This window comes from Paludibacterium paludis (genome assembly GCF_018802605.1).
GTDB lineage: Bacteria > Pseudomonadota > Gammaproteobacteria > Burkholderiales > Chromobacteriaceae > Paludibacterium > Paludibacterium paludis.
Window position 1 is genome coordinate 1,249,911 of record NZ_CP069161.1, and the last position, 112,091, is coordinate 1,362,001.

107 protein-coding genes, 4 tRNA genes and 5 pseudogenes (2 of these 116 cut by a window edge) are annotated in these 112,091 nt (G+C 61.1%); 77 read left to right on the forward strand and 39 right to left on the reverse strand.

Features of this window, described 5'->3' with window-relative positions:
• The 7 genes from JNO50_RS05690 to JNO50_RS05720 form a co-directional block, all read left to right on the forward strand.
• Window positions 1-1,250, forward strand: the 3' portion of a protein-coding gene (locus JNO50_RS05690) for a pyridoxal-phosphate dependent enzyme (protein WP_189532472.1). Its footprint begins 112 nt before the window's first position; 1,250 of the gene's 1,362 nt are visible here — the last part of the coding sequence; its start codon lies off the left edge, out of view; its stop codon occupies window positions 1,248-1,250.
• Between the two features lie 17 nt (window positions 1,251-1,267).
• Window positions 1,268-2,419 carry a trans-sulfuration enzyme family protein gene (locus JNO50_RS05695; RefSeq protein WP_189532474.1) on the forward strand — a complete coding sequence of 384 codons (1,152 nt, stop codon included), beginning with the start codon at window positions 1,268-1,270 and terminating at the stop codon, window positions 2,417-2,419.
• A gap of 82 nt (window positions 2,420-2,501) precedes the next feature.
• A complete protein-coding gene (locus JNO50_RS05700) occupies window positions 2,502-2,849 on the forward strand; it encodes a RidA family protein (protein WP_189532476.1) in 348 nt (115 codons plus the stop codon).
• A gap of 365 nt (window positions 2,850-3,214) precedes the next feature.
• On the forward strand, window positions 3,215-3,847 hold the full coding sequence (locus tag JNO50_RS05705; protein WP_189532478.1) for a helix-turn-helix transcriptional regulator: 633 nt from the start codon (window positions 3,215-3,217) through the stop codon (window positions 3,845-3,847).
• Between the two features lie 138 nt (window positions 3,848-3,985).
• Window positions 3,986-5,314: an SLC5/6 family protein gene (locus JNO50_RS05710; RefSeq protein WP_189532480.1), complete on the forward strand. Its 1,329-nt coding sequence runs from the start codon at window positions 3,986-3,988 to the stop codon at window positions 5,312-5,314.
• Between the two features lie 64 nt (window positions 5,315-5,378).
• Entirely contained in the window at window positions 5,379-6,686 is a 1,308-nt protein-coding gene (locus tag JNO50_RS05715) for an L-cysteine desulfidase family protein (RefSeq protein ID WP_189532482.1), read from the forward strand.
• Between the two features lie 65 nt (window positions 6,687-6,751).
• Window positions 6,752-7,132 carry a RidA family protein gene (locus tag JNO50_RS05720; RefSeq protein WP_189532484.1) on the forward strand — a complete coding sequence of 127 codons (381 nt, stop codon included), beginning with the start codon at window positions 6,752-6,754 and terminating at the stop codon, window positions 7,130-7,132.
• A gap of 93 nt (window positions 7,133-7,225) precedes the next feature.
• Here the strand turns inward: JNO50_RS05720 and miaA are convergent, their stop codons facing one another.
• The 7 genes from miaA to tgt all read right to left on the reverse strand — a co-directional run bounded on the left by miaA (window position 7,226) and on the right by tgt (window position 15,240).
• Complete coding sequence (miaA, locus tag JNO50_RS05725) at window positions 7,226-8,200, reverse strand: tRNA (adenosine(37)-N6)-dimethylallyltransferase MiaA (RefSeq protein ID WP_229804560.1); 975 nt, start codon at window positions 8,198-8,200, stop codon at window positions 7,226-7,228.
• Window positions 8,201-8,228: 28 nt separating this feature from the next.
• Complete coding sequence (gene mutL / locus JNO50_RS05730; protein WP_189532488.1) at window positions 8,229-10,070, reverse strand: DNA mismatch repair endonuclease MutL; 1,842 nt, start codon at window positions 10,068-10,070, stop codon at window positions 8,229-8,231.
• Window positions 10,067-10,720: a DedA family protein gene (locus JNO50_RS05735; RefSeq protein WP_189532490.1), complete on the reverse strand. Its 654-nt coding sequence runs from the start codon at window positions 10,718-10,720 to the stop codon at window positions 10,067-10,069. Before JNO50_RS05735 ends, mutL begins: the two co-directional genes overlap by 4 nt.
• Window positions 10,721-10,813: 93 nt before the next feature.
• Window positions 10,814-11,749 (reverse strand): protein translocase subunit SecF, encoded by a 936-nt coding sequence (secF, locus tag JNO50_RS05740; RefSeq protein ID WP_189532493.1) that lies wholly within the window; start codon window positions 11,747-11,749, stop codon window positions 10,814-10,816.
• Window positions 11,750-11,760: 11 nt separating this feature from the next.
• On the reverse strand, window positions 11,761-13,578 hold the full coding sequence (gene secD / locus JNO50_RS05745) for a protein translocase subunit SecD (RefSeq protein WP_189532495.1): 1,818 nt from the start codon (window positions 13,576-13,578) through the stop codon (window positions 11,761-11,763).
• A 61-nt stretch (window positions 13,579-13,639) separates the two neighbouring features.
• Window positions 13,640-13,960 carry a preprotein translocase subunit YajC gene (gene yajC / locus JNO50_RS05750; protein WP_189532498.1) on the reverse strand — a complete coding sequence of 107 codons (321 nt, stop codon included), beginning with the start codon at window positions 13,958-13,960 and terminating at the stop codon, window positions 13,640-13,642.
• Between the two features lie 164 nt (window positions 13,961-14,124).
• Window positions 14,125-15,240: a tRNA guanosine(34) transglycosylase Tgt gene (gene tgt / locus JNO50_RS05755; RefSeq protein WP_189532500.1), complete on the reverse strand. Its 1,116-nt coding sequence runs from the start codon at window positions 15,238-15,240 to the stop codon at window positions 14,125-14,127.
• A 241-nt stretch (window positions 15,241-15,481) separates the two neighbouring features.
• Between tgt and JNO50_RS05760 the strand changes: the two genes are divergently transcribed.
• A tRNA-Val gene (locus JNO50_RS05760) sits at window positions 15,482-15,558 on the forward strand.
• On the opposite strand, the gene JNO50_RS05765 is transcribed toward JNO50_RS05760, so the two are convergent.
• A complete protein-coding gene (locus JNO50_RS05765; RefSeq protein WP_189532502.1) occupies window positions 15,553-15,792 on the reverse strand; it encodes a hypothetical protein in 240 nt (79 codons plus the stop codon). The genes JNO50_RS05760 and JNO50_RS05765 overlap by 6 nt on opposite strands.
• Here JNO50_RS05765 and thrS point away from each other — a divergent pair.
• From thrS to tyrS, 12 genes are all read left to right on the forward strand, one after another.
• Window positions 15,782-17,683 (forward strand): threonine--tRNA ligase, encoded by a 1,902-nt coding sequence (gene thrS, locus JNO50_RS05770; protein WP_189532504.1) that lies wholly within the window; start codon window positions 15,782-15,784, stop codon window positions 17,681-17,683. The genes JNO50_RS05765 and thrS overlap by 11 nt on opposite strands.
• Before the next feature lie 98 nt (window positions 17,684-17,781).
• Entirely contained in the window at window positions 17,782-18,243 is a 462-nt protein-coding gene (gene infC / locus JNO50_RS05775; protein ID WP_229804565.1) for a translation initiation factor IF-3, read from the forward strand.
• 153 nt (window positions 18,244-18,396) lie between these two features.
• Window positions 18,397-18,594 carry a 50S ribosomal protein L35 gene (rpmI, locus tag JNO50_RS05780; RefSeq protein ID WP_189532506.1) on the forward strand — a complete coding sequence of 66 codons (198 nt, stop codon included), beginning with the start codon at window positions 18,397-18,399 and terminating at the stop codon, window positions 18,592-18,594.
• A gap of 12 nt (window positions 18,595-18,606) precedes the next feature.
• Window positions 18,607-18,966, forward strand: a complete 360-nt coding sequence (gene rplT, locus JNO50_RS05785; protein ID WP_189532507.1) for a 50S ribosomal protein L20 — start codon at window positions 18,607-18,609, stop codon at window positions 18,964-18,966.
• A gap of 127 nt (window positions 18,967-19,093) precedes the next feature.
• The gene (gene pheS, locus JNO50_RS05790; RefSeq protein WP_189532509.1) at window positions 19,094-20,077 is read left to right on the forward strand and encodes a phenylalanine--tRNA ligase subunit alpha; all 984 of its coding nucleotides are present in this window, start codon (window positions 19,094-19,096) and stop codon (window positions 20,075-20,077) included.
• A gap of 22 nt (window positions 20,078-20,099) precedes the next feature.
• The gene (gene pheT / locus JNO50_RS05795) at window positions 20,100-22,463 is read left to right on the forward strand and encodes a phenylalanine--tRNA ligase subunit beta (protein WP_189532511.1); all 2,364 of its coding nucleotides are present in this window, start codon (window positions 20,100-20,102) and stop codon (window positions 22,461-22,463) included.
• 90 nt (window positions 22,464-22,553) lie between these two features.
• Complete coding sequence (locus JNO50_RS05800; RefSeq protein ID WP_189532513.1) at window positions 22,554-22,856, forward strand: integration host factor subunit alpha; 303 nt, start codon at window positions 22,554-22,556, stop codon at window positions 22,854-22,856.
• On the forward strand, window positions 22,837-23,193 hold the full coding sequence (locus JNO50_RS05805) for a MerR family transcriptional regulator (RefSeq protein WP_189532515.1): 357 nt from the start codon (window positions 22,837-22,839) through the stop codon (window positions 23,191-23,193). The genes JNO50_RS05800 and JNO50_RS05805 overlap by 20 nt, the downstream gene beginning before the upstream one ends.
• Window positions 23,194-23,704: 511 nt before the next feature.
• Window positions 23,705-25,156: an APC family permease gene (locus JNO50_RS05810; RefSeq protein WP_189532517.1), complete on the forward strand. Its 1,452-nt coding sequence runs from the start codon at window positions 23,705-23,707 to the stop codon at window positions 25,154-25,156.
• Between the two features lie 37 nt (window positions 25,157-25,193).
• On the forward strand, window positions 25,194-27,122 hold the full coding sequence (locus JNO50_RS05815; protein WP_189532519.1) for a pyridoxal phosphate-dependent decarboxylase family protein: 1,929 nt from the start codon (window positions 25,194-25,196) through the stop codon (window positions 27,120-27,122).
• Window positions 27,123-27,267: 145 nt separating this feature from the next.
• Window positions 27,268-28,497 (forward strand): amino acid permease, encoded by a 1,230-nt coding sequence (locus JNO50_RS05820; protein ID WP_189532521.1) that lies wholly within the window; start codon window positions 27,268-27,270, stop codon window positions 28,495-28,497.
• 42 nt (window positions 28,498-28,539) lie between these two features.
• Window positions 28,540-29,820, forward strand: coding sequence for a tyrosine--tRNA ligase (gene tyrS / locus JNO50_RS05825; RefSeq protein WP_189532523.1), 1,281 nt, complete (start codon window positions 28,540-28,542; stop codon window positions 29,818-29,820).
• A 79-nt stretch (window positions 29,821-29,899) separates the two neighbouring features.
• On the opposite strand, the gene JNO50_RS05830 is transcribed toward tyrS, so the two are convergent.
• On the reverse strand, window positions 29,900-30,658 hold the full coding sequence (locus JNO50_RS05830) for a GntR family transcriptional regulator (protein WP_308429802.1): 759 nt from the start codon (window positions 30,656-30,658) through the stop codon (window positions 29,900-29,902).
• A gap of 302 nt (window positions 30,659-30,960) precedes the next feature.
• Here JNO50_RS05830 and JNO50_RS05835 point away from each other — a divergent pair.
• A tRNA-Pro gene (locus JNO50_RS05835) sits at window positions 30,961-31,037 on the forward strand.
• 261 nt (window positions 31,038-31,298) lie between these two features.
• Here the strand turns inward: JNO50_RS05835 and JNO50_RS05840 are convergent.
• Entirely contained in the window at window positions 31,299-31,550 is a 252-nt protein-coding gene (locus tag JNO50_RS05840; RefSeq protein WP_189532527.1) for a hypothetical protein, read from the reverse strand.
• Between the two features lie 107 nt (window positions 31,551-31,657).
• On the opposite strand from JNO50_RS05840, the gene JNO50_RS05845 reads away from it, so the two are divergent.
• The 7 genes and pseudogenes from JNO50_RS05845 to JNO50_RS05875 all read left to right on the forward strand — a co-directional run bounded on the left by JNO50_RS05845 (window position 31,658) and on the right by JNO50_RS05875 (window position 36,895).
• The gene (locus JNO50_RS05845; RefSeq protein ID WP_189532529.1) at window positions 31,658-32,032 is read left to right on the forward strand and encodes a DUF1289 domain-containing protein; all 375 of its coding nucleotides are present in this window, start codon (window positions 31,658-31,660) and stop codon (window positions 32,030-32,032) included.
• A complete protein-coding gene (locus JNO50_RS05850) occupies window positions 32,029-32,622 on the forward strand; it encodes a methyltransferase domain-containing protein (protein WP_215796505.1) in 594 nt (197 codons plus the stop codon). The genes JNO50_RS05845 and JNO50_RS05850 overlap by 4 nt, the downstream gene beginning before the upstream one ends.
• Window positions 32,623-32,752: 130 nt before the next feature.
• Window positions 32,753-34,564, forward strand: coding sequence for a methyl-accepting chemotaxis protein (locus JNO50_RS05855; protein ID WP_229804562.1), 1,812 nt, complete (start codon window positions 32,753-32,755; stop codon window positions 34,562-34,564).
• Between the two features lie 106 nt (window positions 34,565-34,670).
• Window positions 34,671-34,938, forward strand: a pseudogene (locus tag JNO50_RS05860) (transposase); the annotation flags it as partial.
• Between the two features lie 69 nt (window positions 34,939-35,007).
• Window positions 35,008-36,227, forward strand: a protein-coding gene (locus JNO50_RS05865) for an IS3 family transposase (protein ID WP_215796506.1) whose coding sequence is annotated in 2 segments (ribosomal slippage) — window positions 35,008-35,341 and window positions 35,341-36,227 — 1,221 coding nt in all. Because the reading frame shifts where the segments join, the coding sequence is not laid out codon by codon here.
• Between the two features lie 28 nt (window positions 36,228-36,255).
• Window positions 36,256-36,549: pseudogene (locus JNO50_RS05870) on the forward strand (transposase); the annotation flags it as partial.
• Between the two features lie 133 nt (window positions 36,550-36,682).
• Window positions 36,683-36,895 (forward strand): IS4/Tn5 family transposase DNA-binding protein, encoded by a 213-nt coding sequence (locus JNO50_RS05875; RefSeq protein WP_189532533.1) that lies wholly within the window; start codon window positions 36,683-36,685, stop codon window positions 36,893-36,895.
• Window positions 36,896-36,942: 47 nt separating this feature from the next.
• Here the strand turns inward: JNO50_RS05875 and istB are convergent, their stop codons facing one another.
• Both istB and istA read right to left on the reverse strand, forming a co-directional pair.
• Entirely contained in the window at window positions 36,943-37,719 is a 777-nt protein-coding gene (gene istB / locus JNO50_RS05880) for an IS21-like element helper ATPase IstB (protein ID WP_215796452.1), read from the reverse strand.
• Entirely contained in the window at window positions 37,716-38,735 is a 1,020-nt protein-coding gene (istA, locus tag JNO50_RS05885; RefSeq protein WP_215796453.1) for an IS21 family transposase, read from the reverse strand. The genes istB and istA overlap by 4 nt, the downstream gene beginning before the upstream one ends.
• Before the next feature lie 141 nt (window positions 38,736-38,876).
• Between istA and JNO50_RS05890 the strand changes: the two genes are divergently transcribed.
• A complete protein-coding gene (locus tag JNO50_RS05890; RefSeq protein WP_189536991.1) occupies window positions 38,877-39,476 on the forward strand; it encodes a hypothetical protein in 600 nt (199 codons plus the stop codon).
• Entirely contained in the window at window positions 39,403-39,999 is a 597-nt protein-coding gene (locus JNO50_RS05895; RefSeq protein ID WP_189536993.1) for an IS4 family transposase, read from the forward strand. Before JNO50_RS05890 ends, JNO50_RS05895 begins: the two co-directional genes overlap by 74 nt.
• A 36-nt stretch (window positions 40,000-40,035) precedes the next feature.
• Here the strand turns inward: JNO50_RS05895 and JNO50_RS05900 are convergent.
• Both JNO50_RS05900 and JNO50_RS05905 read right to left on the reverse strand, forming a co-directional pair.
• Window positions 40,036-41,114 (reverse strand): annotated as a pseudogene (locus JNO50_RS05900) (IS3 family transposase).
• 70 nt (window positions 41,115-41,184) lie between these two features.
• A pseudogene (locus JNO50_RS05905) lies at window positions 41,185-41,334 on the reverse strand (transposase); the annotation flags it as partial.
• Between the two features lie 69 nt (window positions 41,335-41,403).
• Between JNO50_RS05905 and JNO50_RS05910 the strand changes: the two are divergent.
• A pseudogene (locus tag JNO50_RS05910) lies at window positions 41,404-41,688 on the forward strand (transposase domain-containing protein); the annotation flags it as partial.
• Between the two features lie 255 nt (window positions 41,689-41,943).
• Here the strand turns inward: JNO50_RS05910 and JNO50_RS05915 are convergent.
• The 6 genes from JNO50_RS05915 to JNO50_RS05940 all read right to left on the reverse strand — a co-directional run bounded on the left by JNO50_RS05915 (window position 41,944) and on the right by JNO50_RS05940 (window position 46,848).
• Window positions 41,944-42,882, reverse strand: coding sequence for an IS5 family transposase (locus JNO50_RS05915; RefSeq protein WP_215796507.1), 939 nt, complete (start codon window positions 42,880-42,882; stop codon window positions 41,944-41,946).
• 153 nt (window positions 42,883-43,035) lie between these two features.
• Entirely contained in the window at window positions 43,036-43,581 is a 546-nt protein-coding gene (rfbC, locus tag JNO50_RS05920; RefSeq protein ID WP_189531325.1) for a dTDP-4-dehydrorhamnose 3,5-epimerase, read from the reverse strand.
• Window positions 43,581-44,468: a glucose-1-phosphate thymidylyltransferase RfbA gene (rfbA, locus tag JNO50_RS05925; protein WP_189531323.1), complete on the reverse strand. Its 888-nt coding sequence runs from the start codon at window positions 44,466-44,468 to the stop codon at window positions 43,581-43,583. Before rfbA ends, rfbC begins: the two co-directional genes overlap by 1 nt.
• Before the next feature lie 24 nt (window positions 44,469-44,492).
• Window positions 44,493-45,398: a dTDP-4-dehydrorhamnose reductase gene (gene rfbD, locus JNO50_RS05930; protein WP_189531321.1), complete on the reverse strand. Its 906-nt coding sequence runs from the start codon at window positions 45,396-45,398 to the stop codon at window positions 44,493-44,495.
• Window positions 45,391-46,449 (reverse strand): dTDP-glucose 4,6-dehydratase, encoded by a 1,059-nt coding sequence (rfbB, locus tag JNO50_RS05935; RefSeq protein ID WP_189531320.1) that lies wholly within the window; start codon window positions 46,447-46,449, stop codon window positions 45,391-45,393. The genes rfbD and rfbB overlap by 8 nt, the downstream gene beginning before the upstream one ends.
• Before the next feature lie 323 nt (window positions 46,450-46,772).
• Window positions 46,773-46,848: transfer RNA gene (locus tag JNO50_RS05940), tRNA-Asn, on the reverse strand.
• A 254-nt stretch (window positions 46,849-47,102) separates the two neighbouring features.
• Between JNO50_RS05940 and ygfZ the strand changes: the two genes are divergently transcribed.
• The 3 genes from ygfZ (at window position 47,103) to JNO50_RS05955 (ending at window position 50,338) form a co-directional block, all read left to right on the forward strand.
• The gene (ygfZ, locus tag JNO50_RS05945; protein ID WP_189531318.1) at window positions 47,103-48,122 is read left to right on the forward strand and encodes a CAF17-like 4Fe-4S cluster assembly/insertion protein YgfZ; all 1,020 of its coding nucleotides are present in this window, start codon (window positions 47,103-47,105) and stop codon (window positions 48,120-48,122) included.
• Between the two features lie 121 nt (window positions 48,123-48,243).
• The gene (locus JNO50_RS05950; RefSeq protein WP_189531316.1) at window positions 48,244-48,549 is read left to right on the forward strand and encodes an H-NS histone family protein; all 306 of its coding nucleotides are present in this window, start codon (window positions 48,244-48,246) and stop codon (window positions 48,547-48,549) included.
• A gap of 127 nt (window positions 48,550-48,676) precedes the next feature.
• Window positions 48,677-50,338: a hypothetical protein gene (locus tag JNO50_RS05955; protein ID WP_189531314.1), complete on the forward strand. Its 1,662-nt coding sequence runs from the start codon at window positions 48,677-48,679 to the stop codon at window positions 50,336-50,338.
• 5 nt (window positions 50,339-50,343) lie between these two features.
• Here JNO50_RS05955 and JNO50_RS05960 read toward each other — a convergent pair whose 3' ends face one another.
• The 3 genes from JNO50_RS05960 to JNO50_RS05970 all read right to left on the reverse strand — a co-directional run bounded on the left by JNO50_RS05960 (window position 50,344) and on the right by JNO50_RS05970 (window position 52,851).
• Complete coding sequence (locus JNO50_RS05960; RefSeq protein WP_189531312.1) at window positions 50,344-51,006, reverse strand: DUF1345 domain-containing protein; 663 nt, start codon at window positions 51,004-51,006, stop codon at window positions 50,344-50,346.
• A gap of 16 nt (window positions 51,007-51,022) precedes the next feature.
• Window positions 51,023-52,156 carry a M14 family metallopeptidase gene (locus JNO50_RS05965; protein WP_189531310.1) on the reverse strand — a complete coding sequence of 378 codons (1,134 nt, stop codon included), beginning with the start codon at window positions 52,154-52,156 and terminating at the stop codon, window positions 51,023-51,025.
• Window positions 52,157-52,296: 140 nt separating this feature from the next.
• Entirely contained in the window at window positions 52,297-52,851 is a 555-nt protein-coding gene (locus JNO50_RS05970) for a phasin family protein (RefSeq protein ID WP_189531308.1), read from the reverse strand.
• A 189-nt stretch (window positions 52,852-53,040) separates the two neighbouring features.
• Here JNO50_RS05970 and phaR point away from each other — a divergent pair, with 189 nt between their 5' ends.
• Window positions 53,041-53,619, forward strand: coding sequence for a polyhydroxyalkanoate synthesis repressor PhaR (gene phaR / locus JNO50_RS05975; protein ID WP_189531306.1), 579 nt, complete (start codon window positions 53,041-53,043; stop codon window positions 53,617-53,619).
• A gap of 526 nt (window positions 53,620-54,145) precedes the next feature.
• Window positions 54,146-56,662, forward strand: a complete 2,517-nt coding sequence (locus tag JNO50_RS05980; protein ID WP_189531304.1) for an EAL domain-containing protein — start codon at window positions 54,146-54,148, stop codon at window positions 56,660-56,662.
• A 343-nt stretch (window positions 56,663-57,005) separates the two neighbouring features.
• On the opposite strand, the gene serS is transcribed toward JNO50_RS05980, so the two are convergent.
• The 3 genes from serS to lolA form a co-directional block, all read right to left on the reverse strand.
• Complete coding sequence (gene serS, locus JNO50_RS05985) at window positions 57,006-58,292, reverse strand: serine--tRNA ligase (protein WP_189531302.1); 1,287 nt, start codon at window positions 58,290-58,292, stop codon at window positions 57,006-57,008.
• A 128-nt stretch (window positions 58,293-58,420) separates the two neighbouring features.
• Entirely contained in the window at window positions 58,421-59,731 is a 1,311-nt protein-coding gene (locus JNO50_RS05990; RefSeq protein WP_189531300.1) for a replication-associated recombination protein A, read from the reverse strand.
• A 12-nt stretch (window positions 59,732-59,743) separates the two neighbouring features.
• Complete coding sequence (lolA, locus tag JNO50_RS05995; protein ID WP_189531298.1) at window positions 59,744-60,355, reverse strand: outer membrane lipoprotein periplasmic chaperone LolA; 612 nt, start codon at window positions 60,353-60,355, stop codon at window positions 59,744-59,746.
• A 175-nt stretch (window positions 60,356-60,530) separates the two neighbouring features.
• Here lolA and JNO50_RS06000 point away from each other — a divergent pair, with 175 nt between their 5' ends.
• Window positions 60,531-62,027 (forward strand): amidase, encoded by a 1,497-nt coding sequence (locus tag JNO50_RS06000; RefSeq protein WP_215796508.1) that lies wholly within the window; start codon window positions 60,531-60,533, stop codon window positions 62,025-62,027.
• Here the strand turns inward: JNO50_RS06000 and JNO50_RS06005 are convergent.
• On the reverse strand, window positions 62,020-63,612 hold the full coding sequence (locus JNO50_RS06005; RefSeq protein ID WP_189531294.1) for an NAD+ synthase: 1,593 nt from the start codon (window positions 63,610-63,612) through the stop codon (window positions 62,020-62,022). The genes JNO50_RS06000 and JNO50_RS06005 overlap by 8 nt on opposite strands.
• A gap of 76 nt (window positions 63,613-63,688) precedes the next feature.
• Between JNO50_RS06005 and JNO50_RS06010 the strand changes: the two genes are divergently transcribed.
• Window positions 63,689-64,810, forward strand: coding sequence for a GNAT family N-acetyltransferase (locus JNO50_RS06010; protein ID WP_244976381.1), 1,122 nt, complete (start codon window positions 63,689-63,691; stop codon window positions 64,808-64,810).
• A gap of 64 nt (window positions 64,811-64,874) precedes the next feature.
• A tRNA-Ser gene (locus JNO50_RS06015) sits at window positions 64,875-64,965 on the forward strand.
• Between the two features lie 255 nt (window positions 64,966-65,220).
• On the opposite strand, the gene JNO50_RS06020 is transcribed toward JNO50_RS06015, so the two are convergent.
• Entirely contained in the window at window positions 65,221-65,916 is a 696-nt protein-coding gene (locus JNO50_RS06020; RefSeq protein ID WP_189531292.1) for an XRE family transcriptional regulator, read from the reverse strand.
• A gap of 141 nt (window positions 65,917-66,057) precedes the next feature.
• On the opposite strand from JNO50_RS06020, the gene JNO50_RS06025 reads away from it, so the two are divergent.
• The 23 genes from JNO50_RS06025 (at window position 66,058) to JNO50_RS06130 (ending at window position 84,340) form a co-directional block, all read left to right on the forward strand.
• Window positions 66,058-66,585, forward strand: a complete 528-nt coding sequence (locus tag JNO50_RS06025) for a hypothetical protein (protein WP_189531290.1) — start codon at window positions 66,058-66,060, stop codon at window positions 66,583-66,585.
• Between the two features lie 722 nt (window positions 66,586-67,307).
• Entirely contained in the window at window positions 67,308-67,607 is a 300-nt protein-coding gene (locus JNO50_RS06030) for a hypothetical protein (RefSeq protein WP_189531287.1), read from the forward strand.
• Complete coding sequence (locus JNO50_RS06035) at window positions 67,595-68,416, forward strand: hypothetical protein (protein ID WP_189531285.1); 822 nt, start codon at window positions 67,595-67,597, stop codon at window positions 68,414-68,416. The genes JNO50_RS06030 and JNO50_RS06035 overlap by 13 nt, the downstream gene beginning before the upstream one ends.
• Window positions 68,417-68,555: 139 nt before the next feature.
• The gene (locus tag JNO50_RS06040) at window positions 68,556-70,103 is read left to right on the forward strand and encodes a phage tail sheath protein (protein WP_189531284.1); all 1,548 of its coding nucleotides are present in this window, start codon (window positions 68,556-68,558) and stop codon (window positions 70,101-70,103) included.
• 69 nt (window positions 70,104-70,172) lie between these two features.
• Complete coding sequence (locus JNO50_RS06045) at window positions 70,173-70,604, forward strand: hypothetical protein (protein ID WP_189531282.1); 432 nt, start codon at window positions 70,173-70,175, stop codon at window positions 70,602-70,604.
• A gap of 2 nt (window positions 70,605-70,606) precedes the next feature.
• The gene (locus tag JNO50_RS06050; protein WP_189531279.1) at window positions 70,607-70,996 is read left to right on the forward strand and encodes a hypothetical protein; all 390 of its coding nucleotides are present in this window, start codon (window positions 70,607-70,609) and stop codon (window positions 70,994-70,996) included.
• A gap of 47 nt (window positions 70,997-71,043) precedes the next feature.
• On the forward strand, window positions 71,044-71,166 hold the full coding sequence (locus JNO50_RS19125) for a hypothetical protein (RefSeq protein WP_268248139.1): 123 nt from the start codon (window positions 71,044-71,046) through the stop codon (window positions 71,164-71,166).
• A gap of 90 nt (window positions 71,167-71,256) precedes the next feature.
• On the forward strand, window positions 71,257-73,113 hold the full coding sequence (locus JNO50_RS06055; RefSeq protein ID WP_189531277.1) for a hypothetical protein: 1,857 nt from the start codon (window positions 71,257-71,259) through the stop codon (window positions 73,111-73,113).
• 5 nt (window positions 73,114-73,118) lie between these two features.
• Window positions 73,119-74,273 (forward strand): LysM peptidoglycan-binding domain-containing protein, encoded by a 1,155-nt coding sequence (locus JNO50_RS06060; RefSeq protein ID WP_189531275.1) that lies wholly within the window; start codon window positions 73,119-73,121, stop codon window positions 74,271-74,273.
• Complete coding sequence (locus tag JNO50_RS06065; RefSeq protein ID WP_189531274.1) at window positions 74,270-75,358, forward strand: phage late control D family protein; 1,089 nt, start codon at window positions 74,270-74,272, stop codon at window positions 75,356-75,358. Before JNO50_RS06060 ends, JNO50_RS06065 begins: the two co-directional genes overlap by 4 nt.
• Window positions 75,355-76,020 (forward strand): phage baseplate assembly protein V, encoded by a 666-nt coding sequence (locus JNO50_RS06070; protein ID WP_189531271.1) that lies wholly within the window; start codon window positions 75,355-75,357, stop codon window positions 76,018-76,020. Before JNO50_RS06065 ends, JNO50_RS06070 begins: the two co-directional genes overlap by 4 nt.
• Window positions 76,017-76,382, forward strand: coding sequence for a phage tail protein (locus JNO50_RS06075; RefSeq protein WP_189531269.1), 366 nt, complete (start codon window positions 76,017-76,019; stop codon window positions 76,380-76,382). The genes JNO50_RS06070 and JNO50_RS06075 overlap by 4 nt, the downstream gene beginning before the upstream one ends.
• Window positions 76,383-76,385: 3 nt before the next feature.
• Window positions 76,386-77,510: a baseplate J/gp47 family protein gene (locus JNO50_RS06080; protein WP_189531267.1), complete on the forward strand. Its 1,125-nt coding sequence runs from the start codon at window positions 76,386-76,388 to the stop codon at window positions 77,508-77,510.
• Entirely contained in the window at window positions 77,510-78,160 is a 651-nt protein-coding gene (locus JNO50_RS06085) for a hypothetical protein (protein WP_189531264.1), read from the forward strand. The genes JNO50_RS06080 and JNO50_RS06085 overlap by 1 nt, the downstream gene beginning before the upstream one ends.
• A gap of 21 nt (window positions 78,161-78,181) precedes the next feature.
• Window positions 78,182-79,516 carry a gp53-like domain-containing protein gene (locus tag JNO50_RS06090; RefSeq protein WP_189531262.1) on the forward strand — a complete coding sequence of 445 codons (1,335 nt, stop codon included), beginning with the start codon at window positions 78,182-78,184 and terminating at the stop codon, window positions 79,514-79,516.
• A gap of 9 nt (window positions 79,517-79,525) precedes the next feature.
• Entirely contained in the window at window positions 79,526-79,957 is a 432-nt protein-coding gene (locus JNO50_RS06095) for a phage tail assembly chaperone (protein WP_189531260.1), read from the forward strand.
• A 91-nt stretch (window positions 79,958-80,048) separates the two neighbouring features.
• Complete coding sequence (locus JNO50_RS06100; RefSeq protein ID WP_189531258.1) at window positions 80,049-81,401, forward strand: gp53-like domain-containing protein; 1,353 nt, start codon at window positions 80,049-80,051, stop codon at window positions 81,399-81,401.
• 4 nt (window positions 81,402-81,405) lie between these two features.
• Window positions 81,406-81,834 (forward strand): phage tail assembly chaperone, encoded by a 429-nt coding sequence (locus tag JNO50_RS06105; RefSeq protein WP_189531256.1) that lies wholly within the window; start codon window positions 81,406-81,408, stop codon window positions 81,832-81,834.
• Window positions 81,835-81,872: 38 nt separating this feature from the next.
• Window positions 81,873-82,196, forward strand: a complete 324-nt coding sequence (locus tag JNO50_RS06110) for a hypothetical protein (RefSeq protein WP_189531253.1) — start codon at window positions 81,873-81,875, stop codon at window positions 82,194-82,196.
• A gap of 3 nt (window positions 82,197-82,199) precedes the next feature.
• Window positions 82,200-82,868 carry a transglycosylase SLT domain-containing protein gene (locus JNO50_RS06115; RefSeq protein WP_189531252.1) on the forward strand — a complete coding sequence of 223 codons (669 nt, stop codon included), beginning with the start codon at window positions 82,200-82,202 and terminating at the stop codon, window positions 82,866-82,868.
• Window positions 82,865-83,131 (forward strand): hypothetical protein, encoded by a 267-nt coding sequence (locus JNO50_RS06120; protein ID WP_189531251.1) that lies wholly within the window; start codon window positions 82,865-82,867, stop codon window positions 83,129-83,131. The genes JNO50_RS06115 and JNO50_RS06120 overlap by 4 nt, the downstream gene beginning before the upstream one ends.
• Window positions 83,132-83,133: 2 nt before the next feature.
• Window positions 83,134-83,574 carry a lysis system i-spanin subunit Rz gene (locus tag JNO50_RS06125; protein ID WP_189531249.1) on the forward strand — a complete coding sequence of 147 codons (441 nt, stop codon included), beginning with the start codon at window positions 83,134-83,136 and terminating at the stop codon, window positions 83,572-83,574.
• A gap of 121 nt (window positions 83,575-83,695) precedes the next feature.
• Window positions 83,696-84,340 (forward strand): alpha/beta hydrolase, encoded by a 645-nt coding sequence (locus JNO50_RS06130; protein ID WP_189531247.1) that lies wholly within the window; start codon window positions 83,696-83,698, stop codon window positions 84,338-84,340.
• On the opposite strand, the gene JNO50_RS06135 is transcribed toward JNO50_RS06130, so the two are convergent.
• The 3 genes from JNO50_RS06135 to JNO50_RS06145 form a co-directional block, all read right to left on the reverse strand.
• Window positions 84,341-85,588, reverse strand: a complete 1,248-nt coding sequence (locus JNO50_RS06135) for a GGDEF domain-containing protein (RefSeq protein WP_189531245.1) — start codon at window positions 85,586-85,588, stop codon at window positions 84,341-84,343.
• 6 nt (window positions 85,589-85,594) lie between these two features.
• A complete protein-coding gene (locus JNO50_RS06140; RefSeq protein ID WP_189531239.1) occupies window positions 85,595-86,707 on the reverse strand; it encodes an ABC transporter substrate-binding protein in 1,113 nt (370 codons plus the stop codon).
• A 92-nt stretch (window positions 86,708-86,799) separates the two neighbouring features.
• Window positions 86,800-87,030 (reverse strand): DUF3761 domain-containing protein, encoded by a 231-nt coding sequence (locus JNO50_RS06145; RefSeq protein ID WP_215796509.1) that lies wholly within the window; start codon window positions 87,028-87,030, stop codon window positions 86,800-86,802.
• 217 nt (window positions 87,031-87,247) lie between these two features.
• On the opposite strand from JNO50_RS06145, the gene JNO50_RS06150 reads away from it, so the two are divergent.
• Window positions 87,248-87,787 (forward strand): VOC family protein, encoded by a 540-nt coding sequence (locus tag JNO50_RS06150; protein ID WP_189531235.1) that lies wholly within the window; start codon window positions 87,248-87,250, stop codon window positions 87,785-87,787.
• Between the two features lie 207 nt (window positions 87,788-87,994).
• On the opposite strand, the gene JNO50_RS06155 is transcribed toward JNO50_RS06150, so the two are convergent.
• From JNO50_RS06155 to JNO50_RS06165, 3 genes are all read right to left on the reverse strand, one after another.
• The gene (locus JNO50_RS06155) at window positions 87,995-88,372 is read right to left on the reverse strand and encodes a helix-turn-helix domain-containing protein (RefSeq protein WP_189531233.1); all 378 of its coding nucleotides are present in this window, start codon (window positions 88,370-88,372) and stop codon (window positions 87,995-87,997) included.
• A gap of 362 nt (window positions 88,373-88,734) precedes the next feature.
• Window positions 88,735-89,103: a helix-turn-helix domain-containing protein gene (locus JNO50_RS06160; RefSeq protein ID WP_189531231.1), complete on the reverse strand. Its 369-nt coding sequence runs from the start codon at window positions 89,101-89,103 to the stop codon at window positions 88,735-88,737.
• Between the two features lie 244 nt (window positions 89,104-89,347).
• Window positions 89,348-89,536 (reverse strand): hypothetical protein, encoded by a 189-nt coding sequence (locus JNO50_RS06165; RefSeq protein ID WP_189531229.1) that lies wholly within the window; start codon window positions 89,534-89,536, stop codon window positions 89,348-89,350.
• A 389-nt stretch (window positions 89,537-89,925) separates the two neighbouring features.
• On the opposite strand from JNO50_RS06165, the gene JNO50_RS06170 reads away from it, so the two are divergent.
• Complete coding sequence (locus JNO50_RS06170; RefSeq protein WP_189531227.1) at window positions 89,926-90,375, forward strand: acyl-CoA thioesterase; 450 nt, start codon at window positions 89,926-89,928, stop codon at window positions 90,373-90,375.
• On the opposite strand, the gene mnmC is transcribed toward JNO50_RS06170, so the two are convergent.
• Complete coding sequence (gene mnmC / locus JNO50_RS06175; protein ID WP_189531225.1) at window positions 90,362-92,341, reverse strand: bifunctional tRNA (5-methylaminomethyl-2-thiouridine)(34)-methyltransferase MnmC2/FAD-dependent 5-carboxymethylaminomethyl-2-thiouridine(34) oxidoreductase MnmC1; 1,980 nt, start codon at window positions 92,339-92,341, stop codon at window positions 90,362-90,364. The genes JNO50_RS06170 and mnmC overlap by 14 nt on opposite strands.
• A gap of 183 nt (window positions 92,342-92,524) precedes the next feature.
• On the opposite strand from mnmC, the gene JNO50_RS06180 reads away from it, so the two are divergent.
• Together JNO50_RS06180 and clpB are read left to right on the forward strand one after the other, a co-directional pair.
• Window positions 92,525-94,540 (forward strand): methyl-accepting chemotaxis protein, encoded by a 2,016-nt coding sequence (locus JNO50_RS06180; protein WP_189531223.1) that lies wholly within the window; start codon window positions 92,525-92,527, stop codon window positions 94,538-94,540.
• A gap of 58 nt (window positions 94,541-94,598) precedes the next feature.
• Window positions 94,599-97,175 (forward strand): ATP-dependent chaperone ClpB, encoded by a 2,577-nt coding sequence (gene clpB, locus JNO50_RS06185; protein ID WP_189531221.1) that lies wholly within the window; start codon window positions 94,599-94,601, stop codon window positions 97,173-97,175.
• A gap of 52 nt (window positions 97,176-97,227) precedes the next feature.
• Here clpB and fliW read toward each other — a convergent pair whose 3' ends face one another.
• The gene (gene fliW / locus JNO50_RS06190; protein WP_189531219.1) at window positions 97,228-97,677 is read right to left on the reverse strand and encodes a flagellar assembly protein FliW; all 450 of its coding nucleotides are present in this window, start codon (window positions 97,675-97,677) and stop codon (window positions 97,228-97,230) included.
• A gap of 76 nt (window positions 97,678-97,753) precedes the next feature.
• Complete coding sequence (locus JNO50_RS06195) at window positions 97,754-98,536, reverse strand: YadA family autotransporter adhesin (RefSeq protein WP_189531217.1); 783 nt, start codon at window positions 98,534-98,536, stop codon at window positions 97,754-97,756.
• A 400-nt stretch (window positions 98,537-98,936) separates the two neighbouring features.
• Here JNO50_RS06195 and JNO50_RS06200 point away from each other — a divergent pair, with 400 nt between their 5' ends.
• The 4 genes from JNO50_RS06200 (at window position 98,937) to JNO50_RS06215 (ending at window position 103,228) form a co-directional block, all read left to right on the forward strand.
• Window positions 98,937-99,356, forward strand: a complete 420-nt coding sequence (locus JNO50_RS06200; RefSeq protein WP_189531215.1) for a hypothetical protein — start codon at window positions 98,937-98,939, stop codon at window positions 99,354-99,356.
• Window positions 99,357-99,373: 17 nt separating this feature from the next.
• Window positions 99,374-100,717 (forward strand): prephenate-dependent tRNA uridine(34) hydroxylase TrhP, encoded by a 1,344-nt coding sequence (trhP, locus tag JNO50_RS06205; RefSeq protein ID WP_189531213.1) that lies wholly within the window; start codon window positions 99,374-99,376, stop codon window positions 100,715-100,717.
• A gap of 158 nt (window positions 100,718-100,875) precedes the next feature.
• Entirely contained in the window at window positions 100,876-102,594 is a 1,719-nt protein-coding gene (gene argS, locus JNO50_RS06210; RefSeq protein WP_189531211.1) for an arginine--tRNA ligase, read from the forward strand.
• A 493-nt stretch (window positions 102,595-103,087) separates the two neighbouring features.
• Window positions 103,088-103,228: a ribbon-helix-helix domain-containing protein gene (locus JNO50_RS06215; protein ID WP_229804478.1), complete on the forward strand. Its 141-nt coding sequence runs from the start codon at window positions 103,088-103,090 to the stop codon at window positions 103,226-103,228.
• Between the two features lie 714 nt (window positions 103,229-103,942).
• On the opposite strand, the gene JNO50_RS06220 is transcribed toward JNO50_RS06215, so the two are convergent.
• Window positions 103,943-105,124 carry an acetyl-CoA C-acetyltransferase gene (locus JNO50_RS06220; RefSeq protein WP_189531209.1) on the reverse strand — a complete coding sequence of 394 codons (1,182 nt, stop codon included), beginning with the start codon at window positions 105,122-105,124 and terminating at the stop codon, window positions 103,943-103,945.
• A gap of 30 nt (window positions 105,125-105,154) precedes the next feature.
• Window positions 105,155-106,852, reverse strand: a complete 1,698-nt coding sequence (locus JNO50_RS06225; RefSeq protein WP_189531339.1) for a PHA/PHB synthase family protein — start codon at window positions 106,850-106,852, stop codon at window positions 105,155-105,157.
• A 330-nt stretch (window positions 106,853-107,182) separates the two neighbouring features.
• On the opposite strand from JNO50_RS06225, the gene JNO50_RS06230 reads away from it, so the two are divergent.
• From JNO50_RS06230 to leuB, 7 genes are all read left to right on the forward strand, one after another.
• The gene (locus JNO50_RS06230; protein ID WP_189531207.1) at window positions 107,183-107,833 is read left to right on the forward strand and encodes a fumarylacetoacetate hydrolase family protein; all 651 of its coding nucleotides are present in this window, start codon (window positions 107,183-107,185) and stop codon (window positions 107,831-107,833) included.
• Window positions 107,833-108,231, forward strand: coding sequence for an RNA-binding S4 domain-containing protein (locus JNO50_RS06235; RefSeq protein ID WP_189531205.1), 399 nt, complete (start codon window positions 107,833-107,835; stop codon window positions 108,229-108,231). The genes JNO50_RS06230 and JNO50_RS06235 overlap by 1 nt, the downstream gene beginning before the upstream one ends.
• A 25-nt stretch (window positions 108,232-108,256) precedes the next feature.
• Complete coding sequence (locus tag JNO50_RS06240; protein ID WP_189531203.1) at window positions 108,257-109,414, forward strand: MFS transporter; 1,158 nt, start codon at window positions 108,257-108,259, stop codon at window positions 109,412-109,414.
• 250 nt (window positions 109,415-109,664) lie between these two features.
• Window positions 109,665-111,071 carry a 3-isopropylmalate dehydratase large subunit gene (gene leuC, locus JNO50_RS06245; RefSeq protein WP_189531201.1) on the forward strand — a complete coding sequence of 469 codons (1,407 nt, stop codon included), beginning with the start codon at window positions 109,665-109,667 and terminating at the stop codon, window positions 111,069-111,071.
• Window positions 111,072-111,101: 30 nt separating this feature from the next.
• The gene (locus JNO50_RS06250) at window positions 111,102-111,227 is read left to right on the forward strand and encodes an entericidin A/B family lipoprotein (RefSeq protein ID WP_342357283.1); all 126 of its coding nucleotides are present in this window, start codon (window positions 111,102-111,104) and stop codon (window positions 111,225-111,227) included.
• A gap of 1 nt (window position 111,228) precedes the next feature.
• Window positions 111,229-111,867 carry a 3-isopropylmalate dehydratase small subunit gene (gene leuD / locus JNO50_RS06255; protein ID WP_189531198.1) on the forward strand — a complete coding sequence of 213 codons (639 nt, stop codon included), beginning with the start codon at window positions 111,229-111,231 and terminating at the stop codon, window positions 111,865-111,867.
• A 12-nt stretch (window positions 111,868-111,879) separates the two neighbouring features.
• Window positions 111,880-112,091: the beginning of a 3-isopropylmalate dehydrogenase gene (gene leuB, locus JNO50_RS06260; RefSeq protein ID WP_189531196.1), read on the forward strand. Its footprint extends 862 nt past the window's final position; 212 of the gene's 1,074 nt are visible here — the first part of the coding sequence; the start codon lies at window positions 111,880-111,882; its stop codon lies beyond the right edge, outside the window.

Sequence of the window (112,091 nt, forward strand, 5' to 3'; positions counted from 1 at the left end):
GCGGTTCCATCAAGGACCGGGTGGCCCTGTCGATGATTTCCGCCGCGGAAGCGGACGGACGTCTGAAACCGGGGGGCACCATTGTCGAAGCCACCGCCGGCAATACCGGTCTCGGTCTGGCTCTGGTCGCCGCCCGCAAAGGGTACCGGCTGATTCTCGTCGTCCCGGACAAGATGAGCCGGGAAAAAATCCTGCATCTTGGCGGGCTGGGCGCCGAAGTGGTGCTGACGCGATCCGATGTGGCCAAGGGGCACCCCGACTACTATCAGGATCTGGCGGCGCGTATCGCGAGCGAAACCCCGGGTGCCTTCTACATCGACCAGTTCAACAATCCGGCCAATCCTCTCGCCCATGAAACCACCACCGGGCCCGAGCTGTGGCAGCAAATGAACCGCGAAGTCGACGCGGTGGTGGTCGGTGTGGGCTCAAGCGGCACGCTGACCGGGCTGACCCGTTTCTTCTCGCGGGTATCGCCCCGTACCGAGTTCGTGCTGGCCGATCCGGCCGGCTCGATTCTCGCCGACTATGTGAAGGACGGCACGCTGGGCGAAGCGGGCAGCTGGCTCGTCGAAGGGATCGGCGAGGACTTTGTTCCTCCGCAGACCGATCTGTCGAAGGTCAGAACAGCGTATTCCATTTCTGATCAGGAAAGCTTCGATACCGCACGCGAATTGCTGAGTACCGAGGGGATTCTGGCCGGTTCCTCGTCCGGCGCCCTGATCGCCGCGGCGCTGCGGTATTGCCGGGCTCAGACCGAACCCAAGCGGGTAGTGACATTCGTGTGCGACAGTGGAAACAAGTACCTGTCAAAGATGTACAACAACGACTGGATGATCGATCAGGGACTGATCCGCCTGCCCGAAGTTGGAGATTTGTCCGATCTGATCGTGCGTCGTCACGACCGCGAACAATCGATTGTCTGTCAGCCTGATGAGGCCCTGTCGTCGGTCTATCAGCGCATGAGGCTGCATGATGTCTCCCAACTGCCGGTGCTGGAAGAGGGCCGCGTGGTGGGCATTCTCGATGAATGGGATCTGCTGCTGTCGGTGCATGGCGAACCGGAAAACTTCCTGCAGACTGTGCGCAGCGCGATGACCAGCCAGGTGGTGGCGCTGCCGCCTTCCGCCACGCTGGAGGACCTGCTGCAAGTGTTCAACGAAGGGTATGTCGCCCTGATCATCGATAACGAACGTTACCTTGGCCTGATCACCCAGGCCGATTTGCTGGCGTTCTGGCGCCGCAAGCGCTGACTTTGAGGAATCGCACCATGACCGATTTTTCCACCCTGTCGGTGACCGCCGGCAGCCATCAGGACGCGTTCGGCGCGGTGATCCCGCCGATTTACGCCACATCGACCTACCGGCAGCATGCACCGGGAGAGCATACCGGCTACGAGTATTCCCGTTCCCAGAACCCCACCCGGGAAGCGCTGGAGCGGGCCGTCGCGGAACTTGAGGACGGAGGACGGGGCTATGCCTTCCCGTCGGGCTTGGCGGCGATCGCGACTGTGCTGGAACTGCTGCCGGCCGGCAGCCACCTGATCGCCGTCAACGACCTGTACGGCGGCACCTTCCGGCAGTTTGAAAAAGTGCGCAGCGTCAGCGCCGGTTTGACCGTGACCTATGTGGCCGCCGACGATCCGGCCGCCCTGGAAGCGGCCATCCGGCCGGAAACCCGCATGGTGTGGGTCGAAACGCCGTCCAACCCGCTCAACCAGCTGGTCGACCTGGCCGAAGTCGCCGGTATTGCAAGGCGGCACGGGTTGATCAGTGTCGCCGACAATACCTTCGCGTCACCGGTTATCCATCAGCCACTGGTTTTTGGATTCGACATCGTGCTGCATTCCGCAACCAAATACCTCAATGGCCACTCCGATGTCGTGGCCGGGGTGGTCGCGGTCGGCCGCGACCGTGAAGATCTGGCGGAGCAGTTGGCCTTTTTGCACAACGCGGTCGGCTCGGTGCTCGATCCTTTCCCGAGTTTCCTGGTATGGCGCGGTCTGCGAACATTGGCCTTGCGCGTCGAGCGTCACAACCAGAACGCCCTGGCCGTCGCCCGATGGCTGGAAGGGCAGGACAAGGTCGAACGGGTGCTGTATCCCGGCCTGGAAAGCCATCCCCAACATGAATTGGCCCGGCGCCAAATGAACGGCTTTGGTGGCATCGTGTCGTTCGTATTGCGCGGGGATGCCGCGACGACGCGGCGGTTCACCGGCGCGCTGTCGCTCTTTGCCCTGGCGGAAAGTCTGGGAGGCGTGGAAAGTCTGGTGTGCGTTCCATCTGCCATGACCCATGCGTCGATCCCCGAAGCGCGCCGGCTGGCGCTCGGGATTACCGATACGCTGGTGCGCCTGTCGGTGGGCATCGAAAGCGAAGCGGCGCTGATCGAGGATATTCGCCGCGCGCTGGAGGCATGCTGACCGGCGGTTTTGCGGTTAGAATCCGGGTGTTCGAGGGTCTTTTTCCGCAAAGAAGACCGAATCCACCGCATGAGGAACTGGTATGAGCATCTATCGTCATTTGCCCGGCAAGCGTTTGTCGGAGGCCGTGGTCGCCAACGGTATCATCTGGCTGGCAGGCCAGGTACCGGAAAATACGGAAGCCGACGCGAAGGCGCAAACCGCCGATGTGCTGGCGCAAATCGACAAAGTGCTGCATGACCTTGGCGTGAATAAATGCCATATCGTCGATGCGACGATTTTCCTGGCCGATCTGGCCGACTACGACGCCATGAACGAAGCTTGGGATGCCTGGGTGCCGGAAGGCCATTCGCCGGCGCGCGCGACGGTTGAGGCCAAACTGGCGAATCCGGCCTGGAAGGTCGAGATCAAGATCGTCGCTGTCCGCTGATCTCCCGTTTTGCGTCAGTGCCAAAAAGACCGGCTTCGTGGCCGGTCTTTTGTTTTATGTCTTTGCGCATGGCCTTCCTTTCTCTCCGGTCCGGCTCCCGGTGTCACCACTTTGCGCGCATTGCCTTCCATCTGTTTCATCTCCCTGGAATTTTTTTGATGCGTTCTGCAATGCAGGTCGGGTCTGGCGTGTGTTGCCATTAGCATGCATTGCTGTGATGTCAGCATTAAAAACAACTCTGCCATTTAGCATATTATTAATTTTGAATATGCTTGATTGTGGTCAATAACATGTCATTCAGTGAGTGACGAAGTTTCATGGCGATAGATAGAATTTTGGCGAGATAAATTTTCTTTCATGCTGATATGGAACTTCGCATCGACGCGGAAAAACTTGCCGACTTCGTCTCCGCCCTTCTGGGGCCGGACAGCGAAATCGCCGTGCACGATCTCTCCGAACCCGCCACTTCCCTCAAGGTCATCCGCAACAGTCATCTGTCCGGCCGCAGCATCGGCGCGCCGGCGACCGATCTGGCGCTACGCATGGCGCAGGAGTGCTCGGGCAAGAACGGCGCGGACTACTGGCTCAACTACCGCAGCAAGACGCGCAACGGCACCTTGCTGCGGTCTTCGACCATGGTGATCAAGGATGCGGACGGAAAGGCGGTGGCGATGTTCTGCGTGAACAGCGACGACAGCCGGTATCAGCGCGCCGTGGACGCGCTGCAGGCGCTGCTGCCCGCGGACCTGTCCAACGAGCAGCATCAGGAAAACCTCTCCGCGTCGGTCGACGATGTCGGGGTGGAAATCATGCAAAGCGTGCTGGGCAACTACGCGGTTGATCCGGTGCGCATGTCCAGCGAAGAAAAAGCCCATGTGGTGGCGGAACTGGATAACCGGGGGCTGTTTTCGATCCGGGGGTTTGTCGGCAAGGCGTCGGCGGCTCTGGATATTTCGGAACCGACCCTGTACCGCTATCTCAAGCACTGCCGGGACTGAACCGTACTACCGAATACCCACCTACCTTGACCAAGACCCGGGAAACCCGCGCGGTGGGAGCCGCGCGGCCGGGGAAGAGGCGTCCGGTTGGCGCCGGACGCGATAACAACGCATCGACTCTCGAGAGGAGCGAGTTGTATGTACACTAATGTAGAATCCGGATACCGGGACGTCAAGCCGGGGCAAGGAGCGGCAGGCCGCGCGGGCATGACAGAGGAGGAATGGAAGGAGGCCACGCGCTTCGACAGCACCGACCGGGGATGGGTCATCATCAGCATCGGCATGGCGATCGGCGCGGGGATCGTGTTCCTGCCCGTCCAGGTCGGACTGATGGGGCTGTGGGTGTTCCTCTTGTCGTCGGTGATCGGTTACCCGGCGATGTACCTTTTCCAGCGTCTGTTCATCAACACGCTGGCCGAATCGCCGGAGTGCAAGGACTACCCTAGTGTGATCAGTGGCTATCTGGGCAAGAACTGGGGCATGCTGCTGGGCGCGTTGTACTTCATCATGCTGGTGATCTGGGTCTTCGTTTACTCCACAGCGATCACCAATGACAGTGCGTCGTTCCTGCACAGCTTTGGCTTGACCAAAACCGTGTTGTCGACCAATCCGTTCTACGGTCTGGCTCTGATCTGTACCCTGGTGGCGCTGGCTTCGCGCGGCGAAAAGGTGCTGTTCCGCATTTCCACCGGCATGGTGCTGACCAAGCTTGGCGTGGTGGCCGTGCTTGGCGTGGCGATGGTCAGCGAGTGGAACCTGTCCAATATCGGCATGCTGCCGCCGCTTGGCAAGCTGATCAAGGATGCGGTCGTGATGCTGCCTTTCACCTTGACATCGATCCTGTTCATCCAGAGTCTCAGCCCGATGGTGATCTCCTACCGCGCACGGGAAAAATCCATCGAAGTCGCCCGTTACAAGGCCATGCGCGCGATGAACGTCGCGTTCGTCATCCTGTTCGTGACCGTGTTCTTCTACGCCGTGTCGTTCACGCTGGCCATGGGCCATGAGCAGGCGGTCAAGGCTTCGCACGAAAACATTTCGGCGCTGGCCATGGTGGCCAGCAGCATGCCGGGCCACACCGTCAAACTGTTCAGCCTGATTCTCAATATCTTCGCTGTAATGACGGCGTATTTCGGTGTCTATCTCGGCTTCCGCGAAGCCTGCCAGGGTCTTGCCATGAACCTGCTGCGCCGTGTGATGCCCGAAGAGCGCATCAACGCTGACTGGGTCGGCAAGGGCATCATGGTGTTCACCGTACTCTTGTCCTGGAGCGCGATCGTGCTCAATGCCCCGGTACTGAGCTTCACGTCGATCTGCAGCCCGGTGTTCGGTCTGGTCGGCTGCCTGATCCCGGCTTATCTGGTCTATCGTGTGCCGTTCCTCGACAAATACAAGGGCGTGGCTCTGAAAGTCATCATCGCCACCGGCATCCTGCTGTGTATCTCCCCCTTCCTGGCATTCGCCTGACAGGCAGGGATGGAAGGGGGCTCGGGCCCCCTTCGGTAACGATTGAAAGAAAGAGAGTAGATCCATGACGACATCGACTCGCAATAACGGGCTGTGGCCCGAATTCGTCAAGGCCCTGAAGCAGGAGGTGGTTCCGGCGCTGGGCTGCACCGAGCCCGTGTCACTGGCGCTGGCCGCGGCCATGGCGACCCGTGAACTGGGGTGCGTCCCGGAGCGCATCGACGCCCGCGTCTCGGCCAATCTGATGAAGAACGGCATGGGGGTCACCGTGCCCGGAACCGGAACCGTGGGCCTCGCGATCGCGGCTGCGGTCGGTGCGCTGGGCGGTAACCCGGATGGCCGTCTGGAAGTACTCAAGGGACTGACCGACGCGCAGGTCGAGGCCGGCAAGCGCATGATCGATGACCAGAAGGTGGTGCTCTCCGTTGCCGATGTGCCCAACATCCTGTATGCCGAGGCGACCGTGACCGCCGGCGGAAGAAGCGCCAGAGTCTGTATTGCCGATGCGCACACCAATGTGGTGCTGATCGAGCGCGATGGCCAGGTCGTCTATCGGGCGGAAACGAAACAGGGCGCCCAGGCTGAGAACTATTGCCTGGATGGCGCCTGTGCTCAGGACGTGTATGTCTTTGCGTTGACCGCTCCGTTATCGATGCTGGATTTCATGCAGGAAGCGGCCGAACTCAATACGGCCTTGTCGGAAGAGGGCATGAGCGGGCGTTACGGCCTGCACATCGGCGCGACGCTCCAGCGCCAAATCGAAGCGGGACTGTTGTCCGACGGGCTGCTGACCCGTATCCTGATGCGTACCACGGCGGCATCGGATGCGCGCATGGGCGGCGCCACGTTGCCGGCGATGAGTAATTCCGGCTCCGGTAACCAGGGGATCGCCGCGACCATGCCTGTGGTTGTGGTGGGCGGGCATGTCGGCGCGGATCGGGAGACCCTGATCCGGGCGCTGGTGCTTTCTCACCTGATGGCGGTGTATATTCATACCCGGCTGCCAAAATTGTCCGCGCTGTGCGCGGTGACAACCGCATCGATGGGCGCGGCGGCCGGCATGGCGATGCTGCTCGGGGGCGGTTATCCCGCCGTTGCCATGGCCATCTCCAGCATGATCGGCGATGTGGCCGGCATGATTTGCGACGGCGCTTCGAACAGCTGCGCGATGAAAGTGTCCACCTCGGCCGGTTCCGCCTACAAGGCGGTGCTGATGGCGCTGGATGGCACCCGGGTCACCGGTAATGAAGGTATCGTTGCGCATGATGTGGACGCGTCGATCGAGAATCTGGGCCGCCTGGCGAGCCAGGGCATGATCGAAACCGACACACAAATCCTCCAAATCATGCTGCACAAGGCAAGAGCCGCGTAAAATGGCGTGGGGCGCCGGCCGCTAGGTGCGGCGCGGGTTTTCAATAACAAAAAGGAAGCACACATATGAAAGACATCCTCTTCACCAAAGACGCTCCGGCTGCGATCGGACCGTACTCCCAGGGCACCGCATTCGGCAATCTGGTGTTCACTTCCGGCCAGATCCCGCTCGATCCGGTCAGCGGAGAGGTGGTGGGCAGCGGTATCGAGGACCAGTCCCGTCGTGCGCTGGACAATCTCAAAGCCGTGCTGATCGCGGGGGGCAGTTCCCCCGAGCAGGTATTGAAAACGACTTGCTATCTGGCGGATCTCGCCGATTTCGCCGCGTTCAACGCGGTGTACTCCGAGTATTTCGGCAGCGAGGCGCCGGCGCGTTCCTGCTTCGCGGTCAAGGCTCTGCCCAGGGGCGTGCTGGTTGAAGTGGAAGCCATCGCCTGGCGCAAGTAAGACGTTCCGGGACCGACACCTGTCCCGCCCTTTCCAAGAAAGACTCGCCCCGCAAGCCGTGTGCTGCGGGGTTTTTTTGTGTGAAGGGAGCGATCAGAATTCCCCGGTCCAGCGGATATCGTCCGGCAGTGTTTCATCCTTGACCCAGGCGGCAACGGCCCGCAGCACGGTATCCTCCAGGTCGGGCGACTGGGCATTGAGCGGGACGAGATCCATGCCGCGCGCCCAGGTCAGTTGCCGTTTGGCCAGTTGGCGCGTCGCGGCCACGCCCTGGTCGATGAAGGTCTGGCGGTCGATCTCTCCCTCCTGATAGGCCCAGGCCTGGCGATAGCCCACGCAGCGCATCGACGGAAGATCGGGCGTCAGTTGCGGATAGCGAGTCCTCAATCGGATCATTTCCTCGAGAAACCCCTGTTCGAGCATCAGACCGAAGCGTTCCGCAATGCGCCGGTGCAGCCATCGGCGGTCTTCCGGTACCAGAACAAGGGGCAGCGCGGTGAACGGCATGGCGCCTTCCCGGCCCTTTTCCAGCAATTCCGACATCGGCCGGCCACTGAGCAGGCAAACCTCCAGCGCGCGCTGGATGCGCTGCGCATCGCCCGGTTCGAGGCGAGCTGCCGTCGCGGGGTCGAGTCCGGCGAGACGGGCGTGCAGCGCGGGCCAGCCTTCGCGCGCCGCGTCCTCATCGAGCTGGCGGCGCAGTTCGGGGTCGGCCTTGGGCAGATCCGACAAGCCTTCCTGCAAGGCCTTGAAGTACAGCATGGTGCCGCCGACCAGTACCGGTATTTTGCCGCGCGCGCGAATCTCGCTGACCAGACGCGTCGTATCCTGATGGAACTGGGCGGCGGAATAGGCTTCGAGCGGGCTGATGATGTCGATCAGGTGGTGCGGGCAGACGCTTCGCTCCTCCCTGCTGGGCTTGGCCGTGCCGATATCCATGTCGCGGTAGACCAGGGCCGAGTCCACGCTGATGATCTCGATGGGAAAATGCCGGGCAAGACTCAGCGCGAGGCCGGTCTTGCCCGAAGCGGTGGGGCCCATCAGGGCGATGACGGGGCTGTGGTTCACGGGGCCGTCTCCAGAAAAATGACGGGTATCAACGGCCGCGCATGAAGAGCGCATCCAGATCCCTCATGGTCAGTTGCGTCCATGTCGGACGGCCATGGTTGCACTGCCCGGACCGCTCTGTGGCTTCCATGTCCCGCAACAGAGCATTCATTTCGGCCAGCGTCAGCTGGCGGTTGGCTCGCACGGCGCCGTGGCAGGCCATGGTGGCCAGCAATGCGTTGCGTCGCTCCGTCATGACCCGGCTCAGGCCGTATTCCCGGACGTCGGCGAGGACGGCTCGGGCCAGATCCACGGGGTTGCCATCCTTGAGCCATACCGGCACGCCGCGTACCGCGATCTGGGTGGGGGAGAGGGGCGCCAGTTCGATTCCGAGCGTCTTGAGGGCTTCGCCTTCCTCATGCACGGTCGCCACTTCCATGCGGTCTGCCGCGAACGAGACCGGCAGCAATAACGGCTGCATCGGAATGGTATCGCTCTCCAGCGCGGTTTTCAGGCGCTCGTAAACAATGCGTTCGTGCGCGGCGTGCATGTCCACGAGAATCAGTCCGTCGATGTTCTGAGCCAGGACATAGACGCCGTGCAGTTGCGCCAGGGCGAAACCGAGAGGCGGAATGGCGTTTTCCGTGTCCGTCATGGCAAGCGGCGGCGCGGTCAGCGGAGGGATGGCCTGGCGTTCTTCATTGCGAATCCCTGAGTAGAGCGTGTCGTAATGCGCCACCGCCTCGCGGGCCACGGAGAGCGGCATGGTCTGCTGCTCGAAGCGCCAGGGCGCGGAGGCGGGCCGCGCTGCCGGGGAGTGGGCAGGGCCTGGACCCGCCGTTGCCGGCAGGGAAACCGGGGCGAGTTCCGCCGCGTCGGCGGCCGGGGCGGACGAACCCGCCATGGTGGCCGCCAGGGTCTTGTTGACGCTGTGGAACAGGAACTGGTGAATGGCCTGCGATTCCCGGAAGCGTACTTCGATCTTGGTTGGATGAACGTTCACGTCCACGCCACCCGGATCCAGGGTCAGGAACAGGGCGTACGCCGGGTGCCGGTCGTGGTGCAGGACATCGCGGTAGGCTTGGCGCAACGCATGCTGGGCGGTCTTGTCGCGAACAAAGCGGCCATTGACATAAAAATACTGCGCATCGCGGCTGGCTTTCGAATAGGTCGGACTGGCCACGAAGCCGCGCAGGCTCAACCCTCCCGCCTCTGTGCCAAGCGGCAGGGCCGCGTTGACGAATTCCTTGCCGAGCAAGGCCGCCACCCGGTCTTCGAGTGACTGGGCCGGGAGTCGCCATACCGCCTTGCCGTTGTTGCGCAACAGGAATTCCACCTCGGGGTACGCCAGCGCGATGCGCTCGAAGGTCGCGGCACAGTGCGCGTACTCGGTGTTTTCCGATTTGAGGAATTTGCGGCGAGCGGGGGTATTGAAATACAGATCGACCACTTCCACCGTGGTGCCGGGGGCATGGGCGGCCGGCTCGACCGGATGCAGCGCGCCGTCGATGGCGACGATCTGGTGGGCATGCGCATCCTCCGCGGTGCGGCTGATCAGCGTCAAGCGCGAAACGGATGCGATACTCGCCAGTCCCTCGCCACGAAAGCCCAGCGTGCCAACTTCTTCCAGCTCGGACAGCGAACCGATTTTGCTCGTGGCATGCCGGTCCAGCGCCAGGGCCAGATCCTCGGCGGCGATACCGCCGCCGTTATCGGTGACCCGGATCAGCTTGATGCCGCCTTGCGCAAGATCGACGGTCACGCTCGTGGCGCCGGCATCGAGGCTGTTCTCCAGCATTTCCTTGAGCGCGGACGCCGGGCGTTCGACCACCTCGCCGGCGGCGATCTGGTTGACCAGGTGGTCGGGCAGTTTGCGGATGCGGCGAGTCACGTTGCGGCTTGCCTTTTGGTGTAGCGCGCTTTCAGCCAGGCGATTATGCCAGGCAGGAAGGACAGGAAAATGATGGCGAAGACCAGAAGTTCCAGGTTCTGACGGACGATCGGCAAGTTGCCGAATTTGTAACCCGCGTAGCAGAAGAGTCCGACCCACAGCACACTGCCGGTGACGCTGAAGGCGAGAAAGCGCGGATAGCCCATTTGCCCGACACCGGCCACGAAGGGTGCGAAGGTGCGCACGATCGGAGCGAAGCGGGCGAGGATCACGGTTTTGCCGCCATGGCGCTCATAGAAGGCATGAGTGCGTTCAATATAGCTTCTGCGGAAAATCTTCGAATCCGGATTCGTGAACAGTCGCATGCCGATGGTGCGGCCGATCAGATAGTTGGTGCTGTCCCCGAGAATCGCGGCGCCGATGAGCAGCATCACGACAAGATGGATGTCCATCGCGCCGGTCGCGGCGAGGGTGCCGGCCATGAACAGCAGGGAGTCGCCCGGCAGGAACGGGGTGACCACGAGGCCGGTCTCGCAGAAAATGATCAGGAACAGGATCAGGTAAATCCAGGGGCCGTAGGCGGCGACAAGCTGCGGCAGCACGGTGCCGATATGCAGCACCAGATCGAAAAGCTGGGTCAGGGTTTCCATGGTTGGACGATTTTACCTCATGCGAAGTCTGCTCGGTGTCGATAAAAAACCCCCTGCTGGCGCGAGGGGGCTGATGCGGGAAATCCGTTCGGATCAGACCACGGCTTCTTCCTTTTGTTTCGGCGGTTTGACGAGGTTTTCCCGGGAAACGCCGAGCCACATCACGACAGGGCTGGCGACCAGCACCGACGAGTAAATGCCGAACACGATGCCGATGGTCAGCGCCGTGGCGAAGCCATGCAGGGCGGGGCCGCCGAACAACAGCATCGACAGCACCATGGTTTCCGTGCAGCCGTGGGTGATCAGGGTACGGCTCATCGTCGAGGTGATGGCGTTGTCGATGACCTCGGCGACGGTACGGTTGCGCATGGCCGCCTTGCGGAAGTTTTCGCGAACCCGGTCGAAGACCACGACCGACTCGTTCACCGAGTAGCCGAGCACCGCGAGGATACCGGCCAGAACGGTCAGCGAGAACTCCCACTGGAACAGGGCGAAGCAGCCCAGAATGATCACCACGTCGTGCATGTTGGCGACAATGGCCGACACGGCGAAACGCCACTCGAAACGCACCGCGAGGTAGGCCATGATGCCCAGACATACGATGATCACGGCGATCAGGCCATGCTGCACAAGTTCGTCGCCGACCTGCGGACCGACGAAATCGACCTTGCGCAGCTCAACATCGGCGTGATCCGCCTTGAGCGCTTTTACCACCTCGGTGGAAATTTGCGACGAGGATTTGTCCTTGCGGCTGGGCAGGCGGATCATCACGTCGCGTGCCGTGCCGAGACTCTGCACGGTGGCATCGCCCAGTTTCAGGCTTTCCACTTTCGCGCGAACCTGGCCGATACTCACCGCCTCCTTGTACTGGACTTCCATCACCGTTCCTCCGGTGAACTCCACGCTGAAGTTCAGGCCGCGGGTGACCAGAAAGAAGACGGCAAGCACGAAGGTCAGCAGGGAGATCGACGTGGTGAGCCTGCCGTAGCTCATGAACGGAATGTCTTTTTTGAACCGGAAGAGTTCCATCGCTCACTCCCTTAGACGGACAGCGAAGTGAGACGGCGACGGCGGCCGTACCACAGGTTGACGATACCGCGCGACACCAGCACGGCGGAGAACATCGAGGTCAGGATGCCGAGGCAATGCACCACCGCGAAACCGCGCACCGGGCCGGAGCCGAAGATCAGCAGAGCGACGCCGGCGATCAGCGTGGTGATGTTGGAGTCCAGGATGGTGGCCCAGGCATGTTCATAGCCCGCCTGGATTGCCGACTGAGGCGGCATGCCGTTGCGCAGTTCTTCGCGGACACGTTCGTTGATCAGCACGTTCGCATCAATGGCCATGCCGAGGGTCAGGGCGATGGCCGCGATGCCCGGCAGGGTCAGGGTCGCCTGAAGCATGGACAGCACGGCAACCAGCATCAGCAGATTCAGGCCGAGCGACAGGGAGGAGATCAGGCCGAACACGCGGTAGTAAACCAGCATGAAGACCACGATGGCGAGGAAGCCCCACAGGGTGGAGTGGAAGCCCTTCTCGATGTTTTCCTTGCCGAGGCTCGGGCCGACGGTGCGTTCTTCGACGATATTCATCGGCGCGGCGAGCGAGCCCGCGCGCAGGAGCAGCGCCACATCGTTGGCTTCGGCCGGGTTCATGCTGCCGGAGATCTGCACGCGCCCACCGCCGATTTCCGTACGGATCACCGGAGCGGTCACGACTTCGGAACGGCCTTTTTCCACCAGAATCATCGCCATGCGACGTCCGATGTTGTCGGCGGTCACCTGACGGAAGATCGAGGCGCCGGTCGAGTCGAGGTTGATGTGCACGGCGGGCGCGCCGTTTTCATCGAAGCCGGGTTGGGCGTCATTGATATTGTCGCCGGTCAGTTCGACGTCCTTGCGGACCAGAATCTTGGTCGGACCGCGCGGGCCGGCTTCGTCCAGCAGTTCGTAACCGAACGGCACGTTGCCGGAGAGCGCCTCGTTGACCTTGCCCTGGTCGTCCTCGACCAGGTGCACTTCCAGCGTGGCGGTACGGCCAAGGATATCCTTGGCCTTGGCGGTGTCCTGCACGCCGGGCAACTGAACCACGATGCGGTTCTGGCCGGCTTGCTGGATGATCGGCTCGGCGACGCCCAGCTCGTTCACCCGGTTGTGCAGGGTGGTGATGTTCTGTTTCACCGCATCGTTTTCGATGCGGGTGATTTCCTCGGCCTTGATCGTCAGCGTCAGCTTGAAGTTGCTGTCGTCGGTGGTTTGCGACAGCGAGGGCAGGGTCCGGGAAAGGATGTCGGCTGCGCTCTTCAGGGTTTCCTTGTCGCGTAGTTGCACGTCAAGCGAGTTGCCGTTGCGGCGGATCGTGCCGTAGCGGACTTTTTTGTTTTTCAGTTCGCGGCGAATGTCCCCGGAATAGCGTTCGAACGTCTTGTCCAGCGCCGCTTTCATGTCGACTTCCAGGAGGAAGTGCACGCCCCCCCTGAGGTCGAGCCCGAGGAACATCGGATAGGCTTTCATCGATGTCAGCCAAGTCGGGGAAGCCGGCAGGAGGTTCAAGGCGATGATGTAGCTCTCGCCCAGCGTCTGCTGGATCAGGTCGCGGGCCTTCATCTGGGTTTCGGTGTCGTGGAAGCGGACCTTGAGGCTCGTTCCGTCGAGGAACAGGCCATCCGGCACGATACCCTTGTTTTTCAGGGCTGTTTCGACCTGTCCCATCAGCGCGGTGTCCACCGGAATCGACTGGCGCGAGCTCGAGATCTGCACGGCGGGCGTTTCGCCAAAGAAGTTCGGCAGCGTGTAGATCGTCGAAATAATGAGGACGACCGCAATGACTATGTACTTCCAGAGTGGATAGCGGTTCATTGTGCGTATTCGGGGATGATGAAAACAGGCCACCCTGGACAAAGGGTGGCCGCGTTTGGGGTTACAGCGACTTGAGCGAACCCTTTTCCAGCTTGGCGGTGACCGCTGCCTTCTGAACCTTGATCTCGATGCCCTGGGCGATCTCGACGGTCAGGAAGTTCTCGCCCACGGCGGAAACACGGCCGGCGATGCCGCCCTGGGTGACGACTTCGTCGCCCTTGACGATGGCCGCCAGCATGGCCTGATGTTCTTTCATCTTCTTTTGCTGCGGACGGATCATCAGGAACCAGAACAACGCGAAGATGGCGACCATGGGCAGAATGCTCATGATGTCGAAGCCTCCCGGCGCTGCGGTGTTGGCGTAAGCGGGGGAAATGAACATGTGAACTCCCTAAAATTGTTGGTACTGTCGGTGTTGCAAACCGGTCATTGTATCCAGCGTGCGTGGCTTTTCCAACCTCGCGCGGCGATGATCCCTACTTCTGACCGGCTTTTGCCCTGCCAGTTCCTTACCCCATATGGGGCGGAATATGCTCAACGCAAGAGTCAGAGCGTGCCGCGCGCGCGTTTCGCGGCGAATTCTCCGCGGAACGCCTCGAATCGGTCTTCCTCGATCGACGCGCGGATGTCCCGCATCAGTTCCTGATAGTAGTGAAGGTTGTGGATGGTGTTCAGGCGCGCGCCGAGAATTTCCCCGACCCGGTGCAGGTGGTGCAGATAGGCGCGGCTGAAATTCCTGCAGGTGTAGCATTCGCAGGCCTCGTCGAGCGGGCGATGGTCGTCCTTGTGCCGGGCGTTCTTGATCTTGATGTCGCCCCATTGAGTGAAGAGCCAGCCATTACGGGCATTGCGGGTCGGCATGACGCAATCGAACATGTCGATGCCGTGCGCGACGCCGTAGACCAGGTCTTCCGGCGTGCCGACACCCATCAGGTAGTGTGGCTTGTCTTCGGGCAGCATGGGTTGCATGACCTTGAGCATGCGTTCCATCTCCTCCTTGGGTTCGCCTACCGACAAACCGCCGATGGCGATGCCGTCAAAACCGATATTCATCAACTCGCGCAGGGACTCTTCGCGCAAGTCGTTGTACATGGAGCCTTGCACGATGCCGAAGAGCGCGTTGGGATTCTTCAGGTCATCGAAGGCTTTGCGCGACCGTTCCGCCCAGCGCAGGCTCATGCGCATGGAGTCGGCGGCGGTCTGGTAATCGGCCGGGTAGGGGGTGCATTCGTCGAAGATCATCACGATGTCGGAATTGAGCACTCGCTGGATTTTCATCGAGATTTCCGGCGACAGGAAGCAGCGATCGCCGTTGACCGGGCTCTGGAAGGTGCAGCCTTCCTCGGTCAGTTTGCGAAGGTCGCCGAGGCTGAATACCTGGAAACCGCCGGAATCGGTGAGGATCGGTTTGTCCCAGCCGATGAAGTCGTGCAGGCCGCCGAACGATTCGATGATTTCGAGGCCGGGGCGCAACCAAAGATGAAATGTGTTGCCAAGAATGATCTGGGCGCCGATTTCATTGAGTTCCAACGGACTCATGGCCTTGACCGAGCCATAGGTTCCAACCGGCTGGAATACCGGTGTTTCCACTGTGCCGTGGTTCAGGGTGAGGGTGCCGCGCCGGGCGCCGCCCGATGTCTTGTGTACTTTGAAGTTCAACATGGAAAAAATGTGCGTACGAATTCAGTATGTCAGTATACCCGAGAGAGGGGGCGGGCGCTGAGTCGAAACAGTGAATGGTTGCCCGCCGGTCGGAATATCCCGCATCGTGCCGGAAAAAAAGCGTCCCGGTAATGTTTTTTTAAAATCAATGTGATAGTCTGGGTTCAATGCGCCAGTCGGGGTGGGGCGCAAGAAAAGGCTTGCGCTGCGGTGCGGAGATGGTTAATATGGCCACCTCTTCAGGCACGTAGCTCAGTTGGTTAGAGCACCACCTTGACATGGTGGGGGTCGTTGGTTCGAATCCAATCGTGCCTACCAGAATTTAAGCGATGGAGCATTGCGATGTTTGTAGTTGCCAAGCGAACTACCACCACCTGCATCTCGATATAGTTCGAGCGGCTTGGTGTTCCATCCAAAAAAAGTGCGGCTCGACAGCCGCACTTTTTTTTTGTTTTTGCGTTTCGCATCGCCGTTTTTTTGATCAAGTCGCCAATCCCGCGTGCCGGCCTGCGTGTCGCGCGCACCATGATCTGGAGTTGATATGCCTGACATTCGCCTGCCCGACGGTTCCATCCGTTCATTCGACAAGCCGGTAACGGTTCATGACGTGGCGGCTTCCATCGGTACCGGTCTTGCCCGTGCCGCGCTAGCCGGGCGCGTGGACGGCAAGCTCGTGGACACCTCGTTTCTGATCGAGCGGAACGCGGATCTGGCCATCGTGACCGACAAGGACGCGGACGGTCTGGATGTGATTCGCCACTCGACGGCGCACCTTCTGGCCTACGCGGTCAAGGAGCTGTTTCCCGACGCGCAGGTGACCATCGGGCCGGTGATCGAAAACGGCTTTTATTACGACTTCAGTTACAAGCGTCCGTTCACGCCGGAAGACTTGGTCGCCATCGAGAAAAAGATGTCCGAACTCGCGAAGAAGGACATCCCGGTCGAGCGCTACGAGTTGCCGCGCGACGAAGCGGTGGCGTACTTCAAGTCGATCGGCGAGAACTACAAGGCCGAGATCATTGCCTCGATTCCGTCCGACGAAGCGTTGTCGCTGTATCGCGAGGGCGAGTTCACCGACCTGTGCCGCGGCCCGCACGTGCCGTCCACCGGCAAGCTCAAGGTGTTCAAGTTGATGAAGGTCGCCGGCGCCTACTGGCGCGGGGACGCCAATAACGAGATGCTGCAGCGCATCTACGGCACCGCCTGGTCGAAGAAGGAAGACCTCGAACAGTATCTGTTCATGCTGGAAGAGGCGGAGAAGCGCGATCACCGCCGCCTGGGCAAGCAACTGGATCTTTTCCATTTGCAGGATGAGGCGCCGGGCATGGTGTTCTGGCATCCGAAAGGCTGGACGCTGTGGCAGAACATCGAACAGTACATGCGGCGCACGCTGGATGCGGCGGGCTACCGGGAGGTGCGCACGCCGATGATGATGGACAGTATCCTGTGGCAGAAATCCGGCCACTGGGACAACTATCGCGAAAACATGTTCACCACGGAGTCGGAAAAGCGCGACTACGCCGTCAAGCCGATGAACTGCCCGGGGCATATCCAGATTTTCAATCAGGGTCTGCGTTCCTACCGCGATCTGCCGCTCAGGCTTGCCGAGTTCGGTTCCTGCCATCGCAACGAGCCGTCCGGCGCGCTGCATGGCATCATGCGCGTGCGCGGCTTCGTGCAGGACGATGCGCACATTTTCTGTACCGAGGACCAGATCCTGCCGGAAGTGCGCGACTTCAACGAACTGGTGATGAAGGTGTACCGCCACTTCGGCTTCGACAACGTGTCGGTCAAGTTGTCGCTGCGCCCGGAAAAGTACGCCGGTTCGCTCGAGGTGTGGGACAAGGCGGAAAACGGTCTGCGCGAAGCGCTGGCGGCGTGCGGCGTCGAGTGGGAGGAGCTGCCGGGCGAGGGCGCCTTCTACGGCCCGAAGGTGGAATATCATATCAAGGACGCGCTGGGACGCTCCTGGCAATGCGGTACCGTGCAGCTCGATTTCGTGCTGCCGGAGCGGCTGGACGCCGAATACGTGGCGGAAGACAACTCCCGCAAGCGTCCGGTCATGCTGCACCGGGCGATTCTCGGGTCGCTGGAACGTTTCATCGGTATCCTGATCGAAAACCACGCGGGAGCCTTCCCGTTGTGGCTTGCGCCGGTCCAGATGGTGGTGATGAGCATCACGGAAGCTCAGGCCGATTACGCGTCTTCTGTCGCGGAATCGTTGAAGAAACAAGGCTTCCGCGTTGAACTCGACTTGAGAAACGAGAAGATCGGCTATAAAATTCGCGAACATAGTCTGCAGAAATTGCCGTACCAGGTCATCGTGGGCGACAAGGAAAAGGCGGACTCGATGGTCGCGGTGCGTGCCCGGGGCGAAGACCTCGGACAGATCACTCTGGATGCGTTTGTCGCGCGTCTGAAGGCTGAGATGCCGAAAGAGTGATGGTTGCCGGCTCGATGAATCAGTAAATAGGAGATTTTGCTATAGCTCAGGAACGCGAAGCGCGGATCAACGGGGAAATTACCGCCCGTGAGATCCGCCTGGTAGGGATGGAAGGGGAGCAGCTCGGCATCATGGGTCTGCGTGAGGCAATGGCCCTGGCCGAAGAGAGTGACGTCGATCTGGTGGAGATTTCCCCGACCGCCCAGCCCCCCGTCTGTAAGCTGATGGATTACGGCAAGTACAAGTACGAGCAATCCAAGAAGCGCCACGAGGCCAAGCAGAAGCAGAAACAGGTTCAGGTCAAGGAAATCAAGTTCCGTCCGGGCACTGACGAGGGCGACTATCAGGTCAAGCTGCGCAACCTGATCCGCTTCCTGTCGGACGGCGACAAGGCCAAGATCACCCTGCGCTTCCGCGGCCGCGAAATGGCTCACCAGGATATCGGTCTTGCCCTGCTCAAGCGGGTCGAGGCGGATCTGGTCGAAGTCGGCACCGTGGAACAGTTTCCGCGGCTGGAAGGCCGCCAGATGGTCATGATGATCTCCCCGAAAAAGAAATAATCGGGTATAATCATCGGTTTGGCACGGCAGGGTGACCTGCCGTGTTGATTTTGCGGCGTGGCGACATGCCGCACAAAAGCGTGGCAAAGCGGTATTCAAGTGCCTTCGGGTCACCCTTTGCCTAATCTAACGAAAATTTCGCAGGAGTTTTCCATGCCGAAAATGAAGACCAAGTCGAGTGCGAAAAAACGCCTCAAAGTGCTGGGCAATGGTGGTGTAAAACGCTCCATGGCGTTCAAGCGTCACATCCTGACCAAGAAGACCACCAAGAACAAGCGCCAGTTGCGCGGTACCTCCATGGTACACGCTACCAACATGGCTTCTGTTCGCGCAATGATGCCCTACGCTTAAGGAGTTGAACGAATGCCACGTGTTAAACGCGGTGTAACCGCACGCGCCCGTCACAAGAAAATCCTCGCTCTGGCAAAAGGCTATCGCGGCCGCCGGAAGAACGTCTATCGCATCGCCAAACAGGCGGTGATGAAAGCCGGTCAGTACGCATACCGCGACCGCCGCCAGAAGAAACGCCAGTTCCGCCAACTGTGGATCGCCCGTATCAACGCCGGAGCGCGTGAGTGCGGTCTGTCCTACAGCAAGTTCATGAACGGCCTGAAGAAAGCCGCGATTGAGATCGACCGCAAGGTTCTGGCAGATCTGGCCGTGTTCGACAAGCCGGCATTTGCGCTGATCGTTGAAAAAGCGAAAGCCAGCCTCGCCGCTTGATCGTAGTACGGTAAAAAGGGAGGCGATCCGCCTCCCTTTTTTTTGCTCATGAGCAAGAAGTCTGACCCGATCCTGTTCCATGGGCCGGATGGGGCCAGGTTTCTAACGCTATCGCTGGTGATAACAGATGAATAACGTCGACGCGATTCTCAAGGAGGGGCTGGCCGAACTGGACTCGGTGTCAGACCTCAACGGACTTGAACAGGTCAAGGCGCGCTATCTTGGCAAAAGCGGTGCCCTGACCGAACTGCTCAAGCAGCTGGGCAAGCTGCCGGGCGACGAGCGCAAGGCTGCCGGCGCCCTGATCAACGAAGCCAAGCAGGCTTTCGAAACCCGTCACAACGCTTGCCGCGATGCTCTGAACGCGGCACTCCTCGATGCGCAACTCAAGGCCGAGGCGCTGGATGTCACGCTTCCGGGGCGCGGTTCGGCCGGCGGCGGTCTGCATCCGGTGATCCTGACACTCGAGCGCATCGCCGAACTTTTCCGTTCCATGGGCTTTGACGTGGCGGACGGCCCGGAAATCGAAACCGATTTCTACAATTTCCAGGCGCTCAATATCCCGGAAAACCACCCCGCTCGCGCGATGCAGGACACCTTCTATGTGGAAGGCGGCGATGTATTGCGTACTCACACGTCGCCTATCCAGGCGCGTTTCATGCAGAATCACGAGCCGCCGATCAAAATCATCGCGCCTGGCCGGGTGTACCGCGTGGATTCGGATGCCACTCATTCCCCGATGTTCCACCAGATGGAAGGCCTGTGGGTGGAAGAGGGCGTGAGTTTCGCCGATCTGAAAGCCGTGGTGACCGATTTCCTGCGCCGCTTCTTCGAGCGCGAGGATCTGCAGGTGCGTTTCCGTCCCTCGTTCTTCCCGTTTACCGAGCCCTCCGCCGAGATCGACGTGTTGGGTGACCGGGGTTGGCTGGAAGTGGGTGGCTGCGGCATGGTGCATCCGAATGTGCTGAAAACCGCCGGCATCGACCCCGAGCGGTACACCGGCTTCGCCTTCGGGATCGGCCTCGACCGTTTCGCCATGCTGCGCTATGGCGTCAATGACCTGCGCCTGTTCTTCGAGAACGACCTGTCATTCCTGAAACAGTTCAACTGATACCCGGGCGAAGGAGCGAAACATGCAATTTTCCGAACAGTGGCTGCGAAGCTGGGCCGATCCCTCGCTTGGCACCGATGAATTGTCTTACCTCTTGACCATGGCCGGCCTCGAAGTCGAGGAAGTCGGCTCCGCCGCGCCGGCGTTCACCGGCGTGGTGATCGCCGAGGTCAAGGAAGTCGTTCCCCATGAAAACGCCGACCGGCTGCGCGTGACACGCGTCGATGCCGGTACCGGCGAACTTGTGCAGATCGTTTGCGGCGCGCCGAACGTGGCGGTGGGGCTGAAAGTGCCTTGCGCCTTGCCCGGTGCGGTATTGCCAGGCGATTTTCGCATCAAGCCGACCAAGATGCGCGGTGTCGAATCCAACGGCATGTTGTGCTCGGGTAAAGAGCTTGGCGTGCCCGACGAGGCCGACGGCCTGCTCGTTTTGCCCGCCGATGCGCCGGTGGGGCAGTCGATCCGCGATTACCTCGGACTCGATGATGCGATTTTCACCCTCAAGATCACCCCGAACCGTGCCGACTGCCTGTCCATTCGCGGCATAGCCCGGGAAGTCGCGGCACTGACCGGCTGCGCGTTGGAGCCGGTCGCCATCGCCCCGGTGGTTCCGGTTCACGACGCGGTACTGCCGGTCACTATCGAGTCGAAGGAGGGATGCGGCCGTTATCTTGGCCGTGTCATCCGCAATGTCGACGCTTCCCGGCCGACGCCGGAGTGGATGAAGCGCCGCCTCGAGCGCTCGGGCATCCGGTCGATCAGCGCCGTGGTCGACGTGACCAACTATATCCTGCTGGAGCAGGGCCAGCCGATGCATGCCTTCGATCTGAACGCGCTGGAAGGCGGCATCGTCGTGCGTCAGGCAAGCGAGGGCGAAACCCTGCTGTGCCTGAATGAAAAGACCGTGACGCTGGACCCGTCCTTCATGGTGATCGCCGATGAAGCCAAGGCTTTGGCGATCGCCGGCGTGATGGGGGGCGAAGCGAGCGGCGTAACGGCGGCGAGCCGGGATATTTTCCTGGAGAGCGCGTTCTTCGCGCCAACCGCGATTGCCGGCCGGGCTCGCCAGCTCGGCTTTGGCTCCGATTCGTCGTTCCGTTTCGAACGAGGGGTCGATCATGCCCTGCAACGGGACGCGATGGAACGCGCCACCGCGCTGATCCTGGCGGTCTGCGGTGGCGAGGCGGGACCGATTACCGAAGCGACCGGCACCTTGCCGGCGACAGCCAGCGTCACGGTACGTACCGCCCGGGTGAGTCGTGTGCTCGGTATCGAGCTGGGGCATGATGCCATCGGCGCCATTTTCCGGCGCCTGGGCTTCACCACCCGGGATAGCGGTGACTGCCATGAGGTGGTGTCGCCGTCATTCCGCTTCGATATCGCGATCGAAGAGGATCTGATCGAAGAAATCGCCCGGGTGCATGGCTACGATGCCATTCCCGCCGAAGCCCCGGGAGCCCGCCTGCGCATGCTGCCATTGCCGGAGGACCGTTTGCCGCGCAGCGTCGTGCGCCGCAAGGTCGCGGCCCGGGAGTACCAGGAAGTGGTGAATTACGCCTTCGTTGCGGAAGCTTGGGAACGTGACTTCGCCGGTAACGCAGACCCGGTGAGGCTGATCAATCCGATCGCATCGCACATGAGCGTGATGCGTTCTTCGCTGATCGGCGGGCTGGTTAACGGATTGGCCGCCAATCTCAACCGCAAGCAGCCGCGCGTGCGTATTTTCGAACTGGCCAGGGTGTTCCTCAAGTCGGAAGACGGTACTGTCCGGCAGCCCGAGCGGCTTGCGGCCCTCGCCTGGGGCGGTCGCGCCTGCGAGCAGTGGGGTATCCGATCGGAACGCGTCGATTTCTTCGATATCAAGGCGGATGTGGAAGCCCTTCTGTATCCGCGGCGGGCCGAATACCGGAAAGCGGAGCACCCGGCCTTCCATCCCGGACGCTGTGCCCAGGTGCTGCTGGACGGTAAAGTGGTTGGTGTGATTGGCGAACTCCATCCGCGTTGGGTGCAGTCTTATGACTTGCCGTCGGCTCCGGTCGCCTTCGAGCTGGATTATGCTGCTCTGGAAACCGTGCGGCTGGTGAAAGCGAAGGCGGTCAGCAAGTTCCAGAGCGTGCGCCGCGACCTTGCTTTGGTCGTTGACGACGCCGTGGACGCCGGGGCGATGCTCGGGACGTTCCGCTCCGCGGCGGCCCCGAACGTGACCGATGTGGCTCTGTTCGATGTGTATCGCGGCAAGGGGGTGGAGGAGGGCAAGAAGAGCCTTGCCTTCAGCGTGACCTTGCAGCATGACGAGCGGACATTGACCGATGAAGACGTCGAAGCGTCGGTGGCTGTCCTGCTGGCCGCAGTGTCCGCACAGCACGCTGCTATCCTTAGAGCGTAAATATTGCTGTTTTTGGTATGATAGGTGCCGGCCCCGCTTGCGGTCGGCGCCGCTTTGTTTTACTTTTTGTAGAGTTGCTAAGGGGTAGTCATGACTTTGACCAAAGCCGAACTGGCTGACCTGCTGTTCGACAAGGTTGGCTTGAACAAGCGCGAAGCCAAGGACATGGTAGAAACGTTCTTCGAAGAAATCCGTATCGCGCTGGAATCCGGAGATTGCGTCAAACTGTCCGGTTTCGGTAATTTCCAGCTGCGCGACAAGCCGCAGCGTCCAGGACGCAACCCCAAGACCGGGGAAGAGATCCCCATCACGGCCCGCCGCGTTGTCACGTTCCACGCGAGCCAGAAACTCAAGGGAATGGTTGAAGAATACCATGCCAACAAGCAGGGATGATTTGCCGGCCATTCCGGCAAAGCGCTATTTCACGATCGGCGAAGTCAGTGAACTCGCCGGCGTCAAACCTCATGTTCTGCGTTACTGGGAGCTGGAGTTTGGCGAGCTCAAGAATGTGAAGCGCCGCGGTAACCGTCGGTATTACCAGCACCATGAAGTACTGCTGGTTCGCCGGATCCGCGAATTGTTGTACGATGATGGCTTCACGATCCATGGCGCGCGTCAGCGTCTTTGCCAGGATCCTGCCGCGTTGCCGCCACTGTCGGCGGCAGATGTGCGGCGTGAACTCGAAGCGATTCTTGATCTGCTGGGTGGCGGCGCGGCCAATACCCAGTAAATCCAGGCGTTACTCGTTCCCCTGTCGGTAGCGGGAGAAGGCTGAAGGAGCCGGCTGAATGCCGGCTCTTTGATTTTGCGGTGACTTTCGCTAGTCGGCCCCCTGCGATGATTTCCTCCTCGTTCTGTTGTTCCTTTCAGTTTACAACTGTCCTTTCTCTGTCATCACTTGATGGTCGTCAATGGCGGCCGGTTTTCCCGGCCCGTTGGATTTTCAGCTTAGTCTTCTCTTCGCCTTTTCTTGTCGGACATGCTGTGAGTATGTCGGTATCCCGCTATCTTCCCGCACCTGCCTTTCTCACGTTTCAAGTCTATGAACCTGCATGGTTTTTTTATTTAGCTGCCCATTTTCTTCGCTATGACCTTCGATTTTTTCGATTAAAAAAATAATTTCGATATTTTGGTTTTCCATGGTGACAAAAATCAAGCCATGTAATTTGTTCGAAAATTTAAAATATTTCGAAATTCTCTAAGAGAGTCGATAAACGATTTTTTTCGAAGTGGGGCATGAAATGGCAAGCACTGAATCCACACCGAAGATCGGTGTATTTACCTTCGTCATGATCACCTCTGCGGTAGTCATCAGCGTACGTACGTTGCCGATGACCGCCCAGCCGGGGTTAATGACGATTTTCCTCACCCTTGCGGCCGCTTTGCTGTTCCTGGTTCCGACGGCGCTGGTTGCCGCCGAGCTGGCAACTGCCTGGCCTCAGGATGGCGGGATTTTCATCTGGGTACGCGAAGCCTTCGGCGAACGCCTGGGGTTCGTCGCGGTCTGGCTGCAATGGATCCAGATGGTGTTCGGCATGACATCCATCATCATGATCATCGCCGCGACGATCGCCTATGTGATCGATCCGGCGCTGGCCAGCAACAAGATGTACATGCTCGGCATGATCCTCGCGATCTGGTGGGGCTGCACGCTGGTGAACATGCGAGGCCTGAAAACCCTCGGATGGGTGTCCACGGTCTGCGTATGTCTTGGCGTATTCCTGCCCGGCATTCTGCTGATTATGTGTGGTGTCACCTATGTGCTGTCCGGTAACCCGATCATGACCGATGTGTCGTTCACCTGGAACAATTTGGTGCCGAGTCTGAGCGACAAGGGAACGCTGGGGCTGTTCATCGGGTTCATTTTTGTGGTGATGGGCATGGAGGTCTCGGCATCCAACGTGTCGTCCATCCGTGACGCCCGCCGCAACTATCCGATCGCGATCATTCTGGTGTCGTGCATCATGGTCGCCTTGTCGGTGATCGGTTCGGCGGCGATTTTTGTGGCGATCCCGAAAGAAAACATTTCGATGACCGCCGGCCTGATGCAAGCCTTCGAACTGTATTTCTCCAAATGGGGTTTTGGGTGGCTGGCTCCGGTGATGGGATTGGCCATCGCGCTGGGTCTGATCGGTCAGGTCAACTCCTGGGTGTTGGGGCCGGTTCGTGGCCTGCAGGCGACCGCTGACTCCGGCGCGCTGCCCGAATTTCTGCAAAAGACCAACAAGCATGGCGTGCCGGTGACTCTGGTGATGATTCAGGCCGTGGCCATCAGCCTGGTCGGCATCCTGATCACCGTGATGCCCAATGTCGACAACTTCTACTTCATGTTGATGGGGCTGACCGGTCTGATCTATCTCGTCGCCTATCTCTTCATGTTCTCCGCGGCCATTTATCTGCGGTACAAGCGCCCCGATGTCGAACGGTCCTTCAAAGTGCCCGGTGGCAATGCCGGCATGTGGATCTGCTCGGGCCTGGGCCTGCTGATTTCCCTGACCGCCGGTTACCTCGGATTCTTTCCGCCCGGAAGCTTCAAGGGTACCGCCGCGACATATCAAACCTTCCAGTGCATTGGGCTGGGTGTGATGCTGGTTATTCCCTTCCTGGTCTACAGCTATGGCCAGAAAGCCCGCGCCCGCAAAGAAATGCGTATCGGTTCGCCCGCGGCGAGCACGAGCGCTCTCCGTTCCTGATCGAAATTTGACCCGATTGTCTTAAGGACTCTGACTCATGGAAAACAAGAACCTGACCTCCAACCTGAATGTGGACGCGCTGTTTCTCGGCCCGAAATCGGAAAACCGCGTGTTCTTCCAGGAAATGATGGATTACGCGCTCCGGGAGCACATGCACTGGCGCGCCGACTTCCACCCCGAAGATGCTCCGCTGGTGACGCCGGTCGATCAGCACATGCCGGATTTTCGTAATACCTTGTACCGCACCGAAGGCATTCTGCGTCAGTTGTCTTCGAAGCTGAAGACGACGTCGGTTCCGTGGTTCTCGCCGCGCTATCTGGGCCATATGAACGCCGACACACTGATGGTCTCGAATATCGCTTACGTGATGACCATGCTGTACAACCCGAATAATTGCGCCCACGAGGCCTCGCCGACCACCACCGAGCTGGAGGTCGAAGTCGGCCGCGACTTGTGCACGATGTTCGGCTACCACCCGAACAAATCGTGGGGACATATCACTTCCGGCGGCACGGTCGCCAACTATGAAGGGGTGTGGGTGGCCCGCAACCTGAAGACGGTGCCGCTGGCCATGGCGCAGCACCCGAAGGCTCGTGATCTGGTCGCCGGTTTCTCCGAACGGGAACTGCTCAATATGTCTCCGGCCGCCATTCTCGATCTGACCGACGAATTGAAAAAGCGCGGAATCTTCGAGGAAGTGCGCAGCCTCACCGCGCGTGGTGTCGGCGTGAAGAAGGGCCAGCTTGGCAAGTTCCTGGTGCCGATGTCAAAGCACTATTCGTGGATGAAGGCCATGGACGTGCTTGGCATCGGCCAGGAAAACATCGTGCCGCTGCCGGTCGATGAGCATTACCGTACCGATGTCGCCAAGATGCGTGAAATCACCTTCCGGCTGATCGAAGAGGGCACGCCGATTCTTGGCATGGTATCGGTGGTTGGCTCCACCGAAGAAGGTTCCATTGACCACGTCGATGAAGTGATCCGTCTGCGCGAAGAGTGCGAAGAGCGTTATGGCGCTTCCTTCTACATTCACGTGGATGCGGCGTATGGCGGTTATGTGCGTGCGATGTTCCTCGATGAAGAGAACCGCTTCATGGAGTACGACGAGCTGGTCAAACGTTATCGCGCCGAGGACATCATCCCGGCCGGTGTGGCCTGGCCTAAGCGCGAAGTGTACGAAGGCTTCAAGGCGATGGCCGAGGTGGATTCCATCACCGTCGATCCGCACAAAGTCGGGTATGTGCAGTATGCCGCCGGCGCGGTCTGCATGAAAGACAAGCGCATTGTCGATCTGATCTCCTACCACGCGGCCTATGTGTTCGAAGAGTGCGGCGACGATGCCGCCGAGGACAAGAAAGTGGTGCTGGGCGCCTCCATCATGGAAGGCTCCAAGGCCGGCGCCACGGCGGCCGCCGTCTGGGCCGCGCACCGTCTGGTGCCGCTCAATATCGCCGGCTACGGCATGGTGATTGCCCGCGGTATCGTCACTGCCGACTGGTTCCACGCCAAGCTTGCCTCGGCCGAACCGTTTGTGGTCGGTCATCGCAAGTTCGATGTGCGCCCGGTGATGCATCCGGACTTCCACATGGTTGATTTCACCTTCAAGGAAATCGGCAACGACTGCCTGGAAGACCACAACCGCCTTAACAAGCGTATGTACGAGATCTGCTCGTACGCCTCCGGTCGGACGTACACCAATGACTTCCTGACTTCCTCCACTTCCCTGGCGTCGCACGAATACGGTGATACCCCGGCGATTTTTGTGCGGGAGCGCGGGTTCGCCGCCAGCGAGTGGGAGCGCGTGCAAAGCGTGTACATCCTGCGTTCCGCGGTCATGACGCACTTCTTGCGCGACGCTCAGCGTTTTGAAGAGTACTGGTCCGAACTTCGCGACATCTTCACGGCGAAATTGGCCCAGATCGTGGAAATGGAAGAAAAGGAAAACGAGCAACTGGCCGCTGCCTGATCGGGCGCGCGCTACTTGACGGTGGCCGCTTCGCTCGCCGCGCGGCGCAGCGGGGCGGTCACCGGGTTCAGGGATCAATGTACACATTCACACATGTCGCACGACGCATCCGGCACTTTGTGCGGGATGACTGAAAGGTTTCATCATGGGGTTCAATGTCAAGGCGGCGGGGGCGACCCTGCTGATTTCCGGCACCATGCTGGGGGCGGGAATGCTGGCTCTGCCGCTGGTTTCCGCCGGAATGGGATACAACAACGCGCTTTTCGCGCTGCTCGGGATGTGGGTGTTCATGACCTACACCGGTTTGATGCTGCTCGAGGTGACACTGGCGTTTCCGGATGGCAGCGGGTTCGATATCATCGCGCTGAAGCTGCTGGGCAAGCGCGGCCAGTGGATCACCAATTTCTCCTTGCTCTTGCTGCTGTATGCGCTGTCGTCAGCCTATATTGCCGGCGCATCGTCCACGTATGGCGCGAATCTGAAACATTATCTGGGTGTGGGTCTGCCACCGGTAATGGTTTCCGCGCTGTTTACCCTGCTGATCGCCACGATCGTTTTTTTGAGCACACGGGCGGTCGACCGGGTCAATAGTATTTTATTTTCTGTTAATATTATTGTTTTCTTATTGATAGCGGTAACCATCCGTCCGTATGTCAATCCGGTTTACCTGAATACCGTCAACGATTCAACGCGCTATATGTATGCCGCTTTCCCGGTCTTTCTGACCGCCTTTGGATTCCATGGCAGCGTTCCCAGTATGGTCAAGTACATTGGGCGGGACAAACCTCAAACCCTGCGCAATGTCTTCATCGCGGGCGGCCTGATTCCGATGCTGGTTTACGCTATCTGGGAGTACTGCAGTCTGGGATTGTTACCGCGAGTGGGCGCCAACAGTTTTCTGGCGCTGTCGCAGCAGCATGGTTCGGTGGGAATGTTCCTGGATTATGTGCACGCCAACACCCCAAATCAGTTGGTGCCGACCCTGTTCTCCTCGTTCACCTCGATTGCCCTGTTCACGTCTTATCTGTGTGTTTCGCTGGGCTTGTTCGACTCGGTGGCCAGCTCTCTCGGGCAGGGAGATTCCCGGTCCGGTCGTCTGAAAACCGCTGTGGCAACCTATCTGCCGCCTTTTGTTTTCGCCTGGTTGTATCCCGAGGGGTTTGTCATGGCGCTGGGCGCCGCGGCGATTTTTCTCGCGGTGCTGGCGATCCTGTTCCCGGCTTTCGCCCTTCGCAAACTGCGCGCCAAGGCGGACTACCAGCCGGTTTGGCGAGTTCCCGGGGGTACGGTGGCCATCACGCTGGTATCCATTCTCGGATCGCTGATGATCGTTTTCCAGATTCTCAAAATGCAGAATCTGCTTCCCATGTTTTGACCGGTGGCTCCGGCCAGCGAAAACCCAGTTGGAGGTTGTACTATGAGAACAGATAGTTTGGTTGAACAATTGCAGGAACGGGGACTGATTTCCCAGGTCACCGATGTCGAGGCTCTGGATGCCCTGTTGGCCCGCTCCCCCGTCACGCTGTATTGCGGTTTCGATCCGACGGCGGACAGCCTGCACCTTGGGCATCTGGTTCCGCTGCTCACCCTCAAGCGTTTCCAGATGGCCGGTCATCGGCCCCTGGCGCTGGTCGGCGGTGCCACCGGCATGATCGGCGATCCCAGTTTCAAGGCCACGGAGCGGACGCTCAATGCGCCCGAGGTCGTGGCGGGCTGGGTCGAAAAGATCCGTCGCCAGGTATCGCAGTTCCTCGATTTCGACTGCGGATCGAACAGCGCCGTCATGGTCAACAATTACGACTGGTTCAGTTCGATGGATGTGCTGACCTTCCTGCGGGATATCGGCAAACATTTCTCGGTCAATGCGATGATCAACAAGGAGTCGGTCAAGCAGCGGATCAATCGTGATGAAGTGGGCATTTCCTTCACCGAGTTCGCCTACAGCTTGCTTCAAGCTTATGACTTCGTGGAGTTGAACCGGGCGATGGGGTGCGAGCTGCAGTTGGGCGGCTCCGACCAGTGGGGCAATATCACGGCCGGCGTGGATCTGACCCGCCGCATGAACCGCCGGCAGGTGTTCGGGATTACCATGCCGCTGGTGACCAAGGCCGATGGCACCAAATTCGGCAAGACCGAAGGTGGCGCGGTCTGGCTTGATCCGAAAAAAACCTCTCCCTACAAGTTCTACCAGTTCTGGCTTGGCACGGCCGATGCCGATGTCTACCGCTTCATGAAGTTCTTCACGTTCATGTCGCTTTCCGAAATCCGCGCCGTCGAGGAGGCGGACAAGGCGCGTGGCGGGGCTCCTCTGGCCCAGAGCATTCTGGCCGAGAAGGCTACCGAGCTGGTGCATGGCAAGGCAGCCGTGCAAGCGGCGCGCCGGATCAGCGAATGCCTGTTTTCCGGCGATGAGAGCGGCCTGACCGAGGAGGATTTCGAGCAGTTGGCTCTGGATGGTGTGCCGAGTGTGGTGTTGCCTCGCGCGGAGGGTGGTCTGGTCAATGCGCTTGTCACCTCCGGATTGGCCGGCTCGAAGAGCCAGGCTCGAGGTTTCATTGAAAGCGGCGCGGTCAGCGTGAATGGCGGCAAGGTGATGGATCTTGCCCATGAACTGGGTGCCGGAGATATTCGCTTCGGACGCTACAGCCTGCTGCGCCGTGGCAAGAAGAACCACAGCCTGGTGATCTGGAAGGAGTAACGCCTATGGTGTGATGTATTACCGAATCTGAAGGGCTTTTTTCTCCAGGGGTGTGTGCTGAAGCACACACCCTCTTTTTTTATTCGGTTTCCGGTTTTTTGCGCGCCAGCTGGATCCGGCTGGCGAAATTTTCCTGCGTGAGATTCTCGGCAAGTTCGATGACGTGGCGATGATGCTCTTCCAGCAAATGCATGGCCTCGGGCAGATTCCGCTCCATCACGGCGTTCATGATGGCCCGGTGCTCGCCATCGTCGTGGTAGCGCTGTGGCGCATCCAGTTCGTGATTGAGCCAGATATGGCGGTAGCGCTCTAACTGGTTGTGAACGATTTCGATCATGCGCAGCAGCATCGGCGATTCGCAGGCCGAGATGAGCGACAGATGGAAATTCATGTGCAGCATGCCCCAACTGGTGTAGTCGATGTCGGGATCCTCGAGGTTGACACGCGAGAGGCGATGGTAGGCGGCAAGAATGCTCAGTTCCCAGGTTTCGTCTCCGCGGGAAAAGGATTTTTCGAGGGCGATACCTTCGAGCACGCGACGGGTGTCGAGGATATCTTTCAACTCTTCCAGGGTGACCGGGGCTACCCGGAAGCCTTTTTGCGGTTCCATTACCACAAAGTTTTGCCAGACAAGTTGCATCAGGGCTTCGCGGATGGGGGTTCCGCCGACACCGTAACGCTGTTTCAGTTCGTTGAGCTGCATTTTGTCGCCGGGCAGAAAAACGCCGATAAGGATATCCTGTCGGATCTGACTGACCATCTGGTCCGAGAGGACGGTGCTTTCGCGAGCTGCTGGGGAGGATGATTTCAGGGAGGACATGGGCCGGGTGACTGTCATGGAAAAAGTGAATCTTGCTCGCAATCCACTATAAGCATACAGGTCTCCGGGAAAATGTGTGGAATGGCGCAAGAAGCGGTTTGAATTTTGTAATTGTGCTGGTAATCAAATATCTATTTTAGTGAGACGCTAAAAAATAGTGAAGGTTCCAGAGAGTGAGCCAGATCAATATTGCCTCATTTTCTGCTTGCCGCGGTTCGCATTCGACGCGCGGAGGCAAGTTTGGGCGGTGGCGGGGGGAAATATCTTCGGATGGGATTGCCAACGCCTTTCGTATCCTCTACAATGTGTCTCTCTTGAGTCGGGGCGTAGCGCAGCCTGGTAGCGCACCTGCATGGGGTGCAGGGGGTCGGAAGTTCGAATCTTCTCGCCCCGACCAACGAAAAATTCAGTAAATCAAATAGTTAAGCCCTGTTTCTCAGGGCTTTTTTGTTGCCTGAAAATGGCTTGTGCGAGTTTTGTGCGGCGTACTAAGCCTTCTTGTTACACTGCTCTGTTCCCGCCGCGGGCAGTTCGAACCTCCGATCCTCTGTTGTCACCAGATTGTCCTCCCGATTTTGAGTCCGGCCACCGGCGGCTGAAACCGTAATAACAATGTTGTGGTGCTGTAGCCGACTCCTTGCCTGGCTCAAGTCTCGCGTCATTGGCTTTCCAGATAGTCGTAACCGGCCCAATCCAGAGTGTAGGCTTGCCGTTGTTCACCGATGGCAACTTGTTTCAATAGGCCCTGAAGCAGCATGACATGGATATGGGCCCGGACTATTTCCACGTTATACTCGGTGTCGGGCATACGCGCGATTTCCGCCAGAAGGCTGCGCTCTTCCAGTGGATGCGCGCGCCAGCGCCGTAATGTGTTCAATATTCGAAAAACCAGCAGTTCATTCCTTGGCATGATCCGGTTTGTGTCTTGATTATGACAATACGGTTATCCTTCATCATTGCTTCACACGTCAAGTTTTGTGAATGATTTGTTACAACAATAGTATGTGGTGTTGAGAAATGGCTACCGATTCCCCTTGTATTGCTCTGTGCTCGACTGCGCTGGGTGACAATGTCTGTCGCGGCTGTGCGAGGACATTCTTTGAAGTGGCCAACTGGTGCGCGATGGATGAGGCGCTCAAAGCCTCAACGTGGGACAGGTTGCCGGAGAGGCATTGCTGGTTACGGCTTGCCGGTGTGCTGAATGGAAGTCTGGATGTCGTGCAGACGGAAGGCGAGGAATGGGGGCGTATTGAGTTGTTTGATCGTTCTGCCTTGCTGGTGCAATGGCGTGACGGAATTTGGCGTGTTCGGCAGGAAGGTAATCAGGATATCCTGCAAGTGGCGGAGGCGGATATCCAGTATGTCGACGCATGGATCCGGGAGAAACCATGAGGCAGAACAGTGCATTGCCGGAATTTTGGGAAACGCGTTACCTGAGCGGTGTGACTCCATGGGATAGTTCGCAATGCCCGCCGGAGGTGCTCGACTATATCGGCAGGCAAGCTCCCGGATTGCCGACGCTGGTTCCCGGATGCGGCAGTGCTGTTGAAGTTGCGCACATGGTCACGCGAGGTTTGAAGGTGCTGGCTGTGGATTTCAGTGATGCAGCCGTCAAGGCCGCATGTGAGCAATTGGGGACACTGTCCGAAGGGCGCGTGGTGATGCGGGATTTCTTTGCGCTGGAGGAAGACGTGCCCTATGAATGGGTATATGAACGAGCTTTTTTATGCGCACTACCTCCCGCTCTTTGGCCGGATTATGCGGCAAAGATGGCTCGCCTGGTCAGCCCGCAAGGTTGCCTTGCCGGCTATTTCTTCCTGGCGGAGACTCCCAAAGGTCCTCCCTTCGGAACCTCTCTTGGTGAACTGCAAGCATTGCTTGGTGAGTGGTTCACTCTTGAAACGTCAAGAAGCGTTCACAGCGTTTCTCCGATCTTTCAGGGGCGCGAGTTCTGGCAGGTATGGCGTCGACGAAAAGAATAAAACGGCGGTGACATGGTCTGTTACACGGCATGAAATATGGACTAGTCATTTCATGCAAAACCGGTGAAAATGCAGATTGCCAAGAAAAAATAAAAACCGGGGCACGTGCGAACGCCTGTAAAGAGGAAACATGATGGAGTGGTTCTGGAAAGTTTATTATTTCATCGAGAAATCGTTCTGGAACAGCTTGACCAAGAAGCTATGCAGCTTCCTGTTCATCAGCCTTTTCCAGTTGATCATGGTGGGATATATCTACTATGTCCTCAGCGACATTCGCTCTGCGTTGAGAGGGCAGTCCCTGTCGGCCGCCGCCTTGCGTCAAATGGAGTCTCAGCTGGATTCCGCCCTGTTCTGGACGATTGGCCTCTGGGTGTTCTGTCTCGGCTTTATCGCCTTCATGATCTGGTACCTGCGCTATCTGATCGTGCGTCCCCTGAAAATGATCATCGATATATTCAATGAGATCGGAGCGGGGGAGGGGGACTTGTCCCGTAATATCCCTACCGTCACCTATGACGAGATCCGCGAGCTTTCCCTCTCGTATAACCGCTTTCTTTCCAAAATGCGCGAAATCATCAGCAATGTCAGATTGATGACCGTGCGCATCGCGATGGACTCGGCCAAGACACGCAAGAATGTGGTGGAGTCACTATCCAGTGCCAGAATGCAGGATGAATGCGCAACGCAGGTGCGCAACGCCAGCAATGAAAGCACTCATGGCATAGATCAGGTTACCGATCAAACTCAGCAGATTTCGGCCACGACCGTATCGAACCTGGATATGGCGCGCGAATCATACAGTGAATTGAAAGTCGTGGCGGAACGGATCTACGACATCAATCTGAAGGTCGGACATTTCAATCATACCGTTGAGGATTTGAATCGGCGCTCCGCCAGCATCAAGGCCATTGTCGATCTCATCAAAGACATCTCCGATCAGACCAATCTTCTGGCGCTCAACGCCGCGATCGAAGCGGCGCGGGCCGGCGAGATGGGGCGTGGGTTCGCCGTGGTTGCGGATGAGGTGCGCAAGCTCGCCGAAAAGGTCAAAGTGGCGACGAATGAGATTTCCGGCAATATCGACAGCATGCTGAAGCTGGTCTCGGAAACCCAGGTGGAAACCAATCAGATTACCGAGGATACCAATGAAGCCGGCGAAGTGGTGTCACGCGCTTCGGAGCATTTCGGCAAGATGATGGGCGACTTTGAGGTGATGGCAGATAGCCTGACTCATATCGCCTCAACAATGGAAAGTTTTGCGCTGAGCAACCGGAGCGTGAACCAGAATGTCAGCGATATCCATCAGCTATCCCAAGAGGTGTCGACGCGTCTGAACCAGACCGAAGCGGTGGCCGGCGAATTGTCCGGAGTTGCCGAGCAGGTGCAGGAAATGGTGGCGCGCTTTGTTATTGGCGAGGGATCGTTCGACCGCATGGTCGGAGCGGCATCGAAGGCCCAGCAGGAACTTCTGACGATGCTCAACCGCTATGTCGCCGAAGGGGTGAATGTCTTCGATCAACGCTACCAACCGATTCCCGGTACTCAACCGCAGAAATATAAAACAGCCTACGATGATCAGGTTGAATCGTCTTTCCAGGCGTTATTTGATCGCTATGCGGGGGAAATTGCCGGCTGCCGCTTCTGTGTGGCGACCGACGTGAATGGTTATGCCCCGACGCACATGAGCTCGGCCTCCCAGCCGCAGACTGGCAACCTTGAGGAAGACATCGCCCGCAGTCGCGACAAGCGGATTTTCAATGACCCGGCGGGATTGAAGTCGGCGCGCAATACCCAGCCGTTCCTCTTGCACACCTATTCCCGCGATACGGGCGAAGTGTTGTCCGAGATCGCTCTGCCGATCTTCATTCAGGGGCGGCACTGGGGATGCTTGCGGTTTGGCTTCGATCCGACCGAACTGCTCAAGGAGGCGGGACTGGCCTGAATCAGTGGTGCTCTACACGAAAACGCCGAGCAGTAGAAGTGGGCGTGTACTGAATTTTGTGTAAACGGGCATTTGGCAGGAAACTGCCACCTAGTCTGGAGACACAATGAGCTTAAACAAACACGACGTACCTGACGCACTACTGAACAGCTTGCTAGCCGATTACCAGAAGCCCGAAGACCTCATCGGAGAGAACGGCCTACTCAAGCAGCTGACCAAGCTGCTGGTCGAAAGCCCTGGATGCCGAGATGGTCGCACACCTTGGTCATAGCAAACACGAGCCAGTGCGCAATCCCGCCGGCAACACCCGGAACGGCAAGAGCCGCAAGACCCTCAAGGGTGAGTTCAGAGAGTTACCCATCGAGGTACCACGTGGATGGGCCCCCTGAAACATAGGACACCGATTCCCGCTTAGAATAAGGGATAGGTTTAAGGCTATGTTTATGACTAACACCAACAACAAGACAGACGTACTCGGACCCGAGCGCCGTCGCCGCTGGAGCATCGAGGAGAAGCAGGCCATTGTGGCCGAAAGCTTCATGCCCGGCCAGTCGGTTTCCCTCGTGGCCCGTCGTCATGGGCTCAATCCCAATCAGCTCTTCAAGTGGCGCAAACTTTATCAGGAGGGCAGTCTATCGGCGATTGCCGCGGGTGAAGAAGTCGTGCCGGCCTCCGAGTTGGCGTCAGCCATCAAGCAAATACGCGAACTGCAGCGACTCCTCGGCAAGAAGACGATGGAGAACGAAATCCTCAAAGAAGCCGTGGACATCGCTCGCACAAAAAAGTGGATTGCGCGCTCACCCTTATTGCCGGGGGAAGACCAGTAGCCCCGGTCTGCACTTCGCTCGGGTTGGCGCGCTCGAACGTGATTCGCCGTGCGTCGCGTCCTGTCGATTGGCGCGATGGTCGTTCTTGTCGATCGACCGATGATAGCGAGTTGGTCAAAGAGATCCAGACCGCCATTTCGCCGTTGCCCAGCTACGGCTACCGCCGGACGTGGGGATTGATTCGCCGACAGCGAGAGGCCGGTAACTTGCCGCCAGTCAACGTGAAGCGCATTTATCGCATCATGCGTCAGCATGGTCTGCTGCTCCAGCGGCGGCTCAAACAACCGGGTATCCCGCGCAGGCATGAGGGGCGCGTTGCTGTGGCCACCAGTAATCGCCGCTGGTGCTCGGACGGCTTCGAGTTTCGCTGTGATAATGGCGAAAAGCTGCGCGTCGTCTTTGCGGAGGACTGCTGCGACCGTGAAATCATCAGTTGGACAGCCTCGACCGGTGGCTACACGGGTGACATGGTTCGAGACGTCATGTTGGAAGCGGTGGAAAAGCGCGGCATTCAGTTGGGTATTTCGCCAGAGGTGGAATGGCTGAGCGACAATGGTTCGAGTTATATTGCCGCCGAGACCCGGCGGTTTGCGCGAGAAATCGGCCTCAAGCCGGTAACCACGCCGGTCTGCAGCCCGCAGAGTAACGGCATGGCGGAAAGCATGGTCAAGACGCTGAAGCGAGACTACGTCGGCCATATGCCGAAACCGGACGCCCATACGGCTTACCGGAATCTGGCGATTGCTATTGAGCATTACAACGAGTTTCACCCGCACAGCGCGTTGAAATACCGATCTCCACGAGAGTTTCGACGCCTGGCGGTTTCATCAACTTAAGCGTTGGTCGGTGTCCTGTTATACGGGGGTAAATCCACCACGCGACCGCCAAGGTACCTTTGAACCGCAACTCATTCCCAAGCACCAGACCCGCTGGACCGGATTCGACGACAAAGTCATCTCGCTTTACGCCCGGGGGATGACTGTTCGGGAAATCCAGGCCCATCTGGAAGAGATGTATGGCACAGAGGTCTCGCCCAGCCTGATCTCCTCCATCACCGATTCCGTCACCGAAGAGGTCAAAGCCTGGCAGGCTCGCCCTCTCGATTTGGTTTATCCAATCATCTACCTCGACTGCATCCACGTGAAGGTACGTGAGGGCATCTCATTCGTCACAACTCCACAGGCATTAAAAATGCAATCTCGGCACGCAACTGGACGATGCTATAGCTGCACTGTTGCCCGATAGCAAATACCCGCAAAATCTGCCTTTTGGACACCTGATCGGCAGAACCATGACCACATGGGCAGCAGACGAATTGGGGGCAGCAAACCTCGGAGATCGCCGTCTTACCCGACGCCTTATCTCACTGGCCGAACGCTTTGCCGCCAGCCCCACCGCCAGCATTCCCGGGGCGTGCGCCGATGGCGCCGAAGTTCAAGGGGCCTACCGTTTCTTCGAGCAGGCCCACGATGAGCGGCGTGTGTCAACGACAACCGAAATCTGACCCACCATTCCCTCACATCGACATTTCAACTCTGACCCACCCGGGTCTCATGGGGTGGTCGGTTTCTTGACCGCCCCGGCTTTACGTTTGTCTTTCAGTCGATAGCTTTCTCCGCTCATGCTGACGATGTGCGCGTGATGCAGCAACCGATCAAGCATGGCCGCGGTCAGCGTGGCATCGTCCGCAAAGGTCGTCGCCCATTGGCCGAACGGCAGGTTCGACGACAGGATCATCGAGCCTTTTTCATAGCGCTTGGCCACCACCTGGAAGAACAGGTTGGCCTCTTCCCGGCCAAAGGGGAGATAGCCGATTTCATCCACGATCAACAGGCTTGGCCCCATCACGGTACGATTGAAGTACTCTTTCAGCCGTCCCTGTCGTTGGGCCGCCCCCAGTTGGAGCATCAGATCGGCCGCCGAAATGAACTTCACCTTCAACCCCGCTTGCGTTGTGCGGATACCCATCGCCGTGGCCAAATGGGTTTTGCCAATGCCACTCGGACCGATCAAGACGATGTTCTCGGCTCGCTCCAGAAACGCCAGTCCCGCCAATTCCTGTATCTGCGATTTCGGGACACCACAGGCGAAACCAAAGTCAAATTCCTCCAAGGTTTTGATGGCGGGGAACCCCGCCATCCGCAACATGACTTCACGTGTACGTTCCTGGCGCAGTCGGGTCTCGCGTTCCAGCAGTCTTTCCAGGAAATCACTGTAGGGCAGCGCATCCCGCGCGGCGTCCTGCGCCACCGCCGGATACAGGGTGGCCATGGATTCCAGCTTCAATTGGCGGCACAGATGGCCGATGCGTTCTTGTTGCAAGTTCATGCGGCCTCTCCCAGCAAGGCGGCATACACCGATAGCGGGTGCTGGAGCGACTCAAACGGCATGCCGCGAGCCAGGGCCGCGGCCGGCGGGGTCGTGTTCCGGGGCGGCAACGCCTGTAAGGCATCGAGCTCGTGTCGCCAACGGTCAAGCGGCCGCTCTTTTAGCGTGGCATGCAGGCGGACATTGGCCACTTCCGCCAGCCATCGCTCCACCTCGCGGTTGGCGGTGGCCACATCCACGCGCAGGCCGGCACCTTTGAGCCGGCTCGCCAGAGGGTTGTAGAAACTTTCCCGCAAGTAGCGGTTGAAGCGCTCCACCTTGCCTTTCGTTTTGGCCCGATAGGGGCGGCACAACTTGGGCACAAAGCCCAGCGTCTTCGCCAGCGACAGCAGCCCAGGATGGAAACGATGTTGCCCGGGCCCATAGGCATCGCGCTCCAGAACCACTGTCTTCATGTTGTCGAAGAGGGCCTGACGGGGGACGCCGTGAAAGTAGTGGCAGGCAGCCAACAGGCACTCCTGCACCGATTCGAAGTCTTCGCTGTCGACAAAGCGGACAAAGGACAAGCGGCTGTAACCCAATGTGGCCACGAATGCGGACAATGGCGAGGCGCCGCGCCGGAACACCACGAAATCGGCTTGCATCTGCTGGCCTGGCTCGGTCTCGAAGCGCACCACCGGGTCGGCGTCTTGTGACCGCGTCGGTCTCAAGGGCAGGTAAAACTGCTTCAGCAACGACAGACTGCCGGAGTACCCCAGCGGCTCAATCTCCCGCATCAACACCGTGGTCGGCAACCATTGCGGATGCGCCTCGCGGATACGGCGCCGCAGATAGCCGATAAATGGATCGAGCTTGCTCGGACGTGGCGGGCGTTCTTTATAACGGTGGCTGTTGGCTTCCCGCAGATGGCGTCGAACGGTATTGCGCGACACGCCGAGCATTCGGGTGATCTCCCGAATGCTCTTCCCTTGGCGGATCAAAATCTGGATTTCCACTACTTGCTCCTGGGTCAACATAATCGGCGGCGCAAAGCCACCACGTTACCCCAGGTGGGTCAGTTTTGGTTTGTCTAGGTGGGTCAGTTTTACATTGTCGCTAACAGTGGGCTCGGTTGGCAGGATATCCTCTCGCCGCCTATCGCCCGTACCGAAGCTCGCATGGCGCAGCATCCGGTGGTGCTTTGCCTGCAAGATACCACTGAACTGGATTTCCATGGCCAGGCGATGGACGACCTGGGGCCCTTGTCCTTTGAAGCCCAGCGGGGCAGGTATCTGCACCCGACCTATGCCGTGACGCCGGACCGGGAAGCCCTGGGGGTCACCGATGCCTGGATGTGGTCACGAGAGCCCCGGGACGATGAGGGGATACGGCCCGGCATCAAGGAAAGTCGGCGCTGGATAGAAGGCTATGAACGCCTGGCCGAGACCGCCCACCGCCTGCCTGACACCCGATTGGTGTATGTGGCCGACAGGGAGACCGACATTCTGGCGCTGATGCAGCGCGCCCATGCCCTGAAAACACCGGTCGACTGGCTGATCCGCTCGCAGCACAATCGCAGCCTGCCCGATGGAGGCAAGCTCTGGGACACGGTCATGGCCAGTCCGGTGGTGGCAGAGATTGAGTTCACCCTGGCCCCCCGCCAGGGGGGCGAGGTCGCGCAAGGATCGCCAACAGCTCCACGTCTTGCGTATTTCGCTACCCGCCGGGCAAGGCGGAGAACGGCTTTATGCGACCTGCCTGATGGCCCGGGAAACTAGCCCTCCAGGTGGTGACAAAGGGCTGTGTTGGTGCTTGCTGACCAACCGCGAGGCCGGTAGCGTCGACGACTTGAGCCAGTGGATCGAGTGGTATCGGGCGCGCTGGGAAATCGAAATGTACTTTCACGTGTTGAAGAATGGTTGCCGCGTGGAAGCGCTCCAGTTGGGTAGCCGCGGCAAAGTGGAATTGGCCTTGGCCATCTACATGGTGGTGTCGTGGCGGATTGCTCGTTTGATGCGTCTGAGCCGGACCCAACCGGACATGAAGGCCGATCAGTTGTTCAGTCGGGAGGAGTGGCAAGCCGCCTATCTGATGAAGCGCAAGGTCTTGCCCAAAGAGACGCCCAGTCTACGCGAGGTGGTTCGGCTGGTCGCCATGGTGGGCGGTTTCATGGGGCGCAAAAACGACGGGGAGCCGGGTGCGCAAACGCTCTGGCAAGGGCTGGAGCGGGTCAGAACGTTTGTGGAGCATTTTGATTATGCCAGAGGCGTTATTGGCAGCATAAAGAGTACTGGCCAATGAGATGACGTGAGGGGGCTGTAGGTAATCCCCCCATTTTTAGCTGTCGGCTAAAGTAGAGGTAATCTGGCTGTATGCCAGTTTCTGTTTCGGGGTGATGCCGCCGAGCGCCATATTCGGGCGCTCATAATTGTATGTCCAGATCCAATCCGTTGCATATTCCTGTACCTCAGCAATCGAATCGAACAGGTAATGCCCGAGCCAATCGTAACGCACCGTCCGGTTATAGCGCTCGACATACGCATTCTGCTGGGGCTTTCCCGGCTGGATATGTTCCAGCCGAATGCCGTGCTTTTCGGCCCATCGCGTCAGCGTAGCGCCGATGTATTCAGGCCCATTGTCACTACGAATCACTTTGGGCTTGCCACGCCATTCAATGACCTGATCCAGGGCGCGCACCACACGCTCTGCCGGCAATGACAAGTCCACATCCATGGCTAACGCTTCTCGGTTGAAATCATCGATCACGTTGAACAGCCGGTAGCTACGTCCATCCGACAACTGATCGTGCATGAAATCCATCGACCAGCACTCGTTCACGGTGGCTGGTACCGCCAACGGTTCCGGCTTGGTGCGGACGATGCGCTTCCTGGGCTTGATACGCAAGTTCAGTTCCAGATCACAATAAATCCGGTAGACCCGTTTGTGATTCCAGCGATATCCCTTCACGTTGCGCAGGTACAAAAAACATAGGCCAAAGCCCCAATTGCGTTGGTTATGGGTTAAACGAATCAGGTGCTCGGCAATCTCTTCATTGATCGCGCTGGACTTTGCCTGGTAGCGATAGCAGGTTTCGCTGATGGCAAATGTCTGGCAGGCCAAGCGGATGCTGACGCCTTTGGCTTGTACGGCGTCACCACTTTTTTGCCATGGCCTCCTGAATGATCTCGGCCTTGAGCCGTTCCTCGGCATACATCTTTTTGAGGCGACGATTCTCGTCTTCAAGCTCTTTGAGCCGGGCCATGAGCGATGCATCCATGCCGCCGAACTTGGCTCGCCACTTGTAGAACGTTGCAGAGCTGATGCCGTGTTCACGGCACAGCTCAGGCACAGGGCTACCGCCCTCTGCCTGCTTGAGGATGGCGATGATCACTGTCTGAAAAGCGGGACGTCTTCACGCAAAATTCCCTTCAATCCTGTTGGAGAAAATTCTACTTCAGACGACGACTAATTTCAGGGGGGATTACCATTGGGATTGAGCCCATGACGACGGGCCACGAGGGAAACCGACTGGCCGGGCATGAAGCTTTCGGCCACAATGGCCTGCTTCTCCTCGATGCTCCAGCGGCGGCGGCGCTCGGGTCCGAGTACATCTGTCTTGTTGTTGGTGTTAGTCATAAACATAGCCTTAAACCTATCCCTTATTCTAAGCGGGAATCGGTGTCCTATGTTTCAGGGGGCTCATCCACACGCTATGTGGACGATGGTCGCATGGAGATCGCCAACAATGCCGCCGAGCGTGCCCTGCGCGGAGTGGCGCTTGGTCGTAAAAATTATCTATTCCTCGGCTCCGATGCGGGTGGCGAACGAGCCGCCGCCATCTACGGCCTGATCGGCACCTCCAAATTGAACGGGCACAACCCGAAAGCCTGGCTAAAAGAGGTCTTGAGCAAGATAGCCGACTATCCCGTCAATCGGGTCAGCGAGCTGCTGCCCTGGAATCTCGCGCCGAAATCCCCCGGCGAAGTCTGAGCATATACCCTGCGTCAAATGACAACACCCGGCAAGACGGTCTTGGCCAGGTGCTTACCATTACGCGTTGTTGAAGCTGGCTTGTTCCCTGATTTGCTTACGGTTTATCGAGAAATTCTGTTAGCCGCTCTAAGCCGATCTTGTGCTTGATGATATTATGGTTAAAACTAGCCATTGGGTTACTCCTTCGCGCTGTTTTGAGGCTTTGTTGCATAAATCGGCCGAGGATTGAGCTTCCCCTTTCCCCAGGCAGATTTATGCCATAGCCACCGTTTGCGGTCGGCCAAGCACGCTGAAGCGATTCAGAATGGCGGCGCGCACTTGCAGCTCCGCCACCTGGCGGTCGAAGTCTCTGGCCATCACTCGTTCACCCAGCCGTTTGAAACAGCGCATCTTGGTTTCCACCAAGCTGCGGCGGTGGTAGCCGCTCCAGCGCTTCCAGATCGCCCGGCCCAGCCGTTTCGTGGCTCGGAGAATCTCATTGCGCGCCAACACGCCCGGCGATGTCCCTTTCCATGGCCTGCCATTCTTGCGGGTGGGGATGCGCGCATCGGCGCTGCGTGCGGCAATGGCTTCATGGCAGGTCTTGGTGTCGTAAGCGCCATCGCCGCTGACGCTGGCAACGGGTTCATTGGGCGGGATTTGTTGCAGTAGGGATGGCAGCATCTGTGCATCCCCCTGTCGGTTGTCGGTGACCTCAATGGCCCGAATTTCCAAGGTTTCTGCGTCGATGCCCAGATGCACTTTGCGCCATTGGCGGCGGTATTCCGCGCCATGCTTCTTGGTTTTCCATTCGCCTTCGCCCAGCATCTTGATGCCAGTGCTATCCACCAACAGATGCAAAGCGCCCTGGCTGTGGCTGTGGCGATAAGGGATGTTGACCTGTAGCGTTTTCTGGCGGCGGCATACCGTGCTGTAGTCTGGAGCCGTCCAGCCGAGGCCCGCGAGTTTGAGCAGGCTTTGCACGAAGCCGATGGACTGCCTGAGCGCTAAGCCGAACAGGCATTTGATGGTCAGGCAGAACTGAATGGCAGCGTCGCTATAGGTTTGCGCCCGCCCGAGCTTGCCCTGGGGCTTGGCCTGCCAGGCCAGGTCTCGATCCAGCCAAACAGACAAGGAACCGCGCTGGATCAGGGCGCGGTTGTAGGCTGACCAATTGGTGGTTTTGTACTTCGTAGGGACGGGCTTGGCCATGCCATCATTCTACCAAGCCTGGACCTGGGCGGATTTGTGCAACAAAGCCCTGTTTTGATGAAAATTCACACCTCTATCAAAACGGGTAACCCCACCTTCCGGCAAGGCCTGACTGTCAGATCAAGTCTGAACTTCTACAGTTCAGACCTTCCTTTACGGCAGCTCAGCAAGAGCCAGTATCGGAGCGCTTGTATCCTTTTCCGAGAGAGTGATCCTATTTTTGTCAGGCCAGTGAATTGCAAGCTTTTCATCATTCCATAAAATGCTACGTTCTAATTCTTTGAACCAATAGTCAGTAGTTTTATATAGAAAATCAGCAGAATCACTTAATACCAGAAATCCATGTGCAAAACCTTCCGGAATCCAAAGCATTTTTTTATTTTTTGAACTAAGGATTTCGCCATACCATTCGCCGAATGAAGGAGAGTTTTGGCGAATATCTACAGCAACATCAAAGACCTCCCCAGAAGTGACTCGAACTAACTTGCCTTGTTGATGCGGCGGCAACTGATAGTGCAGTCCACGTAAAACTCCTTTGCTGGAACGTGAGTGATTATCTTGGACGAAACGCACATCATAGCCTACGGCTTCGTTGAATTGCTTCTCGTTGAAGCTTTCCATGAAAAATCCACGCTCGTCACCAAAGACTATCGGCTCAATGATTTTGATGTCAGGAATAGGGGCGTCGATGATCTTCATCAGAAAGCCTTTTCGCGCAATATATTAAATAAGTAGTTGCCGTACGCATTTTTCTTCAGCGGTTGTGCCAAACGTTCAACCTGAGCCTCATCGATATATCCGGATCGGTACGCAATTTCTTCAGGGCACGCTACTTTAAGGCCTTGGCGGTTTTCTATGGTCTGGATGAACTGGCTGGCCTCCAGCATCGACTCGTGCGTGCCGGTGTCCAGCCAAGCGAAGCCGCGTCCCATGGTTTTCACATCCAGCGCCCCTTGTTCCAGGTATCGGGCATTGACATCGGTGATCTCCAGTTCGCCTCGCGGTGAGGGTTTGATGGATTTTGCGATGTCCACTACATTGTTATCGTAGAAATAGAGTCCCGTGACCGCATAGTTGGATTTGGGTTGTTGGGGTTTCTCTTCGAGGCTGAGCGCTGTCCCATTCTCGTCGAATTCAACAACGCCATAGCGCTCGGGATCGTTGACACGGTAGGCGAAGACCGTGGCGCCTTCAGGCTTTTCTGTGGCCTGTTTCAGCAAGGGCGAAAAGTCATGTCCATAAAAAATATTATCACCGAGCACCAAGGCACTGGGATCGTTACCGATAAAGGACTCGCCGATGATGAAGGCTTGCGCCAGCCCATCGGGAGAGGGCTGTATCGCATAGGAAATGGAAATACCCCATTGGCTGCCGTCGCCCAGCAGGTGTTCGAAGCGCGGGGTGTCCTGGGGGGTGGAAATGACCAGAATGTCGCGAATGCCAGCCAACATCAGCGTGCTCAACGGGTAGTAGATCATCGGCTTGTCGTAGATCGGTAGCAATTGCTTGCTGACGGCCAGCGTGGCCGGATATAAGCGTGTTCCCGAGCCGCCTGCCAGAATGATGCCTTTGCGGTTTGCTGTCATTGCCACTAATCCCTATTGATCGAGTTACTTTTCTGTTATCTGTTCGAAGACCTGCGCGACGCCATGTGTCCAGTCCGGAAGGGTCAAGCCGAAGGTCTGTGTCAATTTGGCGCAATCGAGGCGCGAGTTGGCCGGGCGCCGGGCGGGGAGGGGGTAGCCGTCGGTTGGAATCGGTTTGATTTTGTCCTGCGATAGCTTGAGCTTGATGCCAGCTCGCTCGGCAAGGCCGACGACGTAACGGGCATAACCATGCCACGATGTCTCGCCCGAGGCGGTGAGGTGATAGGTCCCAAAGGGAAAGTCCGCGGTGGTGCGATATTTCCACTGCCCGATGAGCTGGGCTGTGACGTCGGCCAGCAGCGCCGCCGAGGTCGGTGCTCCGAATTGATCGGCAACAATGCTTAATGAGTCCCTATCCTTGGCCAGACGCAGGATGGTTTTGAGGAAATTATTGCCGTGCGCGCCAACCACCCAACTGGTGCGCAGAATCAGGTGGCGGCCGGTTTCTTCGCGAATGGCGGTTTCACCTTCGTGCTTCGATGCGCCGTATACCGACAAGGGATGCGTTGGATCGTCTTCTGTATAGCGTCCTTCCTTGTCGCCATCGAAAACATAATCCGTCGAATAATGAATCAGCATGGCGTTGTTCTGCTCCGCCCAGCGTGCCAGTGCGCGAGGCGCTGCGGCATTGATGGCGAACGCGGAGTCGGGATCCTTTTCCGCCTGGTCGACCGCGGTATAGGCGGCCGGATTGACGATGATCGTAGGCGTGAAGGTGTCCAGCGTTTTACGGATTGACTCGGGATCGCCCAGATCCATCATATTGCGCCCTGCGGCCAGAACGTCTCCCAGCGGAGCGAGGGCGCGTTTGAGCTCGAAGCCGACTTGGCCGTTCGCTCCGGTGATCAGGATCCGCAGTGGCTTAACCATAGTGCTTCTCCAGCCAGGAGCGGTAGGCGCCGCTGGTGACGTTGTCGGTCCATTCTGAGTTCTCCAAATACCAAGCGACAGTCTTGCGGATACCCGACTCGAAGGTTTCCGCCGGTTTCCAGCCCAGCTCCCGTTCCAGTTTGCGTGCATCGATCGCATAGCGGCGATCGTGACCGGGACGATCAGTGACGAAAGTGATTTGCTCGGTGTAAGGCTTGCCATCCTGGCGCGGCTTCATTTCGTCAAGTAGCGCGCAGATCGTTTTGACCACATCTAGGTTGGCTTTCTCGTTCCATCCGCCCACGTTGTAGGTTTCGCCCGGTGTGCCGGCTTCCAGCACGCGGCGGATCGCCGAGCAATGATCCTTGACGAACAGCCAGTCGCGAATTTGTTGCCCGTCGCCGTAAATCGGCAGGGGTTTGCCGGCCAGTGCGTTGAGGATCACCAGCGGGATGAGTTTTTCCGGGAAATGATAGGGGCCGTAATTGTTGGAGCAATTGGTCGTCAGGACAGGCAGTCCGTAAGTGTGGTGCCATGCCCGCACTAAATGATCACTGGCGGCCTTGCTGGCCGAGTAGGGGCTGTTGGGCTCATAGGCGTGCGTTTCGGTGAACGCCGGAGCGTCGGTGGCAAGCGTGCCGTAGACCTCGTCGGTGGAGACATGGAGGAAGCGGAAAGCGGCCTTTTCCGTGTCGGGCAGCGATTGCCAATAACCGCGCACCGACTCGAGCAGATTGAACGTGCCGACCACATTGGTCTGGATGAAGTCACCGGGACCATGGATCGAACGGTCGACATGCGATTCGGCGGCGAAGTTGATCACGGCGCGTGGACGATGGGTGTCGAGAAGCGCTCCGAGGAGTTCACGGTCGCCGATGTCGCCCTTGATGAAAATGTGCTGCGGATTGCCCTCTAGGGAACGGAGGGTCTCCAGGTTGCCGGCGTAGGTCAGTGCGTCGAGGTTGACGAGGGTTTCCTGCTGCCCGCTGATCCAGTCCAGTACGAAATTGCCACCAATAAAGCCGGCTCCGCCGGTCACCAAAATGGTCATTGCCAATCTCACCACATATTCGTTAGTGGGCGCATTGAAAAATAGGAGTATTTTTCAATGCGTCTTTGCATGTCATTGTTTTACTATGTAATTATGACTTAGTCATTGCGATATTTTAAGATACTCTGCCGTGCTGTACCAGCAATAAAATACCATTTACAGAGAAAAGTCGTGCATTGTACCTAGATGGAAGCTGGGGCTTGATAATGGCGATTTGGAGGAGGGCTGTACTGTTTCGATCAGACGTTTGCTGTCGGATGATTTACGCATCGCCCGCTAATGTGAAAAAGCCCGATCACATGGGTGATCGGGCTTTTGGAATCTGGCTCCCCGAGCAGGGCTCGAACCTGCGACCTGCGGATTAACAGTCCGTCGCTCTACCAACTGAGCTATCAGGGAATTGTCTGGAACAACTTGCGTCGTTCAGCGATGGGGCGAACTATACCGGTGTTGATGGGGGCTGTCAACACTCGTGAGCGTGACGTGATCCACATATTTTTATATATCCGCCAATAATTTAAATAAGTCCATGAAAATGATTGTTATATGAATAATGCATTATTTCTTGAATCACACTGGATTGGCCCAATATAAGTTAAATTCAAGCGCCAAGTTTTGCGCTTTGGTAATGACTTTTGGGTAACGGGGGCTCGATGGATAACAAATGGCAGGAAGGATTCGAAGCAAGGGGCGGTCAATTCGAGGGTGTGGCGGTGTGCTTTGCCGATGTGGCGACTGAGCTTGAGCGAATGGAGAGCGGCGCGTTTCTTTCTCCACTCGCGGCATTTCGGCTGATCAAGGTTAGCGGCGAAGATACCAGCGCTTTTTTGCAGGGGCAACTGTCCAGCGATATCCGAGAAGTGACCCCGGTACATAGCCAATACAGTACCTATTCCACGGCGAAAGGCCGGATGTTGGCCAATTTTCTTGTATGGCAATATCGTGACGACTATTTCTTAATGGTATCGGCGGATATTGCCGACGCCATTGTCCGTCGTTTGTCGATGTTCGTCCTGCGCTCGAAGGTAAAGCTTGAGCTGCTTGACGGGGAATGGCATTTGCTGGGCGGGATGGGCGGAGACGTTGAATCCTGGCTGGCGAAATATGTGGCGATACCACGCGCCGTCCATGAGGTCGCCTCAGCCGGGGATGTCGTTCTGATCCGCTTGCCCTCTGGCGCGCTATTGGCCGCGCTCTCCGAGCCGGTCCGGGAGGACGTCATGGCGGCAATGCCCGACCTGGCGTTGATTGGCAGTGCTTCATGGTTATTGCGGGATATCCGCGCTGGCATAGCGTGGGTCACGGCCACCACACGGGAGCTGTTCGTTCCGCAAATGGCCAATATGGATAAAATCGGGGCGATCAGTTTCCGTAAAGGTTGTTATCCCGGCCAGGAAATTGTTGCCCGTACGGAATATCTGGGAAAGGTGAAGCGTCGGCTTTACCGAGCGGAAGTCGCGGGTGAGGCGGCGGCGGGAGACCCCTTGTTTATTCCTTCCATGGGAGAGCAGGTAATTGGCCATGTGGTCAATACGGTCAAATTATCCAACGGTAAAAATGAGTGTCTTGTCGTGGCGCAGGAAGCCGGTTGGGAGGAGTCTATTCATTTAAAAGGGATCGATGGCCCGATTTTGACTCAATTGCTTTTATCTTCGCATGACATCCGTGAGTAAATTTTTATTAATAGTTTGATTTTTCCCGCAATACGGTTTATTTTTGATTTGCCAATGGCGACGTGACTTGCGTTTGCCTGGTTCCCATAATCTACAGTAACCACGGTATAAGGTATAAATAATGGATCTCAGCAAATTGGAACTCCCTGAACTGCTCACCCTCAAATCCGACCTCGAGCAGGAAATCAAGCGGCGGGAACATGATGCGAAAGACAAGGCACGCAAGCAGATCGTCGAAATCGCCAAGACCTATGGCCTGTCCGTAGAGGACGTGCTGGCGAAGACCGGCACCACCCGCAAGCCCGTTGAAGCCAAATACCGTCATCCGGATCATCCTGAGCTGACCTGGACCGGCCGCGGCCGCAAGCCGGTATGGGTTCAGGAGTTGCTTGCCAGTGGCAAGACGATGGAAGACCTGACTATCTGATCCGGTTCAGTCCTGTCATTGGCAAAAACGCCCTGCGGGGCGTTTTTTGCTTTTCATCTGTAACTGCCATCTTTCAGGTCGTGCTGTTAAGATATAGCCATGCTATTTCTGCAAGCAGGAAAAACTCATGCTGGGTTTATTCAAGCGGAAGCCCAAACCCTCCGAAAACCCCTTTGATGGGCCGGAGGCCGCGGCGGCCTGGCTGGCGGCCAGTCTCGACAATGAAGGGCCTGCGGCGCATGCCACGGTCGCACGGCGTATCCAGACCTGGAAACGGGCCGGGGCTTGTCCGGGAAAACCCCAGCTTGATGCGCTCTTTGTCCTCTATCAGGGATCCTGGGCGCTTCATCAGCAATTGATGGGCAATGTTCTGCTCAACACCCGCATGCCCGAAGCACTGGAAAACGATCTGCGCGAAAAAAGCCTGGAGTGGTCCTCGGCCTTCCTTTCTGTCCTGATCCCCCTTACGCATCTGCCGGCCTCAAGCGAAGAGCGGCAATGGTTGGCGCCCAGTCTCCCCCTCGTGAGTGTGTTGACCCTGACATTGCTGGCCGAGCAGGCGAGGTGGCGTTATATGCGTCACCTGGAGCCTGATTCGGCATTTTGGCGCACGTTGCATAAAACCTACGCACACAGTGAAGCGGCCGGATTCGCCGGGCAGGATGTCGTGTTGAACGACGGAGAGCCGCCGACGACCGTCGAAGATTTGTATCTTGGCATTTTGATGCTGTCACTGTTGCCATATGGCTCCCTGACGACATTGCAGCTGGATGCGGCCTGGCAGGTGTTGCAGGAGCTTTCCACGCGCATGAGCCTGATCCGTCGGCGTGATGCCTGGTCGAGCTTCGAGGTTCGTCTTGGTGGTGACAGGCCGGCCATGCGACCGTCGGATGACGGCGCTTCGGCCATGTCCCGATACTGGACGACGGAGGTGTTGTCCGAAGAGTTGCAGGAATGGCTGGCGTTGCTGGAGTCAGGTCGGCCCTTGCCGGATAGCATCATGCGCCGGCCGCGCGGGCTCGATGCGGGAGTGCTGCGCATTCTTCTCCGTTCTTGGGCTCCGCAAGTTGTGAGGATTGACCGGGCGGCCCGGACGGGGGATGACGGTCAGGTCGATCTGATTCACCGGCTGCCTGCAATCCATGCGGTGCTGCGGGAGCAGGAGGATGAGCATGGGGACGATGCCGGAGAGGAAAGCAAAGGCTTTGACCGTGCTGTCGATCTTCGTGTGTACGGATTCGTGACTCACCGGGCGCCTGAACGTGTCGTGCAGGAAAAACCCCGGGTGGCGGGGCCGTTGGTGGTGCGGGCCGATATCGATAACGTCAGCCGCAGCGGCATCGGGCTGGAGCTGAGCGAGGAGGGCCAGGAGTGGCTTGCCGCCGGCCGTCTGGTGGCGTTTCGCCGCCTTAGCGAGTCGATGTGGGCACTTGGGATCATCCGGCGGATCAAGCGCAAAGAAGGCGGGCGATGTTTTCTGGGAATCGAAACCATCGGCGACCAGGCCATTGCGGCCTCGTTGCGTCCGACGGATCAGCGAATGGTGGAAGCCGGGTTGCCGACCGAACATGTGTGGCGCAATGGCATGATTGCCATTCACCTTCCATCCCATGGCCCGGAGCAGAGCGGATCCCGGTTGATCATGCCTTCCGCATGGTGCGTGCCGGACCGGCCGTTCTTCATGGATGTGCGCGGCAAAACCATTCAGCTGACGCTGGGGCGCATGATAGAAAGCGGCAGTGACTGGGCGCTGGTGGATCTTGTCGACGTGACCCCGCCGGCGACCTGACCTGCTTAAAACAGGCCGGCGGCGATATTGATGGTCAGCGCGAGCAAGGTGGTGTTGAACAGGAAAGCCAGTACACAGTGGACTAGCCCGATGCGCCGCATGGACGTGGTGGTGAAGCTGACATCCGCGGTTTGGCCCGAGGTGCCGATGATGAAGGCAAAATACAGAAAGTCCCAATAAGCGGGTGTGTCGTCACCGGGAAACGCCAGGCCGGCGGGTCTTCCTCGCGAGCCCGCCATGTAAAAATCATGGGCGTAATGCAGGGCGAACATCGTATGGATGAATGTCCACGATGTCAGTACGGTCAGCGCCGACAGGCCGATATGCCCATAACGCATTACTCCCCGCATGTCCTTCGCGACGGCAAGTTCCGCAACGATGGCGGCGAGGCTTGCCAGCGCGGCAACAATGACCAGGGCCAGCACCGTGTTCCGGCCTTCGTCCTGCTGTCGCGCGCGCTGTTTCATCGAGTCGTGGGTCGAGGTGGCGACCATGTGCAGTGCCAGCAATAGGTAAAGCCATGTGCCCGTGTTCCAGCCGATCAGTAGGCGGGAGGTATTCTGGATTGACGCCGGAAGGACAAATCCAGCTGCGGCCCCCGCGCAAAGACTGGCAAGGAGCCTGGGCCGGATGGCGATCTGGCGATAAAGACGCGTCAGGATCGTCATGCCGGGGTGACCCGCGTCAAGCGTTGCGCAGTTGTCCGAGCACGGCGTAAATCGGGGTCAGCGCCGCTTCGCCCAGGCGCAGGCTGCGCTGGCCGTTCCAGCCAAAATCGTCATCGGGCAGATTGGCGTTGTCCTTGAAGGGCATTTCCAGCGTGTAAGCCAGGCAACGGAACGTTTCCCCTACCCATGCTGTTGCCAATGTCATGTTCGCTTCGCCCGGCGCGTCTTTGGCATATCCTTCTTCGTCCTGAAAATCCGGGCTTGCCAGCCTGAAATGGTATTTGAATTCATCTTCGAGGATGGCAATGCGTTCATCGTATGACGGGACGCCTTCGGTGCCTGCCACAAAGACGTAGGGCAGGTTTTCGTCGCCATGAATGTCAAGAAACAGATCGACGCCGGTCTCCATCATCTTCTGACGGACGTACAGCACTTCCGGGCTGCGCTCGAGGCTGGGCTCGGCCCACTCGCGATTGAGGTTCGCTCCGGCGGCATTGGTTCGCAGGTTGCCCCGCACCGAGCCATCCGGATTCATGTTGGGAACGACATAGAAGGTCGCGCGATCCAGCAGCGCCCGCGAAGTGGGATCCTGCGGGTCGAGAAGGCGGTTGAGGAATCCCTCGATGAACCACTCGGCCATCGTCTCGCCGGGGTGCTGGCGGGCGATGACCCATATTTTCAGGTCGGACTCGACTTCATGCCCGATGGTCAGCAGGTTGATGTCGCGTCCTTCCACGCTGGAACCGAGGTCGGTGACCTGGCAGATTCCCGAGCCCTGGGCCTGGCCGATAAGGTTCAGGTGCTGCTCCCAGGAGTAGGGCTCGAAATAGGCGTAGTAGACACTGTTCGCCAGCGGTACATGCTCCACCGTCATGACTTGTCCGTCGAATACGGTAGGAATGCGGAACCAGTTGATCCGGTCGTAGGAGGCCATGATCTGGTAATCCTCCCAGCCCTTCGGATACGCGGATTCACCGGCATTGAGGAATTTCAGGACACAGTGCTGATAGGCTGCCCCCTGCAGGCGGAAATAGAACCACTGGGCGAATTCTGCGGCGTTGTCGCGCGGGATCTTCAGCTGGATATCGTCGAACTGCTCGAATGAGACGATTTCAATGCTGCCGGCATCGAAGCTGCTGCTGATTTTCATTGTGCTGAACCTGTCTTTTAAAGAGGGGGAGAGCCAAACAAGGATTGTAAACCCCACAGGCCCGATAGCCAATGTTCCCGGGAAAAAACCCGGCCTTCCCGGCGGGATGCGGGGAAGGCCGGGTTTGCCTGAGCGATGCTTCAGGAAGCGGATGCGTTGCGGCGGCTGCCCTTGACCGCCTCTGCGGTGGCGCTGGTAGCCGCCTTGACATTGGTGTCGGCGAATTCGGCGACTTGCTGGGCCGCGCGCTGCAACGTGTTCAGCGCGGCGGCGGAAGCGGCGAACGAGGATTTGAACGCGTTGAGGAACGTGTCGGAGCCGGCCGGCGCGTTTTGGGACAAGTTGTCCAGACTGCCGATCAGCGCCTTGTTGAACTGGCCGAGCTGTTCTTCCGCAAGACGGGTCAGGCTGGCTTGCGTATTCGATACGATCTCGTATAACTCGCGGGAGTGGCTGACGGCTTTTTCCGCGGACTGGCCCGACAGCGCATTGACTTTGAGCAGAGCCTCCTGGGGATCCTTGGCCGTGGTCAGCTCCCGAGTCACCTTGACTTGATCTTCAAGTGTCTGTTTGGATAATTCCAGTTGCAGTTTTACCAGACGCTCGGTACCGTCCAGGGAAATCTGGGCGAAGCGCAAAGCGGTCTCGACACCGTTGGCGGAGATCTTGCTGAAGTTTTCGTTGATTGCAAACATGATTAACCCTCTCAATGAACGATGGTTGTGCAGTCTGCCGGGCAGTGCGAGATAAAATTGCGCGCTGCACAATGACGCAGGAATCTATCATGGGCGAGCGGTTTTCCCCAGAACTTTTGCTCTAGCTTGTTGTATTTATGTTAGATTGCTCGGATACAACACCTAAACGACAATAAACGGGAGTGTTTCATGAGTGTTGAAAAGCGGGTTATCAAGAAATACCCGAACCGACGTCTGTACGATACCGCCACCAGTTCGTACATCACCCTTGGCGATGTGCGGCAACTGGTGCTTGATCATGTCGATCTGCAGGTACTGGACGCGAAAACCCACGAAGACATCACCCGCAGTGTGCTGCTGCAGATCATTCTCGAGGAGGAGAATGGGGGCGCACCCATGTTCAGCTACGAGGTGCTGACGCAGTTTATTCGTTTTTACGGGCAGGCCATGCAGGGCATGATGGGGCCCTTCCTGGAAAAGAACCTGCAGATCTTCTCGCAGCTTCAGCAGCAGCTCAGGGAACAGACTCGCGCCATGTATGGCGACAACACCGTGTTCAACAACAAGTTGTGGTCAGAGTTTATGTCTTTTCAAGGGCCGGCGATGCAGAATATGCTGGGAAATTACCTGGAACAAAGTACAGGCATGTACCTGGAAATGCAGAACCGCATGCAGGAGCAGGCCAAGCAACTGTTCAGCGGCTTCGGTTTCCCCGGCTACTCGCCGGACGACAAAAAACCGGATGCGCCAAAGTCCGACGAGCAATGACCTGGCGCTAACGAACCCGCATGCAACATTCCGCCTCCCTGCAAGCTGTGCCGAGGCGGTTAATGGATGGTCCGCCTTGCATCAATGCCTCCACAGGCCTCAAACCTGCCGAGGCATTTTTCATGCCCGGTGGAGTCATCACGGCGACCGTTGCACCCTTTCAGTCGGCCGGTTTGACCGTTTGTGATCATAAATGCGATTGGTCTAAAAATGTTGTGAATGGAAAAGCCGGAATAAGCGTGGATTTCTGTCTGTTTTTTGGCGGGAGAGTCAAGGAGGGGCTGCCTTCCGCGGCGTGCCCTCCGCCGGGAGCGCGTGGTCAACTCAATGATTTTTAAAATCAACGACTTTTTACTCGCCGGGACGAGGTCTCTGGGAGACGAATTCGGGGAAGGTGTTGGTCGCGGCAGTTGGCGTGGCGCCTTTTTTGAAATGCCATCTATTTAAATGGCGTGAATTTTTACAAAATAACTCGTAAAATGACCAAGGTTCTCAACATTACCGAAACACGAATATTCCGGCCGCAATGTCTCCTCTGCAGCAAACCGTTGAACAAATACTGAGCCCCGACATCCTGTCGTGTTCCCCGGAAACCTCCGTTGGCGAAGCCGCGGCGATCATGTCGTCGCGCGGCTGCGGCTCGATCGTGGTCATCGATGAAGCCGGCACGGCGGTGGGTATCTGGACGGAAACCGATGCGCTGGATATCGATTATCGCGATCCGGCGATTCGGCTCATGCCCGTCAGCCAATTGATGAGTCATCCCGTGCTCACGGTGCCGCACACGTTGTCGCTGCATGAAGCGACCGCGCTGTTCCGGGAGAACGCGATCCGTCATGCCCTGGTGACCGGACCCAAGGGGTACCACGGCATGATCTCCCTGACCGATATCGTGCTGAACCAGGGAACGGAATCGTTCATCGGCCTGCGACGCGTGGAAACCGTCGACGCGCCACCGGTGCTGATCATCGATGGTTCCCGTTCTTTGCCTGAGGCGATGCAATGGATGCGGGAAGCGGGCCGCGACGCCTTGGTTGTGGCGCTTGATGATGGGGAATACGGCATCGTCACTCAGCGAGACGTGCTGCGCCTTGTCACCGAGGGGCCGCCGGATCAACCTCTGGGTGGGCTGTGCTCCCAGCCGCTGGTGGCGGTGGGCAGGCACACCAGCCTGTTGCAGGCCCGACGCCTTCTGATCGCCCGAAAGATACGGCATCTGGGAGTGGTCAATGACGAGGGCGTGATCGAACGCCTGCTCGGATTCTCCGAAATCCTGCGCAGCATCGAGCAGGAATTCATGATGGAGTTGCAGCAGGTGTTGTCCGAACGCGACAAGGCCTTGCTGGAAACACGGCAGAATCTGCTGCTAGCCGACAAAGTGTTCGAATCGACGCTTGACGGCATCATGATCACTGACGGTGACGGCATTATTCAATCCGTCAATCCCGCATTTTGCCGCATCACCGGTTATGGATCCGGGGAGGTGATCGGCAAAACACCACGCCTGCTCAACTCCGGACGTCAGCCGGGCGAATTTTATGAGTATTTCTGGCGCTGCCTGCGGCAGGAAGGCTTCTGGCAGGGCGAGATGGTCAACCGTCGCAAGAACGGTTTGCTGTATACCGAGCACCTGAGCGTAACGGCCATCCGGGATCCGGACGGCCGTTGCCGTCATTATGTTGCGGTGTTTTCCGATATCACCCAGCGCAAACAGGCGGAAGAGCGACTGCACTTCCTGGCCAATCATGATGCGTTGACCGGCCTTCCCAATCGCACCCTGTTCATGGAGCGCCTGCAGTCCGCCATTGATCGCGCCTCGGAGTCCGGCGAGCGTTTGGCGCTGCTTTTTATCGACCTGGACCGTTTCAAACTGGTGAACGATACCCTGGGACACCTGGCCGGGGACGAGCTGCTCATCATGGTGGCGGAGCTGTTGCGCGAGCGGATCCCCGCGCATGGCACCGTGGCCCGTCTGTCCGGCGACGAATTCATTCTGTTGATCGAGAACGTCGAGAGTGTTCGCCAAGTGGCGGGCCTCGCGCAGTCGCTGACCGAGACCATGTCTTCGGAAAAGCAGGTCTCGGGGCAGAATGTGTTCGTGTCCGCCAGCATTGGCATCAGTTTGTATCCGGACGATGGAACGATGGCCGACATCCTGCTGGGCAACGCCGATGCCGCGATGTACCGGGCCAAGGAGCGGGGCAAGAATACCTTCCAGTTTTATACGACGGACATGAATGCCAGTGCTCTGGAACGCTTGCGTCTGGAATATGCCTTGCATCGGGCACTGGCGCAGAACGAGGAACTGGAAGTCTGGTACCAACCGAAGGTAGCGCTCGCCGATGGTTCTATCGTCGGCGCCGAAGCGCTGGTCCGCTGGACTCATCCTGAGTTGGGACCGATCGCGCCGGATCGTTTCATCGCCATCGCCGAAGAAAGCTCATTGATCGGCATGCTGGGCGAGTGGGTGCTGGCAACGGCCTGCTCGGCGCTGAGAAGCTGGCGTGAGCGAGGCTTGCTCATGGGCCGCATGGCGGTGAATATCTCGGGGCGGCAGCTGAAGCTGGGCGGTATCGTGGAGACGATTTGCCGCATTCTTGACGATGCCGGGGTGCCTCACGGCTCGCTCGAGCTTGAAGTCACCGAAAGTGTCGCGATGGAGGAGGGCAGCGGCATGATCGATGTCCTGCACCGACTCAAGGAGCAGGGAATCTATCTTTCCATTGACGACTTCGGTACAGGCTATTCGTCGCTCGCTTACCTGAAGCGCTTGCCTGTCAGCGGCCTGAAAATCGACCGCTCGTTCATTATGGATCTGCACCGGGACAGCGATGATGCGGCCATCACCGCGGCGATCGTCTCGATCGCGCAAAGTCTGGGGCTGGATCTGGTGGCCGAGGGAGTCGAGCGCGTCGAACAGCGCGACTTTCTGTTGGGCAAGGGATGCACGATGGCGCAAGGCTATTTCTTCAGTCCCCCGCTGCCGCGCGCCGAATTCGAGGCATTGCTCGTTGAACAGGCCGGTCGGCGTCCATGCCGTTGACGCGCTGTAGTCATCGCGATGGATGGGGAGCCATGGCCCCGCTCACGACAAAAAATAATGGCGACTGCCCCTGATTCTGACGTTTTATGCCAATAGGGTTTTGTGGCGGGCCATGATCGTCGAGAGGCGAAGGGTAGTTGTCTCGGACAAAACCCCGCGCGCTTTTTCTGCCGTACCCGACGTTTCGGCAGATGCACTCAAGGCTTGCAAGCGGGAGCCATCGAGCGATCCCTAAGGGGCGAGCCGATTTCTCGCGCGGTTCCGCCGCATGCCCGGACTTCCTGTCCGGGGAATAAAAAAACGCCACGAACCGTGGCGTTTTTTCTGCCGGACATACCCGAACTTAACGTCCGATGACCGTGCGGCCTCCGAAGTAGGGGTGAAGCACGGTAGGGATGGTCACGGAGCCATCCGCGTTCTGGTAGTTTTCCAGAACCGCGACCAGCGTGCGGCCAACCGCCAGACCCGATCCGTTCAGCGTGTGGACGTACTGGTTCTTGCCGTTCTCGTCCTTGAAGCGGGTCATCATGCGGCGCGCCTGGAAATCGCCGCAGTTGGAGCAGCTGGAGATTTCCCGGTAGGTGTTCTGGGCCGGCAGCCACACTTCCAGGTCATAGGTCTTCATGGAGGCGAAACCCATGTCCCCGGTACACAGCGTGATGACGCGATACGGCAGCTCGAGTTTCTGCAGGATGGTTTCCGCATGACCGACCATCTGCTCCAAGGCCTCGAAGGAGCGCTCCGGGTGCACGATCTGCACCATCTCGACCTTGTCGAACTGGTGCTGGCGGATCATGCCGCGCGTATCGCGCCCGTAGGAGCCGGCTTCGGAGCGGAAGCAGGGCGAATGGGCGGTCATGCGGATCGGCAGATCCTCGGCCTTGAGCACGGTGTCGCGGACGGTGTTGGTGAGCGAAATTTCCGAGGTGGAGATCAGGTACTGATCCGGGCCGCCTTCCTCGCCGCCTTTTTGCACCTTGAACATGTCTTCGGCGAACTTGGGCAGTTGGCCGGTACCGAACAGGACGTTGTCGTTGACGATGTACGGGGTATAAAGCTCGGTATAGCCGTGCTGGCCGGTGTGCGTGTCGAGCATGAACTGGGCGAGGGCACGGTGCAGGCGCGCGATGTCGTTGCGCAACACGGTGAAGCGCGCGCCGGACAGCTTGGCGCCGGTTTCCGCGTCAAGGCCGAGCGGGGCGCCGACATCCACATGATCCCGCACTTCGAAATCGAACTGGCGCGGCGTGCCGACACGACGAACTTCGACGTTGGCGGATTCGTCGGGGCCGACGGGCACCGATTCGTGCGCGAGATTCGGCAGGCTGAAGAGCAAGGCGTCCAGGCGGGCCTGAACGGCGGCGAAGGCCTCTTCGGCCGCCTTGAGCTCATCGCCGAGATTGGCGACTTCGGCCATGATCGCGGTCACGTCCTCGCCTTTGCGCTTGGCTTCGCCGATGGCTTTGGAACTGGAATTGCGCCGGGCCTGAAGTTCCTGCATGCGGGTTTGCAGGGATTTGCGTTCGTTTTCCATCGCCGAGAAGGCGTCGGCATCGAACTTGAATTTTCTGTCGGCCAGGCGGGCGACGACCTGGTCGAGGTTATTGCGAAGTAGTTGGGTATCTAGCATGGTTATTCCCGGCTTGTATTCAGGGGGCAATCATTCAGAAATCACGGATCATTATACGCTGATTGGGCCGACGCTGGCGCATGACGCAGGTCAGGCCAGCGCGGCATTTTTCGTACGGAGCGCTTCGCTTATTCGCGTTTTCCGGCGTCCTCGTCCAGTTGACGCAAAAATGCCAGTTTTTCGGCGATTCGGCTCTCCAGGCCGCGGGGAACCGGCTGGTACCAGCCCGGATCCCCGACTCCGTCGGGCAAGTAGCGCTCACCGGCGGCATAGGCATGCGGCTCATCGTGAGCGTAACGGTATTCGTGGCCGTAGCCCAGTTCCTTCATCAGGCGGGTGGGCGCGTTGCGCAGGTGCACCGGCACCTCGCGGGAAACATCCTGCCGGACAAAGGCTCGTGCCTGGTTGTAGGCCGTGTAGCCGGCGTTGCTCTTGGCGGCGACCGCCAGATAGATGACGGCCTGGGCCAGTGCCAGTTCGCCTTCCGGCGAACCGAGCCGTTCATAGGTGGCCGCGGCATCGTTGGCGATCTGCATGGCCCGCGGGTCGGCCAGCCCGATGTCCTCCCACGCCATGCGCACGATGCGGCGCGACAGGTAACGCGGATCGGCGCCGCCATCGAGCATGCGGCACAGCCAGTAGAGGGCGCCGTCCGGATTGGAGCCCCGCACCGATTTGTGCAGAGCGGAAATCTGGTCGTAGAACTGGTCGCCGCCCTTGTCGAAACGCCGGGCGTTCAGTGTCAGGGCGCTTTCCACGAAGGCGGCATCGATGCGCTGTGCTTGAGTCGCCCGGGCCGCGGTGGCGGCTTGTTCCAGAAGATTCAGGAAGCGGCGCGCATCGCCATCGGCGTAACCGATCAAGGTATCCACCGCGGCGTCGTCGAACGCCAGGTGCGCGAGCGCGGTTTGCCGCGCCCGGGCCAGCAGTTGGCGCAGCTCTTCCTCGGCCAGCGGTTTGAGGACATAAACCTGGGCGCGTGAGAGCAGGGCGGAGTTCACTTCGAACGAGGGGTTTTCCGTGGTGGCGCCGATAAAGGTCACCAGGCCCGATTCGACGAAAGGCAGGAGCGCGTCCTGCTGGCTCTTGTTGAAGCGATGGATCTCGTCGACGAACAGCAGGGTGTGCCGGCCATTGCGGTTGAGGGTCCGGTGCGCGGCGTCCATGGCTTCGCGAATGTCCTTGACCCCGGACAGCACGGCGGACAGCGCGATGAATTCGCAGTCGAACGCCTGGGCGGTGAGGCGGGCCAGGGTGGTTTTGCCGACGCCGGGCGGACCCCAGAGGATCATCGAGTGGGGCTGTCCCGACTCGAAAGCCAGGCGCAGGGGTTTGCCCGGGCCGAGCAGGTGGCTTTGGCCGATCACGTCGTCAAGACGTGAGGGGCGCAAAGCTTCGGCCAGCGGTTTTTTCGGTTCGGTGGCGAACAGGTCGTGCACGATGGGTCCGGCTTATTGGGCGTTGAGGACATCCACACCCTTGGGAGGGGTGAAGCTGAAGCTGCCGGGGCGCAATGCGGGGTTCTTCCTGAGATCGGAGAACACAATCCGCGTGGTGCTGCCAAAACTGTCGGTCAGTTCCATTTCGACCAGAACATTGCTCCTGAAGCCCATGCGGATCGCGCTGAAGGTATTCTCCGATTTTTTGGGCGTGGCGCTGAGCCATTCCACATCGCCCTGGCGGCCGTTTTCCTTGAGCACGTAATCGCGCTCGATGGCGTTGCTGCCGGCCAGCAGGGCGGCCGGGCTCGATCCCAGGGCGTTGTCCAGCGGGCGAGTGGTGACCTGCGCGAGTTCCTTGTCGTAAATCCACAGGCGCTTGCCGTCGCCGACGATCAACTGGTCGAACGGTTTGCTGTACGTCCAGCGGAAACGTCCGGGGCGCGAGATTTCCAGCGAGCCTCCGGCTTCCTCGCGTTTGTTCTTGGCCGTCACCACCTGATGAAAGCTGGCGGACAATGTCGTTGTGCCGGCGACAAACGCTTTCAGTTGCGCAATGGCAGCGGCATTGGCCGCGACTGGCAGCAATGTGGTGGCAAGGAGAATCAACAGGTGTCGTTTCATGGCTTGGACGCGCCGTGCCCGGTGGGGCGCACGGCCGAGAGAATGGCAAACTGCAAGTATCCGTCCGCGAAGTTGAGGGGTCAACCCTCGTGTTTGCGGTCATTCTGTCACTTTGCGCGGGGCGGCGGCTCCAGTAGTATCTGTCCGTCATTTATGGTGGATGGGGGGTAACGTCATGTTCGCAGACTACGCGCAGTATGATGCCCTGGGGTTGGCTGAACTGGTGCGATCCCGGGCGCTGTCGCCGGCTGAACTCCTGGAGACGGCCCTGGCCGGGATCGACCGACTCAATCCCGCGGTGAATGCCGTGAACCGGCGCATGGATGCCTCGGCCAGGGCGCAGGTGGCGGCGGGGCTGCCTGAAGGACCGCTTCATGGTGTGCCCTACCTGGTGAAGGACCTGGTCGCGAGTTGCGCGGGGGAGCCTCTCGGGGCGGGAACGGCGTTGCTGCAAACGGTGAAAGCGGAGCGGGACAGCGAACTGGTGTGCCGGCTGCGGCGTGCCGGCATGGTAATCGCCGGGCGCACGGCCACGCCGGAGTTCGGATTGACCCCCTATACCGAGCCGGTGGTCGGCGGGCCTGTCCGCAATCCCTGGCGGCGCGATCTGACCTCGGGAGGGTCCAGCGGCGGGGCGGCGGCGGCCGTGGCCTGCGGCATGGTGCCGGCGGCATCCGGCGGTGATGGCGGCGGTTCGATCCGCATACCGGCTTCGTTTTGCGGGTTGTTCGGCATGAAGCCCTCGCGCGGCCGGACGCCGGCCGGTCCCGATGCCGGCGTGCCCTGGCACGGTCTGGCCCAAGAGCATGCGCTGACCCGGTCGGTGAGGGATAGCGCCGTGCTGCTGGATATCACCCAGGGCATGGATGCCGGCGCGCCATATACGGCGCCGGATCCGGGGGAGGGGTTTCTGGCGGCGGTCGGGCAGCCGCCGGGGCGTTTGCGCATCGCTTACACCAGTCGTCCGCTGCTGGGGGGCGGACAGCCCCATCCGGATTGTTTGAGGGCGCTGGAGGATGCGGTGGCGTTGCTCGAATCCCTCGGCCATCACCTGGAGGAGGCCGCCCCCGATATCGATCCGGTCGCGACTTTGCTCGCCTACTTCATCGTGGTGGCCGGAGAGACCCGCGCCGATATCGAATGGGCGGCGCGGATGGCGGGTGTCCGGCCAGCCATGCGCGACTTCGAGCCGTCGACCTGGGTGCTGGGTCTCATCGGCAAAAGCTATTCGGCGCTCGATTTCGTCAATGCCTGCCGACAGTTCGACAAAGCCACGCGTCAGTCGGGGGAGTTTTTCCGGAACTACGATGTTCTGCTCACCCCGACCATGGCGATTCCTCCGCATGCGATCGGGGCGTTGCAGCCCAGCCGGCTGGAAGGGCATCTGATGAAGGTGTTCGGCGCACTGGGGAGCGGCAAGGTCTTGCGTTGGGTGAATATTGTCGAACAGATGCTGCCCAAAGTGTTCGACGGCATGCCGTACACGCCGCTTTTCAATATCACCGGACAGCCGGCGATGTCCGTGCCGCTTTACTGGAATGACGGCGGTCTGCCGATCGGCGTACAGTGCGCGGGGCGTTTCGGCGAGGAGGCGCTGCTCTTCAAGCTGGCCGCCCAGCTTGAAGAGGCGAGGCCATGGGCCGGGCGACGGCCGCCTTCCTGGCTCAACTGAAGCGGTTGGTGATCGGGTAGCGCCAGTCCTTGCCGAAGCTGCGATGCGTTACGCGCGGTCCGACAGGAGCCTGGCGCCGCTTGTATTCGTTGATTTTCAGCAGGCGCACCACCTTGCGCACGTCCGCTTCGGCAAAGCCTTCGGCGATGATTTCTTCCGCGGACAGATTGTTTTCCATATAGCGTTGCATGATGGCGTCGAGCACCTCGTAGGGCGGCAGGCTGTCCTGGTCGGTCTGCTCGGGGCGCAACTCGGCCGATGGCGGGCGGACGATGATGCGCTCGGGGATGACTTCGGTTTCGCGATTGCGCCAGCGCGACAGCTCGTACACCAGCGTCTTGGCGACATCCTTGAGCACCGCGAAGCCGCCGGCCATGTCGCCGTACAGCGTGCAGTAGCCGGTGGTCATTTCCGACTTGTTGCCGGTGGTCAGCACCAGTTTGCCGGTCTTGTTGGACAGCGCCATCAGGAGTGTGCCGCGGATCCGCGCCTGCAGGTTCTCTTCGGTGGTGTCTTCGGCCAGTCCGGCGAACGCGGGGGCCAGACCCGCCGTGAAGGCTTCGTACATCGGCCAGATGGCGATTTCATCGTACTTCACGCCAAGCCGGGCCACCATGTCGCGCGAATCGGTGACGCTGATGTCGGCGGTGTAGCGCGAGGGCATCATGACGGCGTGCACCTTGTCGGCGCCCAGCGCATCGACCGCGATGGCGAGGGTGAGGGCGGAGTCGATACCTCCGGACAGACCGAGCAGAACCCCGGGAAACCCGTTTTTGCCGATATAGTCGCGCACGCCGGCAACCAGCGCGCGGTAGGTGCTCTCCAGCGGGTCCGGCAGCGCCGCTTGCGGGCCGTTAACGAAGTCGCCGTCATGGAAATCCAGCTGCAGCAGGGTTTCGTCGAAGGCCGGTGCCTGCGCCGCCACGTCCCCCTGGCGGTTCATGGCGAAGGACGCGCCATCGAATATCAGCTCGTCCTGACCGCCTGTCAGGTTGGCGTACGCGATGGGCAGGCCCGTTTCCTCGACCCGGTAACGGATCACGCCGTGGCGCGTGCCGATCTTGTTGCGGTGGAAGGGCGAGGCATTGAGTACCACGAGTACGTCCGCGCCGGCATCGGCCGCGCAGGCGGCCGGCTCGACGGACCAGACATCCTCGCAGATCAGGACGCCGACCCGGACGTCGCCTTGCCGGAACACCAGCGGCGCGGCGCCCGGCGTGAAGTAGCGGCATTCGTCGAACACTTCACTGTTCGGCAGCGACATCTTGTGATAACGGCCCAGAATGTTGCCATCGCGCATGACCGTCGCGGCGTTGAACGCCTCTTCGCCAATGCGCATGGGGTGGCCGATCACGAGGGTAATGCCATCGAGTTCCAGCAGTTCGTCCATCGCGGCCGCGCACGAGCGGTAAAAATGCGGTCTGAGCAGAAGGTCCTCCGGCGGATAGCCGGTCAGCGCGAGTTCCGGCGTGACGAGGATATCGGCGCCATCCGCCATGGCGGTCTTGGCTAACGCGAGGATTTTGCGGGTATTGCCGGCAAGATCGCCGACAACGGGGTTGAACTGGGCGAGCGCGATACGCATCTTGATAACATCCAGAGGGACTTCGAATGGCGACAAGTTTACCAGATGTCGGAATGGGGGATGGAGGCGCGCCGTGGTGAACGGATGGCATGAGTCCATGTCCGGTGTGCCGGCCGCGGAGTGGGATCGTTTGGCCGCGGGTCGGGCACTGGTGTCCAGCTCGTGGCTCGTCGCGCTGGAGGATACCGGCTGTGTCGGCGATCGGACCGGCTGGCAACCGATGCCGTTGACGGTCGGGCAGGATGGCATCGTGGCCGCCGCGCCGGCGTATATCAAACAGCACTCTTATGGCGAATACGTTTTTGACTGGGCTTGGGCCGAAGCATGGGAGCGGGCGGGAGGGCATTACTACCCGAAACTGGTGGTCGCCGTTCCATTCACTCCGGTTTGCGGTCCGCGGCTGATGGGCGATACGGCGCTCCGTGGCGGGGTGATTCATGCTCTTGAGCAACAGGTTGTCGACACGGGGCTGTCATCCGCTCATGTGCTGTTTCCCGGGCAAGACGAGGTTGGCGCGCTGGAGGAGGCCGGGTGGCTGATCCGGCATGGGGTGCAGTTCCACTGGATCCAGCGGGGCTACCGGGACTTTGGCGATTTTCTTGCTGTGCTCGATCGGGACAAACGCAAAAAGATCCGGCAGGAGCGGCGGCGCGTGGGCGAGGCCGGGATTACCATCCGCACCCTGGAAGGTAGTGAAATCGGCGCGGGGGACTGGCGTCTTTTCTACCAGTGTTATCGGCAAACCTACCTCGAGCGCCGCTCCACCCCGTATCTGTCCCTGGCGTTTTTCGAACAGGTGGGAGAGACCCTGGCCGACCACATGGTCATGTTCATCGCCAGCAAGGATGGCCGGGATATCGCCGCCAGTCTGTGTCTCCGTGACGGGGAACGGCTCTATGGCCGCTACTGGGGCGCTGTTGAATCCGTTCCATGTCTGCATTTCGAGATGTGTTACTACCAAGGAATCGAGTATGCAATAAAGCACGGACTGACATGTTTCGAGGGCGGGGCCCAGGGGGAGCACAAGCTGGCGCGGGGCTTCGATCCGGTCAGGACATACTCCGGGCATTATTTGCGGGATAGCCGTTTCCGATCAGCGGTTTATGCCTGGTTGCAAAGGGAACAATCCGGTATAGATCGGTATGTCGCCGAACTTTTTTCACATTCCGCTTATAAAAACGCTTGCCACGACCCATGACCGCATATATACTGCGCATCCTCTGACAACGAAAACGCAAACGCGACGGTGTCGGGAAAAACCCGGAGAGATGGATGAGTGGTTTAAGTCGCACGCCTGGAAAGCGTGTTCAGGGTAATACCCTGACGGGGGTTCGAATCCCCCTCTCTCCGCCAGAATTCTTAAAAAAGCCCTGACTCGTTCAGGGCTTTTTTATTTGGTGGCGTTTTGCAAGCGAATTCTCGCCCGTCATCCCACCTCCGGGGCTTGCCAGGCGTCGCCAGTGCCATTTATTCCCTTGCGGCGCACACGCTGGCCGTGGCATACCGTCGCCGCATCGAGTGCTCCGGTGTGCCGGCGCAGCAGAGGGGCGTGTCCACCCCTTTGCGGTTTCGAGTGCGCAGGCGCCGGACCGCTTTCCCTCACCGGGATTATCCCCCGCGCCACACTTTCCGGCCGATCACCCGGAACAGGTCCAACTGCTCGCCTTTGACCTCGATGTTCTCGAATTCGGGGTTTTCCGATTTGAGCAGCACGCCGCCGGCGATGCGCTGGATCGTCTTGATGTAGAACTGGTCATCTAGGCACACCGCGTAAATCTCCCCGTCGATGATGTCTTTCTGGGTGGTGTCGATCAGCACCGTGTCCCAGTCCTCCAGCTTGGGTTCCATCGACCGGCCTCTCACGTACAAGGCCTTGCAGTGCTCCGGCGTGATCCGTTTGTGCTGGAACCAGCGGGCGCGGAACGCCAGCGGGTCCTTCTGGTTGATGACCCACTGAATGTTGCCCAGGCCCGCGGAGAGATGGACATCGTATCTGTCCACCATGACGTATTGGTCGGGATTCAATTCGTCGAGCGAGTGATAGGGGCGGATCGAGGCGGCTTCCGGGGCCACCGGCAGCGGCGCGGTCGGCCAGTGTTCGATCGGCTCCTCGCCGCGCAATTGCGCCACCGTGATGCCATAGCGGTCGGCGATCGGCTTGAGGGTGGCGTGGCGCGGATCGCGGCTTTCGCCCCGCAGGATCCGGAAAATGGTCGGTTGCGGCACACGCGTGGCATCGGCCAGTCCGTTTTGCGTGTCACCGGCTTCCGTCATCAGGCGCTGAAGGATGTCTTTGAGTTCCATGATTCAAATTATACGCTAATGTATGATTTTTTGAAACCCGTTTACGTATTGTTTGTTATGCGTTTGTGTATTATTCTGTAGTGAGTGGGCCGGGCAAAAACCGGTTCATCTCAGCATTTGCGTAGATCACAAGGGGAAACGATGGAATTCACAACGGTGAGAGGTCTGGTGGGGTGGGCATTTCAAATGAGCGCCGCCGTGCCGGTCAGCGTGCAGACCTACCGGGAACGGGTCGGCTCCGTCATGCGGGAGTTGACGCCGGCCGAACAGAAAAACATGGCGATGGATATTCTCGCCAAGGTCGGGCGCCTCAAACCTCAGGAATACGCGGCGATCGCCGCTTACTTCACCCGTGATATCCGCGCGATCAATGAGGCGGCCAAGGCGCTGCCCGCCGGGTGGCCGACACCCTTGCGACGTGAACTGACTCGTGGCTGGGCCAACGACCAGATTCTGGAGCGGGACCAGAAAACCATGGCCGAAACCTATCTGCTGTCGGAGCCGAGCATGACGCGACGCAAGCAGCAGGCGTTCCGGTTGCTCGACGCCCATTTCGTCACCGGCCTGAATGTCCTGGAAGTTCAGGTGCAGGATTGTCTGTCGCGACCCGTCCGGCGCGATACGGCGGGAGGGCGAAGCGCCGTCGGTTCGATATGCTACGCGGCGTGACGCCGCCCCCTTCCTGTCTACCCATTCCCTCGGGGCCGGTTTGCCGGCCGGTCCCGCCTTGGAAATACGACTTCCTTTTTCTGTCCGACACGTCCCTCCATGATGGATGACGGCACTTTTCGCCACGAACCGTGAACCGGTTCACACGGTTTCGCGTTGTCCACGTCTTTCCATGCCCGGGTTCTGGCGGCGCCGCCGATGGGGGGGCGAATGCCAGAAATCATCGGACAGCATCTGTTGTATCGCCGCAATGGCAGCTTCACCTCCCTTGATCTTCCGTTGCCGGTCCGGATGCGAGCCATTTGCCACAATTCTTCTCTCCCGATTCCCTGCGACCCCTATCTCTTTATCTATTTTGGAGATGACACGATCCGTCCTTAGCCATGCGGGCTTTGGCCATGATCGAATGATGGCGTACCCCGTTTGTTCGGAAGGTGAGATTTTCGTGTTGTTGTTGCATGAAGCTCAGGGGGGCTTGCCATGTCCGGTGAAATTTTTTATACTGTTTGCAGCTACCCGAATTGCGTCCGCAGTTCGGGTTTTTTGTTTTCCGGGGGGATGCGGCGCATCGTTCGCGATTCGTCCCGAACAACCACCGGATCCCATGGACGGCCCCGTATCGCACGATGCGGGGCCGTTTGCATTGGTGCGTCCATGTTGGATTCCTTGCCGGGACATTTTCCATACGCCCGAAATCCGGGCATTTCTATTGGGAACAGATAATGCATTGCGAATACGCCAAAACTATTTGCGACGCTGTGTATCTGCGCGAAGGACAGCAAGTGCTCATGCCGACCGGGCGTGCCGCGACGGTCACGGCGTTGCGGCACGGGACGGTGCTGTTCCGTTACCTGGATACACAAAAGCACGATGAAGTCGAACTGACGCGGCAGCAGGTCTCCCGGCTGGTGGGCGTCGCTTGGCATCACGTCGACCGTCACCGCCTCAGGGCGGTGTTTCTTTATCCGGAACCGCCGGTTTCCGACTTGCCCGGCAAAGGAGCGCGTGCATGGCCGATCTGATGGATGTGCAGGATGCCCTTAAAACACTGGTGAACGGCGCGCTGTATCCGGCGGGACCGGCCGCCGTGTCGGCGGCGGGCATGCCGGTAACGATCGACATCGGCATGCCCGCCCAGGCTCAGCTGGATACCGACCTCGCCGCCCAGCGTTGTCATGTGGCGATTTTCTCGCTGGAGAACGAGCGCAACACCACGCGTTTCTCGAAAACCTGGCGCACCCTGAAACGCGCCGATATCACCGTGAAGGCCGAGGTGGCCGGGCTGACCATTTCGCTGTCCGGAAGCACCGCGACCGCGCACAACATCATGGTCATCGCCGACAACACGGCGCGCAGCGTGGCCATCAAACCGGGGGGACGCCTGGTCGACGCGGTCGCGGCGCTGGCCGCGCAGTTTCCCGGCGCGGCGGCAAGCGGCGCCTCGCTGACGCTGCCCGCGCCGACGCGCCGCGTTATCGCCCGGGTGGGCGGCTTCGATACCGTGTCGCGCGATCTTTGCCATATCGAAAAGGATTTTGCGGTCACGATCCTCGCCGCCAATCAGGACCAGAAGCGCGCGCTGGCCCGCCTGCTGATGCCGCGTCTGGTGGATACGCGTTTTTTGGTGATGCCCGACGGCTCCCGCCCGAAAATGCTCTACCGCCGCTCGCTGGACAGCGACGGAGCCCAGAATGGCGCGCCCAGCCGGCGCGATATCGTGATGACCGTGGAGTATGCCATCACTCAATTGGCCGAGGCCGCCCAAGTTCTGTCGGTGACCGAAACCCTGTCCCCGGGCGCAGGTCCGGTGGCGGCTTCCAAGGTGTTTTAAGACAAGAGCCGGCCAGCCATGGCCGTTTCCGCCCAAGCACAGTGTCTGGCGCCTGTCGCCGCCGGGCATGTTTTATCCCGCGACAACCCCGACAAACGGCCCGCCTTGAGCGGGCTTTGTCATTTCTGGAGACTGATGTATGCCCGTTTATCCCGTTGGACAACTCAATACCGCCGCCCTGCAGACTCCCGGCGTCTATATCCAGGTCATTCCGCCGAAGACCCGTGTCATCAACGGCGTGCCGACCGATATCTATGGCCAGGTCGGCGTTGCCTCCTGGGGGCCGGTGAATGCGCCGACGCTGGTCGGCAGTCCGACCGACGCTGTCGGCTTGTTCGGCACGCAGCAGGTGCGCAAGTACGATCTGGCCAGCGCCATTGCCGTCGGCATGCAGATCGGCGCGACCAACCAGCGTATCGTGCGCGTCACCGACGGCACCGATACCGCCGCGACCGCCAAACTGATGGATTCGGCCGCTTCGGCGGCGGTCGGCATGACCCTGACCGCGCAGTACACCGGCACGGTCGGCAATACCCTGACCGCCTCGCTGTCCGCCGGCACACGGCCCAACAGCTTCAAGCTGATGGTGCAGCGCCAGGGCTTCGCCCCGGAAATCTTCGATGGCATCACCGGCAGCGGTGCGGCCTTGTGGAGCAGTCTGGTCAGCGCCGTCAATAACGGCATTTCCAGCGTGCGCGGTCCGTCCACGCTGGTGACCGCCACTGTCGGCGCCTCGAGTGCGGCGCCGGCCCTGGGCGCTGTGGTCAACTTCGCCGGCGGCACCGACGGCGCGGCCGGAGTGAACGACGCATCGCTGATCGGTTCGGATGGCACGGTCCGCAAGGGGATGTACGCGTTGCGCGGCTCGGGCGTCCAGGTGATGAACCTCGTGGATCTGACCGACGCGACGCAATGGCCCAATATCGCGGCATTCTGCGCTGCCGAAGGCGTGTACGGCTTTACCCAGGGCGCGGCGGGTGCCAGCTGCCAGACCGTTTCCACCGCGCTGAACACCTCGGGGGTCGACTCTCCGTACCTGAAGGTGCTGGTTGGTGACTGGATTTACTGGCAGGACACCGTCAATGGCCAGAACCGCATGATGGCCCCGGCGTCCTTCCTCGCCGCCCGCTGCGCGGCGCTCGCGCCGCACATGTCGACGCTGAACAAGCCGATCGGCAACGCCACCGGTACGCAACGCGTCGCCCAGAACCAGCCCTACAGCGGCGCCGAAATCGGTTCCGTGGTGGGCGCGCGCCTGGATGTGGTCGGCAATCCGTCGCCGGGCGGCAACTACTATGCGGGCCAGACCGGCCGCAACACCTCGTCGGATCCGACCCGCAACGGCGACAACTACACGCGGATGACCAACTTCATCGCGCTGACGCTCGCCGGCGCGTTCGGTTACGCGATCGGCCAGAACCAGACGCCGGACCTGCGCCGCGAGGTCAAGAGCGCGATCGAGACCTTCCTGTTGAATCTGCAGCGCCAGAACATGATCGGCGATGTCAACGGCGGTCCGTCCTTCTCGGTGAAGCTCGACAAGGAAAACAACCCGGACGATCGTGTCGCGCTGGGTTACATGCAGGCCGATGTTCAAGTGAAGTACCTGTCGGTGATCTTCTATTTCATCGTCAACCTGGAGGCCGGTCAGTCCGTCACCGTGCAGGTCGCCAACAACCCACGCTAACCGTCAACCGACGCACCAGGGGGCATCGCCCCCTTTTTTATTGATTTCCTACGTTTTCAGGAGAGTGTTATGCCTATCGGCGAATTTTCCACCGGACGCGACGTGTCCCTCGACTTCATTACTCCGACCGGTCCGCTGCGCCTTGCCGGCCTGAAGAACTTCAGCTCCAAGCAGGATCTGACCGACAAGAAGATCAAGCTGATCAACGGCCGTACCGTCCACCAGCGTTTCTTCGACGGCTGGTCCGGAGCCTTCGAGGCCGAGCGGGCGGATTCGACGCTGGATGATTACTTTTGCGCGCTGGAAGACAACTACTTCTCCGGCAACCCGGAGAACCCCATCACCATTACCGAAACCGTCAATGAACCGGACGGCAGCATCAGCCAGTACCGTTTCGAGGGCGTGCTCCTCAAACTGGACGACGCCGGCGCCTGGAAGGCCGACGAAACCGTTCCCCAGAAAGTCAGCTTCGTGGCCGAGCGCCGCAGAAAGGTGGCCTGATCATGGCCAAAGTCACCGTAAAACACTCCGCGGCTCAGGCCGCCGCACCGGCCGCCAGTCTGCAGGCGCGCCTTGACCGCACGGTCGAGGTGACCGACGCGCTGGGCCGCACCCTGACTCTCAAGAAACCCGGCGTGCTCGATCAGTTGCACCTGATCGAAACGCTGGGCGCGACGGCCAAGAACGATATGTATCTGAACATCGTGGTGCCGATCCTGTATGTGGTGGCCATCGACGGCGACACGGTCTACAAGCCCGCGAGCAAGCGGGAGCTCGAAGCGATTGTCCAGCGTCTGGACGAGGACGGCTTGCAGGCCGTCGCCAAGGGGGTGGAAGAGCACTTCGCCGCTCCGGCCGGTGAGGCCGGGTTCAAGGAGGCGTTGGGAAACTGATTCGCTCCGGGCCGCTTCGCGAATGCCTCTGGCTGGTAAAGAACGGCGTGCCGTTCGATATCGCTTTTTCCCTGGAGGAGGTGGAGCGGGCGGCCTGGGGCATCATTTTTTCCGAGTTCAGGGGCAATACGTTCGATCTGCAGCGCATGGAGTTCGAACGCCATGACTGAGGCGACGCCTGCGCGGGGCGGGCGGGGGAGCGCCCGTCCGCTCCGCGGCAAGATGGCGCGCCGGGTCATGGATTGATCAGGAAAGACATTATGAGCGATTCAATCACGGCCGCGGGCGGGATCGACGGGCTCGATTCGATGAATCTGAGCCTGTTGACGCTGACCGACCTGCTGGGCATGGCCGAGGCGTCCGCTTACCGGCTGGCCGGGCGGTTGCGCAGCGTCGGCGAACTGATGCAGCTGGGCGAGCGGCTGATCGGCACCGGGCATGGTGTGCTCGGGCTGTTTCAGAGCGCCTCGCGGGAGCTGCATCACCTGGGGCGGGAGGCCGAGCACCTCAAGGCCATCCGTCTTGGCGATGCGATGACACAGGAAGCCGGTCGCCTGGCGCGCGGTGTGACCGAGTTCAGCGTCAGCGCGAACCTGTCGCTGTCGCTGGTGGCCTCGGCGGTGGCGACGTTGTCCGGCAAGGTGACCGCCTCCTTGCGCACGGCGCCGGCCATCGAGCGCGCCGCGCGCCAGGCGCCACAAGACAGTGCCGGGCGGTCCCCGTCGCCCCCTGGCGGCGCGCCGGCCGCCGGACATGGCGCTTCGGGCTCCGTGCCCGCCGGTTCGTCCGGACCGTTTCTGCGCGGTATGGTCGCCCTCGGCATGGCGATGGACCGGTTCGGTGACCGCCTGATCGGGCTGGGCGGACGCGTCTCGGAGGCGGGAGGCAAGGTGGTGGCGTTCGGCGAGCGCACCGTCGCCTTCGGCCGGGACATCGTCGCGGCCGGCGCCAGGGTCTCGGCATTCGGCGACCGGGTGGCGGGCGTTGGCCGCCGTACCATCGAGATCGGCAACGGCGTCGATACGGCCGGGCAACGGATCTTCGCGTTCGGCCAGCGCGCGCAGGCGGCCGGCGGCCGTATTGTCGATGCCGGCGAGCGGATGCAGTCCTTCGGCAAGGAGACCTCTGTGCTGGGCGGCCGGCTGTCCGGTCTTGGCGCGTCGCTGCAGGGGTGCGGTGGCCGAACCGGGCAATTCGGACAGTTCCTGAGTCAGCTTGGCGGCAACCTGTCGACCTCCGGCGATCGCATCGCCCGATTGGGGCAGAGCGCGGTCACGCTGGGCTCGCAGGTGATCGAAGGCGCCAGCCAGGTGATGAAGCTGGGCGTCCGGGTGAGCGAAGCCGGCAAGCAGATCGTTTCGCTTGGTGGCCACGTGCTGGAGGCCGGGGGCAAGATCGCCGGCGCGGGCCGGAAGATCGGCGAGGTGGGCGGGCGTGTTATCGGATTTGGCCAATCGGTCATCCAGTCCGGCAAGGGTATCGAGAACTTTGGCGGCCGGATCGCCGAGATGGGCAAGGACGTCAAGAAGGCCGGCGGCCAGGTGGTCGACTACGCCGGCAAGCTCGGCTCCATGGCCGGTCAGGTGCGGCAATCCTTCCTGCCCGCCCTCAAGGAGTCGATCGGCATGGCCGGCCGGCTGGCCAGTTCGGGATTGTCTTCGCTGCTGGGTGGGGTGACCAAGGGGTTCAACCTGGCCACCTCCGGCGTCAAGCTCTTGGGCGGCGGCGTGCAGGTATTCGGCCGGGCGCTCCTGCTCAACCCGATCGGTCTGGCCATCGCCGCGATCGCCGCGGCGGTGTATCTGTTGTGGAGCAACTGGAGCACGATCGGCCCGAAAATCAAGGCGATCTGGACCGATATCTGCGATGGCGTGATGTCGGCGTTCAACAAGATCAGGAGCCTGTTCGGTTTTGGCGACAGTACCCCGGCCAAACGGCCGCAGGTCACGCCGCCGGCCGTGTCGCCGTCGACCCAGGTGCACACCGCGATTCATCTGGACAGCCGCAAGATCGCCGAATCGGTCTCCAAACACCAGGCACGGGAAATGGGCAAACCGGCCGCCGCGGCAAGCGGTTTCAATCCGCGGCTTGGCATGCCCGTGCCCAGCATGAGGTAACGACTATGGCTTTTTCTGTTTCATCGCTGGGCGAGGGCGTGGCGGGCTTGACCCGCAAGCTTGAATCGTTTGCCGGCGAGCATGACGAGCAAGAGGGGGTCGCCGCCGACGGCGATGTGCTGGGCGCCACCCGCCTGAGGCTTGGCGACATTGAGTTCACCGGCCTGGAATTGCCCGAGCAGATCGGCATCCACCTGCAGCAGCGGCTGGTCAGCCACGATCTGGTGGGAGGAGCGCGCATCGTCGACACGCTGGGCGCGTTTTACGAGCCGGTGGAGTGGTCGGGCACGCTGGACGGGCCCGGCGCCGTGGCGCGCGACGAGGCGCTCAGGGCGCTGGCGGCGGACGCCGGGACGCACATGCTCAATTGGGATGTGTACAGCTTCCGGGTGGTCGTCGCCGGCTATACCTCCAAATACCTGAACCATGCCCATATCGACTACACGATCCGCTGCATGGTGCTGGAGGTGCCGACGGCTTCCGCTGAGGAGACGGCTCCCGATGTCGCCGATCAAGTGAACGAAGCGGTCGACAATGCCGGAGCCCAGGCCGAAGAGCTGGGCGACCCGCGCATCATGGAGGCGGTCACGGCCGTCAAGGACGCGATCAACACCGTGCACGATGTGGCCACGGCCGCCGTGACGCAGGTTCAAGGGGTTGTCAGCAAGCTGGTGAGCGCGCAACAGGCCGTCGCCCAGAAGATTGCCGTCATCGAAGAAGGGGTGAGCAAAGTCGTCACCCTGGGCGGGCTCGCGCCGGGCAATCCGGTGGCGCGCGCCGCGCAGGACATGATGGGCCGGGTCGACGCCTGGGTGAAGCTGCCGGCGCTTTACCGCCTGCAGGACTCTCTGGGCGACGCCAGGAAAGCGCTGGAAACCCTGCCGGCCTTCGCCGCGTCGGTCGAAGCGGCGGGCAAGACGGTCTCGAAAGCGGAGGGCCGACTTGAAAACGGCGTGCGCTCGGTGGTGCGGGCCGCCGGCGACCTGTATGACATCGCGGCGCGCGAGCTGGGCAATGTCGCGCACTGGCCGGTGATCGCCGAGGCCAACCATCTGGACGATCCGGTGCTGCCCGAGGGCATCAACGTCATCCGGATTCCGCCCAGGCCCTCGGCCAATGCGCTGATTCCCGATAACCCCGCTTACCGGTTGCCATCATGACTCGACTCAACGACAACGCCGTTCATTCCATCGCCCGCCCGGTCCGCGGGCGATGTTATTTGAACGACAGGGAAATGACCGGCTGGATCGCCATGGAGGTCGACAACAACGCCTTCCTGAGCGCCGACACCTTCCGCGTGGTGTTCGCCCGCGCGAGCCTGCCGGAGGGCTACGACATCGACTGGTTTTCCCGGCAGACGGTGTTCCGCGTGGAAGTCCAGTTCGATGACGGCACGGGGCTGCGCTCGTTCGCGCTGGGCAATGCCGACACGCTGGTGTACGACCCGGTGGCCGGCACCCTGACTCTGGAGGGACGAGATCTGACCTCGCTGCTGGCGGATACCAAGATCTCGCGCAAGTGGCAGAACCTGACCGCGTCGCAGATCGCCGCGGAAATCGCGCGCGCCCATGATCTCACACCCCGTGTGGCGGAGACGCGGACCCGGGCGGGCAGCTACTACCAGATCGACCACGTCCAGCTGCAGGACGAGATGAGCGAATGGGATCTGTTGACCTACCTCGCCCGGCGCGAGGAGTTCGCCTGCTTCGTCAGCGGCCGGGAGCTGCATTTCGCGCCGATGCCCGCGCCGGGCGGCGCCGATGTTTACCGCATCGACTGGTCGGACGCGCAATCCGGGCCGGTCTGCGCGGTGCGAACCCTGGCCTTCGAGCGCGCGCTCTCGGTGTCACGCGGTATCGAAGTGTCGGTCTCCAGTTTCAACGTCAAGCAAAAGAACGGTTTCACCGTGACGCATCCGGAGCCGAAGGGCAAGAAGGACGGCGCCGGCGGGGGCGCGAGCCAGTACCGTTTCACGTATCCCAATCTGACGCGCGATGCCGCCCGCCGCAAGGCCGTGGCCCTGTACGACGAAATCGCGCGCCATGAAATGAAACTGGAAGCGACGCTGCCGGGCGACAACCTGTTGATGCCCGACGTGCTGATCGAAGTGGCCGGCACCGCCAGCGATTTCGATCAGACCTACTACGTGGACAGCATCCGCCGCTCGCTGGACGTGGAGGGCGGTTATCTCATGTCGGTGAGCGCCAAGAACCGCAACCCGGCGACGGAAGGAGGACAAGCATGATTGCGCAGTGGCAGAACCAGATCGCGGCGCGGGCGCGCCAGGCCGACGATTCGGCGCGAACGCGCCTGGGCGTGATCAGCGCCTACGACCCGGCCCAGTTCGCGGTCAAGGTCAGGATCGAGCCGGGCAAGGTGGAAACCGGCTGGATTCCGCTCGGCTCCCCGTGGGTCGGCAACGGCTGGGGGGCGTTTTTCGCGCCGGCGCTGGGCGAGACCGTCGAGGTCGAGTTCCAGGAAGGGAGCGTGGATGCCGGCATGGCGTCCATGCGGTTTTTCAACGATGTCGACCGCCCGTTGTCCGTGCCGGCCGGGGAGGGCTGGCTCGTCCACCAGTCGGGCAGCGCCCTGAAGTTCCATGGCGACGGACGTGTCGAGGTGATCGCCGCCGCGGACCTGAGCGTTGCCGTTGCCGGCAATCTGAGCGCGACCGTGAGCGGCGCCGCGACCCTCAAGGCGTCGTCCGTGAAGGTGGACGCGCCGAACAGCGAATTCACCGGCAATGTGACCATCGGCGGCGCGTTGAGCCAGGGCGGCGGACAGGGCGGCAACGCCACGTTCGGCGGTTCGGTCACCGCCAGCGGCGATGTCCGGGGCGGCGGCATCAGCCTTGCGCGTCACGTCCATCCGGACGCGCACGGCGGCACCACGGGAGGCCCGCAGTGAAGGATCTTCATCATTACGTCGGCAGCGATCTGTCGATCTCGGCGACCGGCGATCTGTTGCCGGTTACCGGTCCCGAGAAAGGCCGGCAGCGCATCCTGCGCCGCCTGGTGACCAATCCCGGCGATTACCGGGCGCATCCGGAGTACGGCGCGGGGCTTGGCTGTTTTGTCGGCGACAACCTCGATGTGCCGCGCATCCGCGCCATCGTGGCGCGCCAGATCCTTCTGGAGAGTGCGGTGGCGCGCGATCCGCGTCCGCAAGTGGTGGTCGAGCCGATCCAGGACGGCGTGTCGGTGACCGTTCGCTACCGTGACGCGCCAACCGGCCAGATGCAGTCTCTGGCCTTCAATCTGAACAGGTGACATATGGCTTTCAATATCAAGACATGGCCGCAGCTGGTCAGCGACCAGGTGACGGCGATCCAGGCGCGCGCGGCGGGACTGGTCGACACCACGATCGGTTCGCTGATGCGCGCGCTGGCCGAGAGCAACGCCAGCGTGGTGCAGTGGTTGCAGCAGCTGGTGCTGCAGCTTTTGGCGCGTACCCGGGCGTCGACCTCGTCCGGCGAGGATCTGGACAGCTGGCTGGCGGACTTCGGCTTTGCGCGCCTGCCGGCCGTCGAGGCACGCGGCTTCGTGACCTTCGCCCGCTTCACGCCCAATCTGCCGGCACTGATCCCGGCGGGCGCCACGGTGGAGACGGCGGACGGCAGTCAGTCCTATGTGGTGGTGCCCGATGCCTCGAACCCGGCCTGGAGCGCCGAGCGCAACGGCTACGCCTTGCCGGCCGGCGCGCGCGAGATCGCGTTGCCGGTGGTGGCGCGGCGGCCCGGGGAGAAGGGCAATGCGCTCTCGGGAATGGTGACACAGATCACCGGCGCGATTCCGGGCGTCGATACCTGCGTCAACGCCGCCGCGATGGCGGGCGGACGCAACGCCGAATCGGACGACGCGGTCCGCGCGCGCTTCGTGGCCTGGGTGGCGAGCCTGTCCAAGGCCACCCGGGCGGCGGTGGAGTACGCCGTGTTGTCCATGGCGCAGGGCATGAGCTGCGTGGTGGTGGAGAACCGGCGCTACGACGGTGTGGCGCAGCCGGGGTTTTTCTATGTGGTGGTGGATGACGGCACCGGCAGCCCCACCGCCACGACCCTGTCGTCGGCCTATAACGCCATCGATCTGGTCCGGCCGTTCACCTCGACCTTCGCGGTGTTCAAACCCGCGCGGCTGTCCGCCTCGATCCGGCTGGCGATCCGCACCGACGGTTCGGTCGATCACAACGATGCCTGCAATCTGGTGCGCCAGGCCATCATCGACTACGTGAACCGCTTGAAACTCGGGCAGTCGCTGCCCTGGTCGATGATCGCGAGTCTTGCCTACGCCGCGAGCCCGGCCATCACCAACGTGACCGATCTCACGCTCAACGGCGGAACGGCCGATCTGATCGCATCGGGACAACAGGTGATCAAGACCACGGATGTGGGGGTGATCTGATGAAAGGCGATGTGAAGGATTTTGTCAGGCGGCTGGCCACCCAGCTGCCGCCCTGGTTCGGCGACGACAATCCGGTGCGCGACGCGGTGCTCGAAGGACTCGCCACGGCGCATGCCTGGTTCTTTTCGTTTTACCTCTACGTGCGCGCCCAGACCCGGCTGCTGAGCATGGCGGATTCCGCGCTCGATCTTTTCGCGCTGGATTTCTTCGGCGAGGCGTTCCGGCGCGGCGCCGGCCAGTCGGACAGCAGTTTTCGCAACCGGATCCGCATCAACCTGTTTCGCGAGCGGGGCACGCGCCGCGCGGTCGAGGACGTGCTGCTGGAGCTGACCGGCCGCGCACCGGTGGTCATCGAACCGGCGCGCATGTCCGACTGCGGCGCGGTCGGCGTGAACCTGGCGCTGGGCGCGGCGGGCTATGTGGGGTCGCTCACCCTGCCGTTCCAGGCCTTCGTCACCGCCTTCAGGCCGCGCGGCAACGGCGCCGCGGGTTACCCCGGCGTGGCCAGCAACCCGTTCGGACTCGGCATCAACGCCATCGTGGCGCCGGAAAGCGTCATGCGCCCGAGCGTCAGCGACGCGGACATCCTCGCCGCGATCAACGCCGTGAAACCGGCCGGCACGCTCGTCTGGGCGCGCATCAGTCACTGAATCACACAACAGGAGCACGCAATGCGTCGTGAAACGATTTACCCCGGCCAGATCCTGCCGGAAACCACGCTGCTCAACATGGGCCGCGACACCCTCGCCGGCATGGGCCGGCTGATGCAGGACATCTTCGGCGGCGGCCCGGCCGTGGCGGGCTTCGCCTGCACGCCGACCGCCCCGGCGAGCCTGCAGGTGAACATCGCTCCGGGCAGCATCTACACCCTGCAACCCCTGGAAGCGACCGCCTGGTCGACGATGGGCGCCGATACCGGCCACACCACCGTCAAACAGGGCCTCCAGCCGGAGATCACCGCCCTGACCATCACCCCGCCGGCGGTGGTGGGCATGGCCATCAACTACTTGGTTCAGGTCGCCTACCAGGATCAGGACATCAACCCGATGGTGCTGCCGTACTACAACAGCCAGAACCCGAACCAGCCCTTCACCGGCCAGGGCAACAACGGACAAAGCCAGGCCACCGCGCGGGACGGCGTGGCCGTGGTGTCGCTCAAAGCCGGCATCGCCGCCGCCAGCGGCAGCCAGCAGACTCCGGCGCCGGACAGCGGCAATGTCGGGTTGTGGGTGATCACGGTGCTGAACGGGCAAACCACGGTGACCAACCAAAACATCGCCCCGTACCCGAACGTGCCGTACCTCAACCCGAACATGCTGGGCACGACGCCGACCCTGCTGCAAACTCCGCCCCAGTTCGACAAGTCGACCCGGGTGGCGACGACGGAGTTTGTGCAGCGGGCGCTGGGGAACTTTCAGTCAGGCGTTGAATTCTACGAGTCAACGACACTTAGCGCATCCGATACCGGTAAGTGGATTAATTTGGCCAGTGCAACGCCGTTTACTGTCACCATGCCATCCTTGGCCTCAGTGCCTGAGGGCGCTGCATTTCTGATCCATTCCGACTCCACACCAATAACACATACATTGGTGGCCACCGGGAATGATAGATTTGTCGCCGCTGGCGTTAAGTATTCGACATTACCCCTTGGGCAAGGTGAGTTTCTGATTGTGACCAAAGCAGCGACGGTTTGGCGGACAGCCGGTACTGCCGTACTGAAGAACGAGGCGCAATTCCGCGCGTCCTTCATCGGAAATGGCTGGCAAAAGTTGCCGAGTGGTTTGATTATTCAGTGGGGGCAGATTCTCGTCATTACAGCAAATACCCAAACACAATTTAAATTTCCACTGACGTTCCCTAATGCCACTCTTGCGCTCTATTCTTCCGCCATCAACAGTGGAACCACGGTTGTTAGCACGGATGGGTGTTGGTTCGATACGGCAATAGGTAGTGTAGTTGCGTCAGGACCAAATATTACAGTTAATTGGTTAGCCATCGGGTATTAAGGAGAAACCATGTATTTTAGCCAATCAACTGGCGGATTTTATGACGAGTCTGTTCACTGTAACCTGATGCCTCCCGACTCCGTCGAATTAACAGACAAACACTATCGGTCACTGCTGGATGGTCAATCGGTTGGAAAGCAGATTGTGGCTGTAGCGGATGGCAAACCGGTGTTGGTCGATCCTCCAGAACCGACTACCAATCAGTTGGCGGTTCAAGCTCGAATTCAACGTGATGGCCTTGTCAGTTCGAGCGATTGGATTGTCGCCCGTCATCGTGACCAACTCGATGCCGGGAGCAAAACCAGTTTGCCCGCATCTCAGTACACGGAGTTGATCCAGTATCGCCAGATGCTACGCGATGTGCCGGCACAGAAGGGATTCCCCTCTTCGATCAATTGGCCCACGTCCCCCGCTTGGCTGAAAACCCTGACTCAGTCGTAACCGGGTCGAATAACCTCGAAGCTGGATTGAACTATTTGCATGATTGTGACGAGACCGCACCGAGCGGTCTTTTTTATTTTGGGAGCACGCAATGCGTCGTGAAACGATTTATCCCGGTCAGATCCTGCCGGAAACCACGCTGCTCAATATGGGGCGCGACACCATGGTCGGCATGGGCCGGTTGATGCAGGACATCTTCGGTGGCGGTCCGGCCGTGGCAGGCTTCGCCTGCACGCCGACCGCGCCGGCGAGCCTGCAGGTGAACATAGCACCGGGCAACATCTACACTCTGCAGCCTCTGGAAGCCACTCCCTGGTCGAGTCTTGGTGCCGATACCAGCCGCACAGTGGTGAAGCAGGGGATTTTGCAGGATGGAACCTCCTTGACGATCACCCCGCCCACCGCAGCTGGGCAAGCCATTAACTATCTGGTTCAGGTTGTCTACCAAGACCAGGATATCAACCCGACCGTTTTGCCGTACTACAACAGCCTGAATCCGAATCAGCCTTTTACCGGTCAGGATAACAACGGACAAAGCCAAGCCACCGCGCGTGACGGCGTGGCCGTGGTGTCGCTCAAGGCCGGCATCGCCGCCGCCAGCGGCAGCCAGCAGACTCCGGCGCCGGACAGCGGCAACGTCGGGTTGTGGGTGATCACGGTGCTGAACGGGCAAACCACGGTGACCAACCAAAACATCACCCCGTACCCGAACGTGCCGTACCTCAACCCGAACATGCTGGGCACGACACCGACTCTGCTGCAAACCCCGCCCCAGTTCGACAAGTCCACCCGGGTGGCGACGACGGAGTTTGTGCAGCGGTCGCTGGGATGTGTACGCGGTGAGCGAGTGATCTCGGGGTCGGTTGCGCTATCGGCAGATGATGTTGGCGCGATGATTATCGGTGCTGCCAGTTCTAATTGCGTCGTAACGTTACCACCTGCATCGGTTGCAGCTGGTGCGCAGGTCCACTTTTTTAACCGCAGCTCGACTTCTGTTGTTTCGGTGCAACCATCGTTGGCCGACATTATAGACACCTCGGCAGGTAATTTCCCGATTTTGCTCGCACGGGGTGACTCGGCTATTTTTGAGTCGAACGGCTCTGGAACGTGGCGGCTTTCAGGCGGTAGCGCATCGCTACGGTCTGCAACAGATTTTGCATCAAGTACCTACCCCGGCAACGGTTGGCAGCGGTTGCCGAGCGGGTTGATCATTCAGTGGGGCACAGTAAATATGGCGAATGGCACGTCAGGGCCCCTGTTGTTCCCCATGGCGTTCCCGAGCATGGTTTTAATGCTAACGACCGGACCTAATGGATGGGGGTCATTCACTTATGGATGGAGCAATCTAACCCAGGCCGGATTCACCATGCTTAGTTGGATTTCTTCCACTGGCACCCCTGTGTCAGGCCCGTCTTCTGGATCATTTTTTGCCATTGGGAGATAGAATTTTGTTCTATTCGAAGTCTAGCGGTTTTTATAGCCGCCAACTCCACTGTGCGGCAATTCCCTCCGACGCCGTTGAACTGACCGATGCCCAGTACCGGGCTCTCTTGGACGGCCAGGCGGCCGGGAAACGGATCGTCGCCGGGGCGGACGGCAAACCGGTTTTGGCCGATCCGCCGGCACCGACCGCCGATCAGCTCGCCGTGCAGGCACGCGCCCGGCGCGATGCTCTGGTGGGTTCGACCGACTGGGTGATCGCACGGCATCGCGATCAGGTCGAGACCGGCGTCAAAACCAGTCTCTCCGGCGCGCAGTACACCGAGCTGATGCAGTACCGCCAGGCGCTGCGCGACGTGCCGGCGCAGAAGGGCTTTCCTTCTTCGATTGCATGGCCCGCACCCCCTTCGTGGCTTGCCGCTCTGCCCCAATCCTGACCCGCCTTGTGCGGGTCGTTCTCTTTCTGGAGGTCTGTATGCACATCGTGATTCGCGATGCGGTGCGTCTCACCCTGTTGTTGCTGGGCGGGCTCACGCTGGTCGCTCTGGCGGACGGGCATCTGGCGTTGTTCGGTTTGCCCCCCGCCGCGGGCGCGCCGATCGAGTTCGCCGGCTGCGCGCTCTTCGCCACCGCCATGGCCCACCTGATCCGCCGGCTGCTGTTTCACCGGCTGGATCTGCAGCATTTCGCCCTGCGCGCCTTCGAGCATCCGGTCGGAGCGGGGCTTGTGGTGCTGGGGCTGTGCATGGTGATCCAAGCACTGATGCCGATTCTCACCGTGATGCTGACGAAAGGGTAGGCCATGCGCAGGATCATCATCGGCTGGCTGATGGTCCTGCCGGCCCTGGCCGGCGGACTGCCGCCCAATGCCGTGAAGTACTTGCCCCTCCTGGCCCGCGACGCGGCGGTGGTGTTGCCCGAAGTGCGTCCGCGCTCGGTGTTCGCCGGGCAGATCGAGCAGGAAACCTGCCCGAGTCTTGCCAGCGCCAAGTGCTGGAATCCGCACGCAGAACTTGCCACCGATCGGGAGTACGGTTTCGGACTCGGGCAATTGACCGTCACCCGCCGCTTCGACAACTTCGCGGACGTTAAAACCCGCGACCGGAGTCTTGCCGGCTGGGCGTGGTCTGACCGGTTCGACCCCATGCGCCAGATCCGCGCCATGCTGGTGATGGACCGCGAGTGCCGGCGTCATGCCGTGGGCGCCGCGGGGGACGACGCCACCGCCATGATGCTCGCCTGCTACAACGGGGGCGGCGGCGGGCTGCGCGCCGACCGGGCGCTGTGCCGCAACACACCGGGCTGCGATCCGGCGCGCTGGTGGGGGCATGTGGAAAAAACCAGCAACAAAAGCCGCAAGAAGTGGAAGGGATATGGCAAATCCGCTTTCGAGGTCAACAGGGAGTACCCGCACAACATCATCCGTGTGCGGGCTCCTCGCTACCGGCCATACCTGGATGAGGGGGGATGATGGACAGACACTGTGAATGCACGGAGGTGGTGACGATGCCGCGCGAGGAGTTTCGGGAGTTGCTGGAGGAGGCGGCGCGCCAGGGCGCGGAAAAGGCCCTGATCGAAGCCGGGGTGTCGGATGCCGTGAAGCTGGCGCGCCGCGTCGATGGTATCAGCGATGCCTTCTGGCGCGCCTTCATCGGGCTTTTGGTGGTCGGCCTCGGTACGGCGCTGTGGCAGGGCATGAAGGCCGTGGCGACACTCAAGACCGGAGGCAGCTGACCATGAGGGTTCTCATTGTGCTGATCGCGGGGCTGGCCATCGGGTCGGCCCTGTTTTTTTGGGGACGCCACGAGGCGCGGACCGAGCTGGCGGCAAAAACCGCCATGGCCGCCGCCCGCGCCCGCGAGCGGGAACGGGCCGACGCGCAAGCGTTCGGTGTGATTGACCGGGAGCTGACTCATGCATGGAAAACACAACTCGATGAAAAAAATCGCACCATCGATGATTTGCGCTCTGGCGCTCTCAAGCTGCGCCGCCGTCTCGCCGCCCGTGTGCCCGACGCCCCGGCCGGTGCCGGACAGCGTGATGCGAGCGCGGCCGGCGGACTTCTCCCTGAAGATGCGGCGTTTCTTGTTCGGCTCGCCGCCGACGCCGATCGCAATACCGAACAGCTCGCCGCCTGCCAGCGGCTTCTGAGCGCCGAGCGCGCCGGGCCCGAATAGCGCCGGATGTCGCCCCTTCTGACCTGGGTCATGGCTTGCCGCCCGGGGTACGGGCGTATACTGGCCAGGTGGCGGGCCCTCGATGCCGGAGGTTCGCGAATGATCTGGAGGACAGCGAATCATGGCATGGCAACAATTCGATCGGGGGTGGCGACTCGCGGCGCGGGACGGGGAGGCCAACTCGCTGGTGATCCTGCTTCACGGGGCGGGCGGCGAGAGCCGGGACCTGCTGCCGTTGGCCGAGGCCTGGCGCGATGCGCTGCCGCATACCGCCTTTGTCTCGTTCGACGGAGGTGAAACGTTCGGCGGCCGGCGCGGGGGCCGGGTATGGTACGGCCTTGGCGGTATCGATACCGCCAGCCGCCGCGCGCGCGTGGCCGCGGCCTATCCGGGACTGCACGCGCTGATCGACCGGGAAATGGCGTACTGGAAGGCGCTTCCCGCCCGGGTTGCCCTGGCGGGGTTTTCTCAGGGGGCCATCATGGCCTTGCACCATGTCGTCAGCGATCCGGTGGGCGTGGCCGGTGTCGTGGGGTACTCGGGACGGCTGGCATCGGCGGTATCGGCCTATAATCCGGCCAAAGTGACGCTGATCCATGGGTTGGGTGACACCGTGATCCCGTTTCAGGAGACCGTGAGCGCCGCCAAAACCCTGCACGACTCGGGCTTTCGCGCCGAACACGTGTTGCTGCCCGGCGTGGCGCACGGCATTTCTTCCGAAGGCGTCGAGCTCGGCCGCGATGCCTTGACCCGTCTTTTTGCCTGATTAGTCCTGAAACCGGTCCGCGCACACCCGGTCGCGGCCCTCCTGCTTGGCCTGATACAACAGCGCGTCGGCCCGGGCAAGCAGTGCCGTGGCGTCCTCGTCGGCGCGCCGTTCGGCCACGCCGAAACTCGCCGTCATCCGGATCGGTCCTCCGGACAGTTCGATCGCTTCGGCCGCCACCGCCTGACGCAGGCGTTCCGCCAGCGCGCGTGCGCCGAACAGGGGCGTCTCCTGAAGCACGATGACGAACTCCTCGCCGCCAAAGCGGGCGATCCAGTCCAGATCCGCGCGCAGCTCCCGCTGCAGGCAACGGGCCACCTGCGCGAGCACCAGATCGCCGGCGACATGCCCGTGATTGTCGTTGACCGACTTGAAATGATCGATGTCGCAGAACACCACGGACAGCGGCAGATGGTTGCACTCGCTGCGTTCGACCTCCCGCGGATAACGCTCGTCGAACAGATGCCGGTTAAAGCAGCCGGTCAAGGGGTCGGTGATCGAAATCTCGTGGATCGCCTCCATGGCCATTTTCAGTTCCAGGGTGCGTTCCGCGACCCGCTGGTCAAGATCGCGGATGTGGCGGTTCAGTCCGGCCTGCAGCTTGCCGAAACCCTCGGCCACCAGATCGATTTCATCCCGCCGGCGGCCGGTCGGCCGGCCCAGCCGAAGAGGGCGCGTGAGCGTTTCCGGGCGCAAATCCGTCACGAAGCCGGCGATCTGGTGCATGGGTTTTTGCAAATCACGGCGCAATATCAGAGCGATCATCGCGCAGATCAGAATGGCGAGCAGCAGATAGCCGAGCAGGGTGGGCAACAGCCCGGCCACCACGTCCGAATAAAACGCCTCGCTATCCGGCCAGATGTCCAGCGTGCCGATCGATCCGCCATTTTTGTACGGGTAGGGAATCGTAAAATGCTGCCCGTCGCCTCCGGCCTGCATCTGCGGCTTTCCCGCCTCGAATACCTGCCCGGTCTTCACCTCCAGCCGCACATAGCCGATCTGCCGGCGCTCGGCGATGGCCTTGACTTGGCGGCGCACGGACTCGGGCTCGATGTCCCACAGGCTGACGGAGAGCAGGGGAACGCTGGTGTTGGCGATATCGTGCAGCGACTGCGCAAAATACTCGCGTTCGGCGCGGTAGGCCAGGAACGCTTGCAGTGCGGCCATGATGCAGGCGCAGGCCGTGACGAGCAGGATGGTCTTGCGGATCAGCGCGGCGGCGAGGGGGCGGTAGGCGTTGGACGGCATCGCAGGTCACCCGTGTCCGTCAAGGAGTTGCCGCAGGCCGAACGCATAGTGGCGCCGTTTCGGATTGAGCACCCGGCTAAAGCGCCGGAAGTCGACACGCGAAAAGTCGCCCTGCCCGAAACGGGCGAGGTAACGTTCGGCGTCCGCCGCGGAAAACACCATGAACATCGGCCTTTCCAGTTCCAGCCCCTCGTCCCGGAAGTCCTTGCCATGCGCGTAGTCGTAGAGCATCACCAGCGACCACGCCCCGGCCAGGAAATGCCCGCCGGCCAGCGCGGCGAGTTGTCCCTGTGTAACCGCCCGCATGGCCTCATCCGACGTGTTCACCGCCGAAAAAAAACCGTCCTTGCCAGGCGTTCCTCCCCGGTTCTTCCAGCTTTTCATGGCGCCGAAGGCCATCATGTCATTGCCGGCCCACACCAGGCGCGCCCGCGGGTAGCGCCGGTACAGCCAGTCACTTTTTTCCGCGGCCTTGTCGCGCTTCCAGTCGGCATAGACTTCCTGTTCGAGCGTCACGTCGCCCGCCTCGACAACCGCCCGGCGCATGCCCCGGTTGCGGCTGACCGAAGTGGGCGTGGAGCGGTCGCCGCCAATGGCCAGAAGATGCAGCCGGCCGTCGATGGCCGCGGCGTGCCCCGCGCGCGCCTGGGCGAACAGGGCTTTGGCGGTCAAATAGCCGGCGGCCTCCGAATCCGGCTCGAGCGAACCTAGCCAGTCGGGGTAACGCTCCCGCGGACGGCCCGTCAGTATCCGGTCGGCCGGCGCGTCGATGCCGCTATAGGCGAGAAAGGTCTTGATGCCGCTGCCGTCGAAAGCGCGCAGCAACTCCGGCGCGGTGCCGTAATCGTTGGTCAGCACCACGTATTCGGGACGGCGGGAAGGCGGGCGGGCAATAATGTTCCGGGCGATTTCGCGGGTGCGCACGTGATCGCGTTCGGCGTAGATCACTTCCAGCGATACGCCGAGGCTGGCCGCCGCGGATTTCATGGCCCGGGATGCCGCGACCCAGAACGCTTCATCGGACCGCCCGGGGTTGATGAACAGCACCGACTGGGCGAACAGTGGCAGCGACATGGCCATCAGCCATAGCGCACAGGCAAAGCGGCATGATATGGCCATGGAGAATTTCGCGGCGCGTCTCGCTGTCATGTCGAACTATAAAAATATGTTACATGATTTCATCGATAGAGCCTACGCAATAACCATGCTCTTTAGCGCAGCCAGACCGCAACCCCGCCATGATGGGAACAGGTGCCCCGGCGGTGCCGGCTGTAACTGTCGCTGCCATCGCGGCATCGCGCCGTGGGGATATCGGTCCGGGTGGCGACGGCATGGGAACCGTCGCGGTGGCGATGCGCGCCATGACCCCGGGCCTCGGTGGCGGCAGGCAGGGCAAGCGTGGCGGCGACCACAAGGACGGTCAGTACCGGCGCGAGGTTCATTGGCTTCTCCATTCAAAACGGCGTGTGATCGGGAAAGTGTGCCATGAGTCAATGAAATAAGCATGAGAATAACCGGCGTTGTTCACAACTAAAGCATAGCCGGTGGGGAAATTTGTTTGTCATTGGATGGTGCCGGGCCGGGGCTTCGGGGTAAGCTCATCGCCGGACGTTCCGACAGCCGGCGGGCGCGGAACGGCACAATGACAAAGGAGGAAACATGAAAATCACTAAAATCCATCACGTGGCATACCGCTGCAAGGACGCCATGGAGACCGTCAAGTGGTACGGCAAGTATCTGGACATGGATTTCGTGCTGGCGATCGCCGAAGACGAGGTTCCGTCCACCCGGGAGCCGGATCCGTACATGCATGTCTTTCTCGATGCCGGTGGCGGCAATATTCTGGCGTTTTTCGAATTGCCGACCCGGCCGCCGATGGGGCATGACCCGAATACCCCGCGCTGGACCCAGCACATCGCTTTCGAGGTGGATTCCGTCGAAACGCTGCTCTCGACCAAGGCGAAGCTCGAGGCGGATGGCATCGAGGTGGTCGGACCGACCGACCATACCTTGTTCACCTCGATTTATTTTTTCGATCCCAATGGCCACCGGCTGGAGTTGGCCGCCAATACCGCCACGCCGAGAATGTATGAAAAACTCGACGAAGTGAAGTGGGCCATGCTGGAGGAATGGTCGCGCACCCGGCGCGCACCCCGGCACGCAAGCTGGATGCATGATGGACGCGGGCATCCTGGATGAATAATGCCGGACGGTTTGGAGTTTATAGTTTATTTTTGATGGGGCAAGGAATAACATGAACCGCCCGGTCTTATTACGGTAAACGAGCGGCGGTTAATTAAGTAGTCTTACGCTTGACTTTGTGGTGGGCGTTATATAATTGTTTTAAATTAAAAAGGCCGTTCCAGAAAATATCGGAACGGCCTTTTTAATGTTTGCTGAAACGATTTAGCACGCTACCACGCCACGTCTTGACGCCCGATCCAGCATTTCACCTCGGACTTCGCGTCCTTTCGGCGTCAACTGGACGAGCTGGTGGCGGCGGTCTTTCGGATCCGGATAAAACTCGACCAGCGGGGTGATTTTCGATTCAGCCTTGCGTGTCTTGTCCAGGCCCGCCAGCAGGCTGAACGCGCGCGATACGGCGCCCGATGACACTTCCTTGGCGGCCTGCTTGACGATTTCCGAACGGGGAGCGGCGCCTTCGGGAGGCAACGCAAAGAAAATGGAAATGGCGACCAATGGAACATCGGCGCAGACCAGTTCCTGAAAATCGTTGATGAGACGGCTCGCTGCGGTCAAATAATCACTCGGTGCAATAGGCATATCATTTTCCTGGGCATGTCATTCCCGGGTAGAGAATATTCAGCGCTTGTCGGGAAAACAGCGGAATGTCAGCCGGATAAAAGCTAACCATCCGGTGTGCGGAATGACTAATCTTCTCATATAAAACGAAGTTAATCCAGAGATAGATTGATAATCCCGGCTTATGGCATAAGGAATCGCTTCAATCGAATTAATTGCAGATGGTATTGGCCGGTCGGCTTTTTTGTCGATGAATCTGACTGTCCGACACATTGTGAGCGGGGAATAAAAAAAGATCTCAGGAGTTGCGAATAATGCTGAAGCAAGAAAAAACCGGGACTATGTTTTTAGCATAGTCCCGGTTGCTCGTGTCTGACCGGTTGTTATTCGCTTTCCAGCAACGCCTCCGCCGCAACCGACAGCTTGGCCGCCTCCTGGGCAAGGCTCTCGCTGGCCGTGAGCACGGCCTGGATGCGCTCGACGTTACGGCGCAAAGAGTCGGTGTTCATCTCGCCGCTGGCGATCGCCCGGATGATGGAAGCATTCTCTTGCGTCACGCCTTCCAGGGGGATGCCCAGTTGGTAGCGAAGACGCAACAGTTCCATAACCGGACGCGGTATGCGGCGATCGTTTTCGTAGCGGGAGCCGCCCGACTGGGTGACGCCGATAGCGCTCCAGAACTCCTGCTGGTTCATGTCCAGCTGGAGCCGCAGGCTACGCGGGTCAAATGAAATAGTGTTTTCTGCACTCATGATGTCCTCATTACCTTAAAAGCCTGGTTTCGTGTTTTGTGCCTTCGCCTCGAGGGCGTATTCTTTTGGCATCTTTTTATGTCCTAGCGTAACTTGATAATAATTAGTTTACGGGTATGTTGAACGGTTTAATTGTTAACGCTTATTTCAAACCGAAAGAGGAGGAGTGCGGGGCCGGCGAAAGGACGGGAAAAGGGGCGGGGCAGGTGGACCTGCCCCATGTGTCGGGCGGGAGGAAAACGGGTCAGAACAGGTCGTCGCAACGCTCCGCCAGGAACCGTGCATCGTCGCGGTCATGAGCCCTCTGGCGGACTTTTTGCTGACGGGCTTTCTCGGGACCGCTCAATTGGGGTTTGGCCACGGCATACAGGAAACTCTCGTGCTGATCGCGAGCCTGTTTGCGACGAACGCTGAGAGGGATGCGATAGATCATGCTGATACCTCACTGTCTGATGGACTGCCAAGCACCTGCTCGAGGGAGTGCAGATCCGGGACAGATACGCCACCAGCGTGGTTCGACAAGCTATCGGTCAGGTGTTTGCCTGCGCCGCAACTGTCCTTCGCGCGCCCTCAGCAAGAAGTTGATCGCTTTTGTCGGTTTTGTAAAGAGTAATTTGTTTACAGTAACGCTAAATGTAGTGTTTGATCTTCAGCGTATGCACAATTAGCAGCCGCTGAGGCGGTGGCGGGAAAGATGCCTAAGTGGCCAAACCCGGCAGAGAGTGTTGCAATGCGGCAACGGCCTATCCCATGGTGCCGTGACCACTGTCATGTTGGCTGGAATAGAATGCCTGTGTCGACGTTCGTCAGGAAATATTCTTAATGGAAAAGTGTTATCCCGAGATCTCCCGGCATGGCATCACCATGCGCTGGGGTGACATGGATGCTGTCGGGCACCTGAACAACACCTACTATTTCCGCTACCTGGAGCAGATCCGGCTGGATTGGCTGGAGTCGCTTGGGCATGGCATCGATCCGGACGGCGAAGGCCCGGTGCTGGCCAGCACCTCGTGCACGTTCCGCAAGGAACTCACTTATCCTGCCGAGGTGGAAATCACCATCGAACTGGAAAAGCTCGGCCGCAGCAGCATCAAATTCCGCCACCATTTCTATCGCAAGGGCGATCCTGACACCGTGTACGCCTACGCGGACGTGACCCTGGTGTGGGTCGATTACCGCGCAGGCGTGTCGGTTCCCGTGCCGGCCGATATCCGCGCCGTGCTGGAGGCCGCCGTCGCGCGCCATGGCGGTTGCGGCGCTAGCGGGAAGTGAGCTTGCCGCGGCTCAGGTCGCGCAAAAGAAAGCGGTTGGGGTGAACGGCGCGCATCAGCGAGCTTGGCAGGGGGGCCGTTTCGCCGCACAGGTAGCTGGCGAGAATTTCGCCTGACAACGGCGCGGTCACCAGACCCCGCGAGCCGTGCGCGGTGTTGACGTACAGCCCCGGGCACCAGGGCGCCGGCGTTGCCGGACGCGAGGTGGCGTCGCGCGCGAGTTCGGGCCAGGCCGCCACAAAATCCTCCTGGCGAACCACCGGTCCGATCATGGGCAGATAGTCGGGGCTGGTGCAGCGGAACGCGGCGCGCCCGCCCTCGACCTGCGGCCCGGAACGGGCCTCGCCGAGCGCGGCGTGAAGCGCCGGCGCCATGCCGGCGAGCATGGCGAGGTTGGCGTCGTGTTCGCTGTCGCGCACGTCCGTTCCGTCGTCATTGAAGGTGAAGGTCGCGCCAAGACAATGCGACCCGCCACGTTCCGGCGAGATGTAGCCTTCCGCGCACAGCACGGTGTTCAGGCGCCGCGACCCGGCCGTGGCGCGCGCTTGCGTGATTTGTCCGCGGATGCGTTTGAGCGGCAGGTGGCACGTGCTGTCGAAATCCGCCGTATCGGCCGCCGAGGCCAGCACCACGACGGAGCCGATGGCCAGCGGACCCTCCGGGCCGACGGCGATCCATTCTCCGTCAACGGGATTGCGGTCAAGTTCGATGACGGGTTGCCCGGCGCGTACCGTGATATTCGGGTGATCGGTCATGGCGGCGACCAGCGCCGGCGGGTGCGCCCATCCTCCTTCCGGAAAGAACAGCCCCGGACTGGACAGCGGAATGCCGGCGAGCGCCGACGCTTCTTTTTCCGTCACCGCGCGCACGAAGTCTTCGGGCAATCCCGCCGCGGCAAGCTGCGCCTGCCGCTTCCGCTCCTCTTCGTCAAAGCCCAACTGCAGCACGCCGCTTGACCGCCAGGCCCCGGTATCCGGGCCGAGCAGCGCCGACAGCGTTCTCAAGCTGAAGCCGTAGCCGGACAGGATCAACCGCGTCAGCGGGGTGAAGTGCGCGGACAGCTTGGCATAGAGCACGCCTTGCGGATTGCCCGATCCTTCCGCGGCCAGCGCCGGATGGCGCTCGACGAGCGTGACCTGCCAGCCGCGCGCGGCAAGACTGCGCGCGCTCGCCGCGCCGGCGAGTCCGCCGCCGACGACGATGGCGCTGCGTCCGGCCGGCAAGGGCGGCCGGGCATACCATGGCGCCTCCCATTCCGGTTCGGGCTGTTTTATCAGCACTCCGCGGCACATCTCCCGTTTCTGGCCGTGTCCTGGCACCTTTTCCACGTGAAAGCCCGCCTCGGCCAGACCCCGGCGCACCGCGCCGGCGCAGGTGAAGGTGGCGAAGGTGGCGCCGTCGCGGCCAAGCCTGGCCATCGCCGAGAACAGTTCGGGGTGCCACATGCCGGGGTTTTTCGAGGGGGCGAACCCGTCGAGAAACCAGGCGTCGACCCGGGTATCGATTTCTTGGATCGTGTCGAGGGCATCGCCGATCACCAGCGTGAGCGTCACTCGCCCCTCCGCGAGAACGAGCCGGTGCCAGCCCGGACCCGGCACGCCGTACTGCGCGAGAAGCTTGCCGCTGAAATCCGACAGTTCGGGCCACAACGCGAGCGCGCGCGCCAGATCCTCGCGGGACAGCGGGTGCTTTTCCATGCTGACGATGTCAAGCCGGGCACCCGGCGGCGCGTGCTCTTCGAAACACTGCCAGGCGCACAGCACGTTCAGGCCGGTGCCGAAGCCGGTTTCCGCGATCGTGAACACGCCGTCCGGCGCCAGCGCCGCGAAGCGTTCGGCAAGCCTGTTGTTGTCCAGAAAAACATGGCGGGTTTCGTCCAGCCCGCTCGTCCGGGAAAAATAGACGTCGCCGAAAGTCGTCGAAAAGGGCTGGCCGTCGCGCCAGTCAAGTTCCGCGTTGTGTGTCATAAGCTCGCTTGTGCCGGGTTCCTCTCTTTGGCCGACAGTATCTCATGACAGGCGAACCCTTGCCAAAACCGGGTTTCGCGCCGATTCGCGGGCAGCCGTGTTGATGTCGTCATGTTGTGCTAGCCTTGATATAAACGGGGGCATCAACGTCCGCCCGACCTCTTCCGCCCGAACGAGATCGCCATGAGAATAGGAACCCGCCTGGTCGTCGCCCAGGTTCTGCTGATGTCGGCCGCCGTGGCCGCTTTCGTGATTCCCCTCTATGCCCTGACGCAACGCATGATGCTGGAACGCTCCCGCAACGTGCAGGCCCAGCTGGTCGTGCAGTCAATGAACATGATCGACGGGTTCTTTGATGCGTTGAAACTCTCCACCCGGCAATTCGAACGGGTGTTCGTGTCCAGCCTCGAGGGCAGTTTCAGCGTCAATCCCGCGGTCCGCATCGACGTTGGCGGCGTGTCGTCGCCGGAAATGCGGCTTGGCAATGCCGTGGTCAACAACCATAACGATCAAGTGGACCGGTTCGCCGCCCTGACCGGCAACGTGGCGACGATTTTCGTGAGGGACGGCGACGAGTTCATCCGCGTCTCCACCTCGCTGATCCAGCAAAACGGCCAGCGGGCCATCGGCACGAAACTGGACAAGGGCGGAACCGCCTATGCCCGCCTGATCAAGGGCGAAAGCTATCTTGGGCACGCCAACCTGTTCGGCAACGAATACGTCACCGCCTACTCCCCCATCACCGATCGCAACAACACCGTGATCGGCGCGACCTTCGTCGGCGTCGGCGCGACGGACGGCATCGCCAGCATCCTGACACGCATGTCGAAAGTGAAGCTGGAAGAGGGCGGACACATCACCATCGTCGACATCGGACGCCCCGGATCGGAGGGTACCTACATCCTGCATCCCAAACTCGCCAACCGGACGGTCGGCAAGGATCTGGACGCGCAGGGCCAGCCGTTCATGAAGGATCTGATTCGCCAGGGGAGCGGGCAGGTCACTGTCGCCCTGCCGGGCGACAACGGGCCGGAGCGTCATCAGCTGTCGTTCGCCACCTACAAGCCCTGGGGGTGGATGGTCGTCAGCGACGAGGTCGAAGCCCAGTTGCAGCGCGACAGCCGGGCCATTCTCGAATGGCAGGTGCTCGGTTGCGTGCTGTTGCTCCTGGTGCTGGCCGTGATGCTGTGGTTTCTGGCCGGGTGGCTCGTGGCTGCGCCGGTGCGGCGCCTGGTGCGCGCGGTGGCCGGCATTCGCGACGACTGTGATCTGACGCGCCGTCTCGAAGTCCGGCGCCGCGACGAGATCGGCGAGATCAGCGGGGTGCTCAACAGCCTTCTTGAGAGTTTTCAGCAGGCGCTCAACCGCACCGGTTCGCACGCCGTCGAACTTGATACCTCGGCGCGGGAGCTGGCCCTCAAATCGATGAACGCCGCGCAATGCGCGGGCGAGCAGATTCTCGGCGCGCGCCGCATGGCCGAGCAGGCCGACGAGCTGCTCGACGGGGTGCGCCGGATCGCCATGGTCGCCGGCGAGGCGAGTCAGGTGGCCGATGCCTCGAGTCTCGCCGCGCGGGAAGGAAGCGACAGCCTCGTCGCCGCGGTGGACGAAGTCAACCGCATCGCGTCGACGCTCGGTTCGGCGGCCGACAGCCTGTCCACGCTGGAAGCCAGCGCGCGCCAGATCAGCGATATCGTCCAGGTGATTCGCGAGATCGCCGACCAGACCAATCTTCTGGCGCTCAACGCGGCGATCGAAGCGGCGCGCGCGGGGGAGCAGGGGCGCGGTTTCGCGGTCGTCGCCGACGAGGTGCGCAAACTGGCCGAACGCACCAGCCAGTCGACCAAGGAGATCGGCGATATGATCGATCGCATGCAGGCCGCGACCCAGCGGGCGGTGGCGGCGATGCGCGAATCGGTGGTGCAGGCGGGCGAGGGCGCGGCGATCACCAGCGGCGCGCGGCAGGCGATCGCGTCGATCGTCAGCGATGCCGGGCGTGTGCTGGGCGTGGTCAATGCCATCAACGAGCAGCTCGGGCAGCAACGGGGGATTGTCGACGGCATCGCCAGGCAGATCGATACCATGCGCGGCCTGACCGATACCACCAACGAGGCGGCCGAACTGGCGGCGCTGACCGCCAACCACATGGCCGGTCTTGCCGATACCCTGCGCGCAGAGGTCGGGGCGTTTCGCACTTGAAAAGATGAATGGCCCTCCCAAGATTGAGGATATCGTCACTGTTCTCAAGGAAACGGCCATGCGTTTTGACAAGCTGACCACCAAATTCCAGGAAGCCCTGGGGGATGCCCAGAGCCTTGCCGTCGCCAACGACAACCCGGCGATCGAAGCCGTGCATCTGTTGTCCGCCATGCTGGAGGACGAGGATGCCGGCGTGATCGGCCTGCTCAATCAGGCCGGCGTCAACGCCCTGGCCCTGCGCCAGGCCTCGCGCGCCGCGATCGAGCGCCTGCCCAGGGTGCAAGGCGCCACGGCCGACGTCACCGTCTCGCGCGAGCTGGCCGCGATGCTCAACCAGTGCGACAAGCAGGCCATGAAGCGCGGCGACGCCTATATCGCCAGCGAGCTTTTCCTGCTGGTTCTCTCCGCCGACAAGGGCGAGGCCGGGCGCCTTTTTCGCGAGCACGGCGGCACCGAAGCGGCCGTATCGCGCGCCATCGAGGCGGTGCGCGGCGGCCAGAGCGTCGGTTCGCAGGATGCGGAAAACCAGCGCGAGTCCCTGAAAAAATACACCCTGGACCTGACCGAGCGCGCGCGCTCGGGCAAACTCGATCCGGTGATCGGCCGCGACGACGAGATCCGCCGCGCCATCCAGGTGCTGCAGCGCCGCACCAAGAACAACCCCGTGCTGATCGGCGAACCGGGCGTGGGCAAGACCGCCATCGTCGAAGGGCTCGCCCAGCGCATCGTCAACGGCGAGGTGCCCGACAGCCTCAGGAACAAACGCCTTCTGGTGCTCGATCTCGCCGCGCTGCTGGCCGGCGCGAAATACCGCGGTGAATTCGAGGAACGCCTCAAGGCGGTGCTCACCGACCTCGCCCGCGACGAAGGCAACACGATCATTTTCATCGACGAACTGCATACGCTGGTGGGCGCCGGCAAGGCCGAAGGCGCCATGGACGCGGGCAATATGCTCAAGCCGGCCCTGGCGCGCGGCGAGCTGCACTGCATCGGCGCGACCACGCTTGACGAGTACCGCAAGTACATCGAGAAGGATGCGGCCCTCGAGCGCCGCTTCCAGAAGGTGCTGGTGGGCGAGCCCACGGTGGAGGACACCATCGCGATCCTGCGCGGTCTGCAGGAAAAGTACGAGATCCACCACGGCGTGGACATCACCGACCCGGCCATCGTCGCCGCCGCCGAGCTGTCCCAGCGTTACATCACCGACCGCTTTTTGCCGGACAAGGCCATCGACCTGATCGACGAGGCGGCCAGCCGCATCAAGATGGAGCTTGATTCCAAGCCCGAGGAAATGGATCGCCTGGACCGCCGGCTCATCCAGCTGAAGATCGAGCGCGAGGCGGTGCGCAAGGAAACGGACGAGGCTTCGGCCCGCCGGCTCGGACTCATCGAGGAGGAGATCGGACGCCTGACCCTCGAATACTCCGATCTCGAGGAAATCTGGAAATCCGAGAAGGCCGCGGCGCAAGGCAGCCAGAGCATCAAGGAGGAGATCGACCGGCTCAAGGTGGAAATGGAGGATCTCAAGCGCAAGGGCGACTGGCAGCGTCTGGCCGAGCTGCAGTACGGCAAGCTGCCGCAGCTGGAGGCGCGCCTCAAGCAGGCCGAGGCCGCGGGTTCCGACGAGAAAAAGCCCAACCGGTTGTTGCGCACCGAAGTGGGCGCCGAAGAAATCGCCGAAGTGGTGAGCCGAATGACCGGCATTCCGATTTCGCGCATGCTCGAGGGCGAGCGCGAGAAGCTGATGCGCATGGAGGAGGCGCTGCACGGTCGCGTGGTCGGCCAGGACGAGGCGGTCGGCGCGGTGTCCGACGCCATTCGCCGCTCCCGGTCCGGCCTTTCCGATCCGAACCGGCCATATGGCAGCTTCCTGTTCCTTGGCCCCACCGGCGTGGGCAAGACCGAACTGTGCAAGGCGCTGGCGGGATTCATGTTCGACACCGAGGATCACCTGATCCGCATCGACATGTCCGAATACATGGAGAAGCACTCGGTCGCCCGGCTGATCGGCGCGCCGCCCGGATACGTGGGGTACGAGGAGGGGGGCTACCTGACCGAGCAGGTGCGCCGCAAGCCTTATAGCGTGATCCTGCTCGACGAAGTCGAGAAAGCGCATCCGGACGTGTTCAACATTCTGTTGCAGGTGCTGGACGACGGGCGCCTGACCGATGGTCAGGGACGCACCGTGGACTTCCGCAACACCGTGGTGGTGATGACCTCCAACATCGGCAGCATGCAGATTCAGAGCATGGCGAGCGACGATTACCAGGTCGTCAAGCTGGCGGTGATGGCCGAAGTGAAAACCCATTTCCGGCCGGAGTTCATCAACCGCATCGACGAAGTGGTGGTGTTCCACGGCCTTGACGAGAAGAACATCGCGTCCATCGCCCGCATCCAGCTGCGTTCTCTCGAGGCGCGTCTGGCGCGCATGGACCTGGAGCTCGACGTGGGCGACGCGGCGCTGGAGCTGATTTGCGAGGCGGGCTTCGATCCGGTGTACGGCGCGCGGCCGCTCAAGCGGGCGATCCAGAACGAGATCGAGAATCCGCTGGCCAAGGCCTTGCTGTCGGGCCGCTACCCGCCCAAGTCGACGGTGAGGGTCGGCGCGCGCGACGGCCGGCTGGTGTTCGAGTAAGAAAAAAGGCCGGCCCCCGAGAGAGGGCCGGCCTGTGTGTCAGCGTGACCGTTCAGCGCGCCATGCCGGGCAGGCCGGTTTGTGGCGTCTGGGCGGTTTTTTGCAGGGCGAGCCGGGCACGCAGGTTGATCACCAGTGGATTGCGCGCGTTGGCGCGCAAGGTGACCGGGAACGGATGCGGGTCGGGGTTGTCCACCGCGTCCTGGTAGACGATGACCGCCACGGTCGCTTCTTCGGGCTCGCGGATGTCGAGCAGCGCGGTCTCTTCGTCGCTCAGCTCGATCTCGTAGGACAGGCCGAGTTGCGCGGGTTCCGTGATGGTGAACAGCACGTCCGGGTTGTCCAGCGATTGCATCCAGTAAACGTGGGGAGCGTCCTTGCCGGCCTCGTGGAACAGCGTGAAGCGGGTGCAGTTTTCCAGGGCGGGCAACCCCCGCGGGAAAACGATGACCGAGGTTTCGTCGATATCGACGGCGCCGAGCCGGCGGGTGTGGAATTCCATTTATTGTTCTCCAGAAGGTGCCCCTGACCCTTCATTATGCCTCATCCGCATGGCGCCGTGGCAAGCGGGTCGTGTGTCACCAGCTCCAGACCGCGCCCAGCGCGGCGGCGGCCTGATCGGTCGAGCCCGAGACGGCGAGGCCGGCATGCATCATGAATCGATCGTTCGGCACATGGAAGTAGCCGAGCGCCAATCCCTGCCGATCACGATACTGACCGACCCCGAGCGCGACCTGATGCTGTTTTGCCGAGCCCGGGTGGGGTTTGAGCGCGGCCATCGCCACCGTCAGCGCGATGCCTTTGCGGGCCCGGCTGTCCACGTCGGCGATGCGCTGTTCGAGCCGGCTCCGGACTGCGCCCAGCTGGGCGACATTCACGGCATCGCCCGGAGCCCGTCCCGCCGCGACCCGGACAAGACGCCGATTACCGAAAGCGGCCGTATCGGGGCTGTCGGCCACCGAACCCGTGCCGATGGCGACACTGCCCGGCGCGGAGGCCACCGGAAGAGGCGCATCCTCTCCTCCGGGCGCGAGAGCCATGTGACGCATGGTGTTGTCACGCAGGGATTGCTGTGCGCTTTCCGCGGTATCGAGCCGGTTGTTCAGTTCGAGAAAACGCTTTCCGGATGCCTCGGTGTGGGCGCGCAGATCGTGCCGGGTCTGGGCGACCGTGCTGGAGCACAGCGGTGTGGGGCAGCCCTGCCACTTCTGGATTTTTATGATGGCATCGACCTGCGACTCCAGAACACCGATGCGCTGTTCCTGGGGGCTGGAGGACCCGGATGCGGAAAGCGGGATCGGCGACAGGCAGAGGGTCAGCAGCGCGAACTGAATGCGCGCGCGTTTCGACAGAAACAGCATGGACATCTCCTTGTTGGGACAACAGCGTGTACTATTTCATCGTCGCAGCGCGGCCGGCAGACGGCGGAGTCGGCAGATCGGGTAAGAAGATCAAAGTGGATCGGCAAGAATGTCGGGACGACCTTGTCGGTTTCGCGCGGTGCCATTCTGGATAAAGCTCCGATGCAGCGGGACGCCGGGAGCACCGGCAGTACAGGAAAGCGCGCGGGTCCGCCGCTGGCCGCTGATGACCTGTGGGTTCAAATGGCAGAAAAAACAGCGGCTTAGCGAAGCGGCGGCGGCCGTCTGCACGCTTGACGCGCGCTGACGCCGCGAGCATAATCGCGCACTCACTAATTGCGAGTGTCCGGCCCCGCCGACCGGCGGGGCCTTGCCTTTTGTCTCCCGGAGAGTGTTTTTCATGGATTCTCAGGCGTTTTTGCGCGAGCTCGAATCGCTGTCGCTGCCTGCTTCCTCCTTCGATCATACGGCCCACCTGTTCGCCGCCTGGTCGTACCGCTGCCGCTATCCCGCCCGGGAAGCCGCCGCGCGCTGCGCGCGCACCCTGTCGCGTTTCGCCATGGCCAACGGCGATGCCGCGAAGTATCACCACACCCTGACCCTGTCGATCCTGACGCTCCTTTACGACCGCATGGCACAGGATGCCGCCCTGTCTCGGGACTGGAGCGCTTTTCTCTCCGCCTGCGACGACATTCGCCGCGATGCCCGCAACGTGGTGCTCGAACACTATTCGGCGGATCGGCTGAACGACGACACCGCACGCAAATCCTTCGTGGAGCCCGACCGCAAACCGCTGCCCGCGCTCTGCCCGCTGCACTGATTACGGAAACCCACCCCATGAAAGCCCCGGAACTTCTCCTGCCCGCCGGCAACCTCGACAAGATGCGCGCCGCCTACGACTTCGGCGCCGATGCCGTCTACGCCGGCCAGCCCCGCTATTCGCTCAGGGCCCGCAACAACGAATTCAAGCTCGAAGAACTGAAAACCGGCATCGAAGAGGCGCATGCGCGCGGCAAGCTGTTTTTCGTGGCATCCAACATCCTGCCGCACAACGCCAAGATCAAGACCTATCTTGCCGACATGGAACCGGTCATCGCCATGAACCCCGACGCCCTGATCATGGCCGATCCCGGTTTGATCATGATGGTGCGCGAGAAATGGCCGCACGTGCCGGTTCACCTGTCGGTGCAGGCCAATACCGTCAACCACATGGGGGTGAAGTTCTGGCGCAAACTGGGCCTGACCCGCGTCATCCTGTCGCGCGAGCTGTCGCTTGACGAGATCGCCGAAATCCGCCAGGAATGCCCCGACATCGAACTGGAAGTCTTCGTGCACGGCGCTTTGTGCATCGCCTACTCGGGGCGTTGCCTGCTGTCGGGTTACTTCAATCACCGCGACCCCAACCAGGGCACCTGCACCAATTCCTGCCGCTGGGACTACAAGGTGCATGACACGCGCGGCGACGATGCCGGCGATGTGGAGGTCATTCGCTTCGACTTCGGCAAGGCGCTGGAAGAGGCGAATCAGAGCTTCGCCGCCTGTGGCGGCGCCGAGCGCCATCCGCTGGCCGACAAGACCTACCTGATCGAGGAGTCGAGCCGTCCGGGCGAACTGATGCCGATCATCGAGGACGAGCACGGCACCTACATCATGAACTCCAAGGATCTGCGCGCCGTCGAGCATGTGGCGCGGCTCGCGCAGATCGGCGTCGACTCCCTGAAAATCGAAGGCCGCACCAAATCGCTGTACTACGTGGCGCGCACCGCCCAGGTGTACCGCCGCGCGATCGACGACGCGGTCGCCGGCCGCCCGTTCGATCCGTCCTTGCTGGCCGAGCTGGAAGGCCTCGCCAACCGCGGCTATACCGACGGTTTCCTCGAGCGCCATCACACCCAGGACTACCAGAACTATATGTCCGGCCATTCGCAGGCGCATCGCAGCCAGTATGTCGGCGAGGTGCTGGAGGTCGACGGCGAAGGCTGGGCGCTGATCGACGTGAAAAACCGCTTCGCGGTGGGAGACCGCCTGGAGATCATTCATCCGTCGGGCAACCGCACGGTGCCGCTGACGACCATGCTGCGCGACGGCGAACCGGTCGAGGTGGCGCCCGGCAATGGCGTCAAGGTGCGCATTCCCGGCATGACCGGCATGGACAAGGCGCTGATCGCCCGGCTGTTCTGACGCTCGCGGGCGGGCACGGCAAGGAGGCTTCGGCCTCCTTTTGCTTTGGCGAGGCGCATTGCCCGTCTTTGCCGCAACGCTTACAATCGAACCCATTCCCGATTCGTCCGGCGCCATGTTGCGGCATGCCGGACCCGCAAAATAACAAGGCATCCACAATGACCCTACTGCAACTGATCAACGAGCGGATGGAAGCCGCGCTGGCCGCGGCCGGCGCGCCCGGCGCTCCGGCCGTCGTACAGCCGGCGAGCAAGCCGGAGTTCGGCGACTACCAGGCCAACGGCGTGATGGGCGCCGCCAAGGCATTGCGCACCAACCCGCGCGAGCTGGCCGCGAAAGTGGTCGCGCACCTCGACCTTGACGGTATCGCCGAGCGCGTGGAAATCGCCGGTCCCGGCTTCATCAATATCCACATCCATCCGGACTGGCTGGCCCGTCGCTGCCTGACCGCCCTTGGCGACGCGCGCCTGGGCGTGACACCGCCCGCACGCCGCAAGGTGATGGTGGAATACTCGTCGGTCAACCTGGCCAAGGAAATGCATGTCGGCCATCTGCGCTCGACGATCATCGGCGACGTGCTGGCCCGGGTAATGGACTTCCTGGAGCAGGACGTGACCCGCGCCAACCACGTGGGCGACTGGGGCACCCAGTTCGGCATGCTGACCGCCTACCTGATGGAGGCGCGCAAGACCGGCGGCGATGCGCTGGAGCTGAACGACCTCGAAGAGTTTTACCGCAAGGCCAAGGTGCGCTTCGACGAAAGCCCCGGATTCGCCGATCTGGCCCGCGATTACGTGGTGCGCCTGCAGGGCGGGGACGCCGACGTGCTGGCGCTGTGGCGGCAGTTCGTCGAAGTGTCGCTCGAGCATTGCCAGCAGGTGTACGACACGCTGGGCGTCAGCCTGCGACGCGAGCATGTGAAGGGCGAGTCGTCCTATAACGACGACCTGCCGGTCGTTGTCGCCGACCTGGACACGCTTGGCCTGCTCAAGGAGGACGAGGGCGCGCGCGTGGTGTTCCTGGAGGAGTTCCGTACCCAGGAAGACAAGCCGATGGGCGTGATCATCCAGAAGAAGGATGGCGGCTACCTGTACACCACCACCGACCTTGGCGCGATCCGCTACCGTCACCGCGTGCTGGGGCTCGACCGCGTGCTGTATGTCGTGGACGCGCGCCAGAGCCAGCATTTCCAGCAACTGTTCCTGATCGCGAAGAAAGCCGGATTCGCCCCGGAAAGCATGGAGCTCGAGCATATTCCGTTCGGCACCATGCTCGGCGACGACGGCCGTCCGTTCAAGACCCGTTCCGGCGGTACGGTCAAACTGATCGAGCTGTTGGCCGAGGCGGTTGAGCGTGCTTACGCGCTCGTCGCGGAAAAGAATCCCGACCTGCCCGAGGAAGACAAGCGCCGCGTCGCCCGCGCGGTCGGCATCGGCGCGGTCAAGTACGCGGACCTGTCGAAGAACCGCACGAGCGATTACATTTTCAGTTGGGACAGCATGCTCTCCTTCGAGGGCAATACCGCGCCTTACCTGCAGTACGCCTACACCCGCGTGCAAAGCGTGTTCCGCAAGGCCGAGGACTACCGCGCCGACGCGCCGATCGTGATCGGCGAGCCGGCCGAGAAGCAGCTGGCGATGGCGCTCGCCCAGTTCGAGGATGTGGTGCTGTTCGTCGGCGAGAGCTGCCAGCCGCATCACCTGTGCCAGTACCTCTATCACATCGCGACCCTGTTCTCGCGGTTCTACGAGGCCTGCCCGATCCTCAAGAGCGAGGGCGACGTGCGCGCGAGCCGCCTGCAGCTTGCCGCGCTGACCGCGAAAACCCTGTCGACCGGTCTTGGCCTCCTGGGCATCGAGGTGCTCGACGCGATGTAAGTTAGCAAAGCTTCGTAACGTGAAAGCCTCCCGTAGGGTGGCGCGCGTTTCGGCCTGTTGACAGCGCCCCCTGATTTCTTGAGTCAGGGGGCGCTGTGTTAGGTGGCATGGTTTTCCTATCCGCTCCGGTCAGGTGCGCCGACCCGGTGCGCGACATAGCGCCGAGGCGGGCCGCTTCACGTTGATGCGTAGTGACCGGACTCTCCCATCCTCGACCTTCCGGCGCCGCCGCCGCACGTAATCACCGGTCAGGTTGATGTGCGTTGAGTCCAACGGCGACAGGTACTGCAGTCGCTTGTCGCCTGACCGATTCAAACCTGATCACTGCGATTATTCCCAAATCAGACGAGGGCGGAACCCGAACACACCGGCGCCTGAGTTGCGCGCGCCAGCGAGGCCGGGTCGGGCGACATCCTGGCCCGGGGCATTTCCGTCGCACCGTGGCCACAGTGGTGCCGACGCTGGCAAGATCACCTCCAGACTGGAGGAGTCCATGGCATCGGCAACCAGGGTTTTGACCGCGCACGTGCCGCTTCCGCTGGCCGACAAGGTGGATCAGATGGCTTCACGGCTTGAACGTTCGCGCGGCTGGATCATGAAGCGGGCGCTTTGCGCCTGGATTGCCCAAGAATGAGGAGCGCGACCGACTGGCCCAGGAAGCGCTGGTATGAATGCCTGGCCCCGGTGAACAAGCCCGCCGCCGCGCGGGCGGTGCGGGCGCTGACCAGGGCATCGACCATTTTGCTGACTAACCCGCGCATCGGCGAGCAACTTTTCCAGTTTGGTCGGGGAGTACGAGATTCGCTACGAGATTCAGGATTCGACCATCTACGTGCTGCGGTTGTGGCATACCCGAGAGAACCGCTGAGATGGCTTTGCCGCCAACACGGCTGTGACTTCATGCCCAAGCGGTGCCTCTCTCCGGTTTGAATGGCCGGACGGGACGCCGAGGATTTGCCGGGCGGCCTCCCCATCGCTGATCATTCATGGCGTGGACGACTACGACAGTCGAGTTCCGCTGCACATCAGAACGACGGAATGCGCAGACCCTTGGACATGGAGCCGACCATCCCGGCATCGGCGTCGAGGAGATGTCGCCCGTCCTTTCCAAGGCGCTACGGCAGGCGGAGGCATCCCCCGCCAGTCTTCATGGCACGGTGGGCAACGAGTGTCACCGCGTTGTGAACGTTCGCCCTGCCGGCAAGAAAACCCTCAGTTCCAGCGACAATCCGGGATTAAAGCAAGCTCATTGGTCAAGCCGGGGATCTCTGGTCAACCGATCCGCAAAAAAACACCCCAAAGGTTGAACGGGTGTCCAACGTTCGGGGTGTTCCGCAGAAGGGCAGGGTCAGTCGCGCTCAATGGCCAGGGCGACTCCCATGCCGCCGCCGATGCACAGCGTGGCCAAGCCCTTCTTGGCGTCGCGGCGCTGCATTTCGTGCAGGAGCGATACCAGGATGCGGCAGCCGGACGCGCCGATCGGGTGGCCCAGCGCGATGGCGCCGCCGTTGACGTTGACCTTTTCCGGGTTCCACTTCAGTTCGCGTCCGACGCCGAGCGCCTGGGCGGCGAAGGCCTCGTTGGCCTCGATCAGATCGATCTCGTCGAGCGACCAGCCGGCGCGTTCCAGCGCGCGGCGCGTCGCCGGCACCGGACCCATGCCCATCAGCGACGGCTCGACGCCGGCCGAGGCGTAGGCCTTGACGCGCGCCAGGGGCTTGAGCCCCAGTTCGCGCGCCTTGTCGGCGCTCATCATGATCACCGCGGCGGCGCCGTCGTTGATGCCCGAGGCGTTGCCGGCGGTCACGGTGCCTTCTTTCTTGAAGGCCGCGCGCAGCTTGCCCAGCGCCTCGGCGGTGCAGCCTTGCCGGATGAATTCATCGCGCTGGAAGACGAGCGGGTCGCCCTTGCGCTGCGGAATGCTCACCGGAATGATCTCTTCGTCGAAACGGCCGGCGGCCTGGGCCGCTTCGGCGCGGTTCTGCGATACCGTGGAAAACGCATCCTGCTCTTCGCGGCCGATGCCGTATTTCTCGGCGATGTTTTCCGCGGTGATGCCCATGTGGTACTGGTTGTAAACGTCGGTCAGCCCGTCATAGACCATGCTGTCCACCAGCGTCGCCGGCCCCATGCGGAAGCCGTCGCGCGAACCGGGGAGAATATGGGGGGCGCGGCTCATGTTTTCCTGACCGCCGGCGATGACGATCTCGGCGTCGCCGCAGGCGATGGCCTGGGCGGCGAGGTGAGTGACCTTCAGACCCGAGCCGCAGACCTGGTTGATGGTCAGAGCCGGCACATGGACCGGGATACCGGCCTTGATCAGCGCCTGGCGGGCCGGGTTCTGACCCGAGCCGGCGGTCAGCACCTGGCCCATGATCACTTCGGAAACCTGCTCCGGCGCGATGGCGGTCTTGTCCAGCAGGGCGCGGATGACCGTGGCGCCCAGTTCCGGAGCGGGGATGCCGGCCAGGGCGCCCCCGAAATTACCGATGGCGGTACGGCCAGCGGCAACGATGACGACTTCTCTCATAATCGGTTTCTCCTGTGTAGTCCGTCCAGTTTACTGGAGATTGGCCAGCGCGCTGGGCATGGCCTTGGCCAGCACGTAGCTGCCGGGGGCCGGGCACAGCGCCGGGAATGCCTTGTTGCCGGCGCTCTTGGGAGCCGCGACCTTGTCGCCGGAGCGCGGCGCGAGCCAGGCGTCCCAGTCTTTCCACCACGAGCCCGGATGGCTTTCCGCATTCTCCAGCCATTCGTTCGGATCGTCCGGCAAGGTTTCGTTGACCCAGTAATTGCGCTTGTCCTTGGTGACCGGGTTGATCGAGCCGGCGATATGGCCCGACGCGCCCAGCACGAAGCGGCGCGATGGCGCGCCGGTCAGGTACTTCAGACCGGAATAGGCCGAGGACCACAGCACGATGTGATCTTCCCGCGCCGCGAAAATGTAGACCGGAATATCGATCCGGCTCATGTCCATCGGTACGCCGCACAGCGAGATTTCACCAGGGCGGGTCAGGACGTTGTTCAGGTAGAAACTGCGCAGGAAGAACGTATGCATCGGCAGGGGGAGGTCGACGGCGTCGTTGTTCCAGAACAGCAGGTCGAACGGCGCCGGCGTCTTGCCCAGCAGGTAATTGTTCACCACGTAGTTCCACACCAGATCGTTGGCGCGCAAGGAGGCGAACGAGCGTCCGATCTCCTTGCCGCTGACGATGCCGCCCGCCGCCATCTTGGCTTCGCGCGCGGCCAGCAGCGCCTCGTCGATGTACACCTTGATTTCGCCCGGATCGCTGTGGTCGATCAGCGAGGTCATGAAGGTGACCGAGTCGAACCAGTTCTGCCCGCGGCCCTTCATGGCGACGACCGAGGTGGCGAGGATCAGCCCGCCGATGCAGAACCCCAGCGCATTGATGGTGTCTTCGCGGCTGATCTTGCGCACCGTCTCGGCCGCCGCGACCACGCCTTGTTCGATGTAGTTTTCCCAGCCGTAATGCTTGATTTCGGGCACCGCCGACCGCCAGCTGACCAGGAAAACCTGATAACCCTGGGCCACGAAATGGCGCACCATCGAGTTGTCCGGCTGCAGGTCCATCAGGTAGTACTTGTTGACGCAGGGAGGCACGATCAGCAGCGGTTTTTTGTAGACCTGCGGCGTGGTCGGGGTGTACTGGATCAGTTCGATCAGTTCGTTGCGGAAAACCACGTGGCCGGGCGTCGCGGCGATATTCTCGCCGATCGTGAAGCGCGACTCGTCCGACATCGAGATGTGGCCCTTCTTGATGTCGTCGAGCATGTTCTTCATGCCCTCGACCAGGCTTTCGCCCTTGGTTTCGATGGCGTGCTTGATCACGTCCGGGTTGGTGAGCATGAAATTGCTCGGCGCCATCGCGTCGATGTACTGGCGGGTGATGAACGACAGGCGTTCCTTGCTCTCGCCTTCGAGCTGGGCCTGATCGACCAGTTCCATCATCCAGCGGGAGGTGAGCAGGTAGCTTTGCTTGAGGAAGCTGTAGAACGGGTGGTCGCTCCACTCGGGCGACGCGAAGCGGCGGTCGGTCGCCCTGTTCTGTGGTTCCGCCGGCTCCGCTCCTTGCGCGGGGTTGCCGAGGAACTGCATCCACAGGTTCATCTGCTGCTGATAAAGCGAGCTTTGCAGCGCGATGAACTGGTTGGCGCTGCCCAGCATCTGGGTCCAGGCGTCAGACACCGGATTGGCCGGCGACTCGGGGCCGCCGAAGGCGTTGACGAACTGCTGCATCCATTTCTGATTCGTTTCGGTCAGCTGGGTGAAGAACTTTTCCAGCGAAACGGTGCTGTCCAGACTCAAAATCTTCTCCTTGCTCAATGCGCGACAAAAGGCGATGGTCGAACGGATAGATAGGCGTGGTATTCCGCGTGGGAATGGCAACGGTTCCTCGCCGAGACTCTACCAGCAATTTATGACAATTACAGCGGCTGAACATTCAGTTCCGGGTAAAAAAACCGGGTGGGGCGCAGGGTTGTTGCGCATTGCACAACGCCGGTCGCGCCATGACGCCAACGCCGGGTTGTGAGACAATGCGCGAAGAGAGAACCGAGGATAGTTCGCATGAAAAATGTCAAACTGGACGGGCGCGAGACGCGGGTCTCGACTATTTTCTGCATCGGCCGCAACTACGCGGCGCATGCCGCCGAACTGGGCAACGCGATCGAAGAAGAGCCGCTGGTGTTTCTCAAGCCGCTCTCTTCGCTGTTGCCCGAAGGCGAACCCATCGTCCTGCCGTCCTGGTCTCAGGATATCCATCACGAATGCGAACTCGTATTGTTGATCGGCAAAGGCGGGCGGAACATCCCCGAGCGCGATGCCCTGGCGCATGTGGCGGGCTTCGGCATCGGGCTGGATCTGACCGCGCGCGACGTGCAGACCGAACTCAAGAAAAAAGGCCATCCCTGGACCCGGGCCAAGGGGTTTCCCGGCGCGGCCTGCGTGTCGGCGTTCGTCTCGCCGTCCAACGGCCGGTTGCCTGAGGTTTTCCGGTTTTCGCTGGCGGTCAACGGCGAAGTCCGGCAGCGCGGCGACACGTCGCTGATGCTGTTCCCGATCGCCCGGCTTGTTTCCCACCTGTCGAGCCTGTATGGCCTGCAGGAAGGGGATCTGGTCTACACCGGCACGCCCGAAGGCGTCGGCCCCCTGCAGGGCGGCGACAGGCTGTCGCTGACCCTGGACGGCCATCCTGGCGCGCAGTGGAGTGTTGCCTGATGGAGCGCGGCCTCGACGACGGACGCGTGCGCCTCGACAAATGGCTGTGGGCCGCGCGGTTTTTCAAAACGCGCCAGCTCGCCCATGAGGCCATCGAGCTTGGGCGCGTGCTGGTCGGCGGCGAGCGGGTGAAGGCGTCGCGCGTCGTGCGCGAGGGGGACGAGCTGATCGTCCGTCAGCCTCCCGTGGAATACCGGGTCACGGTTCTCGCTCTCGCGACCCAGCGCCGTCCGGCCGCCGAAGCGCGGCTGATGTACCGCGAAAGCGAAGAGTCGGCCGCGCAGCGCGAACAGACCCTGGCGCTGGCGCGCGCCGAGCGGGCCAGCTTCCCTCACGGGGACGGGCGTCCGACCAAGAAAGCACGCCGGGATATCATCCGTTTCAAATCATCGTACTGACGTTGCCCCGCAACTCCGAGGTTCCATGCCGTCCCTGCGCCCCTTCGCCCTGTATTACTTCTGCTACTTCGCCTACTCAGGCCTCTTCGGCCCGTTCTGGTCGCTGTACCTGCAGTCGCTGAATTTTTCCGCGTGGGAAATTTCGGTGCTGGTCGCGCTGTCCACGCTCGCGCGGATCGCCGCGCCCGGTTTTTGGGGATGGCTTGCCGACCGCCAGGGACGCCGGCGCGCCATCATCATCGCCACCTCGGTGCTGGCCGGCGTGGCGTTCGCGGCGCTGTGCGTTGGACCCAAGGCGTTCGCCTGGGTGTTCGGCTGCCTGGCGTTCGCGCATTTCTTCTGGGCCGCTTCGCTGCCGCTGGTGGAGGCCAGCACCGCGCACCTGACCCGCGCCAATCCCGGACGTTACAGCCGCGTGCGGGTATGGGGGTCGATCGGATACATGATTCTGGCCATCGGCAGCGGCTATGTGCTCGATGCCCTGACCATCGACAGCATGCCGTGGCTGACCCTGGGTCTGCTCGTGCTGGTGGCGCTGGTGTCGTTCCGCGTGCCCGATGTGCAAACCGCGCCCAGGAGCGTCGCGCGCGAGCCGCTGCGTTCGACCCTGATGCAACCAAGGGTGATCGCGCTTTTCACCTGCTGTTTTCTGATGGCGTTCGCCTTCGGCCCCTATTACACCTTCTACTCGATCGCGCTCAAGGAAGCCGGGTACGACAAGAGCCTGATCGGCTGGTTCTGGGCGATCGGCGTGGTGTGCGAGATCCTGGTGTTCTGGTTCATGCCGCGCATCATGAAGCGTTTCTCCCTCGAAACGCTGATGCTCGCCTCGCTGGTCGCCGGCGTGGCGCGCTTCGCGATGATCGCGTTGGGCACCGGGCTGCCGGCGTCCGACGTGCTGTCGCAGTCGCTGCATGCCCTGACCTTCGCGATCCATCACGCCGCGGCGGTGGGGCTGATCCATCGCTACTTCGACGAGCGGCACCAGGCGCAGGGCCAGGGGCTGTACATCGTCGCCTCGTTCGGCGTGGGCGGCAGCGCGGGCGGGCTTCTGGCCGGCGCCCTGTGGCCGCAGGGCGGGGTGGCGCTGTGCTTCGGACTGTCGGCCATCGCCTGCCTGCTCGGCGTGCTGGTCTCGCTCAAGGCGCTGCCGCCTCCGCGGAGCGCCGCGCCGGCGGCATGAGCGTCGACGGGTGCGCGAATGCAACGCCTGTCGGCCCGACAGCAAAAACCGTCTCGGCGCCCGGGTGCGACGTTTTTTCGACAGGCTGTCCGATATTTCGGACTCCCTGTCCGATTTCCTGTTTCTGATGTCAAACGCTTACTTTTGTTAACCTTTTTTCTCCTCCCGCACTGCATCAAACCCGCTTGAAAGGCGCGCCAACGCTATGCAAGAATGGATCGGAACTGATCCGACCCCCAGGCAAAGCGATATGGCGCGAGAAACCCTTTACGACAAACTCTGGTCCAGCCACGTGGTCCAGAGTCTCCCCGACGGTACGGCCCTGTTGTACATCGACCGACATCTTGTCCACGAAGTCACCAGCCCCCAGGCCTTCGAAGGCCTGAAACTGGCCGGCCGGCTACCCTGGCGCCCGGATTCGGTGGTGGCCACCGCGGATCACAACACGCCGACCCGCGACTGGGACCGCGGCATCGAGGATCCGGTGTCGCGTCAGCAGGTCGAAACGCTCGACGCCAACATCCGCGAATTCGGCGCGCGCGCGTATTTTCCGTTCCGCGACGCGTCGCAGGGCATCGTGCATGTGATCGGCCCCGAACACGGCGCGACGCTGCCGGGCATGACCGTGGTGTGCGGCGACAGCCATACCTCGACCCATGGCGCCTTCGGCGCCCTGGCCCACGGCATCGGCACCTCCGAGGTCGAGCATGTGCTGGCCACGCAATGCCTGGTCGCCAAGAAATCCCGGTCGATGCGCATCCTGGTGGACGGCGCGCTGCCGAACGGCGTGACGGCCAAGGATCTGGCGCTCGCCATCATCGGCCGTCTTGGCACCGCGGGCGGTACCGGCTATGCCATCGAATTCGCCGGACCGGCCATCCGCGCATTGTCCATGGAAGGGCGCATGACCCTGTGCAACATGGCCATCGAGGCCGGCGCGCGTTCGGGACTCGTGGCGGTCGACGACACGACGATCGAGTACGTGCGCGGGCGGCCGCTCGCGCCTTCCGGCGAGAACTGGGACAAGGCGGTGGCCTGGTGGCGCACGCTGGTGTCCGACGAGGACGCGGTGTTCGACGCCGAGGTGCGTATCGACGCGGCGCAGCTCGCGCCCCAGGTCACCTGGGGAACTTCGCCGGAAATGGTGGTCGCCATCTCCGGCCACGTGCCCGATCCCGCGCGGGAGCCCGACGCGGTGCGGCGCGCCGGCATGGAGCGCGCGCTCGCCTACATGGGCCTTGCCGCCAACACGCCGATCGACCGGATCGCGGTGGACAAGGTGTTCATCGGATCCTGTACCAATTCGCGCATCGAGGATCTGCGCGAGGCGGCCGCCGTGGTCCGGGGGCGGCGCAAGGCCGATTCGGTGCGATTGGCGATGGTGGTGCCCGGCTCCGGACGGGTCAAGGCCGAAGCCGAGAGGGAAGGGTTGCACGAAGTGTTTCTGGCGGCGGGATTCGAGTGGCGCGAACCGGGCTGTTCGATGTGTCTGGCGATGAACGCCGACCGGCTCGAGCCGGGCGAGCGCTGCGCCTCCACGTCCAACCGCAATTTCGAAGGCCGGCAGGGGCAGGGCGGGCGTACCCATCTGGTCAGCCCGGCCATGGCGGCCGCGGCGGCGATCGCCGGCCATTTTGTCGATGTGCGCGGCCTGTGAGGGCGCGCCGGTAAGCGTAAGAGAAGAGCGATGATGACATTCCGACTCCTTGTCCTGTCTGTGTGCGTGTTGGTCCTGGCCGGGTGCAATACCGTGGCCGGGGTCGGCAAGGATATCAAGAAGGCCGGCCAGGCCATTGAAAAGGCGGCGAACTAGCATGAAGGCATTCACTCGGGTGGACGGGCTGGTGTGCCCGCTCGATCGCGCCAATGTCGATACCGACGCGATCATTCCCAAGCAGTTCCTCAAATCGATCAAGCGCACCGGCTTCGGTCCCAATCTTTTCGATGAATGGCGCTATCTGGATCATGGCGAGCCGGGCATGGACAACGGCGCGCGGCCGCTCAATCCGGATTTCGTGCTCAATCATCCCCGTTACCGGGGCGCCGAGATCCTGCTGTGCCGGGAAAACTTCGGCTGCGGCTCGAGCCGCGAGCATGCCCCCTGGGCGCTCGAGGATTACGGGTTTCGCGCGGTGATCGCGCCGTCGTTCGCCGACATTTTTTTCGGGAACTGCTACAAGAACGGCCTGCTGCCGATCGTGCTGCCCGAAGACGCGGTATCCCGGCTGTTCCAAGCCTGTTTCGCCGAGGAAGGCTTCCGGCTGACCGTCGACCTTGCCGCGCAGCGCGTGATCGTGCCTGGCGGGGAGACGCTGGCTTTCGAGATCACCGAGCACCGCAAGCATTGCCTGCTTAACGGGCTTGATGAAATCGGGCTGACGCTCGAACACGCGGACGCGATCCGCGCCTTTGAAAACCGCTTGCGCCAGGATCGACCCTGGCTGTTCGCCTGACCGGAGACTCCCATGAAAATCGCCGTGTTGCCGGGTGACGGCATCGGTCCCGAAATCATCCGCCAGGCGGTGCGCGTGCTGGATGCGCTGCGCGCCGACGGCCTGCCGCTGACCCTGGAAGAGGGCGTGCTCGGCGGCGCCGCCTGCGACCGCCATGGCGAGCCGTATCCCGACGCGACGGCGCGCCTCGTGCGCGCGGCCGACGCCGTGCTGCTCGGCGCCGT

What these genes read in the sequence shown, in the direction of transcription:
- JNO50_RS06165 (WP_189531229.1), bottom strand. Translation starts at nt 89,536, where the DNA reads ATGATCTATCGCATCCCTCTCAGCGTTCGTCGCAAACAGGCTCGCGAT.
- yajC (WP_189532498.1), bottom strand. Translation starts at nt 13,960, where the DNA reads ATGTTCATTTCCCCCGCTTACGCCAACACCGCAGCGCCGGGAGGCTTC.
- fliW (WP_189531219.1), bottom strand. Translation starts at nt 97,677, where the DNA reads ATGGAATTCCACACCCGCCGGCTCGGCGCCGTCGATATCGACGAAACC.
- JNO50_RS05720 (WP_189532484.1), top strand. Translation starts at nt 6,752, where the DNA reads ATGAAAGACATCCTCTTCACCAAAGACGCTCCGGCTGCGATCGGACCG.
- JNO50_RS06200 (WP_189531215.1), top strand. Translation starts at nt 98,937, where the DNA reads ATGGATTCTCAGGCGTTTTTGCGCGAGCTCGAATCGCTGTCGCTGCCT.
- JNO50_RS06065 (WP_189531274.1), top strand. Translation starts at nt 74,270, where the DNA reads ATGACTCGACTCAACGACAACGCCGTTCATTCCATCGCCCGCCCGGTC.
- JNO50_RS05705 (WP_189532478.1), top strand. Translation starts at nt 3,215, where the DNA reads ATGGAACTTCGCATCGACGCGGAAAAACTTGCCGACTTCGTCTCCGCC.
- clpB (WP_189531221.1), top strand. Translation starts at nt 94,599, where the DNA reads ATGCGTTTTGACAAGCTGACCACCAAATTCCAGGAAGCCCTGGGGGAT.
- JNO50_RS06055 (WP_189531277.1), top strand. Translation starts at nt 71,257, where the DNA reads ATGAGCGATTCAATCACGGCCGCGGGCGGGATCGACGGGCTCGATTCG.
- rplT (WP_189532507.1), top strand. Translation starts at nt 18,607, where the DNA reads ATGCCACGTGTTAAACGCGGTGTAACCGCACGCGCCCGTCACAAGAAA.
- JNO50_RS06130 (WP_189531247.1), top strand. Translation starts at nt 83,696, where the DNA reads ATGGCATGGCAACAATTCGATCGGGGGTGGCGACTCGCGGCGCGGGAC.
- JNO50_RS05960 (WP_189531312.1), bottom strand. Translation starts at nt 51,006, where the DNA reads ATGACGATCCTGACGCGTCTTTATCGCCAGATCGCCATCCGGCCCAGG.
- JNO50_RS06145 (WP_215796509.1), bottom strand. Translation starts at nt 87,030, where the DNA reads ATGAACCTCGCGCCGGTACTGACCGTCCTTGTGGTCGCCGCCACGCTT.
- JNO50_RS06000 (WP_215796508.1), top strand. Translation starts at nt 60,531, where the DNA reads ATGTTCGCAGACTACGCGCAGTATGATGCCCTGGGGTTGGCTGAACTG.
- JNO50_RS06025 (WP_189531290.1), top strand. Translation starts at nt 66,058, where the DNA reads ATGGAATTCACAACGGTGAGAGGTCTGGTGGGGTGGGCATTTCAAATG.
- JNO50_RS05955 (WP_189531314.1), top strand. Translation starts at nt 48,677, where the DNA reads ATGCTGGGTTTATTCAAGCGGAAGCCCAAACCCTCCGAAAACCCCTTT.
- JNO50_RS05980 (WP_189531304.1), top strand. Translation starts at nt 54,146, where the DNA reads ATGTCTCCTCTGCAGCAAACCGTTGAACAAATACTGAGCCCCGACATC.
- JNO50_RS06160 (WP_189531231.1), bottom strand. Translation starts at nt 89,103, where the DNA reads ATGAGTGCAGAAAACACTATTTCATTTGACCCGCGTAGCCTGCGGCTC.
- JNO50_RS05965 (WP_189531310.1), bottom strand. Translation starts at nt 52,156, where the DNA reads ATGAAAATCAGCAGCAGCTTCGATGCCGGCAGCATTGAAATCGTCTCA.
- JNO50_RS06225 (WP_189531339.1), bottom strand. Translation starts at nt 106,852, where the DNA reads ATGCAGCAGTTCGTCAACGCCTTCGGCGGCCCCGAGTCGCCGGCCAAT.
- JNO50_RS06115 (WP_189531252.1), top strand. Translation starts at nt 82,200, where the DNA reads ATGCGCAGGATCATCATCGGCTGGCTGATGGTCCTGCCGGCCCTGGCC.
- rpmI (WP_189532506.1), top strand. Translation starts at nt 18,397, where the DNA reads ATGCCGAAAATGAAGACCAAGTCGAGTGCGAAAAAACGCCTCAAAGTG.
- JNO50_RS05915 (WP_215796507.1), bottom strand. Translation starts at nt 42,882, where the DNA reads ATGGCCAAGCCCGTCCCTACGAAGTACAAAACCACCAATTGGTCAGCC.
- JNO50_RS06085 (WP_189531264.1), top strand. Translation starts at nt 77,510, where the DNA reads ATGAAAGGCGATGTGAAGGATTTTGTCAGGCGGCTGGCCACCCAGCTG.
- JNO50_RS06095 (WP_189531260.1), top strand. Translation starts at nt 79,526, where the DNA reads ATGTATTTTAGCCAATCAACTGGCGGATTTTATGACGAGTCTGTTCAC.
- mnmC (WP_189531225.1), bottom strand. Translation starts at nt 92,341, where the DNA reads ATGACACACAACGCGGAACTTGACTGGCGCGACGGCCAGCCCTTTTCG.
- JNO50_RS05820 (WP_189532521.1), top strand. Translation starts at nt 27,268, where the DNA reads ATGGGGTTCAATGTCAAGGCGGCGGGGGCGACCCTGCTGATTTCCGGC.
- tgt (WP_189532500.1), bottom strand. Translation starts at nt 15,240, where the DNA reads ATGTTGAACTTCAAAGTACACAAGACATCGGGCGGCGCCCGGCGCGGC.
- JNO50_RS06090 (WP_189531262.1), top strand. Translation starts at nt 78,182, where the DNA reads ATGCGTCGTGAAACGATTTACCCCGGCCAGATCCTGCCGGAAACCACG.
- JNO50_RS05875 (WP_189532533.1), top strand. Translation starts at nt 36,683, where the DNA reads ATGACCACATGGGCAGCAGACGAATTGGGGGCAGCAAACCTCGGAGAT.
- JNO50_RS05715 (WP_189532482.1), top strand. Translation starts at nt 5,379, where the DNA reads ATGACGACATCGACTCGCAATAACGGGCTGTGGCCCGAATTCGTCAAG.
- pheT (WP_189532511.1), top strand. Translation starts at nt 20,100, where the DNA reads ATGCAATTTTCCGAACAGTGGCTGCGAAGCTGGGCCGATCCCTCGCTT.
- istA (WP_215796453.1), bottom strand. Translation starts at nt 38,735, where the DNA reads ATGTTGACCCAGGAGCAAGTAGTGGAAATCCAGATTTTGATCCGCCAA.
- JNO50_RS06035 (WP_189531285.1), top strand. Translation starts at nt 67,595, where the DNA reads ATGGCCGATCTGATGGATGTGCAGGATGCCCTTAAAACACTGGTGAAC.
- JNO50_RS06060 (WP_189531275.1), top strand. Translation starts at nt 73,119, where the DNA reads ATGGCTTTTTCTGTTTCATCGCTGGGCGAGGGCGTGGCGGGCTTGACC.
- JNO50_RS06235 (WP_189531205.1), top strand. Translation starts at nt 107,833, where the DNA reads ATGGAGCGCGGCCTCGACGACGGACGCGTGCGCCTCGACAAATGGCTG.
- lolA (WP_189531298.1), bottom strand. Translation starts at nt 60,355, where the DNA reads ATGAAACGACACCTGTTGATTCTCCTTGCCACCACATTGCTGCCAGTC.
- JNO50_RS06180 (WP_189531223.1), top strand. Translation starts at nt 92,525, where the DNA reads ATGAGAATAGGAACCCGCCTGGTCGTCGCCCAGGTTCTGCTGATGTCG.
- JNO50_RS06080 (WP_189531267.1), top strand. Translation starts at nt 76,386, where the DNA reads ATGGCTTTCAATATCAAGACATGGCCGCAGCTGGTCAGCGACCAGGTG.
- phaR (WP_189531306.1), top strand. Translation starts at nt 53,041, where the DNA reads ATGAGTGTTGAAAAGCGGGTTATCAAGAAATACCCGAACCGACGTCTG.
- tyrS (WP_189532523.1), top strand. Translation starts at nt 28,540, where the DNA reads ATGAGAACAGATAGTTTGGTTGAACAATTGCAGGAACGGGGACTGATT.
- JNO50_RS06230 (WP_189531207.1), top strand. Translation starts at nt 107,183, where the DNA reads ATGAAAAATGTCAAACTGGACGGGCGCGAGACGCGGGTCTCGACTATT.
- JNO50_RS05810 (WP_189532517.1), top strand. Translation starts at nt 23,705, where the DNA reads ATGGCAAGCACTGAATCCACACCGAAGATCGGTGTATTTACCTTCGTC.
- JNO50_RS05695 (WP_189532474.1), top strand. Translation starts at nt 1,268, where the DNA reads ATGACCGATTTTTCCACCCTGTCGGTGACCGCCGGCAGCCATCAGGAC.
- JNO50_RS06110 (WP_189531253.1), top strand. Translation starts at nt 81,873, where the DNA reads ATGCACATCGTGATTCGCGATGCGGTGCGTCTCACCCTGTTGTTGCTG.
- JNO50_RS05805 (WP_189532515.1), top strand. Translation starts at nt 22,837, where the DNA reads ATGCCAACAAGCAGGGATGATTTGCCGGCCATTCCGGCAAAGCGCTAT.
- argS (WP_189531211.1), top strand. Translation starts at nt 100,876, where the DNA reads ATGACCCTACTGCAACTGATCAACGAGCGGATGGAAGCCGCGCTGGCC.
- JNO50_RS05735 (WP_189532490.1), bottom strand. Translation starts at nt 10,720, where the DNA reads ATGGAAACCCTGACCCAGCTTTTCGATCTGGTGCTGCATATCGGCACC.
- secD (WP_189532495.1), bottom strand. Translation starts at nt 13,578, where the DNA reads ATGAACCGCTATCCACTCTGGAAGTACATAGTCATTGCGGTCGTCCTC.
- leuD (WP_189531198.1), top strand. Translation starts at nt 111,229, where the DNA reads ATGAAGGCATTCACTCGGGTGGACGGGCTGGTGTGCCCGCTCGATCGC.
- JNO50_RS06170 (WP_189531227.1), top strand. Translation starts at nt 89,926, where the DNA reads ATGGAAAAGTGTTATCCCGAGATCTCCCGGCATGGCATCACCATGCGC.
- thrS (WP_189532504.1), top strand. Translation starts at nt 15,782, where the DNA reads ATGCCTGACATTCGCCTGCCCGACGGTTCCATCCGTTCATTCGACAAG.
- leuC (WP_189531201.1), top strand. Translation starts at nt 109,665, where the DNA reads ATGGCGCGAGAAACCCTTTACGACAAACTCTGGTCCAGCCACGTGGTC.
- JNO50_RS05850 (WP_215796505.1), top strand. Translation starts at nt 32,029, where the DNA reads ATGAGGCAGAACAGTGCATTGCCGGAATTTTGGGAAACGCGTTACCTG.
- pheS (WP_189532509.1), top strand. Translation starts at nt 19,094, where the DNA reads ATGAATAACGTCGACGCGATTCTCAAGGAGGGGCTGGCCGAACTGGAC.
- istB (WP_215796452.1), bottom strand. Translation starts at nt 37,719, where the DNA reads ATGAACTTGCAACAAGAACGCATCGGCCATCTGTGCCGCCAATTGAAG.
- JNO50_RS06020 (WP_189531292.1), bottom strand. Translation starts at nt 65,916, where the DNA reads ATGGAACTCAAAGACATCCTTCAGCGCCTGATGACGGAAGCCGGTGAC.
- serS (WP_189531302.1), bottom strand. Translation starts at nt 58,292, where the DNA reads ATGCTAGATACCCAACTACTTCGCAATAACCTCGACCAGGTCGTCGCC.
- JNO50_RS06045 (WP_189531282.1), top strand. Translation starts at nt 70,173, where the DNA reads ATGCCTATCGGCGAATTTTCCACCGGACGCGACGTGTCCCTCGACTTC.
- JNO50_RS06140 (WP_189531239.1), bottom strand. Translation starts at nt 86,707, where the DNA reads ATGGCCATATCATGCCGCTTTGCCTGTGCGCTATGGCTGATGGCCATG.
- JNO50_RS06155 (WP_189531233.1), bottom strand. Translation starts at nt 88,372, where the DNA reads ATGCCTATTGCACCGAGTGATTATTTGACCGCAGCGAGCCGTCTCATC.
- JNO50_RS05970 (WP_189531308.1), bottom strand. Translation starts at nt 52,851, where the DNA reads ATGTTTGCAATCAACGAAAACTTCAGCAAGATCTCCGCCAACGGTGTC.
- JNO50_RS06240 (WP_189531203.1), top strand. Translation starts at nt 108,257, where the DNA reads ATGCCGTCCCTGCGCCCCTTCGCCCTGTATTACTTCTGCTACTTCGCC.
- JNO50_RS05830 (WP_308429802.1), bottom strand. Translation starts at nt 30,658, where the DNA reads ATGACAGTCACCCGGCCCATGTCCTCCCTGAAATCATCCTCCCCAGCA.
- JNO50_RS06005 (WP_189531294.1), bottom strand. Translation starts at nt 63,612, where the DNA reads ATGCGTATCGCGCTCGCCCAGTTCAACCCCGTTGTCGGCGATCTTGCC.
- rfbD (WP_189531321.1), bottom strand. Translation starts at nt 45,398, where the DNA reads ATGGTTAAGCCACTGCGGATCCTGATCACCGGAGCGAACGGCCAAGTC.
- JNO50_RS06125 (WP_189531249.1), top strand. Translation starts at nt 83,134, where the DNA reads ATGAGGGTTCTCATTGTGCTGATCGCGGGGCTGGCCATCGGGTCGGCC.
- JNO50_RS05700 (WP_189532476.1), top strand. Translation starts at nt 2,502, where the DNA reads ATGAGCATCTATCGTCATTTGCCCGGCAAGCGTTTGTCGGAGGCCGTG.
- JNO50_RS06100 (WP_189531258.1), top strand. Translation starts at nt 80,049, where the DNA reads ATGCGTCGTGAAACGATTTATCCCGGTCAGATCCTGCCGGAAACCACG.
- rfbA (WP_189531323.1), bottom strand. Translation starts at nt 44,468, where the DNA reads ATGACAGCAAACCGCAAAGGCATCATTCTGGCAGGCGGCTCGGGAACA.
- JNO50_RS06215 (WP_229804478.1), top strand. Translation starts at nt 103,088, where the DNA reads ATGGCATCGGCAACCAGGGTTTTGACCGCGCACGTGCCGCTTCCGCTG.
- JNO50_RS05800 (WP_189532513.1), top strand. Translation starts at nt 22,554, where the DNA reads ATGACTTTGACCAAAGCCGAACTGGCTGACCTGCTGTTCGACAAGGTT.
- JNO50_RS06030 (WP_189531287.1), top strand. Translation starts at nt 67,308, where the DNA reads ATGCATTGCGAATACGCCAAAACTATTTGCGACGCTGTGTATCTGCGC.
- secF (WP_189532493.1), bottom strand. Translation starts at nt 11,749, where the DNA reads ATGGAACTCTTCCGGTTCAAAAAAGACATTCCGTTCATGAGCTACGGC.
- JNO50_RS05710 (WP_189532480.1), top strand. Translation starts at nt 3,986, where the DNA reads ATGTACACTAATGTAGAATCCGGATACCGGGACGTCAAGCCGGGGCAA.
- JNO50_RS06040 (WP_189531284.1), top strand. Translation starts at nt 68,556, where the DNA reads ATGCCCGTTTATCCCGTTGGACAACTCAATACCGCCGCCCTGCAGACT.
- trhP (WP_189531213.1), top strand. Translation starts at nt 99,374, where the DNA reads ATGAAAGCCCCGGAACTTCTCCTGCCCGCCGGCAACCTCGACAAGATG.
- JNO50_RS05950 (WP_189531316.1), top strand. Translation starts at nt 48,244, where the DNA reads ATGGATCTCAGCAAATTGGAACTCCCTGAACTGCTCACCCTCAAATCC.
- rfbC (WP_189531325.1), bottom strand. Translation starts at nt 43,581, where the DNA reads ATGAAGATCATCGACGCCCCTATTCCTGACATCAAAATCATTGAGCCG.
- rfbB (WP_189531320.1), bottom strand. Translation starts at nt 46,449, where the DNA reads ATGACCATTTTGGTGACCGGCGGAGCCGGCTTTATTGGTGGCAATTTC.
- JNO50_RS05815 (WP_189532519.1), top strand. Translation starts at nt 25,194, where the DNA reads ATGGAAAACAAGAACCTGACCTCCAACCTGAATGTGGACGCGCTGTTT.
- JNO50_RS06195 (WP_189531217.1), bottom strand. Translation starts at nt 98,536, where the DNA reads ATGCTGTTTCTGTCGAAACGCGCGCGCATTCAGTTCGCGCTGCTGACC.
- JNO50_RS06250 (WP_342357283.1), top strand. Translation starts at nt 111,102, where the DNA reads ATGATGACATTCCGACTCCTTGTCCTGTCTGTGTGCGTGTTGGTCCTG.
- JNO50_RS06050 (WP_189531279.1), top strand. Translation starts at nt 70,607, where the DNA reads ATGGCCAAAGTCACCGTAAAACACTCCGCGGCTCAGGCCGCCGCACCG.
- JNO50_RS05890 (WP_189536991.1), top strand. Translation starts at nt 38,877, where the DNA reads ATGGCGCAGCATCCGGTGGTGCTTTGCCTGCAAGATACCACTGAACTG.
- JNO50_RS06150 (WP_189531235.1), top strand. Translation starts at nt 87,248, where the DNA reads ATGAAAATCACTAAAATCCATCACGTGGCATACCGCTGCAAGGACGCC.
- JNO50_RS06220 (WP_189531209.1), bottom strand. Translation starts at nt 105,124, where the DNA reads ATGAGAGAAGTCGTCATCGTTGCCGCTGGCCGTACCGCCATCGGTAAT.
- JNO50_RS06120 (WP_189531251.1), top strand. Translation starts at nt 82,865, where the DNA reads ATGATGGACAGACACTGTGAATGCACGGAGGTGGTGACGATGCCGCGC.
- JNO50_RS05765 (WP_189532502.1), bottom strand. Translation starts at nt 15,792, where the DNA reads ATGTCAGGCATATCAACTCCAGATCATGGTGCGCGCGACACGCAGGCC.
- JNO50_RS05840 (WP_189532527.1), bottom strand. Translation starts at nt 31,550, where the DNA reads ATGCCAAGGAATGAACTGCTGGTTTTTCGAATATTGAACACATTACGG.
- JNO50_RS05845 (WP_189532529.1), top strand. Translation starts at nt 31,658, where the DNA reads ATGGCTACCGATTCCCCTTGTATTGCTCTGTGCTCGACTGCGCTGGGT.
- JNO50_RS06135 (WP_189531245.1), bottom strand. Translation starts at nt 85,588, where the DNA reads ATGCCGTCCAACGCCTACCGCCCCCTCGCCGCCGCGCTGATCCGCAAG.
- JNO50_RS05855 (WP_229804562.1), top strand. Translation starts at nt 32,753, where the DNA reads ATGATGGAGTGGTTCTGGAAAGTTTATTATTTCATCGAGAAATCGTTC.
- JNO50_RS06070 (WP_189531271.1), top strand. Translation starts at nt 75,355, where the DNA reads ATGATTGCGCAGTGGCAGAACCAGATCGCGGCGCGGGCGCGCCAGGCC.
- ygfZ (WP_189531318.1), top strand. Translation starts at nt 47,103, where the DNA reads ATGGATAACAAATGGCAGGAAGGATTCGAAGCAAGGGGCGGTCAATTC.